Source organism: Klebsiella sp. 54 (assembly GCF_018223875.1).
GTDB classification, from domain to species: Bacteria; Pseudomonadota; Gammaproteobacteria; order Enterobacterales; family Enterobacteriaceae; genus Klebsiella; species Klebsiella quasipneumoniae.
The window spans coordinates 1-112692 of record NZ_JAGRRA010000004.1 but is presented as its reverse complement, the minus strand read 5'-3'; the positions used below and the strand labels follow the sequence as shown (position 1 = coordinate 112692).

The 112692-nt window shown below is 59.4% G+C and carries 109 protein-coding genes, 3 tRNA genes, 1 pseudogene and 1 riboswitch (1 of these 114 only partly in view); of the genes and pseudogenes, 52 read left to right on the top strand and 61 right to left on the bottom strand.

All coding sequences use genetic code 11. The annotated features are described in order from the left end of the window. Positions 1–563 carry the 5' portion of a murein transglycosylase A gene (mltA, locus tag KHQ24_RS12040; protein WP_002915579.1) on the bottom strand. Its footprint begins 535 nt before the window's first position, so only the first 563 of its 1098 coding nucleotides appear in the window; it begins with the start codon at positions 561–563; its stop codon lies off the left edge, out of view. 210 nt (positions 564–773) lie between these two features. On the opposite strand from mltA, the gene KHQ24_RS12035 reads away from it, so the two are divergent. From KHQ24_RS12035 to KHQ24_RS12025, 3 genes are all read left to right on the top strand, one after another. Beyond that, a tRNA-Met gene (locus tag KHQ24_RS12035) sits at positions 774–850 on the top strand. Between the two features lie 33 nt (positions 851–883). Then, positions 884–960, top strand: a tRNA-Met gene (locus KHQ24_RS12030). 32 nt (positions 961–992) lie between these two features. Beyond that, positions 993–1069 (top strand) — tRNA-Met (locus KHQ24_RS12025). Between the two features lie 95 nt (positions 1070–1164). Here KHQ24_RS12025 and cobT read toward each other — a convergent pair. The 21 genes from cobT to pduF all read right to left on the bottom strand — a co-directional run bounded on the left by cobT (position 1165) and on the right by pduF (position 19384). Continuing rightward, entirely contained in the window at positions 1165–2220 is a 1056-nt protein-coding gene (gene cobT, locus KHQ24_RS12020; protein ID WP_023319039.1) for a nicotinate-nucleotide--dimethylbenzimidazole phosphoribosyltransferase, read from the bottom strand. 43 nt (positions 2221–2263) lie between these two features. Next, complete coding sequence (cobU, locus tag KHQ24_RS12015; protein WP_064150807.1) at positions 2264–2809, bottom strand: bifunctional adenosylcobinamide kinase/adenosylcobinamide-phosphate guanylyltransferase; 546 nt, start codon at positions 2807–2809, stop codon at positions 2264–2266. After that, a complete protein-coding gene (locus KHQ24_RS12010) occupies positions 2803–4326 on the bottom strand; it encodes a cobyric acid synthase (protein ID WP_049092079.1) in 1524 nt (507 codons plus the stop codon). Before KHQ24_RS12010 ends, cobU begins: the two co-directional genes overlap by 7 nt. After that, entirely contained in the window at positions 4323–5147 is an 825-nt protein-coding gene (locus tag KHQ24_RS12005; protein ID WP_049092080.1) for an energy-coupling factor ABC transporter ATP-binding protein, read from the bottom strand. The genes KHQ24_RS12010 and KHQ24_RS12005 overlap by 4 nt, the downstream gene beginning before the upstream one ends. An 8-nt stretch (positions 5148–5155) precedes the next feature. Further along, positions 5156–5833 (bottom strand): energy-coupling factor ABC transporter transmembrane protein, encoded by a 678-nt coding sequence (locus KHQ24_RS12000; protein ID WP_211774430.1) that lies wholly within the window; start codon positions 5831–5833, stop codon positions 5156–5158. Further along, positions 5820–6101, bottom strand: coding sequence for an energy-coupling factor ABC transporter substrate-binding protein (locus tag KHQ24_RS11995; protein WP_004205507.1), 282 nt, complete (start codon positions 6099–6101; stop codon positions 5820–5822). The genes KHQ24_RS12000 and KHQ24_RS11995 overlap by 14 nt, the downstream gene beginning before the upstream one ends. Before the next feature lies 1 nt (position 6102). Continuing rightward, positions 6103–6840, bottom strand: a complete 738-nt coding sequence (cbiM, locus tag KHQ24_RS11990) for a cobalt ECF transporter S component CbiM (RefSeq protein WP_004205506.1) — start codon at positions 6838–6840, stop codon at positions 6103–6105. Next, positions 6840–7550, bottom strand: coding sequence for a cobalt-factor II C(20)-methyltransferase (locus KHQ24_RS11985; RefSeq protein WP_060656701.1), 711 nt, complete (start codon positions 7548–7550; stop codon positions 6840–6842). The genes cbiM and KHQ24_RS11985 overlap by 1 nt, the downstream gene beginning before the upstream one ends. Continuing rightward, positions 7547–8341 (bottom strand): sirohydrochlorin cobaltochelatase, encoded by a 795-nt coding sequence (cbiK, locus tag KHQ24_RS11980; protein ID WP_017899205.1) that lies wholly within the window; start codon positions 8339–8341, stop codon positions 7547–7549. The genes KHQ24_RS11985 and cbiK overlap by 4 nt, the downstream gene beginning before the upstream one ends. Positions 8342–8351: 10 nt before the next feature. Then, the gene (locus KHQ24_RS11975; RefSeq protein WP_205426324.1) at positions 8352–9137 is read right to left on the bottom strand and encodes a cobalt-precorrin-6A reductase; all 786 of its coding nucleotides are present in this window, start codon (positions 9135–9137) and stop codon (positions 8352–8354) included. Further along, on the bottom strand, positions 9134–9859 hold the full coding sequence (locus tag KHQ24_RS11970; protein WP_205426325.1) for a precorrin-3B C(17)-methyltransferase: 726 nt from the start codon (positions 9857–9859) through the stop codon (positions 9134–9136). The genes KHQ24_RS11975 and KHQ24_RS11970 overlap by 4 nt, the downstream gene beginning before the upstream one ends. Then, on the bottom strand, positions 9859–10914 hold the full coding sequence (cbiG, locus tag KHQ24_RS11965; RefSeq protein ID WP_148390263.1) for a cobalt-precorrin 5A hydrolase: 1056 nt from the start codon (positions 10912–10914) through the stop codon (positions 9859–9861). The genes KHQ24_RS11970 and cbiG overlap by 1 nt, the downstream gene beginning before the upstream one ends. Then, on the bottom strand, positions 10895–11668 hold the full coding sequence (locus KHQ24_RS11960; RefSeq protein ID WP_004149602.1) for a cobalt-precorrin-4 methyltransferase: 774 nt from the start codon (positions 11666–11668) through the stop codon (positions 10895–10897). Before KHQ24_RS11960 ends, cbiG begins: the two co-directional genes overlap by 20 nt. Further along, the gene (locus tag KHQ24_RS11955; RefSeq protein ID WP_023319048.1) at positions 11661–12230 is read right to left on the bottom strand and encodes a decarboxylating cobalt-precorrin-6B (C(15))-methyltransferase; all 570 of its coding nucleotides are present in this window, start codon (positions 12228–12230) and stop codon (positions 11661–11663) included. The genes KHQ24_RS11960 and KHQ24_RS11955 overlap by 8 nt, the downstream gene beginning before the upstream one ends. Continuing rightward, entirely contained in the window at positions 12220–12825 is a 606-nt protein-coding gene (locus tag KHQ24_RS11950; RefSeq protein ID WP_043520809.1) for a cobalt-precorrin-7 (C(5))-methyltransferase, read from the bottom strand. Before KHQ24_RS11950 ends, KHQ24_RS11955 begins: the two co-directional genes overlap by 11 nt. Next, positions 12819–13958, bottom strand: coding sequence for a cobalt-precorrin-5B (C(1))-methyltransferase CbiD (gene cbiD, locus KHQ24_RS11945; RefSeq protein WP_080841389.1), 1140 nt, complete (start codon positions 13956–13958; stop codon positions 12819–12821). Before cbiD ends, KHQ24_RS11950 begins: the two co-directional genes overlap by 7 nt. Next, positions 13955–14590: a cobalt-precorrin-8 methylmutase gene (locus tag KHQ24_RS11940; RefSeq protein WP_069602797.1), complete on the bottom strand. Its 636-nt coding sequence runs from the start codon at positions 14588–14590 to the stop codon at positions 13955–13957. The genes cbiD and KHQ24_RS11940 overlap by 4 nt, the downstream gene beginning before the upstream one ends. Positions 14591–14600: 10 nt before the next feature. Further along, positions 14601–15560: an adenosylcobinamide-phosphate synthase CbiB gene (gene cbiB, locus KHQ24_RS11935; RefSeq protein WP_048295502.1), complete on the bottom strand. Its 960-nt coding sequence runs from the start codon at positions 15558–15560 to the stop codon at positions 14601–14603. After that, positions 15557–16933: a cobyrinate a,c-diamide synthase gene (locus tag KHQ24_RS11930; protein WP_048325584.1), complete on the bottom strand. Its 1377-nt coding sequence runs from the start codon at positions 16931–16933 to the stop codon at positions 15557–15559. Before KHQ24_RS11930 ends, cbiB begins: the two co-directional genes overlap by 4 nt. A gap of 92 nt (positions 16934–17025) precedes the next feature. Then, a riboswitch (cobalamin riboswitch) is annotated at positions 17026–17204 on the bottom strand. Positions 17205–17483: 279 nt separating this feature from the next. Next, the gene (pocR, locus tag KHQ24_RS11925) at positions 17484–18395 is read right to left on the bottom strand and encodes a transcriptional regulator PocR (protein WP_004205486.1); all 912 of its coding nucleotides are present in this window, start codon (positions 18393–18395) and stop codon (positions 17484–17486) included. 188 nt (positions 18396–18583) lie between these two features. After that, the gene (pduF, locus tag KHQ24_RS11920; RefSeq protein WP_004105118.1) at positions 18584–19384 is read right to left on the bottom strand and encodes a propanediol diffusion facilitator PduF; all 801 of its coding nucleotides are present in this window, start codon (positions 19382–19384) and stop codon (positions 18584–18586) included. A 525-nt stretch (positions 19385–19909) separates the two neighbouring features. On the opposite strand from pduF, the gene pduA reads away from it, so the two are divergent. The 21 genes from pduA (at position 19910) to KHQ24_RS11815 (ending at position 36684) form a co-directional block, all read left to right on the top strand. Continuing rightward, positions 19910–20194 (top strand): propanediol utilization microcompartment protein PduA, encoded by a 285-nt coding sequence (pduA, locus tag KHQ24_RS11915; protein WP_001183618.1) that lies wholly within the window; start codon positions 19910–19912, stop codon positions 20192–20194. Beyond that, positions 20191–21003 (top strand): propanediol utilization microcompartment protein PduB, encoded by an 813-nt coding sequence (gene pduB, locus KHQ24_RS11910; RefSeq protein WP_004205485.1) that lies wholly within the window; start codon positions 20191–20193, stop codon positions 21001–21003. The genes pduA and pduB overlap by 4 nt, the downstream gene beginning before the upstream one ends. A gap of 18 nt (positions 21004–21021) precedes the next feature. Further along, entirely contained in the window at positions 21022–22686 is a 1665-nt protein-coding gene (gene pduC / locus KHQ24_RS11905; RefSeq protein ID WP_004105132.1) for a propanediol dehydratase large subunit PduC, read from the top strand. A 10-nt stretch (positions 22687–22696) separates the two neighbouring features. Next, positions 22697–23371: a propanediol dehydratase medium subunit PduD gene (pduD, locus tag KHQ24_RS11900; RefSeq protein WP_043520824.1), complete on the top strand. Its 675-nt coding sequence runs from the start codon at positions 22697–22699 to the stop codon at positions 23369–23371. A 14-nt stretch (positions 23372–23385) separates the two neighbouring features. Next, complete coding sequence (pduE, locus tag KHQ24_RS11895) at positions 23386–23907, top strand: propanediol dehydratase small subunit PduE (protein WP_004205482.1); 522 nt, start codon at positions 23386–23388, stop codon at positions 23905–23907. 15 nt (positions 23908–23922) lie between these two features. Beyond that, the gene (gene pduG, locus KHQ24_RS11890) at positions 23923–25755 is read left to right on the top strand and encodes a propanediol dehydratase reactivase alpha subunit PduG (RefSeq protein WP_211777295.1); all 1833 of its coding nucleotides are present in this window, start codon (positions 23923–23925) and stop codon (positions 25753–25755) included. Continuing rightward, positions 25745–26095, top strand: a complete 351-nt coding sequence (gene pduH / locus KHQ24_RS11885) for a propanediol dehydratase reactivase beta subunit PduH (RefSeq protein WP_004205479.1) — start codon at positions 25745–25747, stop codon at positions 26093–26095. The genes pduG and pduH overlap by 11 nt, the downstream gene beginning before the upstream one ends. Positions 26096–26114: 19 nt before the next feature. Continuing rightward, positions 26115–26390, top strand: a complete 276-nt coding sequence (pduJ, locus tag KHQ24_RS11880; protein ID WP_001057755.1) for a propanediol utilization microcompartment protein PduJ — start codon at positions 26115–26117, stop codon at positions 26388–26390. Between the two features lie 3 nt (positions 26391–26393). Then, positions 26394–26876 (top strand): BMC domain-containing protein, encoded by a 483-nt coding sequence (locus KHQ24_RS11875; protein WP_085955473.1) that lies wholly within the window; start codon positions 26394–26396, stop codon positions 26874–26876. Beyond that, positions 26876–27508, top strand: a complete 633-nt coding sequence (locus KHQ24_RS11870) for a phosphate propanoyltransferase (RefSeq protein WP_211777294.1) — start codon at positions 26876–26878, stop codon at positions 27506–27508. The genes KHQ24_RS11875 and KHQ24_RS11870 overlap by 1 nt, the downstream gene beginning before the upstream one ends. Continuing rightward, entirely contained in the window at positions 27505–27996 is a 492-nt protein-coding gene (pduM, locus tag KHQ24_RS11865; RefSeq protein ID WP_062914402.1) for a microcompartment protein PduM, read from the top strand. Before KHQ24_RS11870 ends, pduM begins: the two co-directional genes overlap by 4 nt. A 3-nt stretch (positions 27997–27999) precedes the next feature. After that, positions 28000–28275, top strand: a complete 276-nt coding sequence (gene pduN, locus KHQ24_RS11860; protein ID WP_000549823.1) for a propanediol utilization microcompartment protein PduN — start codon at positions 28000–28002, stop codon at positions 28273–28275. A gap of 9 nt (positions 28276–28284) precedes the next feature. Continuing rightward, positions 28285–29295 carry a two-domain cob(I)yrinic acid a,c-diamide adenosyltransferase PduO gene (gene pduO / locus KHQ24_RS11855; RefSeq protein ID WP_211777293.1) on the top strand — a complete coding sequence of 337 codons (1011 nt, stop codon included), beginning with the start codon at positions 28285–28287 and terminating at the stop codon, positions 29293–29295. Beyond that, the gene (gene pduP / locus KHQ24_RS11850) at positions 29292–30686 is read left to right on the top strand and encodes a CoA-acylating propionaldehyde dehydrogenase PduP (RefSeq protein WP_211777292.1); all 1395 of its coding nucleotides are present in this window, start codon (positions 29292–29294) and stop codon (positions 30684–30686) included. Before pduO ends, pduP begins: the two co-directional genes overlap by 4 nt. 11 nt (positions 30687–30697) lie before the next feature. After that, a complete protein-coding gene (gene pduQ, locus KHQ24_RS11845) occupies positions 30698–31810 on the top strand; it encodes a 1-propanol dehydrogenase PduQ (RefSeq protein ID WP_181352200.1) in 1113 nt (370 codons plus the stop codon). Further along, positions 31807–33162 (top strand): cobalamin reductase PduS, encoded by a 1356-nt coding sequence (gene pduS, locus KHQ24_RS11840; protein ID WP_211777291.1) that lies wholly within the window; start codon positions 31807–31809, stop codon positions 33160–33162. Before pduQ ends, pduS begins: the two co-directional genes overlap by 4 nt. 2 nt (positions 33163–33164) lie before the next feature. After that, positions 33165–33719: a propanediol utilization microcompartment protein PduT gene (pduT, locus tag KHQ24_RS11835; protein ID WP_043520850.1), complete on the top strand. Its 555-nt coding sequence runs from the start codon at positions 33165–33167 to the stop codon at positions 33717–33719. Continuing rightward, positions 33719–34069 carry a propanediol utilization microcompartment protein PduU gene (pduU, locus tag KHQ24_RS11830; protein ID WP_004205469.1) on the top strand — a complete coding sequence of 117 codons (351 nt, stop codon included), beginning with the start codon at positions 33719–33721 and terminating at the stop codon, positions 34067–34069. The genes pduT and pduU overlap by 1 nt, the downstream gene beginning before the upstream one ends. A 4-nt stretch (positions 34070–34073) precedes the next feature. Further along, positions 34074–34556, top strand: a complete 483-nt coding sequence (gene pduV / locus KHQ24_RS11825) for a propanediol utilization protein PduV (protein ID WP_064189505.1) — start codon at positions 34074–34076, stop codon at positions 34554–34556. Further along, positions 34511–35725, top strand: coding sequence for an acetate/propionate family kinase (locus tag KHQ24_RS11820; RefSeq protein WP_053810908.1), 1215 nt, complete (start codon positions 34511–34513; stop codon positions 35723–35725). The genes pduV and KHQ24_RS11820 overlap by 46 nt, the downstream gene beginning before the upstream one ends. A 92-nt stretch (positions 35726–35817) precedes the next feature. After that, positions 35818–36684, top strand: coding sequence for an L-threonine kinase (locus KHQ24_RS11815; RefSeq protein ID WP_032447002.1), 867 nt, complete (start codon positions 35818–35820; stop codon positions 36682–36684). A 3-nt stretch (positions 36685–36687) separates the two neighbouring features. On the opposite strand, the gene cobD is transcribed toward KHQ24_RS11815, so the two are convergent. Further along, positions 36688–37764 carry a threonine-phosphate decarboxylase CobD gene (gene cobD, locus KHQ24_RS11810; protein ID WP_043520857.1) on the bottom strand — a complete coding sequence of 359 codons (1077 nt, stop codon included), beginning with the start codon at positions 37762–37764 and terminating at the stop codon, positions 36688–36690. 17 nt (positions 37765–37781) lie between these two features. Continuing rightward, positions 37782–39035 carry an N-acetylmuramoyl-L-alanine amidase AmiC gene (gene amiC / locus KHQ24_RS11805; protein WP_017899228.1) on the bottom strand — a complete coding sequence of 418 codons (1254 nt, stop codon included), beginning with the start codon at positions 39033–39035 and terminating at the stop codon, positions 37782–37784. Between the two features lie 227 nt (positions 39036–39262). On the opposite strand from amiC, the gene argA reads away from it, so the two are divergent. Further along, a complete protein-coding gene (argA, locus tag KHQ24_RS11800; RefSeq protein WP_004149616.1) occupies positions 39263–40594 on the top strand; it encodes an amino-acid N-acetyltransferase in 1332 nt (443 codons plus the stop codon). 227 nt (positions 40595–40821) lie between these two features. Beyond that, complete coding sequence (locus KHQ24_RS11795; RefSeq protein WP_053809986.1) at positions 40822–41142, top strand: hypothetical protein; 321 nt, start codon at positions 40822–40824, stop codon at positions 41140–41142. Positions 41143–41199: 57 nt separating this feature from the next. Here the strand turns inward: KHQ24_RS11795 and recD are convergent, their stop codons facing one another. The 12 genes from recD to rppH form a co-directional block, all read right to left on the bottom strand. Then, entirely contained in the window at positions 41200–43044 is a 1845-nt protein-coding gene (gene recD, locus KHQ24_RS11790; RefSeq protein ID WP_064187443.1) for an exodeoxyribonuclease V subunit alpha, read from the bottom strand. Further along, positions 43041–46577 (bottom strand): exodeoxyribonuclease V subunit beta, encoded by a 3537-nt coding sequence (recB, locus tag KHQ24_RS11785; RefSeq protein WP_211777290.1) that lies wholly within the window; start codon positions 46575–46577, stop codon positions 43041–43043. The genes recD and recB overlap by 4 nt, the downstream gene beginning before the upstream one ends. Next, positions 46574–49459 carry a pitrilysin gene (ptrA, locus tag KHQ24_RS11780; protein ID WP_043520863.1) on the bottom strand — a complete coding sequence of 962 codons (2886 nt, stop codon included), beginning with the start codon at positions 49457–49459 and terminating at the stop codon, positions 46574–46576. Before ptrA ends, recB begins: the two co-directional genes overlap by 4 nt. A 120-nt stretch (positions 49460–49579) precedes the next feature. Beyond that, positions 49580–52957, bottom strand: coding sequence for an exodeoxyribonuclease V subunit gamma (gene recC, locus KHQ24_RS11775; protein WP_053809982.1), 3378 nt, complete (start codon positions 52955–52957; stop codon positions 49580–49582). A 12-nt stretch (positions 52958–52969) separates the two neighbouring features. After that, positions 52970–53293 carry a prepilin-type N-terminal cleavage/methylation domain-containing protein gene (locus KHQ24_RS11770; RefSeq protein WP_211777289.1) on the bottom strand — a complete coding sequence of 108 codons (324 nt, stop codon included), beginning with the start codon at positions 53291–53293 and terminating at the stop codon, positions 52970–52972. Continuing rightward, positions 53278–53685, bottom strand: a complete 408-nt coding sequence (locus KHQ24_RS11765) for a DUF2509 family protein (protein WP_032426115.1) — start codon at positions 53683–53685, stop codon at positions 53278–53280. The genes KHQ24_RS11770 and KHQ24_RS11765 overlap by 16 nt, the downstream gene beginning before the upstream one ends. Further along, positions 53682–54239 (bottom strand): prepilin peptidase-dependent protein, encoded by a 558-nt coding sequence (locus tag KHQ24_RS11760; protein WP_072140377.1) that lies wholly within the window; start codon positions 54237–54239, stop codon positions 53682–53684. Before KHQ24_RS11760 ends, KHQ24_RS11765 begins: the two co-directional genes overlap by 4 nt. Beyond that, on the bottom strand, positions 54236–54787 hold the full coding sequence (locus KHQ24_RS11755) for a prepilin peptidase-dependent protein (RefSeq protein ID WP_211777288.1): 552 nt from the start codon (positions 54785–54787) through the stop codon (positions 54236–54238). The genes KHQ24_RS11760 and KHQ24_RS11755 overlap by 4 nt, the downstream gene beginning before the upstream one ends. A 190-nt stretch (positions 54788–54977) precedes the next feature. Further along, positions 54978–55772, bottom strand: a complete 795-nt coding sequence (gene thyA, locus KHQ24_RS11750) for a thymidylate synthase (protein WP_004205446.1) — start codon at positions 55770–55772, stop codon at positions 54978–54980. A 6-nt stretch (positions 55773–55778) separates the two neighbouring features. Further along, on the bottom strand, positions 55779–56654 hold the full coding sequence (gene lgt, locus KHQ24_RS11745; protein WP_004205445.1) for a prolipoprotein diacylglyceryl transferase: 876 nt from the start codon (positions 56652–56654) through the stop codon (positions 55779–55781). A 243-nt stretch (positions 56655–56897) separates the two neighbouring features. After that, positions 56898–59144, bottom strand: a complete 2247-nt coding sequence (ptsP, locus tag KHQ24_RS11740) for a phosphoenolpyruvate--protein phosphotransferase (protein WP_004205444.1) — start codon at positions 59142–59144, stop codon at positions 56898–56900. Positions 59145–59156: 12 nt separating this feature from the next. Then, positions 59157–59687 carry an RNA pyrophosphohydrolase gene (rppH, locus tag KHQ24_RS11735; protein ID WP_004205443.1) on the bottom strand — a complete coding sequence of 177 codons (531 nt, stop codon included), beginning with the start codon at positions 59685–59687 and terminating at the stop codon, positions 59157–59159. Positions 59688–60140: 453 nt separating this feature from the next. Between rppH and KHQ24_RS24510 the strand changes: the two are divergent. From KHQ24_RS24510 to KHQ24_RS11710, 5 genes and pseudogenes are all read left to right on the top strand, one after another. Then, positions 60141–60281, top strand: a pseudogene (locus KHQ24_RS24510) (hypothetical protein); the annotation flags it as partial. Positions 60282–60369: 88 nt separating this feature from the next. Continuing rightward, on the top strand, positions 60370–61065 hold the full coding sequence (gene mutH, locus KHQ24_RS11725) for a DNA mismatch repair endonuclease MutH (RefSeq protein WP_023319078.1): 696 nt from the start codon (positions 60370–60372) through the stop codon (positions 61063–61065). A gap of 63 nt (positions 61066–61128) precedes the next feature. Further along, complete coding sequence (locus KHQ24_RS11720) at positions 61129–61842, top strand: TerC family protein (protein ID WP_004205441.1); 714 nt, start codon at positions 61129–61131, stop codon at positions 61840–61842. Positions 61843–61965: 123 nt separating this feature from the next. Next, a complete protein-coding gene (locus KHQ24_RS11715) occupies positions 61966–62184 on the top strand; it encodes a YgdI/YgdR family lipoprotein (protein ID WP_002915974.1) in 219 nt (72 codons plus the stop codon). Positions 62185–62405: 221 nt separating this feature from the next. After that, positions 62406–63446 (top strand): NADP(H)-dependent aldo-keto reductase, encoded by a 1041-nt coding sequence (locus KHQ24_RS11710; protein WP_043520875.1) that lies wholly within the window; start codon positions 62406–62408, stop codon positions 63444–63446. A 198-nt stretch (positions 63447–63644) separates the two neighbouring features. On the opposite strand, the gene lplT is transcribed toward KHQ24_RS11710, so the two are convergent. Together lplT and aas are read right to left on the bottom strand one after the other, a co-directional pair. After that, complete coding sequence (gene lplT, locus KHQ24_RS11705) at positions 63645–64838, bottom strand: lysophospholipid transporter LplT (protein ID WP_043520877.1); 1194 nt, start codon at positions 64836–64838, stop codon at positions 63645–63647. After that, positions 64831–66990: a bifunctional acyl-ACP--phospholipid O-acyltransferase/long-chain-fatty-acid--ACP ligase gene (aas, locus tag KHQ24_RS11700; protein ID WP_004205437.1), complete on the bottom strand. Its 2160-nt coding sequence runs from the start codon at positions 66988–66990 to the stop codon at positions 64831–64833. Before aas ends, lplT begins: the two co-directional genes overlap by 8 nt. A gap of 620 nt (positions 66991–67610) precedes the next feature. On the opposite strand from aas, the gene galR reads away from it, so the two are divergent. Continuing rightward, positions 67611–68627, top strand: a complete 1017-nt coding sequence (galR, locus tag KHQ24_RS11690) for an HTH-type transcriptional regulator GalR (protein ID WP_002915981.1) — start codon at positions 67611–67613, stop codon at positions 68625–68627. On the opposite strand, the gene KHQ24_RS11685 is transcribed toward galR, so the two are convergent. From KHQ24_RS11685 to KHQ24_RS11670, 4 genes are all read right to left on the bottom strand, one after another. Further along, positions 68588–69067 (bottom strand): GNAT family N-acetyltransferase, encoded by a 480-nt coding sequence (locus KHQ24_RS11685; RefSeq protein WP_017899241.1) that lies wholly within the window; start codon positions 69065–69067, stop codon positions 68588–68590. The two genes, galR and KHQ24_RS11685, sit on opposite strands and share 40 nt — an antisense overlap. Further along, complete coding sequence (locus KHQ24_RS11680) at positions 69064–69837, bottom strand: GntR family transcriptional regulator (RefSeq protein WP_004205433.1); 774 nt, start codon at positions 69835–69837, stop codon at positions 69064–69066. Before KHQ24_RS11680 ends, KHQ24_RS11685 begins: the two co-directional genes overlap by 4 nt. A 67-nt stretch (positions 69838–69904) precedes the next feature. Beyond that, a complete protein-coding gene (locus KHQ24_RS11675; protein ID WP_211777287.1) occupies positions 69905–71332 on the bottom strand; it encodes a glycoside hydrolase family 1 protein in 1428 nt (475 codons plus the stop codon). Positions 71333–71339: 7 nt separating this feature from the next. Then, a complete protein-coding gene (locus KHQ24_RS11670) occupies positions 71340–72677 on the bottom strand; it encodes a PTS sugar transporter subunit IIC (protein WP_004205429.1) in 1338 nt (445 codons plus the stop codon). Between the two features lie 299 nt (positions 72678–72976). On the opposite strand from KHQ24_RS11670, the gene KHQ24_RS11665 reads away from it, so the two are divergent. Next, positions 72977–73978, top strand: a complete 1002-nt coding sequence (locus tag KHQ24_RS11665) for a LacI family DNA-binding transcriptional regulator (protein ID WP_004229436.1) — start codon at positions 72977–72979, stop codon at positions 73976–73978. On the opposite strand, the gene lysA is transcribed toward KHQ24_RS11665, so the two are convergent. Further along, entirely contained in the window at positions 73971–75233 is a 1263-nt protein-coding gene (lysA, locus tag KHQ24_RS11660; RefSeq protein WP_004205426.1) for a diaminopimelate decarboxylase, read from the bottom strand. The two genes, KHQ24_RS11665 and lysA, sit on opposite strands and share 8 nt — an antisense overlap. Before the next feature lie 136 nt (positions 75234–75369). Here lysA and KHQ24_RS11655 point away from each other — a divergent pair, with 136 nt between their 5' ends. Further along, positions 75370–76296 (top strand): LysR family transcriptional regulator, encoded by a 927-nt coding sequence (locus KHQ24_RS11655; RefSeq protein ID WP_023319085.1) that lies wholly within the window; start codon positions 75370–75372, stop codon positions 76294–76296. On the opposite strand, the gene KHQ24_RS11650 is transcribed toward KHQ24_RS11655, so the two are convergent. Further along, on the bottom strand, positions 76262–76975 hold the full coding sequence (locus tag KHQ24_RS11650) for an aspartate/glutamate racemase (RefSeq protein WP_136073348.1): 714 nt from the start codon (positions 76973–76975) through the stop codon (positions 76262–76264). The two genes, KHQ24_RS11655 and KHQ24_RS11650, sit on opposite strands and share 35 nt — an antisense overlap. Positions 76976–77114: 139 nt before the next feature. On the opposite strand from KHQ24_RS11650, the gene KHQ24_RS11645 reads away from it, so the two are divergent. From KHQ24_RS11645 to KHQ24_RS11625, 5 genes are all read left to right on the top strand, one after another. Beyond that, positions 77115–77441 (top strand): cupin domain-containing protein, encoded by a 327-nt coding sequence (locus KHQ24_RS11645; protein ID WP_004205420.1) that lies wholly within the window; start codon positions 77115–77117, stop codon positions 77439–77441. A 451-nt stretch (positions 77442–77892) separates the two neighbouring features. Beyond that, positions 77893–78783, top strand: a complete 891-nt coding sequence (locus KHQ24_RS11640; RefSeq protein WP_004205419.1) for a carbohydrate ABC transporter permease — start codon at positions 77893–77895, stop codon at positions 78781–78783. Continuing rightward, positions 78776–79678, top strand: coding sequence for a carbohydrate ABC transporter permease (locus tag KHQ24_RS11635; protein ID WP_004205418.1), 903 nt, complete (start codon positions 78776–78778; stop codon positions 79676–79678). The genes KHQ24_RS11640 and KHQ24_RS11635 overlap by 8 nt, the downstream gene beginning before the upstream one ends. A gap of 12 nt (positions 79679–79690) precedes the next feature. Continuing rightward, positions 79691–80818, top strand: coding sequence for an ABC transporter ATP-binding protein (locus tag KHQ24_RS11630; protein ID WP_017899248.1), 1128 nt, complete (start codon positions 79691–79693; stop codon positions 80816–80818). 16 nt (positions 80819–80834) lie between these two features. Then, positions 80835–82121: an ABC transporter substrate-binding protein gene (locus KHQ24_RS11625; RefSeq protein WP_004205415.1), complete on the top strand. Its 1287-nt coding sequence runs from the start codon at positions 80835–80837 to the stop codon at positions 82119–82121. Positions 82122–82192: 71 nt separating this feature from the next. Here the strand turns inward: KHQ24_RS11625 and KHQ24_RS11620 are convergent, their stop codons facing one another. The 4 genes from KHQ24_RS11620 to KHQ24_RS11605 form a co-directional block, all read right to left on the bottom strand. Continuing rightward, entirely contained in the window at positions 82193–83536 is a 1344-nt protein-coding gene (locus tag KHQ24_RS11620; protein WP_049004100.1) for a carbohydrate porin, read from the bottom strand. A gap of 121 nt (positions 83537–83657) precedes the next feature. After that, positions 83658–85091 (bottom strand): glycoside hydrolase family 32 protein, encoded by a 1434-nt coding sequence (locus KHQ24_RS11615; protein WP_032456581.1) that lies wholly within the window; start codon positions 85089–85091, stop codon positions 83658–83660. Between the two features lie 19 nt (positions 85092–85110). Next, positions 85111–86352: an MFS transporter gene (locus KHQ24_RS11610; RefSeq protein WP_044613806.1), complete on the bottom strand. Its 1242-nt coding sequence runs from the start codon at positions 86350–86352 to the stop codon at positions 85111–85113. A 12-nt stretch (positions 86353–86364) separates the two neighbouring features. Continuing rightward, the gene (locus tag KHQ24_RS11605; protein WP_017899252.1) at positions 86365–86499 is read right to left on the bottom strand and encodes a hypothetical protein; all 135 of its coding nucleotides are present in this window, start codon (positions 86497–86499) and stop codon (positions 86365–86367) included. A gap of 94 nt (positions 86500–86593) precedes the next feature. Between KHQ24_RS11605 and KHQ24_RS11600 the strand changes: the two genes are divergently transcribed. After that, the gene (locus tag KHQ24_RS11600; protein WP_004205404.1) at positions 86594–87589 is read left to right on the top strand and encodes a LacI family DNA-binding transcriptional regulator; all 996 of its coding nucleotides are present in this window, start codon (positions 86594–86596) and stop codon (positions 87587–87589) included. Here the strand turns inward: KHQ24_RS11600 and KHQ24_RS11595 are convergent. Both KHQ24_RS11595 and kduD read right to left on the bottom strand, forming a co-directional pair. Beyond that, entirely contained in the window at positions 87586–89007 is a 1422-nt protein-coding gene (locus tag KHQ24_RS11595) for a sugar porter family MFS transporter (RefSeq protein WP_032456582.1), read from the bottom strand. The genes KHQ24_RS11600 and KHQ24_RS11595 overlap by 4 nt on opposite strands. Before the next feature lie 296 nt (positions 89008–89303). After that, complete coding sequence (kduD, locus tag KHQ24_RS11590; protein ID WP_012540639.1) at positions 89304–90065, bottom strand: 2-dehydro-3-deoxy-D-gluconate 5-dehydrogenase KduD; 762 nt, start codon at positions 90063–90065, stop codon at positions 89304–89306. 483 nt (positions 90066–90548) lie between these two features. On the opposite strand from kduD, the gene KHQ24_RS11585 reads away from it, so the two are divergent. Continuing rightward, positions 90549–91724 (top strand): oligogalacturonate lyase family protein, encoded by a 1176-nt coding sequence (locus KHQ24_RS11585; RefSeq protein WP_023319089.1) that lies wholly within the window; start codon positions 90549–90551, stop codon positions 91722–91724. Between the two features lie 134 nt (positions 91725–91858). Here the strand turns inward: KHQ24_RS11585 and ompK26 are convergent, their stop codons facing one another. The 3 genes from ompK26 to KHQ24_RS11570 all read right to left on the bottom strand — a co-directional run bounded on the left by ompK26 (position 91859) and on the right by KHQ24_RS11570 (position 94970). Beyond that, positions 91859–92554 carry a KdgM family porin OmpK26 gene (gene ompK26 / locus KHQ24_RS11580; protein WP_004205398.1) on the bottom strand — a complete coding sequence of 232 codons (696 nt, stop codon included), beginning with the start codon at positions 92552–92554 and terminating at the stop codon, positions 91859–91861. Between the two features lie 249 nt (positions 92555–92803). Then, the gene (locus KHQ24_RS11575) at positions 92804–93982 is read right to left on the bottom strand and encodes an acetyl-CoA C-acetyltransferase (protein WP_004205397.1); all 1179 of its coding nucleotides are present in this window, start codon (positions 93980–93982) and stop codon (positions 92804–92806) included. A 118-nt stretch (positions 93983–94100) separates the two neighbouring features. After that, positions 94101–94970 (bottom strand): LysR family transcriptional regulator, encoded by an 870-nt coding sequence (locus KHQ24_RS11570; protein WP_004205395.1) that lies wholly within the window; start codon positions 94968–94970, stop codon positions 94101–94103. A 102-nt stretch (positions 94971–95072) separates the two neighbouring features. On the opposite strand from KHQ24_RS11570, the gene KHQ24_RS11565 reads away from it, so the two are divergent. From KHQ24_RS11565 to KHQ24_RS11540, 6 genes are all read left to right on the top strand, one after another. Beyond that, entirely contained in the window at positions 95073–95534 is a 462-nt protein-coding gene (locus tag KHQ24_RS11565; RefSeq protein WP_004205393.1) for a multidrug/biocide efflux PACE transporter, read from the top strand. Positions 95535–95657: 123 nt separating this feature from the next. Next, entirely contained in the window at positions 95658–96887 is a 1230-nt protein-coding gene (locus tag KHQ24_RS11560; RefSeq protein ID WP_004205392.1) for an amino acid permease, read from the top strand. 120 nt (positions 96888–97007) lie between these two features. Next, entirely contained in the window at positions 97008–97886 is an 879-nt protein-coding gene (locus tag KHQ24_RS11555; protein ID WP_049092883.1) for an aldo/keto reductase family oxidoreductase, read from the top strand. A 383-nt stretch (positions 97887–98269) separates the two neighbouring features. Then, positions 98270–98974 carry a transcriptional activator MrkH gene (gene mrkH / locus KHQ24_RS11550; RefSeq protein ID WP_004205390.1) on the top strand — a complete coding sequence of 235 codons (705 nt, stop codon included), beginning with the start codon at positions 98270–98272 and terminating at the stop codon, positions 98972–98974. Positions 98975–98991: 17 nt separating this feature from the next. After that, entirely contained in the window at positions 98992–99564 is a 573-nt protein-coding gene (locus KHQ24_RS11545) for a LuxR C-terminal-related transcriptional regulator (RefSeq protein WP_004205389.1), read from the top strand. 143 nt (positions 99565–99707) lie between these two features. Continuing rightward, positions 99708–100424: an EAL domain-containing protein gene (locus KHQ24_RS11540; protein ID WP_130939386.1), complete on the top strand. Its 717-nt coding sequence runs from the start codon at positions 99708–99710 to the stop codon at positions 100422–100424. Between the two features lie 33 nt (positions 100425–100457). Here KHQ24_RS11540 and mrkF read toward each other — a convergent pair whose 3' ends face one another. The 5 genes from mrkF to mrkA all read right to left on the bottom strand — a co-directional run bounded on the left by mrkF (position 100458) and on the right by mrkA (position 105996). Then, complete coding sequence (gene mrkF, locus KHQ24_RS11535; protein ID WP_211777286.1) at positions 100458–101093, bottom strand: type 3 fimbria minor subunit MrkF; 636 nt, start codon at positions 101091–101093, stop codon at positions 100458–100460. 13 nt (positions 101094–101106) lie between these two features. Then, positions 101107–102102, bottom strand: a complete 996-nt coding sequence (mrkD, locus tag KHQ24_RS11530) for a type 3 fimbria adhesin subunit MrkD (protein WP_004205385.1) — start codon at positions 102100–102102, stop codon at positions 101107–101109. Continuing rightward, positions 102093–104579: a type 3 fimbria usher protein MrkC gene (gene mrkC / locus KHQ24_RS11525; protein ID WP_057213028.1), complete on the bottom strand. Its 2487-nt coding sequence runs from the start codon at positions 104577–104579 to the stop codon at positions 102093–102095. The genes mrkD and mrkC overlap by 10 nt, the downstream gene beginning before the upstream one ends. A gap of 11 nt (positions 104580–104590) precedes the next feature. Then, on the bottom strand, positions 104591–105292 hold the full coding sequence (mrkB, locus tag KHQ24_RS11520; RefSeq protein ID WP_000820818.1) for a type 3 fimbria chaperone MrkB: 702 nt from the start codon (positions 105290–105292) through the stop codon (positions 104591–104593). 95 nt (positions 105293–105387) lie between these two features. After that, a complete protein-coding gene (gene mrkA / locus KHQ24_RS11515) occupies positions 105388–105996 on the bottom strand; it encodes a type 3 fimbria major subunit MrkA (protein WP_000756959.1) in 609 nt (202 codons plus the stop codon). A 705-nt stretch (positions 105997–106701) separates the two neighbouring features. Between mrkA and KHQ24_RS11510 the strand changes: the two genes are divergently transcribed. Beyond that, the gene (locus KHQ24_RS11510) at positions 106702–106911 is read left to right on the top strand and encodes a DUF1471 domain-containing protein (RefSeq protein ID WP_002916131.1); all 210 of its coding nucleotides are present in this window, start codon (positions 106702–106704) and stop codon (positions 106909–106911) included. Between the two features lie 95 nt (positions 106912–107006). Here KHQ24_RS11510 and KHQ24_RS11505 read toward each other — a convergent pair whose 3' ends face one another. After that, entirely contained in the window at positions 107007–107903 is an 897-nt protein-coding gene (locus tag KHQ24_RS11505; RefSeq protein WP_004205382.1) for an EamA family transporter, read from the bottom strand. 81 nt (positions 107904–107984) lie between these two features. Here KHQ24_RS11505 and KHQ24_RS11500 point away from each other — a divergent pair, with 81 nt between their 5' ends. Beyond that, positions 107985–108491: a MarR family winged helix-turn-helix transcriptional regulator gene (locus KHQ24_RS11500; RefSeq protein WP_004205381.1), complete on the top strand. Its 507-nt coding sequence runs from the start codon at positions 107985–107987 to the stop codon at positions 108489–108491. Here KHQ24_RS11500 and KHQ24_RS11495 read toward each other — a convergent pair. Beyond that, positions 108488–109444 carry a nickel/cobalt transporter gene (locus KHQ24_RS11495; RefSeq protein ID WP_049115794.1) on the bottom strand — a complete coding sequence of 319 codons (957 nt, stop codon included), beginning with the start codon at positions 109442–109444 and terminating at the stop codon, positions 108488–108490. The two genes, KHQ24_RS11500 and KHQ24_RS11495, sit on opposite strands and share 4 nt — an antisense overlap. A gap of 385 nt (positions 109445–109829) precedes the next feature. Here KHQ24_RS11495 and KHQ24_RS11490 point away from each other — a divergent pair, with 385 nt between their 5' ends. Continuing rightward, positions 109830–110075 carry a hypothetical protein gene (locus KHQ24_RS11490; protein WP_043520897.1) on the top strand — a complete coding sequence of 82 codons (246 nt, stop codon included), beginning with the start codon at positions 109830–109832 and terminating at the stop codon, positions 110073–110075. 348 nt (positions 110076–110423) lie between these two features. Here the strand turns inward: KHQ24_RS11490 and KHQ24_RS11485 are convergent, their stop codons facing one another. Next, positions 110424–110684 carry a hypothetical protein gene (locus KHQ24_RS11485; protein ID WP_004205367.1) on the bottom strand — a complete coding sequence of 87 codons (261 nt, stop codon included), beginning with the start codon at positions 110682–110684 and terminating at the stop codon, positions 110424–110426. A gap of 168 nt (positions 110685–110852) precedes the next feature. On the opposite strand from KHQ24_RS11485, the gene fimB reads away from it, so the two are divergent. Both fimB and fimE read left to right on the top strand, forming a co-directional pair. Next, a complete protein-coding gene (fimB, locus tag KHQ24_RS11480; RefSeq protein WP_004205366.1) occupies positions 110853–111458 on the top strand; it encodes a type 1 fimbria switch DNA invertase FimB in 606 nt (201 codons plus the stop codon). 454 nt (positions 111459–111912) lie between these two features. Then, a complete protein-coding gene (fimE, locus tag KHQ24_RS11475) occupies positions 111913–112521 on the top strand; it encodes a type 1 fimbria switch DNA invertase FimE (RefSeq protein ID WP_211777285.1) in 609 nt (202 codons plus the stop codon). The last annotated feature ends 171 nt before the right edge of the window (positions 112522–112692 follow it).

The following is a 112692-nucleotide window of genomic DNA, read 5'->3' as shown; positions in this document are numbered from 1 at the left end:
TCGATATAGCCGCTGCCCTGCACGTCCATGATGAAGTTATCCATCAGCGAATTGCTGTACGCCAGCACATAGTTGTCGCTCAGCGCGCCGGCATAAATGCTGGCGCGGGACGGCAGCTTGCCGCGCTTCGGCGGCATCCGGTAAATGGGGTACTGGAATTCGCCCTGACGGGTGTGGCGCGCCTGCACCACCGGCGTGTAGTAGCCGGTAAACTGGACGTTGCCATAGTTGTCGACGCCCTGCATCTGCCAGGCGTCGATGCCAAACTGGCGCAGCGTGCGGGTGTCGCCGCCGGCGCGCAGCCACTCCTGCAGCGCGTTATAGACGTTGCTCTGGCTGTTATAGAGGCGCGGAGAGGCGTTACGAATTTGATTAACCTGCTCGGAGAAGTCGCCGGCGTTGATCGGCGCCCCGACGGCATCCGGCTGGTTTACCAGTGAAAACGGCTGGGTGAACTTGCCATCGCTATATTGCTGACCGCGGTCGGTCGGTTTTGAGGAACAGGCGGCGAGCATAGCCAGCATTGCCCCCGTCGCTACGTATTTTGCCCAACGTCCTTTCATGGTGTCTCATCTTTTGCTGCGAAGCCTTAGTGCGTGTTGAAGATAACAAAGCGCCAGAGCTATTGAAATGCGCGATCTCATCGATGGCACAGATTTGTGTAAAAAAACACCACAACGTGACGTTTTATAAGCCAATTCTTACAAAAATGTCGATTTGGTCGAAAAAAGGTTGCATCATCTCGCTAGCGGAGTATAGTGCGCTTCCACGGACGCGGGGTGGAGCAGCCTGGTAGCTCGTCGGGCTCATAACCCGAAGGTCGTCGGTTCAAATCCGGCCCCCGCAACCAATTAAAATTTGATGAAGTAAAGCAGTACGGTGACGCGGGGTGGAGCAGCCTGGTAGCTCGTCGGGCTCATAACCCGAAGGTCGTCGGTTCAAATCCGGCCCCCGCAACCAATCAAATTTGACAACGTGAAGCAGTACGGTGACGCGGGGTGGAGCAGCCTGGTAGCTCGTCGGGCTCATAACCCGAAGGTCGTCGGTTCAAATCCGGCCCCCGCAACCAACATCATAAACACCCTCAAGGGTGTTTTTTTGTTTCTGCCGCCGGCAAAACCTCTGCCGAAAACGGGAACGGCCATTGCCGCCCCCATCTCCTGCTTACCCCTTAGGTAACACAATATTGCTGGCCGCCAGCATGCCCATGCGATGGTACATCGCACAGGCCGCCTCGACGATCGGCATCGCCAGCGCCGCGCCGCTGCCTTCCCCCAGCCGCATACCCATATTGAGATACGGTTCGAGTCCGAGGTGCGCCAGCGCGATACGCGCCCCCTTCTCCGCCGAATAGTGGGACGGGATCAGATACGGTTTTACCGCCGGCGCTATCCGGCACGCCGCCAGCGCCGCCGCGTAAGAGAGAAAGCCATCCAGCACCACCGGCAGCCCGCAGGACGCCGCCCCCAGCATGACGCCGGTCATCCCCAGCAGATCAAATCCACCGACTTTGCTCAGCACGTCGAGGCCATCCTTCGGGTCGGGCTGATTAAGGGCGATAGCCCGCCGCACGACCTCCACCTTGTTGCCAACCTTCGCCAGCGGCAAATTGGCGCCAATCCCGACCACCTCCTGCGCATCGCTGCCGGTCAGGACGCTGACCATCGCCGCCGCCGGCGTGGTATTGGCCATCCCCAGTTCGCCGACGCCAAACAGAGTCACGCCCTCCTGCGCCAGCGCGCGGGTGTAGCGCATCACCTCCAGCAGCAGCTCCTGCCCCTGCTCGCGGCTCATGGCCGGGCCGCGGGCAATATTGCCGCAGCCCCGCGCCACCCGCATATTCACCACGCCGGGCAGCGGTTCGCTATCGATCCCGACATCAATCACGTGCACTTGCGCCCCGGCCTGGGCGGCGAGCACGCAGACGCCGGTGGTGCCGCGGGTCATATTGGCGGCCTGGATGGCCGTGACCGCCTTCGGCGAAATCGCCACCCCTTCGTCCCACACCCCATGGTCGGCGCACATCACCAGCAGGGCCTTTTTCGCCACCTGCGGCTGGCCGCCCAGGCCGGGCATTCCCGCCAGCTGCACCGCCAGCGCCTCCAGACGCCCGAGGCTGCCGGGGGGTTTGAGTAAGCCGTCGATGTGTTGCTGTGCCCGCGCCATGGCGTCGGCGTCCGGCGCGGGGATCGCCCGCAGTACCTCGTTTACGCTTTGCATACAGAATCCCTGCCAGGGCTGGCCCGGTCGGCCAGCGATTGAGTTATTTGATTTTGACGCCGATGCCGGAGACCACCAGCCAGACCGCATCCGCCGCGGCCGCCAGGCGCTGATTGACCCGCCCGGCGATATCACGAAAATGCCGCGCCAGGCGGTTCTCCGGCACAATGCCCATCCCCACCTCGTTGGTCACCAGCACGACGTGCGCCGGGCAGCGCTGACAGGCGGCAATCAGCACGCCAATTTCGTCATCAATAGCCCGCTCCATGGCGGCGTAATCCCAGCCGTCGGGGTCGCTGTCGCCGCCGAGCGCGAACAGCAGGTTGGTGACCATGGTGGTAATGCATTCCAGCAAAATCGCCTCCTCTGGGGCGCTATCCGGGGTGATCAGTTCATCAAGCTGCTGCCAGCGCTCGGCGGTGCGCCAGTGGGCGGGCCTGCCGTCGCGATGATGCTGGATCCTTGCGGCCATCTCGTCGTCAAATATTTGCGAGGTGGCGATATATAAAACCTGCGGCGCATCGGCAATCAGCGCCTCGGCATGGCGGCTTTTGCCGCTGCGCGCGCCGCCGGTAACCAAAGTCAGCATAGGGGCTCCTGATGTTGGCGCATGATGGCGTAAATTTGATCGATGGCGATATGTTCGCGCATGGCATCGGCCAGCAGGTCAAACTGGCGGGTTTTATAGCGGGCATACTCCAGGGCGCTGTCCAGCGGCGCCAGCCCTTTGCGCTGACGCAGGCCGTTGAGCAGCGCGCGGGTAAAGGCATCGTTGTCGAACAGGCCGTGCAGATAGGTGCCAAACGCCAGGCCGTCGTCGCTGACCGCGCCGTCTGCCACTGACTGTCCCGCTTTATGCAGCTGCAGCAGCGGCGCGCAGCCTGCCTCACGGCGCGTCTCGCCCATATGAATTTCGTAGCCACTGACCCGCAGCCCCGCCGCGTCGGCTAACCAGTCCGGGAGGTTAGCCTCCAGGGTCGCCTGCACCTGAGTGGTGGTTTTGCGCTGGGCGAAGTGGGTCACGGTCTTCAGCACCCCCAGTCCGGGCTGGGTGCCAAGGCCAGACTCCACCTCATCGATAATGGTTTCGCCGAGCATCTGATAGCCGCCGCAGATCCCCAGCAGCGGCACCTTGCGCAGCCGGGCCTGCTCGACCGCGTGCGCCATGCCGCTTTCACGCAGCCAGCACAGATCGCCGAGGGTATTTTTACTGCCCGGGAGAATGACCAGGTCGGCGTCGGCCAGCGCCTGCGGGTCGCGGACATAGCGCACCCGGACGTCAGGCTGCGCCGCCAGGGCGTTAAAGTCGGTAAAATTGGCGATATGCGGCAGGTGAACGACGGCGATGTCGATATCGCGCCGGTCGGTGCGGTGGTATTTCCCGGCCTGCAGCGCGACGCCGTCCTCATCCTCAAGGTCAACTTCAAGCCACGGCATAACGCCCAGCACCGGCACGCCGGTCAACGCCTCGATCTGCTCGATCCCCGAGCGCAGGAGCGCCACATCGCCGCGGAATTTATTGATAATCACGCCTTTCACCCGCGCTCGCTCCTCGGGCTGCAGCAGCGCCAGCGTGCCGTAAATCGCGGCAAATACCCCGCCGCGGTCGATGTCGGCCACCAGGATCACCGGGCACTGCGCCATTTCGGCCATGCCCATATTGACGATATCGCGGTCGCGCAGGTTAATTTCCGCCGGGCTGCCGGCCCCTTCCAGCACCAGCGCCTCATACTCCCCGGCCAGGCTCTGGTAGACCGCGAGGATCTGCTCGCGCAGGCGTGGCTTGTACTGGTGATAGCTCACCGCGTCCATGCTGGTCGCCACCTCCCCCATCAGCACCACCTGCGCCTGACGGTCGCTGGTGGGCTTGAGCAAAATCGGATTCATGCGGACATCCGGGGCGATCCCGGCTGCTTCGGCCTGGAAAATCTGCGCCCGGCCCATCTCTTTGCCATCCGGCGTAATGCCGGAGTTCAGCGCCATATTCTGTGATTTAAACGGCGCGGTGCGCAGTCCATCCTGATAAAAAATGCGGCACAGTCCCGCCACCAGCACGCTTTTCCCGACGTCGGAAGCGGTGCCCTGTAACATAATCGCCAGCGTCATGACGCCTCCTTAATCGCGCCTATCGCATCGTTGCGCATCCGCTGAAAAAACTCCGCTTCGGTTTTACACAGCGGCAGCCCCAGTTCGCTATGAAGTTTCACCAGCCACGGCTGGGTCAATCCCGCCCGGGCCATGGTCTCCGCGCAGGCAAACACCTCGCCGGGCTCCCCTTCGGCCAGCACTTCGCCGTGCCGCAGAACGTAAACGGCGTCGCTCACCTCATAGATCAGATCGATATCGTGGCTGGAGATCACTACGCGCCGCCCCTGCCCGACAATGCGCCGGATGATGGCGATCATCTGCGCGCGCCCGCGGGGATCGAGGCCCGCGGTGGGCTCGTCAAGCAGCAGGTAGCGCGCCTGCAGCACCAGCGCCCCGGCGATCGCCACCCGTTTTTTCTGCCCATGACTGAGGCACTGGATCGGCTGCTGGCGAAACCCCTGGGCATCGACGAGGGTCAGCGCCTCATCCACCCGGCGGGCGATCTCCTCTTCCGCCACCCCGAGGTTACGCAGACTAAAAGCGATATCGCTGTCGATATCGGTATAGAAGATTTGCTGGTCCGGATCCTGAAACACCGTCGCCACCTGCTGGCGCAGCGCCAGCAGACCGCGCTTGCTGTAATCCAGCGCCTCTCCCTGCCACAGCACCGCCCCCTGCTGCGGGCGCAGCAGGCCGCTCAGGTTCATAAACAGCGTCGACTTTCCGCAGCCGTTGGCCCCCACCAGGCCGGTCACCGCATGGCGGGAAAAATCCAGCGTCAGCCCTTTAAGCACCGGCTCATCCTGATAGCGAAACCAGAGATCGGTTGTGGCAAGCATACTTATCCTTAGAGGTGAAAATCACCCTGGTACAATTTGATATCCAGCGCCGTGCTCATCTGTTGATAGCGCAGGAGGACGCGGGTGAACAGCAGTCCCACCAGCATCGCCAGCGAGCGATAGCCCTGCGGCACGCTACCATAGCCAAAACGCAGGGTTTGCGCGCGGTGAATCGCCATCGCCTCGTCCAACAGAATAAAAATGAAGCGCCAGGTCAGCAGGATCTGCTCCGTCAGCAGCCGCGGTACACGACCGCGCTTGAGTAAAATAATCAACTGCGGGAAAGGCAGATTGAGCACCAGCCAGAGCGTCGCCGCCATCGCCGCCAGGCTGCGCCAGAAAGTCTCCCCGGCCACGGCCAGCCCCTGGGCGGAAATCCCTATCGAGAAAGCGCCCAGCCGAAAGCTCGCTAACAGCATCTGCGGGTCGCGGCTGACGCTGAACAGAATGGTCAGCACGCCGACCAGCAAAAAGCCAAAGGGCAGCGCCATCCAGTGGCACCAGCGCTTGAATGAGACCCGTAGCAGCCAGCAGGTCAGCGCGGCGGTTAGCGCCAGCGTCAGCGCCTGGCCCCATGCCGGAAGCGTAAAGGCCAGCGCCATCAGCAGCAGCCAGAGCAGAAACTTCCGCTCTGGCGCCACCTGCAGCCAGCGGCTCTGGTAGCTGAGTCGGTCAAACCCGGTCATCACGGCGCTGTCTGCCCCTCGCATATCCGAGAATGTAAAAAATCACCGCCGCGCCCAGCGAGCCCTGCAGGGTAAACAGCAGGCTCTCAATCTCGCCGCTCGCCGGTTCATATAGCGGCTGGAACCAGGGTTGATAATCCGGCGCCACCGCCTGGATCTGGCTCTCCGCTTCGCCGTCCGAGCCGCCAAACTCGCCGCCGTGGTTAATAAAAAATGGCAGGATCATCAGGGCGACCACCATCGCCAACAGGATCAGGGTCTTTTTCATATTAATGTCCCTCCGCGGCGATCAGTCGCCGTTTGGTTAGCTGATCGTAGATCATCACGGTGAGCAACCCTTCCGCGATGGCGATCGGGATCTGCGTCAGGCAGAAGATGCCCATAAACTTGGCGATCGATCCACCTGCTCCGGTTGCCGGATCGGGAAAGGCCACCCCGAGCTGGACGGAGGTGACAAAGTAGGTCATCAGATCCGCCAGCATGGCGCAGAGAAAGACCCCGACATCGCGACGGATCCCCGCCCGACAGGCCAGCTTCCACACCAGATAGCCGACCATCGGACCGATCACCGCCATCGACATCCCGTTGGCGCCAAGGGTGGTCAGGCCGCCATGCGCCAGCAGCAGCGCCTGGAACAGTAGAACGATCGCCCCCAGCACCGCCACTACGCCCGGCCCGAAGAGGATCACCGCCAGACCAACGCCGGTGGGATGCGAGCAGCTGCCGGTCACCGATGGGATCTTCAGCGCCGAAAGAACAAAAATAAACGCCCCGCAGAGAGCCAGCAGCACCTTCTGATTGCTCTCTTCCTGGACGATACGCCGCAGGCGCACCAGGCCGTACCACAGGCAGGGTAAAAACAGCAGCCACCACGCCAGCGCCCACATCGGCGGCAAAAAGCCCTCCATGATATGCATGGCGAACGCCTCCTGTGGGACGATGATCAGCAGAACAGCAGCCGCCAGCCCCCCATACGAAAGCTGCTTCAGCGATTGCACCTGATTCATTACGCCTCCTCCCACTGTTTGTTAACCAGGATGGTCGAGAAATAGGGCAGCGGCTGGTCATCGCTGACCTCGCGCAGGCTGCGCCAGCACTGCTCACCCGGCAGGGTGGCCTCTGACATCATCAGCGCCGCATCCAGCAGCCCCGCCTGCGCCAGCAGCGCCTTAATGCGGGCGAAGCGGCCGTAGACTTTCATCAGAACCAAACTGTCATGCTGGCGCAGCGCCGCGGCAATGTCCGCTTCCGGCGCGGTGCAGGAGATCACCGCCAGCGACTGCTGCTCCATGGCCAGCGGGGTTTTCGCCCGCGCAGCAATGGCGGCGAAGGAGGTAACGCCAGGGACAATCTCCAGCCAGTCCGGGCAGCCAATCCGCTGCAGCAGAAAGACCCAGGTGCTGAACAGCATGGCATCGCCGAGGGTGATAAATCCGACCTGCCTGCCCGCCGCCACTTCCTGGGCCAGCGCCGCGGCGACATCGTTCCACACCGCCTCTTTTTCCGCGCTGTCGGCGCTCATCGGAAAATGGCAGCAGCGGACCTCCGTGTGTGCGCCAAGGTACTCGCGCACGATGGAGAGGGCCAGGCTGTCGCCGCCTTTGCGACCGGCTGGCGCATACAGCACATCCAGCTGGCCGAGGATCCGCGCCGCACGCACAGTGATCAGATCGGCCGCCCCCGGCCCGGTGCTCAGGGCGTACAGTTTGCCGCTCATGCTGCTTTCTCCATCGCGTTATTCAGCGCCTGCTGCAGATGGGCGACGAACATCGCCCGCACCGCCGGATTTTCCCCTAACCCGCTCAGCCACGGCGTGGCCGTGATACCGGCGGCATTGAACAGCGTTTTCCAGGAGTCCTCTTCGTCCGAGGCCATATCGTTAATGGCGTGATCGCCGGCCACCAGCATCAGCGGCATCAGGTGCACGCCGGTCACGCCCTGGCGAGCGAGTTCGTTAATCACGATGTCCACTTCGGGATAGCTTTCCACCGCCCCCACCCGCGCCGGAAAACCCTGCACAGCCATCATATGATCCAGACAGGCGTAGGCCGCGAAGGCGTGGTGGCTGGCGCCATGCCCCATAAATACCACTCGCTCCGTCGCCGCCAGCGGCGGCATCTGCTGGCGCAGGGCCTGCATTAGCTGCACGTAATCGCCATGACCGCTCAACAGCGGCGCGCCCAGCGTCAGACGCTGAAAGCGCGGGCGCATGCTCTGCACTTCGCGAACGATCTTCTCGTACTCGTCGCCGTTGATAATGTGCAGGGACTGGATCGCCACATCCTGGTACCCCTGCTCGGCCAGCTTTTGCAGGGCCTGCAGCGGGGTATCGATATGGATGCCATCGCGCTGCTGCAGTTTGCGAATAATCATCCCCGAGGTGAAGGCGCGAAACAGCGTGCGGTCCGGGCAGCTGGCGGCCAGATCGCGCTCGCAGGCAGCGATGTTCTTCTCGCGGGTGTCGTGATAGCTGGTGCCAAAGCTCACCACCAGAAGTGCTTTTTTCATATCCTGTTCCTCAAGTCGCCGACAGCCAGCGCGTCAGCCGCGCAGCGAAATCGGCCTGGCTTTGCAGTAATTCATCGCCCGTCACCAGCGGCGCCGGACGGGTAATGACGATGCAGGGGATCCCCGCATCGAGACAGGGTTGTACTTTTTCCTGATAGCCCCCTTCCGCCCCAGAGGCTTTCGTCACCACGACGTCGGCCCGGCACTGGCGATAAAAGGCGGCGTTAAATTCAGCGCTGAACGGCCCGCAGAGGGCAAAGATCTCCCCCACGCCAAATCCCAGTTCGCTGCAGTGCTGAACTACCTCCGGCACCGGCAGCACCCGGGCAAGCAGCGTTTTATCCGCCAGCCCCGCCCGCCAGGCCGCCAGATCTTTGCTGCCGGTGGTCAGCAGGATCCGCTCGCCGAGGCGATGGGCTACCGCGCAGGCCTCGTTCAGATCGCCGACGACGTGAAGAAGCGGATGGCGCAGATCGCTCAGCTGCTCCGGCCTTTGATAGCGGCTGAGCAAGACTCCGACGCTGGCGCAGGCGCGTACAATATTCTCGCTGACCACCTCGGCGTAGGGGTGAGAGGCGTCGATTACCCAGCGGGTGCGTTGCGCCTTCAGCCACTCCGCCATCTGCTGCCACTCCATGCGCCCGCAGCGCACCTGGCCGCGAATATCCCCCGCCAGCTGCTGACCGGTGAGCGTCGCCACCGACAGGGTGTAGCGCACGCCGGCGGCGTCCAGCTGCTGGCAGATCGCCCGCGCATCGCTGGTGCCTCCGATAACCAGCACGTCGCCGTGGTTCACAGCGCGTAGCCTCGCGGGGTAATCATCAGACCTTTATCGATGTATGTCGCTTTGTTGCCGACGATCACCAGGCTGGTCATATCCACCGGGGCGAAATCCATCTCCCCGAGGGTGGTCAGCCATTTCTCCTGCTTTTTACGCCCGGCGGATTTGACCACGCCAACCGGCGTATCCGCGCTTTTGCTGGCCGCCAGCAGCGCAAAGGCGCGCGCCAGATGCCCTTCGCGGCCGCGGCTGCGGGGGTTGTAAAAACAGATAACGAAGTCCGCTTCCCCGGCGGCGACAATGCGTTTTTCAATCACCGACCACGGCGTCAGCAGATCGCTGAGGCTGATATGGCAGAAATCATGCATCAGCGGCGCGCCGAGCAGCGAGGCGGCGGCGATACTGGCCGTCATCCCCGGGATCAGGCGGACCTCAATGTCCAGCTGCTGCTTATTAACCAGCTCCAGCACCAACCCCGCCATGCCGTAGATGCCGGCGTCGCCGCTGCTGATCAGCGCAACGTTGTGCCCGGCCTGCGCCAGCTCGATGGCCGCCTGGCAGCGTTCAATCTCTTTGCACATGCCGGTTTTGATCACCTGCTTGTCACCGGTAAAGGCTTTTACCAGGTGGGTGTAGGTCTTGTAGCCCACCACAATCTCCGCCGCCTGCAGGGCCTCCACGGCTTCCATGGTCATCATCGCCTGCGAGCCAGGGCCAATTCCGATTACGCTTAACATCAGTGTGAAACTCCCAAAGTAATAGTGACGCCCTGCTCGCGCAGGGTTTCGCCGGACAGGTTTCCCTGACTCAGCAGCCAGGCCACCGGGCCGGAGACGCTGCCGACGCCGACCATCTCCCGGACAAAAGACGAGGCCGGAAAGCGGTGCTCGTGCTCGCGCAGCGCCTCGGCGCTGAAGGTTTCGAACGGCACCCGGCAGCGATGAGCCAGCTGGCGGAGCCCCGGCTCGTTTGCCTTCAGGCTCACGCTGCCGATCGCTTTCAACGCCAGTGGGTCAAGGCGCTGGGCAGCAAGCTGGCGCTCCAGCAGCGTACTGAGCAGCGCGCAGGGGGTGTCGCGCCGGCAGCCGATCCCCGCCACCACCCGCTGGGGCACCAGCTTCCAGTGAGGTATCGGCAGCGGCGGCAGCGACCGGCGCAGGGTGATGCAGATCAGCGCGTCGAGCGACGGCAAGCGCGTAAGGTTCCTCACCGGAATAAAGCCGCGCTGGTCGCAGCGGCTTAGCGCCTCGGTAAATTCAGCGTCGCACCACAGTCCCACCCGCTTACCGCTCACCAGCATCTGATTAACGGTTTTCACCGTCGCGCGAAAATCGGTCATCCGGGCGTTCAGCTCAACAGCCAGTGTGTCGAGGGCGGCCAACTCGTTGACGTCGGTTGCGGTGGTGATCACCGGGTCGGCGCCGAGCATCCCGGCGAGATAGCGGGTCAGGGCATTGGCCCCCCCGGCATGGCCGGAGATCAGGCTGATGACGTGCCGGGCGCGCTCATCAATCACCACCACCGCCGGGTCGCTGAGCTTGTCATTCACCAGCGGCGCCAGCACCCGCACGGCAATCCCGGTGGCGCCGATAAAAATCAGCGCCGAAAAGCTGCTGAACGCCTCGCGGGCAGCGCTGGCAAAGCCGCCGTTAAAGGGGATAAACCCCTCCTCCTGCAGCGCCTCGCTGGTGTAGCAGGTGAGCGGCAGCATGGCCGCCAGCCTTTTTGCCAGCCGCACGCCGCCGGGCGTCAGGCAAAACAGGGCAATGGATTCAGGCTTTACGGTATTCATGGCTAAAATCCGCTGCGTACAGTTTGGAGTAGTGATACTCATCGCCGAGGAAGGGACCGACGAGGATCAGCGCCGTTTTGCGGATCCCGGCGTCGCGTACCTTATCGCCGATGTCCGCAAGGGTTCCGCGGACGGTCTGGCTTTCCGGCCAGGTGGCCTTATAGATCACCGCGACCGGGGTGGTCGCCGGGTAGCCGCCCTCCACCAGCCGCTCCGCCACCCGGTGAATACGCTGCACTGACAGGTAAATCGCCATCGAGGTCTGGTGGCTGGCAAAGGCCTCCAGCTGTTCGCGCGCAGGAACCGGCGTGCGCCCTTCCAGACGGGTAATAATCAGACTTTGCGATACCTCGGGCACCGTATATTCCACCCCCAGCTCCGCCGCCGCCCCGAGGAAGGCGCTGACGCCCGGCACCACCTGCCAGCGGATCCCGCGGCGGGTCAGCTCTTCGCCCTGCTCGCGCACCGAGCCGTACAGCGAGACGTCCCCCGTCTGCAGGCGCACCACCGTTTTTCCCGCCTTCACGCCCGCTTCCATCAGATCGAGGATCTGCTCCAGATGCAGCGCGGCGCTGTCGTGACACTCCGCCTGTGGCGGACAGTAGGCCAGCAGCTCGGTGTTGATCAGCGACCCGGCGTAGATCACCACCTGCGCCTGCTGCAGCAGACGGTAGCCTTTGAGAGTAATCAGTTCGCGATCGCCAGGACCGGCGCCGACGAACCACACGCAATGGGGATCAAAAGTCTCAGCCATGGTTTCCTTCCTTCTGACAGGCGATGACAAAAACGGGATTATGGGGTTTGAAGTAGTGGCCGCTGCCCAGCGTGGTCAGCGATGAGACGTTCAGCTGCAGGCAATCAATCTGTGTAATCCCCCGCTGCTGCAGATAGTCGAGAGCCGCATTCAGGTTCTCCTGCAGGATAAAAGTCATCACCAGACGGCCACCGGGATAGAGCTGCTGCCACGACCAGTCAATGAGCTCGTCGAGGCGGCCGCCGCTGCCGCCCATAAAAATGGCGTCGGCGCGTTCGGTCATCACCATCGGCGCTTCGCCGGGCAGGATCTCAATATTGCCGCAGGCGAAATGCTGGCGGTTTTCGTCCAGCAGCCGGAGAGCCGCGGGGTTGCGTTCGATGGCGGTTACCTGCAAAGAGGGATACTGCAGCGCCGCCTCAATCGACACGCTGCCGGTACCGGCGCCGATATCAATCAGGTGGCTTGCCCGGTGTAGCTCAAGTTTGGCCAGCGCCAGCGCGCGAACCGCCTCTTTGGTCATCGGCACCTTCTCGCCGCGCAGAAAAAGCTCATCTTTCATCGAGGATCACCACCGCGTTCATCTCATATTCACCGTCGACCTCACTGACCGGTAGCCAGTGGATCCGCTCGTTATCCATCGCCAGATTTTCGCCAATCACCATCCAGCGATACCCTTTACCCCGCGCCGCCAGCTGGGCGGCGATTTCCCGCGGCCCGCAGCGCCCGTCGGTCACCATCGCCACCTTGCGCTGGCGCGCCAGCTCATCAAAACAGACGTCCCGTCCGTGGCTGCTGGTCAGCCAGATATCGTTCATATCGATACCGGCCTTCGCGCAGAGATACTGCACCGCGCTGATGCCGGGGATAATGCGCACGCGCTCGATGCCAAAGTGGGCGATCAGCCGCGTGCCGATGCCGTAAAAGAGCGGGTCGCCTGAGGCCAGCACCACCACCTTCTGCGCTGCGCGTTCGCCGAGCCAGACCAGCAGTTCGGCAATATTGGCGCCCAGCGCAAACCGTTCGCCGCGAAATCCGGGGAACTGCTCTAAATGCCGCTTACCGCCTACCAGCGCATCCGCGCTGGCGACCGCATCTTGCGCCGCCGGCGTCATCAGATGCAGGCCTGACGGCCCCATGCCGACCACCGTTAACATGACATCTCCCGCGCAATCTCGGCGATCGGCCGATTGCTGCCGAGGACCTTGTTATCAAAGGAGAACATGATGGCGTCGCAGACGGGCGGCGCTTTGGTAAAGCGCAGCATCTGCATCACCCGCAGACAGATGCGTTCAGCAAGATGGTTATAGATAGGCTGAAAACCGTACGCGTCGATGTGCTCCATCGCCGCTTCGGTGGTATCGCATTCGCTCACCAGCTGCAGCAGCGCCAGCGGTGCCCCCTGCAGCGCCAGATGCGCGACCAGCGTTTCCATGCGCGCATCGGCGATATGGCTGTGGGTATGGAAGATCCCGGCGGCGACTTTAATCAACTTGCCGGGATGGCCAATCAGCACAATCTGACGGAACCCGAGGCGCACGGCCTCTTCAATCATGTAGCCGACGAAGTTGCTCATGGTGACCACCACCTGCGAGTCGATGCCCATCTGCTCACGTACGAAGCGCTCGCCGTGGTTCCCCGGCACCAGCACCACGCGCTCCAGTCCGGCGGCGCGTTTGATCTCCAGCTCGAGGGAGAGCGAGCGCTTCCAGCTCTCTTCCGACATCGGGGTGACGATCCCGGTGGTGCCGATAATCGAAATCCCGCCGAGGATCCCCAGCCGCGCGTTATAGGTTTTTTGCGCCCGCACCTCGCCCTCCGGGGCGAAAATCTCTACCGTCGCCCCGCGCGACGGGCCAATCGCCTCGCGCACCGCCGACTCGATGGTGTGGCGCGGGGTGCGGTTAATCGCCGGGCTGCCGATGGGCAGGCCGATCCCTTTGCGGGTGACTGTGCCGATACCTTCGCCGCCGCGCAGGGTTATCTCGCCGGAGTCGTCGAGCGTCACGCGGGCGAAAATCAGCATCCCGTGGGTGGCGTCAACGTCGTCGCCGCCGTCTTTACGGATGGCGGCGATCGCCTGCTGCCCTTCGACGTGCGGCGACTCGACGTTAAGACACAGCGTGACGCCGGAAGGGGTGACAATGGAGACCTGATGAATGAGGTGCTGGCGCATCACCATCAGCGCCGCCACCTTAGCCGCCGCCGTCGCGCACGAGCCGGTGGTGTAGCCTTTGCGCAGCGCTTTGCCGTTGTGCCACACCGGGGCGTCGAAGGATTGCTCGCTCATCGCGCCTCCCGCAGGTGGTACAGCAGGGCGTTCACAATTGCTGCCGCCACGTTGCTTCCCCCTTTGCGGCCGAGCGCAGCGATAGCCGGCAGGCCGCTCTCGCTGAGCGCCGCTTTCGACTCCGCGGCGCCGACGAACCCGACCGGCACCCCCACCACGCCGCCGATAGCCGTTTCGCGGTGTTCCAGCAGGCGAAACAACGCAGTTGGCGCATTGCCAAAGACAAACACTTTCTCCCCGGGCTCCTGCACCGCAATATCCACCGCCGCCATCGAGCGGGTCATCCCCCGGCTTTGCGCCTCGCGCACCACCCGCGGGTCGCTGATATAGCAGCGGCATTCGCCGCCAAAGCGGGCTAACAGGGTTTTGTTGATCCCGGACAGCGCCATGGTGGTATCGGTATACAGGGTGCAGGGCCGGCTCAGCGCCTCGCTCAGAGCGATCAGGGCATCCGGAGAAAACCACAGAATATCCAGCCACTCGAAGTCAGCGGTGGTGTGGATCACCCGCTTGATAATCGCCTCGTGCAGCGGGCTGGCGAAACGGTAGTCCGGTCGCGTTTCGGCGATGATCTCGCTGATGATGTCGAAGCTTTTCGCCTCAATCGCCTGCGGTTGTTGTATGTACTGCATCAGGTTCTCCTCAGGCCGCGCCGACCAGCCAGTAGCGCAGGCCGATAAACAGCGCCAGCGCCAGGGTTGACGCCACCCACATCAATCGAATGGTTCGGGAAATATCGTCCACCGCAATGTCGCGGACGGCGTCGCCTATCCAGGGTTTTTCAACGCGCTGGCCGAAGTAGTCGTTCGGGCCGCCAAGGCGGATCCCCAGCGCGCCGGCGACGGTCGCTTCCGGCCAGGCGCAGTTAGGACTGCTGTGCTGATAGCGATCGCGCCAGCCCGTCCGCAGCGCCCGGGCGCCATCTTCCCGACATACCACGGCGGCGAGGCTAAGCAGCAGCCAGCTCAGCCGGGCGGGAAGGAAGTTGGCCACATCGTCAAGACGGGCGCTGACCATGCCGATCGCCCGGTATTTTTCGTGCTTATAGCCGACCATGGAATCGAGGGTGTTGACCGCCTTATAGGCCATGGCCAGCGGCGCGCCGCCGAGCAGTAGGAAGAAGAGCGGCGCGATAATGCCGTCGACGGTGTTTTCCGCCACGGTTTCCACCACCGCGCGGTTAATCTGCTGCGGCTGGAGCTGTGTGGTGTCGCGCCCGACAATCCACGACAGCTTGCTACGGCTTTCCGCCAGATCCCCCGCGCGCAGCGGTCGCTCGACGTCCCGCGCCGACTGCGCCAGACAGCGCCCCGCCAGCACGGTGAAGATCATCCATACCTCCACCAGCCATCCCAGCCAGGGGTGGATCCCGCGCGCCAGCGCCAGTACGCCCCAGGCCACAGCCCACGTCAGGCCGGTCACCACCAGCCACATCACCCCGCCGCCAATGCGCAGCGCCCGCTCGCTATGGCAGACCCGCCGCACCACGCACTGGCTGATGTTGATCAGACGACCTATCCAGCGCACCGGATGCGGCCAATGCGGCGGATCGCCAATGACGACATCGAGTATCCAGGCCACACACCAGGCGAGAAGAGTCATAGCGTCCTCCTTGCCGCCTGCAGCCAGTGGTTGAGCATGGTGGGTCGCTGGGCAAAATGGACATGGAGATAGCTGGCAAAGGCGCTGCCGGACTGCCATCCTCCCTGCCACTGCTGAAGCGTCTTGCCGTCCCGCTGTTTACGGCAGGCCAGCACGGCGGCGGTGGCGGGAGTAAAATCGGAGTAATGAAATTCATGGCCGCGCAGCCACTCGCCGGGGGCGGCCAGCAGCGTCTGCTGCTGCGCCTGCGCTTCGCAGTAGCCGAACCGGGTCAGACGCGTCCCCATCCGGCTGTAGCCGGGAATGATATCCGCCATCGCATAGCGCTCGCCGCCGGTGACCTCCAGGGCGGAGCCCAGATACATCAGGCCGCCGCACTCGGCGTAGATCGCCACCCCGCGCCGGTGCGCCGCGCGGAGCTGCGCCAGCATCTCCTGGTTGGCTGACAGGCCGGCCGCGTGCAGCTCCGGGTAGCCGCCGCCAAGCCAGATCATCTGGCAGGTCGGCAGCTGGCGATCGCGCAGCGGGCTAAAGCGCACGATCTTCACGCCGCAGCGGACCAGCAGCGCCAGGTTATCGGGATAATAAAAATTGAAGGCCTCGTCGTCGGCGAGGGCCAGCGTCAGCCCTTCGCCGGCGTCGGCGGCAAGCTGCTCCCCCCACTCGCCGGCCGGCAGGTTCGCCAGTTCGCTGAGGGACAGCAGCCGGTCGATGTCGAGGGTGCGCCCCAGCAGGCTGGCAAAATCCCGCCATGCCTGTTGATTAACCACCGACTCGCGGGCGGTCACCAGCCCCAGATGCCGCTCGGGCAGCGCCACGCCTTCCACGCGCGGCACATAACCGAGCACCGGCGCCTGGCAGTAGCGCTCAATGGCGCTTTTCAGCAGCTGGAAGTGGGTGTCGCTGTTGACGCGATTAACGATCACGCCGGCGATATTGAGGGCCGGATCAAAATGTTGAAAGCCCATCACCGTGGCGGCGATGGAGGTCGAGACCGCTTTGCCATCCACCAGCAAAATCACCGGGCAGCCAAGCTGTTTGGCCATCGCCGCGCTGCTGCAGTAGTTGGGGTCGGTGCCGTAGCCGTCATAGAGGCCCATCACCCCTTCAATGACTGCGATATCGGCCTGCTGCAGCTGGTCGGCAAACAGCGCGTTGAGTATCGGGGCGGGAAGCATAAAGCTGTCGAGATTGCGGGAGGCGACGCCGCTGATGGCGGTGTGCCAGGCGGTGTCTAAATAGTCTGGCCCCACTTTACAGGGTTGCACCCGCAAACCGCGCTGTTGGAGCAAGCTGAGCAGGCCGAGCGTCACGGTGGTTTTGCCACAACCGCTACCGGTACCCGCAAGAATGAACGCACGCCTGGTTGCCATACCCTGTCCTGTTCAGGTGGTCAGAGTATAGCTGCGCGCATGCCTGGTCCTGCGACCACGCACCGCTAAGCCACCCACTTCCCACCGAAGTTGTTGGTCTGTTACCGGCAGGCAGGTCTTCTGGCTTAGCTTCGTTCTCGCCCGCCCTTCCCAATCTTACGATCAGTGGTTTTTACGGGGTCGTCAGCATCACAGCAGCGGGGGCTGCGGGGGATTGACACCCCCTTCCCTGACACCAAACTGGTGTCGAACCTGTCGGTTTTATTCGCCGATGCGCCCTGCATCGGCGGTTAATGTTTCAAGCTTACTTTTACCGCCTTATCCCCGCCAGAATGACGCCTGCGGAGTGAAGCGGTTTTGAATAATCATCGGTCTCGTATTAACGGACACTCTATCCCATCACAAAAATAAAAACTGGTGTAGTTTATCCCTCGAATATCATTATTTTGTTGCGCTATGACAATTTATTGCTCTACTGTCGTTTTTTTCATTTTATAATGATGAAGATACTCCGGGATATCAAAAATCGGCAATAGCAAAATATTGTCATTTAAAATGACTCAGTTTGTGATCCGGCATTAATTTGCTGACGAAACGCCTGCGGCGTTACCTGATAGGTCTGGCGAAACACTTTACAAAAATAGCTGGTTTGCGAAAAACCTAAATTCCGCGCAATGCTGGCAATGCTCCAGTCGCTGTGGCAAAGCAGTTCTTTTGCGCTCGCCATCCGCTGCTGATTGACCCAGGCGTTAAAGCCGATCCCCTGATATTTTTTAAACAATTTGCTGAAGTAGTACGGGCTGAGATAGACGTGCGCCGCCACCTCCTCCAGACGCAGTTCATCAGAGAGATGCGCGTCGATATAGCGCAGCGCCTTCTTCATTTTGCCATCGTGCGGCGAGGCCGCCCGGCTGCTCTGCGCCGGGTCGTTCTGCGGCGGGTTATCCTTGATAACCACGAAGTTAAGCTGTTTTTTCAGGCAATTCTCGACGATCAGCTTGAGCAGATCCGCAGAGGCGATAACCCGCGAATAGTCCATCTCAGGCACATCGCGGAACGCCTGAACCAGCGCCGGATCGTCCTGCCAGCGGTCATCCACGTTAAGGATGTCCACCAGTTCGATATCGTTGCTCAGACGAACCTGACCGCAGAGCACAAAGCCCACAAGGTGCCCGGCGATAACCAGCGGAATGGAAAAATCGGTTAACCCGGCGTGGCAGCGGTAGATACAGAGCGCATCGGTTTTCGAGGCCTCGAGGCCGCCGCAGCGGTCGCTCATGCGACAGCGGGAGCTGTGCTGGGGGTGCTGGCGCATCAGCTGGCAGAAAGGGGTGAAGTTAAACAGTTCAGATATTTCATCACCGTGAATATTGACAACCACAACCGCCAGACTGGTGGCCTGCGCAAAATCCTGTGCGATTTTATTAATGAGTTCTGAGTTCAGTGTGCTCGCAGAAATCATGATAAAACCTCTCAGTTAATTTTTTGTTATAAATAAAACATTTCTTTAATATTCACTTCCTTTCATCATCATTTACCGCCAACGATAAAAGAATATTACGATAGCAAAAGTCTCCCATCCGTGGGAGACGTTTTTAGCCAGTTCGTGATACCGGTTCATGAAAATTTTTCGCTATTTCAGCGGATGCATTAATCCTCTAATTTACAGGTATTACACGGTAGATTATTACCAATCAGATAACGATAGATGGCCGCGCCGAGACAGGCGCCGATCAGCGGCGCAATAATCGGCACAATAAAGTACGGTATATCCCTTCCGCCGGTCATCGCGATATCGCCCCAACCCGCCATCCACGTAAACAGCTTCGGCCCAAAATCACGCGCCGGATTCATCGCAAAACCGGTCAGCGGCCCGGTTGAAGCGCCAATGACCGCCACCAGCAGGCCGATCAGCAGCGGGGCCAGCGGCCCTTTCGGTACGCCGTTGCCGTCGTCGGTCAGCGCCATAATCATCCCCATCAGCATGGAGGTGATCACCACTTCAACCAGCGCCGCATGCCAGATGCTCAGCGATGCCGCCGGGTAGGTGCTGAAAATACTCGCCAGCTGCAGGCTCTCTACGCTGCCGCGCGCGATATGGTGGGCGGATTCAAACTCGGTAAACATCGTGCTGTACAGCACATAGGCCAGCACCGCGCCGCCAAAGGCGCCGGCAACCTGTGAAACGATATAGGGGAAAACTTTTCGTCCGGGAAAGCAGGCAAACAGCCATAACGCGACGGTCACCGCCGGGTTGAGATGGCCGCCGGAGATCCCCGAAGTCAGATACACGGCAAGCGAGATCCCCAGCCCCCAGATAATGCATATCTCCCACAGTCCGAGGCTGGCTCCCGCCACCTTTAACGCGCTCAGGCAGCCGATGCCGAAAAACAAAAATAGCCCGGTGCCCAAAAACTCGGCGGTACATTGCGCTTTTAACGAATCATTCATTATGACACCTTCTTAGCAGAGTTCGTGTCCTGACCAGCCAACATCCTGCTGGCAGTAGAGTACAACGGGCACCACTATATGAACTCCCGTCCGCAAATTGTTGGCAACCTGCTGACGGCAGCCTCCGGAAAATTCGGGCATCAATAACAAATTATTGTCATTAAATAACGCAGAATTGCATTGCTCACGCGCGGCTTTCGCCATTATGCCACCACCATGGCATGCAAAAATATTGCTAAAACCAGCTCATCGTTTTCCAACAAACATCACAAATCAGTTTCTCGCGCATAGCAGATAAAATTGAAATCGTCATGAACAAATTTGTAAATATGGAATATACAAAACAAGATAATCACATCAACACAAATAAAAATATTAATTAACATCAAACACTTAAATAAATAAAAGACAATTTTATATTATCCAATACCCACTATTTTTTCACCATCACATTGAAGTCAGCCATTCTTTTTCCTCGCATCTTCTTATAGTCCCCACTATCGGAACACTCCATGCGAGGTCTTTATGCAACAAGAAGCACTAGGAATGGTAGAAACCAAAGGCTTAACCGCAGCCATAGAGGCCGCTGATGCAATGGTTAAGTCAGCCAATGTGATGTTAGTGGGCTATGAAAAGATTGGCTCCGGGCTGGTCACCGTCATCGTGCGCGGCGACGTTGGCGCGGTGAAAGCGGCCACCGATGCCGGTGCCGCCGCCGCACGTAACGTGGGAGAAGTGAAAGCCGTACACGTCATCCCACGCCCTCACACCGATGTAGAAAAAATCTTACCGAAGGGAATTAGCCAATGAGCAGCAATGAGCTGGTTGAACAGATCATGGCTCAGGTGATTGCCCGTGTGGCAACGCCGGAACAGCAGGCCATCCCTACTGAAAACCATCCAATACGAGAGACAGCTATGGCAGAAAAAAGCTGCAGTTTAACGGAATTTGTCGGGACCGCCATTGGCGACACCCTGGGCCTGGTGATCGCCAACGTCGATACCGCCCTGCTGGACGCGATGAAGCTTGAAAAACGCTATCGCTCCATCGGCATTCTCGGCGCCCGCACCGGCGCAGGCCCGCACATTATGGCGGCGGACGAAGCGGTGAAAGCCACCAACACCGAAGTGGTCAGCATTGAGCTTCCACGCGATACCAAAGGCGGCGCGGGCCACGGTTCGCTGATTATTTTAGGCGGCAACGACGTTTCCGATGTTAAGCGCGGTATCGAAGTCGCCCTGAAAGAGCTCGATCGCACCTTTGGCGATGTTTACGGCAATGAAGCCGGACATATCGAGCTGCAGTACACCGCCCGCGCCAGCTACGCCCTGGAAAAAGCCTTCGGCGCGCCGATTGGCCGCGCCTGCGGCATTATCGTCGGCGCACCGGCCTCCGTTGGCGTGCTGATGGCCGATACCGCCCTGAAGTCAGCCAACGTAGAAGTCGTGGCGTATAGCTCTCCGGCGCACGGCACCAGCTTCAGTAACGAAGCCATCCTGGTGATTTCCGGCGACTCCGGCGCGGTCCGCCAGGCAGTCACCTCCGCGCGCGAAATCGGTAAAACCGTCCTTGCGACCCTCGGTGCTGAACCGAAAAACGATCGCCCCTCCTACATCTGATACCCGCGAGGCTGATTCATGAGATCGAAAAGATTTGAAGCACTGGCGAAACGCCCTGTGAATCAGGACGGCTTCGTTAAGGAGTGGATCGAAGAAGGCTTTATCGCGATGGAAAGCCCGAACGATCCGAAACCGTCGATAAAAATCGTTAACGGCGCGGTGACCGAGCTGGACGGGAAACCGGTGAGCGATTTTGACCTGATCGACCACTTTATCGCCCGCTACGGTATCAACCTGAATCGCGCCGAAGAAGTGATGGCGATGGATTCGGTCAAACTGGCCAATATGCTCTGCGATCCGAACGTCAAGCGTAGCGAAATCGTCCCGCTGACCACCGCGATGACGCCGGCAAAAATTGTCGAAGTGGTTTCGCATATGAACGTCGTTGAGATGATGATGGCGATGCAGAAAATGCGCGCCCGCCGCACCCCGTCCCAGCAGGCGCACGTCACCAACGTCAAAGATAACCCGGTACAGATTGCCGCCGACGCCGCCGAAGGCGCATGGCGCGGATTTGACGAACAGGAAACCACGGTTGCAGTCGCGCGCTATGCGCCGTTTAACGCCATCGCGCTGCTGGTCGGCTCGCAGGTAGGCCGCCCGGGCGTACTGACTCAGTGCTCGCTGGAAGAAGCCACCGAGCTCAAGCTCGGCATGCTGGGCCACACCTGCTACGCCGAAACCATCTCCGTCTACGGTACCGAACCGGTCTTTACCGACGGCGACGACACCCCGTGGTCGAAGGGCTTCCTCGCCTCCTCCTACGCCTCTCGCGGCCTGAAAATGCGCTTCACCTCCGGCTCCGGCTCCGAAGTGCAGATGGGCTACGCCGAAGGTAAATCCATGCTTTATCTGGAAGCGCGCTGCATCTACATCACCAAAGCCGCCGGCGTTCAGGGGCTGCAAAACGGCTCGGTAAGCTGCATCGGCGTACCGTCTGCGGTGCCGTCAGGCATTCGCGCGGTGCTGGCGGAAAACCTGATCTGTTCGTCGCTGGATCTGGAGTGCGCCTCCAGTAACGACCAGACCTTCACCCACTCCGATATGCGTCGTACCGCGCGCCTGCTGATGCAGTTCCTGCCGGGAACCGACTTTATCTCCTCCGGTTATTCCGCGGTGCCGAACTACGACAACATGTTCGCCGGTTCCAACGAAGATGCCGAAGACTTTGACGACTACAACGTTATCCAGCGCGACCTGAAGGTCGACGGCGGTCTGCGTCCGGTTCGCGAAGAAGATGTTATCGCCATCCGTAACAAAGCCGCCCGCGCGCTGCAGGCCGTGTTTGCCGGAATGGGGCTGCCGCCGATTACCGATGAAGAAGTGGAAGCCGCGACCTACGCCCACGGTTCGAAAGATATGCCGGAGCGCAACATCGTCGAAGACATCAAGTTCGCCCAGGAGATCATCAATAAAAACCGCAACGGCCTGGAGGTGGTGAAAGCGCTGGCGCAGGGCGGGTTCACCGACGTGGCCCAGGACATGCTCAACATCCAGAAAGCCAAGCTGACCGGGGACTATCTGCATACCTCCGCAATCATCGTCGGCGACGGACAAGTGCTATCAGCCGTCAACGACGTTAACGATTATGCCGGTCCGGCAACAGGCTATCGCCTGCAGGGCGAACGCTGGGAAGAGATTAAAAACATCCCTGGCGCTCTTGATCCCAACGAGATTGATTAAGGGGTGAGAAATGGAAATTAATGAAAAATTGCTGCGCCAGATAATTGAAGAAGTGCTTAGCGAAATGAAGGGCAGCGATAAACCGGTCTCGTTTCATGCGCCGGCGGCCTCGACTGCGCCGCAGGCAACCGCGCCTGCTGCCGACGGCTTCCTGACGGAAGTCGGCGAAGCGCGTCAGGGCACGCAGCAGGACGAAGTGATTATCGCCGTCGGCCCGGCTTTCGGCCTGGCGCAGACCGTCAATATCGTCGGCATACCGCATAAGAGCATTTTGCGCGAAGTGATTGCCGGTATTGAAGAAGAAGGCATTAAGGCGCGCGTGATCCGCTGCTTTAAATCCTCGGATGTCGCCTTTGTGGCGGTGGAAGGCAACCGCCTGAGCGGCTCCGGCATCTCTATCGGCATCCAGTCAAAAGGCACCACCGTTATCCACCAGCAGGGCCTGCCGCCGCTCTCTAACCTGGAGCTGTTCCCCCAGGCGCCGCTGCTGACCCTGGAAACCTATCGTCAGATTGGTAAGAACGCCGCCCGCTATGCGAAACGCGAATCGCCGCAGCCGGTCCCGACGCTGAACGACCAGATGGCGCGGCCAAAATACCAGGCGAAATCGGCCATTTTGCACATTAAAGAGACCAAGTACGTGGTGACGGGCAAAAACCCGCAGGAACTGCGCGTGGCGCTTTGATAAAGGATAACTCCATGAATACCGACGCAATTGAATCGATGGTGCGCGACGTATTAAGCCGTATGAACAGCCTGCAGGGCGAGGCGCCAGCGGCGGCTCCGGCGGCTGGCGGCGCGCCCCGTAGCGCAAAGGTCAGCGACTACCCGCTGGCGAATAAGCACCCGGAATGGGTGAAAACCGCCACCAATAAAACGCTGGACGACTTTACGCTGGAAAACGTGCTGAGCAATAAAGTCACCGCTCAGGATATGCGTATTACCCCGGAAACGCTGCGCTTACAGGCTTCTATCGCCAGGGACGCGGGCCGCGACCGGTTGGCGATGAACTTCGAACGCGCCGCCGAACTGACCGCGGTACCGGACGATCGCATTCTTGAAATCTACAACGCCCTCCGCCCCTATCGCTCGACGAAAGAGGAGCTGCTGACGATCGCCGACGATCTCGAAAGCCGCTACCAGGCGAAGATCTGCGCCGCTTTCGTTCGCGAAGCGGCAACGCTGTACGTCGAGCGTAAAAAACTCAAGGGCGACGATTAATTACAGGGGCATGTGATGCGATATATAGCTGGCATTGATATCGGCAACTCATCGACGGAAGTCGCCCTGGCGACCCTGAATGAGGCTGGCGCGCTGACGATTACGCACAGCGCGCTGGCGGAAACCACCGGGATCAAAGGCACGTTGCGTAACGTGTTCGGCATTCAGGAGGCCCTCGCGCTGGTCGCAAAGCGCGCGGGGATCAGTGTCAGCGATATTTCGCTCATCCGCATTAACGAAGCCACGCCGGTGATTGGCGATGTGGCGATGGAAACCATTACCGAAACCATCATCACCGAATCAACCATGATCGGCCATAACCCGAAAACGCCCGGCGGCGCGGGGCTTGGCGTGGGCATCACCATTACGCCGCAGGAGCTGTTAACCCGCCCGGCGGACGCGCCCTATATCCTGGTGGTGTCGTCGGCGTTTGACTTTGCCGATATCGCCAGCGTGATTAACGCTTCCCTGCGCGCCGGATATCAGATTACCGGCGTCATTTTGCAACGTGACGATGGCGTGCTGGTCAGCAACCGGCTGGAAAAACCGCTGCCGATCGTTGACGAAGTGCTGTACATCGACCGCATTCCGCTGGGGATGCTGGCGGCAATTGAGGTCGCCGTCCCGGGGAAGGTCATCGAAACGCTCTCTAACCCCTACGGCATCGCCACCGTATTTAACCTCAACGCCGATGAGACGAAAAACATCGTGCCGATGGCTCGCGCGCTGATTGGCAACCGTTCCGCCGTGGTGGTCAAAACGCCATCCGGTGACGTCAAAGCGCGCGCGATACCCGCCGGTAACCTTGAGCTGCTGGCCCAGGGCCGGAGCGTGCGCGTGGATGTCGCCGCCGGAGCCGAAGCCATCATGAAAGCGGTCGACGGCTGCGGCAAACTCGATAACGTCACCGGCGAGTCGGGGACCAATATCGGCGGCATGCTGGAGCATGTGCGCCAGACCATGGCCGAGCTGACCAACAAGCCCAGCAGCGAGATTTTTATTCAGGATCTGCTGGCCGTTGACACCTCGGTTCCGGTGAGCGTCACCGGCGGTCTTGCCGGGGAGTTCTCGCTGGAGCAGGCCGTGGGCATCGCCTCCATGGTGAAATCTGACCGTTTGCAGATGGCGATGATTGCCCGCGAGATCGAGCAGAAGCTCAATATCGACGTACAGATCGGCGGCGCAGAGGCCGAAGCCGCCATTCTCGGCGCGCTGACCACCCCCGGCACCACGCGTCCGCTGGCGATCCTCGACCTGGGCGCAGGCTCCACCGATGCCTCCATCATCAACCCCAAAGGCGAAATCATCGCCACTCACCTCGCCGGAGCTGGCGATATGGTGACGATGATCATTGCCCGCGAGCTGGGGCTGGAAGACCGCTATCTGGCGGAAGAGATCAAGAAATACCCGCTGGCGAAGGTGGAAAGTCTGTTTCATTTACGCCACGAGGACGGCAGCGTGCAGTTCTTCTCCACGCCGCTGCCCCCCGCCGTATTCGCCCGCGTCTGCGTGGTGAAACCGGACGAACTGGTGCCGCTACCCGGCGACTTAGCGCTGGAAAAAGTGCGCGCTATTCGCCGCAGCGCCAAAGAGCGGGTCTTTGTCACCAACGCCCTGCGCGCGCTGCGTCAGGTCAGCCCGACCGGCAACATTCGCGATATTCCGTTCGTGGTGCTGGTCGGTGGCTCGTCGCTGGATTTCGAAGTTCCGCAGCTGGTCACCGATGCGCTGGCGCACTACCGCCTGGTGGCCGGGCGGGGAAATATTCGCGGCAGCGAAGGCCCCAGAAACGCGGTAGCTACCGGGCTGATTCTCTCCTGGCATAAGGAGTTTGCACATGGACAGTAATCACAGCGCCCCGGCTATTGTGATCGCCGCCATCGACGGCTGCGATGGCTTGTGGCGCGAAGTGCTGCTGGGTATCGAAGAGGAAGGCATTCCTTTCCTGCTCCAGCATCACCCGGCCGGGGATGTCGTGGACAGCGCCTGGCAGGCGGCGCGCAGCTCGCCGCTGCTGGTGGGCATCGCCTGCGATCGCCATACGCTGGTCGTGCACTACAAGAATTTACCCGCATCGGCGCCGCTTTTTACGCTGATGCATCATCAGGACAGTCAGGCCCACCGCAACACCGGTAATAACGCGGCACGGCTGGTCAAAGGGATCCCTTTCCGGGATCTGAATAGCTAAGCAACAGGAGAACAGCAGTATGAATAACGCACTGGGACTGGTTGAAACAAAAGGGTTAGTAGGCGCCATTGAAGCCGCCGATGCCATGGTGAAATCGGCCAACGTGCAGCTGGTCGGCTACGAAAAAATTGGCTCGGGTCTGGTGACCGTCATGGTTCGCGGCGATGTCGGCGCGGTCAAAGCGGCGGTGGATGCGGGCAGCGCGGCGGCAAGCGTGGTGGGTGAAGTGAAATCCTGCCACGTGATCCCGCGTCCGCACAGCGACGTTGAGGCCATTTTACCGAAATCAGCCTGATTGATGGCGAATAAGGAGCACCGCGTGAAGCAATCACTGGGATTACTTGAAGTTTGTGGTCTGGCACTGGCTATTAGCTGCGCCGATATCATGGCGAAATCCGCTTCTATCACGCTGGTCGCCCTCGAAAAGACCAATGGTTCAGGCTGGATGGTCATTAAAATTACCGGTGATGTGGCCTCAGTACAGGCGGCCATCACCACCGGTGCACAGTTTGCCGAACAGCGAAACGGTCTGGTGGCTCATAAAGTCATCGCCAGACCCGGAGAAGGGATCCTGCCAGCAGAGGCTCCCCCACCCTCCGTCATGGAACCTGAGCCTGAAGAGTCAGAGACGGCTGATGTCGTTTCTGAAGCGCCAGCAGAAGAGCCCCTCCAGCAACAAGGCGTGGTGAGCTGCAACCTGTGCCTGGATCCAAAATGTCCGCGCCAGAAGGGCGAGCCGCGCACCCTTTGCATTCATCCCGGCAAGCGAGGTGAAGCGTAATGGATAAACAGCTTCTCGAATCAACGGTCAGTAAAGTCCTCGACGAGATGCGTCTGCGGCCCATTCCGCTGGGGGTTTCAAATCGTCATATCCACCTGTCGGCGTCGGATTATGAACGCCTGTTTCCCGGTCATCCCATCAGCGAGAAAAAAGCGCTGCTGCAGCCGGGACAGTACGCTGCGGAGCAAACCGTCACCCTGGTAGGGCCGAAGGGGCAGCTTAAAAATGTGCGCCTGCTCGGCCCGCTGCGCTCGGTAAGCCAGGTGGAAATCTCGCGTACCGATGCCAGAACCCTGGGGATGGCGGCGCCGCTGAGAATGTCCGGCGATCTGAAGGGGACGCCGGGCATCCGTCTGGTCAGCCCTTTTGGCGAGCTAGAACTCTCGACAGGGGTTATCGTCGCACAGCGGCATATCCATATGTCGCCGCTCGATGCGCTGATCCTGCGGGTCTCGCACGGCGATATGGTTTCGGTGGCCATTGAAGGCGACGAGCGCGGGCTGATCTTCAACAACGTGGCGGTTCGCGTTTCACCGGACATGCGTCTCGAAATGCACATTGATACCGATGAAGCCAACGCCGCCGGCGCTGATAACCCGCAGGCCTTTGCCCGGCTGGTAGGCCCGCGATGAACGGCGAAATTCTGCAGCGCATTGTGGAGGAGATTGTCTCCCGGCTGCAGCGTCGCGCCCATAGCACGGCGACGTTGAGCGTTGCGCAGCTCCGTGATGCCGACTGTCCAGCGCTGTTCTGTCAGCACGCCTCGCTGCGCATTCTGCTCGTTGACCTGCCGCTGCTGGCTCAGCTTGCTGATGCGGAAACCGACGATGCCGCGGCGCGGAAAATTCACGAGGCGCTGGCTTTCGGCATCCGCGTGCAGCTCACCCTGCACAGCCAGCTGCTGCCGGTTATCCCGCTCAAAAAACTGGCGCGCCTGCCGGTTATATTCACCGACGAGCGCGGACTGCCGCTGATCCTGCATGCAGGTTCAGTGCTGAGCTATCGCGACGTCGCGCAGCTGGGCCAGGGGCGTCTGGTTATCCACCGCAAATGCATCGTGACCGCGCTGGCGCGCGAAGCGGCACAGGCGCGGCATATTCAATTCATTAAGCAGGAGTAAATCATGCATCTGGCACGAGTCACGGGCGCGGTTGTCTCCACGCAAAAATCGCCTTCCCTGATCGGCAAAAAGCTGCTGCTGGTGCGGCGGGTCAGCGCCGATGGCGAACTCCCCGCCTCCCCCACCTCCGGCGATGAAGTCGCCGTGGATTCCGTCGGCGCGGGGATCGGCGAGCTGGTCTTGCTCAGCGGCGGCTCCAGCGCCAGGCACGTTTTTTCCGGGCCAAACGAGGCCATCGACCTCGCCGTTGTCGGCATTGTCGATACGCTTTCACGTTAAGGAGCGAATATGGCGATTTATACCCGAACGGGCGACGCTGGCACCACCTCACTCTTTACCGGCCAGCGGGTGAGCAAAACGCACCCGCGGGTTGAAGCCTACGGCACGCTGGACGAACTGAACGCCGCGCTGAGCCTTTGCGCCTGCGCCGCCGCGGATGAAAATCACCGCGCCCTGCTCGAAGCCATCCAGCAGCAAATATTCTGGTTTAGCGCAGAACTGGCCAGCGACAGCGAGCAGCCGTCGCCCAAACAGCGCTACATCAGCAGCGAAGAGATTTCCGCCCTGGAAGCCGCCATCGATCGGGCCATGGCCCGCGTCGAACCGCTGCATAGCTTTATTTTACCCGGCCGCTGCGAAGCCGCGAGCCGCCTGCATTTTGCCCGCACGCTGGCCCGCCGCGCCGAACGCCGTCTGGTTGAGCTGGCGGCGGAAGTCAACGTACGCCAGGTGCTGATGCGCTACATCAACCGCTTATCAGATTGCCTGTACGCCATGGCCCGCGCGGAAGATAGCGATGCGCACCAGAACAATATTATTCGTGAGGTTAGCAGGCGCTATCTGGCCGCCAGCCAGCCGAGCCACAGCAAGGAGACGACGCCCGTGGCGCTCTCATTCCACGATCTGCACCAGCTCACCCGCGCCGCGGTTGAGCGCGCGCAGCAGCTTCAGGTGCCGGTGGTGATTAGCATCGTTGATGCCCACGGTACGGAAACCGTCACCTGGCGGATGCCGGACGCCCTGCTGGTCAGCAGCGAACTGGCGCCGAAAAAGGCCTGGACCGCGGTGGCGATGAAAACGGCGACCCATGAGCTGAGCGATGTCGTTCAGCCGGGCGCGGCGCTTTACGGCCTCGAAACGCATTTACAGGGAAAAGTGGTCACCTTTGGCGGCGGTTACGCCCTGTGGCGCGACGGCTTATTAATTGGGGGTCTTGGCATCAGCGGCGGCAGCGTTGAACAGGACATGGATATCGCACAGACCGCCATTGCGGCCATTAACGTGGGAACACATCAATGAATACTTCTGAACTCGAAACCCTGATTCGCACTATTCTTAGCGAGCAATTAACCACGCCAGCGCAAACGCCGGCCCAGCCGCAGGACAAAGGGATTTTCCAGTCCGTCAGCGAGGCCATTGATGCCGCGCATCAGGCGTTCTTACGTTATCAGCAGTGCCCGCTAAAAACCCGCAGCGCCATCATCAGCGCAATACGTCAGGAGCTGACGCCGCTGCTGGCGAGCCTGGCGGAAGAGAGCGCCAATGAAACGGGAATGGGCAACAAAGAAGATAAATTCCTGAAAAACAAGGCCGCGCTCGACAACACGCCGGGCGTGGAAGACCTCACCACCACCGCGCTGACCGGCGACGGCGGCATGGTGCTCTTTGAATACTCGCCGTTTGGCGTTATCGGCTCCGTCGCGCCGAGCACCAACCCGACGGAAACCATCATCAACAACAGCATCAGCATGCTGGCGGCGGGCAACAGCGTCTACTTCAGCCCGCATCCGGGAGCGAAAAAGGTCTCTCTCAAGCTCATCAGCCTGATTGAAGAGATTGTTTTCCGCTGCTGCGGCATCCGCAATCTGGTGGTCACCGTAGCGGAACCAACCTTTGAAGCGACCCAGCAGATGATGGCCCACCCGCGCATCGCGGTGCTGGCTATCACCGGCGGCCCGGGTATTGTGGCAATGGGCATGAAGAGCGGTAAGAAGGTGATTGGCGCTGGCGCGGGCAACCCGCCCTGTATCGTTGATGAAACGGCGGATTTGGTGAAGGCGGCGGAAGATATCATCAACGGCGCTTCGTTCGATTACAACCTGCCCTGCATCGCCGAGAAGAGCCTGATTGTGGTGGAGAGCGTGGCTGAACGCCTGGTGCAGCAAATGCAAACCTTCGGCGCGCTGCTGTTGAGCCCGGCCGATACCGACAAGCTCCGCGCCGCCTGCCTGCCAGAAGGCCAGGCGAACAAAAAACTGGTCGGCAAAAGCCCGTCGGCCATGCTGGAAGCGGCCGGGATCGCCGTGCCGGCGAAAGCGCCGCGTCTGCTGATTGCTATCGTCAACGCCGATGACCCGTGGGTCACCAGCGAACAGCTGATGCCGATGCTGCCGGTAGTGAAAGTTTGCGATTTCGATAGCGCGCTGGCGCTGGCCCTCAAGGTTGAAGAGGGGCTGCATCATACCGCCATTATGCACTCGCAGAACGTGTCGCGCCTGAACCTCGCGGCCCGCACCCTGCAAACCTCGATATTCGTCAAGAACGGCCCCTCCTATGCCGGGATCGGCGTCGGCGGCGAAGGTTTTACCACCTTTACCATTGCCACGCCAACCGGTGAAGGGACAACCTCGGCGCGCACCTTTGCCCGCTCCCGGCGCTGCGTGCTGACCAACGGCTTTTCCATCCGCTAACCGAGGTCGCGATGAATACTTTCTCACTACAAACGCGGTTGTACAGCGGTCAGGGCAGTCTGGCGGTGCTCAAGCGCTTTACCAATAAGCACATCTGGATAATCTGCGATGGCTTTCTGGCGCGTTCGCCGCTGCTGGATACCCTGCGTAACGCGTTGCCCGCAGATAACCGCATTAGCGTCTTTAGCGAGATAACGCCGGACCCTACTATCCATACCGTGGTGCAGGGGATTGCGCAAATGCAGGCCCTGCGTCCGCAGGTGGTCATCGGCTTCGGCGGCGGTTCGGCAATGGACGCGGCGAAAGCTATCGTCTGGTTCAGCCAGCAGAGCGGCATCAACATCGAAACCTGCGTGGCCATACCAACCACCAGCGGCACCGGCTCGGAAGTGACCAGCGCCTGCGTGATTAGCGACCCGGATAAAGGCATTAAGTACCCGCTGTTCAACAATGCGCTGTATCCGGATATGGCGATCCTTGACCCGGAGCTGGTGGTCAGCGTGCCGCCGCATATTACCGCCAACACCGGCATGGACGTGCTGACCCATGCGCTGGAGGCGTGGGTTTCGCCGCACGCCAGCGACTTTACCGACGCGCTGGCGGAAAAAGCCGCCAAACTGGTGTTCCAGTATCTGCCCACGGCGGTGGAAAAAGGTGACTGCGTGGCGACGCGCGGGAAAATGCATAACGCCTCAACCCTCGCCGGGATGGCCTTCAGCCAGGCGGGACTGGGGCTTAATCACGCTATTGCCCACCAGCTTGGCGGGCAGTTTCATCTGCCGCATGGCCTGGCAAACGCGCTGCTGTTAACCACGGTTATCCGCTTTAACGCCGCTGTTCCCCGCGCTGGCAAACGCTATGCGCGGCTGGCCAAAGCCTGCGGCTTTTGCCCGGCAGAGGCCAACGACGTCACAGCGATCAATGCGCTGATTCAGCAGATCGAACGACTCAAGCAGAGCTGTGCGCTGCCTTCACTGGCCGTTGCGCTTAAAGAAGGAAGATCCGACTTTTCCGCGCGTATTCCGGCAATGGTGCAGGCCGCGCTGGCGGACGTCACGCTACGCACCAACCCGCGCCCGGCTAGCGCCGGGGAAATTCGCGAACTGCTGGAGGAACTGCTATGAGCGCCGCCATCAACAGCGTTGAAATCTCCCATAGCGCCGATGAAATCCGCGAGCGCGTGGGCGCAGCAGGCGTCGTCGGCGCGGGCGGCGCGGGGTTTCCCGCCCACGTTAAGCTACAGGCGCAGGTAGAGATTTTTCTGGTCAACGCCGCCGAGTGCGAACCGATGCTCAAGGTCGACCAGCAGCTGATATGGCAGCAGGCTGCGCGCCTTGTGCGCGGCGTGCAGTACGCGATGACGGCAACCGGCGCGCGCGAAGGGGTCATTGCCCTGAAAGAAAAATACCGCCGGGCTATCGACGCCCTTACCCCGCTGCTGCCTGTCGGTATCCGTCTGCATATTCTGCCGGATGTCTATCCCGCGGGCGATGAAGTACTGACCATCTGGCTGGCAACCGGTCGCCGGGTCGCGCCCGCCGCGCTGCCGGCCAGCGTAGGCGTGGTGGTCAATAACGTGCAAACGGTCCTCAATATTGCCCGGGCGGTTGAACAACAGTTTCCGGTCACTCGCCGTACGCTGACCGTTAACGGCGCGGTCGCCCGACCGCTGACCGTCACGGTCCCCATCGGCATGTCGCTGCGCGAAGTGCTGGCGCTGGCGGGCGGCGCGACGGTCGATGACCCCGGTTTTATTAACGGCGGTCCGATGATGGGCGGCCTGATCACCTCTCTCGATAACCCGGTGACCAAAACCACCGGCGGCCTGCTGGTGCTGCCGAAAAGCCATCCGCTTATTCAGCGGAGAATGCAGGACGAACGCACGGTGCTTTCCGTGGCTCGCACCGTCTGCGAGCAGTGCCGGCTGTGTACCGATCTCTGCCCCCGGCATCTGATCGGCCACGAACTCTCTCCGCACCTGCTGGTGCGGGCAGTGAACTTTCATCAGGCCGCTACGCCGCAGCTGCTGCTTAGCGCCCTCACCTGCTCGGAGTGCAACGTCTGCGAAAGCGTGGCCTGCCCGGTCGGCATTTCGCCGATGCGCATCAACCGCATGCTGAAACGCGAGCTGCGCGCGCAAAACCAGCGCTATGAAGGGCCGCTGTATCCTGCCGACGAAATGGCGAAATACCGCCTCGTACCGGTGAAGCGATTGATCGCCAAACTGGGATTAAGCTCCTGGTACCAGGAGGCGCCGCTGGTTGAAGACGAACCATCGGTAGAAAAAGTGACTTTGCAGCTGCGCCAGCATATCGGCGCCGGCGCGGTGCCCAACGTTGCGGTTGGGGAACGCGTTACGCGCGGACAATGCGTTGCCGATATTCCGGCAGGCGCATTAGGCGCGCCGGTTCACGCCAGCATTGATGGCGTTGTTACGGCCATCAGCGAACAGGCCATCACGGTGGTAAGAGGTTAACCATGTCTCAGGCTATAGGAATTTTAGAACTCACCAGCATTGCCAAAGGGATGGAACTCGGCGATGCGATGCTGAAAAGCGCCAACGTTAATCTGCTGGTCAGTAAGACCATCTGTCCGGGGAAGTTTTTGCTGATGCTCGGCGGCGATATCGGCGCTATCCAGCAGGCCATTGAAACCGGTACGTCCCAGGCTGGCGAGATGCTCGTCGACAGCCTGGTGCTGGCGAATATTCATCCCAGCGTCCTTCCGGCCATCAGCGGCCTGAATATCGTCGATAAGCGCCAGGCGGTAGGTATCGTCGAAACCTGGAGCGTGGCGGCCTGCATCAGCGCCGCTGACCGGGCGGTAAAAGGCTCAAACGTCACCCTGGTGCGGGTGCATATGGCCTTCGGCATCGGCGGTAAATGCTACATGGTGGTGGCGGGCGACGTTTCTGATGTCAACAACGCGGTGACGGTTGCCAGCGAAAGCGCGGGCGAAAAAGGGTTGCTGGTTTACCGCTCGGTGATCCCGCGCCCGCATGAAGCGATGTGGCGACAGATGGTGGAGGGATGATGGAAAGGCAGCCAACAACGGATCGCATGATTCAGGAATATGTTCCCGGAAAACAGGTGACCCTCGCGCACCTGATTGCCAATCCAGGGAAAGATCTCTTTAAGAAGCTGGGCCTGCAGGATGCGGTATCCGCCATTGGCATCCTCACCATTACGCCCAGCGAGGCGTCGATTATCGCCTGCGATATCGCCACCAAATCCGGCGCGGTAGAGATTGGTTTTCTTGACCGCTTTACCGGCGCCGTGGTGCTGACCGGCGACGTTTCCGCCGTCGAGTATGCCCTCAAGCAGGTGACGCGCACGCTGGGCGAAATGATGCAGTTCACTACCTGCACGATCACCCGGACGTAGCGCAATGAAACGTCTGATGCTTATCGGCCCCAGCCAGTGCGGGAAAACCTCGCTTACCCAGGGTCTACGCGGCGAAGCGCTCCATTACAAGAAAACTCAGGCGATTGAATGGTCGCCGATGGCCATCGACACGCCGGGCGAATATCTGGAGAACCGCTGCCTTTATAGCGCCCTGCTGACCAGCGCCTGCGAGGCCGACGTTATCGCGCTGGTGCTGAATGCCGACGCCCAGTGGTCGCCGTTTTCTCCGGGTTTTACCGTCCCGATGAACCGTCCGACGATTGGCCTGGTCACCAAAGCTGACCTCGCCGACCCGCAGCGGATATCGCTGATCGGCGAGTGGCTCAGGCAGGCTGGTGCCCGGCAAATTTTTATCACCAGCGCGCTGAATAATTCGGGTCTTGATGCCGTGCTGAATTTTCTGAATTCGAAGGAACCTTTATGTCTTACAAAATCATGGCCATTAACGCCGGCAGTTCATCGTTAAAATTCCAGCTGCTGGAGATGCCGCAGGGCGACATGCTCTGCCAGGGATTAATCGAACGTATCGGCATGGCAAACGCCCAGGTGACTCTCAAAACGCCGGAGCAGAAATGGCAGGAGACGGCGCCGATCGCCGATCACCGTGAAGCCGTCACCCTGCTGCTTGAAAAGCTCCTCAACCATCGGATTATCCAGAGTTTGCAGGATATCGATGGCGTCGGCCACCGCGTGGCGCACGGCGGGGAGCGCTTTAAGGATTCGACGCCGGTCACCGATGAAACCTTAGCGGAAATCGAGCGCCTGGCAGAGCTGGCCCCGCTGCATAACCCGGTAAATGCCTTAGGCATCAAAGTGTTCCGCCAGCTGCTGCCCGACGCGCCGTCGGTGGCGGTGTTTGATACCGCTTTTCACCAGACGCTGGATGAGCGCGCCTTTATCTATCCGCTGCCGTGGCGCTACTACAGCGAGCTGGGCATTCGCCGTTACGGCTTCCACGGCACCAGCCATAAGTACGTCAGCGCGACGCTGGCGGAGAAGTTGGGCGTGCCATTGAGCGCTCTGCGCGTAGTGTGCTGTCATCTCGGCAACGGCAGCAGCGTTTGCGCAATCAAAGGCGGGCGTTCGGTTAACACTTCAATGGGCTTTACGCCGCAGTCCGGGGTAATGATGGGCACCCGCAGCGGCGATATCGACCCTTCAATTTTACCGTGGCTGGCGCTGCATGAGGGCAAAACGCCGGAACAGCTTAACCAGCTGCTGAATAACGAATCCGGCCTGCTGGGGGTTTCCGGCATCTCGCACGATTACCGCGATGTCGAGCAGGCGGCGGACAGCGGTAATCGTCAGGCAGCCCTGGCGCTCTCGCTGTTTGCTGAGCGCATTCGCGCCACCATCGGCAGCTATATTATGCAGATGGGCGGCCTCGACGCGCTGGTCTTTACCGGCGGCATCGGCGAAAACTCCGCCCGAGCCAGGAGCGCCATCTGCCATAACCTGAATTTCCTCGGGCTCTCGGTCGATGAAGAGAAAAACCAGCACAACGCCACCTTTATTCAGGCCGAAAATGCGATGGTCAAAGTGGCGGTGATCAATACCAATGAAGAGCTGATGATCGCCCGCGATGTGATGCGCCTGGCGCTGCCGCAGGCGCGCGAGCTGGCGGTACCAGCCTAAACGACGCCTCTCCCCTTTGCGGAGAATCATGGTAACCGGCGGGTCGCCGTGCCACTATGCGCCCTGGCGAAGGTAAGCGGAAAGGTGAAAACGTGGCCGTTGCACAATGTCCCGCCTCGTGCGGAGAACTTATCCAGGGCTGGATCCTCGGCAGCGAGAAGCTGATCTCCTGCCCGGTGGACTGGTACAGCACCGTCGAGGTCGAGACCGGCAAACCGCGCAACGATGAGCGGCCGCTGTCGCGGGCGATGGTCGACCAACTGCTGGCCCACTGGGGCTACCCGGCGGCGCTGAGTCAGCAGATCCGCATCACCCTGCACTCGACGATCCCGGTAGCCAAAGGGATGGCCAGCAGCACCGCCGATATCGCCGCCACCGCGGTGGCCACCGCCCATCATCTGGGCCACGCGCTGGATGAGCCGACGCTGGCGCGTCTGTGCGTCGCGCTGGAGCCCACCGACAGCACCCTGTTCCACCAACTGACGCTGTTCGATCATAATACCGCCGCTACCCAAATCGCCTGCCCTGCGCCACCGGCGCTCGACCTGTTAGTGCTGGAGAGCCCGCTAACGCTGCGTACCACCGACTACCATCAGCTGCCGCGCGAGGCGGGTCTGCTGGCTAACGCCTCCCGGCTGCAGCTGGCGTGGGAGAAAGTGCAGCAGGCCTGCCAGCATGGCAGCCCGCAGCTGCTGGGCGAAGCGGCCACTATTAGCGCCATCGCCAGCCAGCAGCTGTTGCCCAAGCCGGGGTTTGACGCGCTGCTGGAGCTGGTGGAAAGCGCAGGATTGTATGGCCTCAACGTGGCGCACAGCGGCAGCGTCGTCGGCCTGCTGCTGGACCGCCGTCGTCATGACGTGGATTTTTTGCAATGGCGGCTGGCAGAGCGCGGCATCGCCGCCCACTGGCCGCAACAGCATCTGCTGGCGATGGTGCCGGGGGGCGTCACCCTGCAGTAGGGCTCAGGCCAGCGCCCGGCGCAGCGCCGCCAGCAGCTGGTCGTTTTCGCCGGCGCTGCGGATCGCCACCCGGAAATAGCGGCTATCCAGCCCCGGGTAGTTGGCGCAGCTGCGGATCAACACGTGCTGGCGCAGCAGGGCGTATTGCAGGTCAAGATCGGGTCTGTCACAGCGCAAGAACAGGTAGTTGGCGCGCCCGGGCCACACGGTCAGCCCGGCCATCTCCTGAAGCTGCGCGTAGAAACGCGCTCCCTCCTCCTGCAGCCACTGCCAGGTGGCCCGCTGATACGCCCGGTCCTGAAGAATGATCTCCCCGGCCAGAGCGGCATAGGCATTGATGGACCATGGCATTTGTCGCTCGCGCAGCCGGGCCACCGCCCGGGCGTCAGCGTTGAGCAGGTAGCCTAGACGCAGCCCCGGAATAGCATAAAATTTAGTCAGCGAGCGCAGAACCCAGACGTGCGGATACTGCGCCAACAGGGGAATAAACCCCGGCTGATCGGGAATAAAGTCGAGGAAGGCTTCATCGAGGATCAGGCTGATATTCAGCGCCCGACAGCGTTGCGCAATGGCTTCCAGCAGGCCACGCTCCGGCAGCAGACCAGTGGGGTTGTTCGGGGTGCAGAGAAACAGGCAGTCCAGCGCCGGCGTGAGAGCATTGAGGATCCCGTCGGTCAGCTGCCAGCCATCGCGCTCCTGCAGGGCATACTCCACCACCTCGCAGTCCACAGTCTGCAGCGCGCGCCGGTACTCTGCGAATCCGGGAATGACGATCATCGCCCGCCGCGGCTTAAGGCCGTGGACAAGGGTGAAGATCGATTCAGTTTCGCCGTTGCCGGCGAGGATATGCGCCGCCGGCAGCCGATGGTGGGCTGCCAGCGCCTGATGCAGCTGTTGATACTCAACGTCAGGGTAGCGCTCGGCGCAGCCGGGATTGTCGACGATCGCCTGCCTGAGCGAGGCGGGCATTCCCAGCGGATTGATGTTGGCGCTAAAGTCCAGCAGTTCGCCGGGCGCAATGCCCAGCAGGGCGGCGGCCTCGCGGATATTGCCGCCATGGGCGCTTTTCAGTAAGGCCATGTCCCTTTCCTGTGTGGTTATCCGCGGCGGGCCAGCGTCGCACCGTCGGCGAAGTAGGCTTTAATCCCGGCGAGGATCGACTCGGCCACCTGCTGCTGGAATTTGGCCGTTTTCAGCTTCCGCTCCTCTTCCACGTTACTGATAAACGCCGTCTCCACCAGAATGGAGGGGATATCCGGCGCCTTCAGCACCGCAAAGCCCGCCTGCTCTACCCGGTTCTTGTGCAGGTTATTGATATTGCCCATTTTCTCCAGCACTGCCTTACCAAATTTGAGGCTGTCGGCGATGGTGAGGGACTGCACCATATCGAACATGGTGTGGTCGACATAGCGATCGCCGCTCTTGCTGACCCCACCGATCAGATCCGAGGCGTTCTGCGTCTGGGCGAGATATTTTGCCGCGGTACTGGTGGCCCCCTTGGTGGAGAGCGCAAACACCGAGGAGCCGCTGGGCTGGCGGCTGGTAAAGGCGTCGGCGTGAATCGAAACGAACAGGTCGGCGCGCTGCTTCTGCGCCTTGGCGACACGCACCTTCAACGGGATAAACACGTCTTCGTTGCGGGTCATATAGGCCTTCATATTGCCTTCTTTGTCGATTAGCGCCCGCAGGCGGCGGGCAATTTGCAGCACCACGTCTTTCTCGCGGGTGCGATACTTGCCCACGGCGCCAGAGTCTTCGCCACCGTGGCCGGGATCGAGCATGATGACAATCGGCCGGTCGCGCCCGGCTTTGCCCGGCTGCGGCCCGCTTTGCGCCGGCGGCACCTGTCGCTCCAGATCGCCTTTGTTGTAATCCTCGAGCAGCGCCAGTAGCGGATCCTGAACATCGGTGGCGTTGGCGGGGTAGAGATCCATCACCAGACGCTCTTTAAAGCCAGCTACCGGCGCGAGGGCAAACAGCTGCGGCTTAACGTTCTGCTTGAGCTCGAAGACCATGCGCACGGTTTGCGGATCAAACTGGCCCACGCGGGCGGACTTAATAAAGGGATCGTCATCGCGGATCTGCCCCCCCATGCCTTTCAGCACCGAGTTGAGATTAACCCCTTCCAGATCCACCACCACCCGTTCCGGATTACTGAGGGCAAACTGCCGGTATTTCAGCACATGATTCGATTCCACCGTGACGCGCGTGTAGGTCGATGCTGGCCAGACGCGAACAGCGACCACCCGCGCGGCGGCGGCCAGCCCAACGGGGCTCACGCTCATTAACCACATGGCGCCCGCGCCCTGCAGCAGACGGCGACGGCTTAATCCAGAGTTGTTTCCCGACATGCCACTCCCAAGCAATAAAAACGCATTTATACCCAAAACAAACAGATTGACCAGAAACTTTAACGAAAGGCATATAACCTGTCATCTATAAAAGGGTAAACATTCATTGACACCCTGCGCCGGGTCACATGTTTTTCGTGGCTTAGCCTCAAATTGGGGCTTGCGTTTAACGGCAAAACAGAATAAAAATACAATAATTACGAATAATCATGCATTGAGGGTTTGTCATGGTGAAGGAACGTCGCACTGAACTGGTAGAAGGATTCCGCCATTCTGTTCCCTATATAAATGCCCATCGGGGAAAAACGTTTGTCATCATGCTGGGCGGTGAAGCCATTGAGCATGAAAATTTCTCAAATATTGTCAATGACATAGGACTACTGCATAGCCTGGGCATTCGCCTGGTGGTGGTCTATGGCGCCCGCCCGCAGATTGACGCTAATCTCGCCGAGCACCACCACGAGCCGGTCTATCACAAGCAGACGCGAGTGACTGACGCCAAAACGCTGGAGCTGGTTAAGCAGGCGGCGGGGATGCTGCAGCTGGAGATCACCGCCCGCCTGTCGATGAGCCTCAACAACACCCCGCTGCAGGGGGCCCATATCAATGTCGTCAGCGGCAACTTTATCATCGCCCAGCCGCTGGGCGTCGATGACGGCGTCGATTATTGCCACAGCGGGCGCATTCGCCGCATTGACGAAGAGGCGATTCATCGCCAGCTCGACAGCGGCGCCATTGTCCTGATGGGGCCGGTCGCGGTGTCGGTCACCGGCGAGAGCTTTAACCTGACTTCGGAGGAGATCGCCACCCAGCTGGCCATCAAGCTGAAGGCGGAGAAAATGATCGGCTTCTGTTCGTCGCAAGGGGTTTACAACCAGGCCGGGGAAATTGTCTCTGAACTGTTCCCCAATGAAGCGCAGGCCCGCGTCGAAGAGCTGGAAGCGGACGAAGATTATAACTCTGGCACCGTGCGCTTCCTGCGCGGGGCGGTGAAGGCCTGCCGCAGCGGCGTGCGGCGCTGCCACCTGATCAGCTATCAGGAAAATGGCGCGCTGCTGCAGGAGCTGTTCTCACGCGACGGCATCGGCACCCAAATCGTCATGGAGAGCGCGGAGCAGATCCGTCGGGCGACCATCAACGATATCGGCGGTATTCTTGAGCTGATAAGCCCGCTGGAGCAGCAGGGCATCCTGGTGCGCCGCTCCCGCGAACAGCTGGAGATGGAGATCGACAAGTTCACCATTATTCAGCGCGATAACACCACCATCGCCTGCGCCGCCCTCTATCCTTTCCCGGAAGAGAAGATCGGCGAAATGGCCTGCGTGGCGGTGCATCCGGATTACCGGAGCTCGTCGCGGGGAGAGGTGCTGCTGGAGCGTATTGCCGCCCAGGCCAGACAGATGGGCCTGAGCAAGCTGTTCGTGTTAACCACCCGCAGCATTCACTGGTTCCAGGAGCGCGGCTTCACGCCGGTGGATATCGACCTGCTGCCGGAGAGTAAAAAGCAGATGTATAACTATCAGCGCCGGTCGAAGGTGCTGATGGCCGACCTCGCTTAGCTCTTTCTCCCCCCTTTCTAACGGCCGAGGATAGCGCGACGCTCATCACGTTAACCCCGGCCGGTATCCCCCTCTTCGCGCCGATCTGACGTGCGGCACGAGGGCTAAATTCCTGGTTTCCACGCAGACCATATCTTTCTCGCTGGCTCACCGATATGCTACTGGCTGTCGACAGGATATCGACTGGCGCCACGGCCACCACCCGCCCTGCAAGGATCGCTTAACGAATGGAAACCCAACCGAACTGGCTGATCAGACATATCAACCTCATTACCGCCGCGGTCGCCCTCTATCCGTGGTTGCTGTTGATTTTGTTGCTCTGGGACAACCAGCGTCATCATCAGAATGGCTATGCCGCGCTTGGCGCCGCCGTGGCGATATTATTTCTGCTGGCCCTGACGTCCGGCATGAATCTTCTCATCTCCTCGCTGGTGATTTTTTGTGCCCGCTGTTCCACCCCACCGCTGGCCGGCGGCGCAGCAGTCCGCTTTTTCGCCATGAACTCGATCTCGGCGCTCTGGCTTATCCCTCTGTTCTTCAGTTACTGATTTTTCCGCCAGCCCGGGCAACGGCTGCAGCATTTTCCATCGCCCGGACCCGGCGTCTCAGGGGGCTTCACACCCGGCGAAAATCTCCGCCAGGCCGCTGCGCCGCTCGGTGCGGGTCACAATGGCCTGGGAGAGCACCTGCTCGTCGGCATAGAGCGACAATCGCCGTTTTGCGCGGGTGATCGCGGTATAGACCAGTTCGCGTGTCACCAGAGGAACGCTGCGCGCCGGCAGGATCAGCGCCGCATGGTCGAACTCGGAGCCCTGCGATTTATGCACGGTCATCGCCCAGGCGGTGTCATGCTCCGGAAGGCGGCTCGGCTGCACCGACTTGATGGCGCCGTCGGGCATCAGGAACCATACCCGCAGCTCGCCGTTGCGCTCCAGGGCGATGCCGATATCGCCGTTAAACAGCCCCAGCGCGCTGTCGTTGCGCGCGATCATAATCGGCCGGCCGTCATACCAGCGGGAGTGGCGCGGCAGGGCGATCGCCCGCTGGCGGTTGAGCCGCTGCTCCAGCCGCTCATTGACGCCGCTCACGCCGTACGGCCCTTCCCGCAGCGCGCACAGCAGCTGAAACTCGCTGAAGGCGGCCAGCATGGCCTGCGGTTCCGCCCGCTCGCGGCGCAGCTGCAGGTAGCGCTCATAGCCCTGCTGGGCCGCGCCGAGCATGGCTTCGTACTCTTCGGTCGTACTGAGGGGATGAAGCGCGATATCGTCAAACGGCTGGCGCAGCGTGGCCTTCATCTCCGCGCGCGCGCCAGCGTTCACCGCCCGCGCCAGGCTCCCGATGCCGGAGTGACTGCCGAAGCGATAGCTCTTTTGCAGCAGGCACAAGCTGTCTCTCAGCGCGCCAGCGATAGCCCCCTCGCCCGCTGGTACCGGCGAACCGGTCAGCCGGGTCAGCTCCTGCGCCCGCGCGGCGGTGTAGCCCGAGCTCGCCCAGGCGCAGATATCGCCCAGCACCGCCCCCGCTTCTACGGAGGCCAGCTGGTCACGATCGCCGAGGAAGATCACCCGCCCGTGAGCCGGCAGCGCGTCGATGAGCCGCGACATCATCGGCAGGTCGATCATCGAGGCTTCATCCACCACCAGCACGTCGAGATGCAGCGGGTTGCCGGCGTGATAGCGCATGCGCTGGCTGCCTGGCTGGGCGCCCAGCAGACGATGCAGCGTGCTGGCCTCGGTGGGAATCAACGCTTTCTGCGCGTCGGTCAGCGGCAGTTTTCTCAGCGCCGCGCCCAGTGATTCGGTCAGGCGCGCCGCCGCTTTCCCCGTCGGCGCCGCCAGACGAATACGACAGCGCGGACTATCTTCAATCTGGATCAGCGCCGCCAGAAGTTTGGCCACGGTGGTGGTCTTCCCGGTCCCGGGACCGCCGGAGATCACCGAGATGCGGCGGGTCAGCGCCACCGCCGCGGCCACTTTTTGCCAGTCGGTTTCGCCGGTGGCAGGGAACAGGGCATTGAGGGTTGCCGCCAGCCGGGCCTCATCCATCTCCAGCACCCGGTTGGCTTCGTTGAAGAAGCGGGCGACGGTCAGTTCGTTGCGCCACATCCGGTTCAGATAGAGCCGGTCGCCGCATAAAATCATCGGCGCCGGGGCATCGCCGCAGCTCACCGCCGACGAAGCGAGCAGCAGCGCGGGCCAGTCCTCCGGCGCGCCGGCGTCGGCCAGCAGCCGATCGCGGATCTCCCCCGCTTTCCCGCTCAGCGCCTCGTCGCCGCTCAGCCGCGAGAGCGGCAGGCACACGTGCCCCTCTCCGGCATCACGGCTCAGCAAGGCCGCCGCCAGCTTGACCGCCGGCGGGTCGTTTTGCGCCACCATCAGGGCAAACTGGACGTCCAGCGGCCGCAGCAGACGCTGCTCCACCGCCGCCAGCAGTAGTTGATCAAAAGTCATGAGGCCTCCTCCTGAGTTTCTCCGGCAAAAAGCTGATCCAGACCGTCAATCAGCGGTCGCACCGGCCGGGTAGTGAAGATCCCCTGCCCCCCCTCCTGACCGTCCATGCCGCGCAGGAAGAGATAAATCACGCCGCCGAAGTGGCGGTCATAGTCGTAATCGGCCAGCCGGTGGCGCAGATAGCGGTGCAGCGCCAGGCTGTACAGCTGATACTGCAGATCGTAGCGGTGGGCCCGCATCGCCTGCTCCATCGCCGGCCGGGTATAGGCCTCGCGATCTTCCCCCAGCCAGTTGGATTTGTAATCCAGCAGGTAATAGCGGCCTTCGTGGCGGAAGACCAGATCGATAAAACCCTTCAGCATGCCGCGCACCTGGCGGAAATCCAGCGGCGGCGTGTCGGCGGAAAGGGGATCGTACTGGCGGATAAGCGCATCAAGGCGCTCCGCCGTCAGCAGCTGCGCGATGGGCAGGTAAAATGCCATTTCCACCTGTTTATCCCGCGCCGCAAGCTGATTGAGCGCGATATCCGGCCCCGGCAGGCGGGTCTTCAGCACGCCCCCCAGCCAGTCGGTCAGCACCGGCGCCCACTGTGCGTCAAATCCGCTCAGCTGCAGTTTCTCCGCCATCCATCCGTCCGGCACCGGCTGGGTAAAGTCCAGTTCCTCAAACAGACTGTGCAGGAAGGTCCCCGGCGCAGCGCCGCGCGGGAACTGGTGCGGGGTCAGCTGCGGCTCTTCCACCACCTCGCCGACGCCGACGGCATCGATATCCAGACGTGGCAGCAGATCCTGCCCGCTGCTGAAGCCATGCTGCTGCAGACCGGAATAGCTGGTTACCCGCCAGTCATCGGCGATGCGGCGCTGCAGCTCGCGCGCCGATAGCGGGGGGATGCTCGCCGCCGGCGCCTGCCACGGGGTCAGATCCAGCTCGCCCGGCCTCTGCAATGCAATATCGCCATGGCAGAAGTCCGCTAAGCGCGCGGCCAGCCCGGCGGCATCCATGGCTTCGCCCGCCTGCAGCAGCCGCCCCAGGGCGCTTAGATGAAAATCGCTGTTGCCGGACTTTCGGCTGCTGAGGGGCGCTACGCCGAGGCTGCAGTGCCAGACCGCGCGGGTCAAGGCGACGTACAGCAGGCGCAGATCTTCCGCCAGCCGTTCCGCCTCCGCCAGTTCGAGGCTGGCCTCATCCTGGCCCAGATCCAGCACCGCCGCGAACGTCTCGCGATCGTGATAGAACGCCTGGTCCTGTTTGCGAAACCGGGCGATAAACGGCAGCCAGACCAGGGGATATTCCAGCCCTTTTGACTTATGAATAGTGACGATTTGCACCAGGTGCTTATCGCTTTCCAGACGCATCTGCTGGCTGGCAGCGTTGCTGTCCGGCTCGGCGATATGCTGCGTCAGCCAGCGCACCAGGGCATGCTCGCTTTCCAGCTGGCTGGCCGCCTCCTGCAGCAGTTCGCTGATGTGCAATATGTCGGTTAAGCGCCGCTCGCCGCCCCGGGTCGCCAGCAGGTTCTCGGCGATATGCCGGGCCGTCATCAGCGCCCGCAGCATCGGCATCACCCCGCGCTGACGCCAGATCTGGCGGTATTCACTGAACTCCTCCACCAGCGCGTCCCACGCCTGCTCATCTTGATTGAGATTTTCAATATCCAGCGCGGTCAGGCCAAACATCGAGGTCGCCAGCGCGCTGCGCAGGGTATTTTCCCGCTCCGGGGACAACACCGCCTGCAGCAGCCAGAGCAGCTCCTGGGCCTCCAGCGTCTCAAAAACGCTGTCGCGGTTGGAGAGGTAGACCGAAGGGATGCCCAGCGCCTGCAGCGCTTCACGCACCTGCGCCGCCTCCAGCCGGTTGCGCACCAGCACGGTAATATCCGAAGCCTGCACCGGGCGCGAGGTTTCCCCACGCCACAGCAGCGCGCGCCCCTGCTGACCAGCGCTTAGCCAGTCGCGGATCTGCGTGGCGCAGAGCTGCGCCATAAACGTCTGATAATCGCCGGCGCCCACGGTGTCGCCGGGCATCAACCAGACGTTCATCGCCGGTACGTCCGCCGCGTCAACGGTAAAGCGCAGCCCCTGGTTCTTCGCCGCCGCCTTCACCGGCAGGAACGGGATCTCGCGAAACATGAAGGGGTTATCGCTGAGGCTGAACAGCCGGTTGACGCTGCCCACCATGCCCGGCGAGGAGCGCCAGTTGGTGTCTAGCGTGTAGTGTGCAGCAACGTCGCCGCGCGCTTTCATATAGGTAAAGATATCGGCGCCGCGAAAGGCGTAGATGGCCTGCTTCGGATCGCCGATCAGCAGCAGCGCCGTCTCCGGCTGCTGGCGCCAGATACGGCGGAAAATCCGGTACTGTTGGGGGTCGGTATCCTGAAATTCGTCGATCATCGCCACCGGAAAACGCTGGCGAATGGCGCTGGCCAGCGCCTCGCCGCTGTCGCCGCGCAGCGCCTCGTCAAGCCGGCTGAGCATATCGTCAAACCCCAGCTCGCCGCGGCGGCGCTTTTCGCGCGCGACCGCATCGCGGATCTCGACCATCGCTCTCGCCAGCACCAGATCGGTGAGCGTCAGCGACGAGGCCAGCAGCGATTCTACGGCGCTAAACAGAGGATGTAAGGGCGGTTCGCCACCGGCTTTGGTACGCTCAAGCAGAAACGACTGGGCAAATTTTTCCAGCGCGTCGGGTAACTGATAGCTCAACGTCTCTTCCTGCGCCCAGGCGGTCACTTTCTCAAGCCATTTGCCCTGGTTGCCGCGATTGAACTTCCGCCGGTCAAGACCCGAATCTTCAAGCACGCCTTCGATCTCGCCCACCTGCTCGCGCCACTGCTGCTTGAGCGAGTCAATGCGGTCGATGATTTGCTGATGGCGTTCGGCCAGCGTCTCGTCGGCGGCTGGCGGCGACTTAAGCTGCGGCGCTTCGCCCTGCAGCCAGCGGTCAAGGGACTTCAGCAGATCGCGCGGCCCTTTCCAGACATCGTGGATCACCGCCGCGATATCGCGGGTCAGCGGATAACAGTGACGGCGCCAGAAGTCGGCGCAGGCCTGATAGCGCAGGCGGGATTCATCCTCTATCAGCTGCTGCTCGAACAGCATGCCCGATTCGAAGGCGTTAAGGCTCAGCATCCGCTGGCAAAAACCGTGGATGGTGAACACCGCCGCCTCGTCCATCTGCCGTTCAGCCAGCAGCAATGTCTTTACGGCGTCCTCTTTATCGACGATCTCCGCCAGCAGCGCGCTGTAGAGCGGGTTATCGGATTCACCGCGCATACAGGCGATGCGCAGTTCGTGGATGTTGCTGCGGATACGCCCGCGCAGCTCTTCAGTCGCCGCCTCGGTAAAGGTCACCACCAGCAGTTCTTCAACGCTGATGGCGCGGGGATAGGCGGCCTCGCCGCCCAGCCCCAGCAGCAGCCGCAGATACAGCGCGGCGATGGTAAAGGTTTTTCCGGTGCCCGCAGAGGCTTCTATCAGGCGCTCGCCCCTCAAGGGCAAGCGCAGGGGATCCAAAGACTCAGCGGTGTCGGTCATTCATTCTCTCGCATCAGGGGTAAGGATTGCTGCAATGCGCTGACGTTTTCCCACACTTTGCCGCCTGCCGGCTGGGCATAGTCCGCTTTGCCATTCTGGCTACCGGAAATCTGGGACAATATCGTCATGCCCTGCGGCTCCACCACCGTCTGATGGAAGAAGTCAGCAAGTTTTTGCGGCGTCAGCAGTTTAATCTGAGCCACTACTTTATCACGTGAATCAAAACGCATATTACCGCGATCGAAATCTTTGCTCAGTTTCGATGCCTCTTCGCCCAGCGTCTGCGGCGCCTGCATCATTTGGCTTATCACCGCTTGCTGGAGCTGGGCAAACTCTTCCGGCTTCATCGCCCGCAGCTTCGCCTCCGCGGTGGGGAAGAAGGCCTGGAACCGCTGCCAGAGGAAAGCCGGCTGCTTATCGCTACTTTGCAGCAGGAAGCCCATGCCCCACTGACGTCCCACGTTCATCGGGAAGGCAAAGACCGCGTAGCCGAGCTGCTCTTCGGTACGCAGCTGGTTATAGAACCACGGCTGAATAATCTGTCCCAGCAGGGTGCTGGCGGCGGTGCTGCTGAACTCATCCACGTTGGGCGGTGCGAACACCGCGGCCAGCGCAGAGTCGGTGCTGTTGCCCGCTTTGTTGAAGATCGCCAGCTGCTGCCGGTTCACCACTACATCTTTATTGCGGCACCATTCGTTGCCGTCAGCGCCCAGCTGCTGCTGGATCTGGCGAGCCAGCGTCGTGGCGGCATCGGCGGACATATTGCCGATCACCATCAGTTCAGGGCGTCCCTTGGTTTTCAGGTTGGCGCGGTAGTCGAGCACCTCCTGCAAGGTGATGGAAGGCAGCAACGCCCGGCGTACTTCGCGCTGGAAATACGGAACCTGGGAGACCATCTGGATCGGCATTATCGCCTGATCGTAGGCTTTGCCCTTCTCAGCGGAGTCCATCATTTGCGCATACCACGATTTGGCCTGCTCCAGCTGCTCCTCGGTCGGCGTATAGCTGAAGTACCCCTGCAGCAGGTCGCTGAACAGCGCCGGCAGGTGCTGGGTGTAGCCGTTGGCATTGACCATTAACCCATTATTGGCGCCGGTGGAGAACGAAATGCCGCCGACCGCCGCCTGGTTACTAAGCTGATCGAGGGCGATGCCGGCGAGATAATCGTTGAGGGCAAACATCACCTGCCGGCGAGCGCTGTCCATCGCCTGGGGATTACGCAGCACCAGGGAGATATCCGCCTTCGGTTCGCTGGCGAAATACTGGCTCGGGGCATAAACCACCCGCAACGTCGGTTCATCGAGGATCAGCTGCGGGTGCGGCCAGGCTTTATCGCTTTTGATGAGGGTGAAATCATCCGGAATATAGGGGTTGAGCACCGGCAGCTGCAGCTTGATGGCCTGCGCTTTTTGCTGCCAGTCAGCGAAGGTCTGCTCGCTAATCTTAACCACCTGATACGGCGCATCGACAAAATAGGCGGTCTTGTTATGCGGTTCCTGCGGGCTGATATACCAGATGCGCGCGTTCTGCGGGGTCATCATCGCCAGCCGGTCTTTAATCGCCTGCGGGTCGTACCGATCGGCAATGTTGACCACGTCCAGCGCATGCTCGACCGGCACCCGGATCATGGTATCCGCCAGCCATTCCACGTAATCCATATCACGGTTGATCGACGGATAGCGGAAATCCAGCGCCAGCACATGCGCCAGCTCGTCAAAGTAACGTTTGTCGACGCCCTGGGTACGCAGGAGGTCGAGGTAGCTGAATATGGCCGCCGTCACTTCGTCGCGGTGCGCCAGGCCTTTATCGGTGAGGGTGGCAGATATCGCCAGCACGCCGCTGTTGCCGTTCACCACCGGGTCAGAATCCGCGCGGATGCCTTCCGCCAGTCCCTGCTTTTGCAGCCAGTCGGAGAGCGTACCCGGACTGCGGTTGCCGATCAGGTAAGTGACCAGCTCATCGGTTTTGCTGCGGAAGCGATCGCTGTTGTTGTCGATGCGAAACTCGACGCGCAGCACTTTACGCGGCATCGCCGGCACATAGTGAATAATGATGCCTTTTTGCGCATCGGTTACCACCGGCACGCTTATTTCCGGCCTGCTGATTTGACGATTCGGCACGCGGCCAAAGGTGTCAGCGGCCATGCGCGCCAGCTCCGGCAACGGCTTGTTGCTGTAGATCACCGCCTTCATCAGATTGGCGGAGTACCAGCTATCGCGGAAGGTATGCAGCGCATCAAGTACCGGGCTGCCGGGCTTATCGCTGAGCGTCTCGAGGTTGCCGCCAGAAAAGTGGGCCGCCGGGTGAGCCGGGTTAATGGTTTCTGCGCTGACCTGGGCCATGCGCATCCCGTCTCGCGTCCGGGCCATGGTTAGCTCGGCGTTGACCGCGTTACGTTCGCGGTCGGCATATTTTTTATCCAGCAGCGGCGCGGCAATGGCATCCGCCAGGCGGTCTACGGCCCCGTCCAGCGCATTATTCTCCACTTCGAGATAGAACGCGGTGCGGTAGGGCGCGGTGCTGGCGTTATGGCTGCCGCCGTGCAGTTTAAGAAACTCTGCCAGACTGTCAGGCTGGGGATATTTTTGTGACCCCATCAGCGTCATATGTTCCAGAAAATGCGCCAGCCCCTGATGATCGGCCGGATCCTGCAGGGATCCCACCGGCACCACCAGCGCCGACAGCGATTTCACCGCCTGCGGATCGGAAACCAGCAGCACGACCATGTCGTTATCAAGACGGATCGCCTGATACTGACGCGTATCTTTTTCGCTTTTGCGGATCGTCTCCTGAACAGGCTGCCATCCGGTGTCGGCCTGACTAAACGGCGCCCAGAGGGCGGCCAGCACAACAAAAATCTTGAACCATAAACTGCGGGGCATTCACGAACCTCATCATTAACAAACTTGCGCTGCACAGCGTGCAGCCTTTTATGTCCATCAGTCCGTGATACGTTGCGCATAATAAATGAACCGCCATTCACTGCGCAATTTTTATACTATTTAAATTTGTGTGGACCGATGGTAACGATATAGCGGTAACAGATAACGCTGCGTCTGGGCAATGATTTCTTCGTAATGCGCCGGCTCCAGCGAACGCCACAGGCGTTGATACCAGATATCGGCCCCCTCCCCGCTGACCACCATGTTACCTTCGTAGGTCTGCAGGAATTTGCTCCGCGCTTTCTGCTGCGTCTCTTCGTCCATTAAAATGACATCCTTTTCGGCGTCATAACAGGCTTTCAGCCAGGCGCCACCGCTTTCCGGCAGCAGCAGCAGCGGCTGCGACATCCCCAGCAAATAGCCATCCACCAGCTCATTCAGGTACGCCTGCGCCTCGGCGGGCGCCAGCGGCGGAAAACGCCACTCTCCCTCTTTACGCACAAACAGCCGGCTCTCGCCGGTACCGCCGCTGGCACAGTAGACAAGGTGTTCCAGCCAAAGTTGCATCCCCTGGGAGACGCTCAGCAGCGAAGGCCGCCAGCGCAGCAGCCCGTCCGGCTGCACCTGCTGCAGCCAGCCGGTCAGATTTACGCCGCCGCACTGGAGATCGATCTCCATGCTCTGCGCCTGCTGGCGCTCGGCCATCACCCGCTCGGCCAGGGCCTGCATCTCCAGTCGCTGCGTCTCCCACACCAGTTCGCCAAAGGCGCCATACGGCAGCTCGCCGGCGGCGCGGAAGCGGCGGAACATGGCCGAGACGTCCTGCTCCTCGATAAGGGTATTAAGCAATTGCTGGTTCAGTTGATAACGGCTCAGCCCTTCCAGGGTGAAGGGCTCGTCATCGGGAATATCATCCTCTTCCGCACGGAAATTGACCCGCAGACGCTGCTGAAAGAACGCGCGAACCGGGTGCTGCCAGAAGCGCAGGAGCTGCTCGAACGGCAGGCTGTCTATCGGCGGCGGGGTAAGCGGTTGAATGAAGTCGCTATGCGCCTCCCCCTGCTGGCCGGCGGCAGCCAGCCATTCCCGGGCGTAGCTCTTATTCTCGTTATCCTGGAAATTGGCGACGTCGAACGGCATGCGGGTATGCAGATGGGTGATGTGGGCTTTAACCCGCGCCTCGCTGGCGTCGCAATCAAGCTCCTCATCGCCGGCGAGACAGTGGCTCTGGCCGACGTAATCCACCAGCTCCTGCACCAGCACCGAGGGAAAGCGCTCGCTGTTGTCCTGGATAGAACGGCCGATGTAGCTGATATACAGCGTCTGTTCGGCGGACATCAGCGCCTCCAGGAACAGGTAGCGGTCATCATCGCGCCGGCTGCGGTCGCCACGCTGCGGCTTCTGGCTCATTAAATCAAAACCCAGCGGCGGCAGCGTTCGCGGATAAACCCCATCGTTCATCCCCAGCAGGCAAACCACTTTGAAAGGAATAGAGCGCATCGGCATCAGGGTGCAGATATTGACCGGGCCGGCGAGAAAGCGCTGGCTGATCCGTTGCTGATCGAGGCGCTGGGCCAGCTCATCGCGCAGCAGCGTCAACGGCACCTGGTCGCCATACTGCGCCTCCAGACCGCTATCAATCACCGCCAGCCACTGCTGCTCAATCAGCGCCAGCGCCGCTTCGGTCTCGCTGTCCGGCAGGAAAAAGTCATTCAGCAGATCGCGACAGACCGGCAGCCACTCCGCCAGCGGCCGCTGTTGGGCGAGACCGCGTCGCCACAGGTTAAGCTGCATCAGCAGCGATGCGAGGTTACCTACCAGCTCGGCGATCAAACCGCTGGATTCGTCATAGGGCAGCACCGACTGCCATTCGCCCTCCCGGCTGTCCATCGCGTAGCCCAGCAGCATGCGGGTAAGGCCGAACCGCCAGGTGTGCTGGCCGGTCGCCGGCAGGTCCAGCTCACGGACGTTGTCGTCATCCATTCCCCAGCGGACCCCGGACTCGTTGACCCACTGGCGCAGGTAGCGCAGACCCTCTTCATTGATGTTAAAGCGCGCCGCCAGCACCGGCACGTCCAGCAGCGCCAGCACATCTTCGCTGGCGAAGCGGCTGTCGGGCAGCGAGAGCAAAGTGATAAACGCCTGCAGCACCGGGTGCGACTCGCGGGCGCGGCGATCGGAGATCGCCCACGGCAGCCAGCGGTCGCCGCTGGCGGCGCCAAACACCGCCTGTATATAGGGGCTGTAGCTGTCGATATCCGCCACCATGACGATGATATCCCGCGGCGTGAGCGTCGGATCCGCCTCCAGCATCGCCAGCAGCCGATCGTGCAGAACCTCCACTTCACGCTGCGGACTGTGGCAGACATGAATGCTCAGGCTGCGGTCATCCTGCGCCAGCGGACGTTTGTCGCGACTGTGGGCGAAAGCCTCCGCGCTCTGCCCGGCCACCGCCGCGTTGCGCAGTTCGAGGATATCCGACTGCAGATTATGCAACAGGTTATCGGGAACGATATCGACAAAGGCGTCCAGCTCCTCATAGCGCTCCAGCCCCGCCAGCAGGTAGATATAATCGCGCCCCAGTTTGCCCCAGGAGGCGAGCAACGGGTTGCCGACATCCTGCTCCCCGGCGTCATTAAACAACCCCGGCGCCTGCTCGGTGTCGCGAAACAGGGGTAGCGCGCGCGCCTCGCGGTGATGGCGCCGCTGACGCGATAGCAGCTTCGCCAGGAACGCCGGATCTTTAATATCACCCCAGTAATAGCGGCAGGGGTTGGTGAACAGCACATAGACATCGACATGCTTACCCAGCGCCTGCAACGCCTGAAGATAGACCGGCGGCAGCGCGGAAATTCCACAGATAAAGACGCGCGACGGCAGCCCGGCGGGCGGTTCATCCGCCTTTTCCAGGGCGCTGATAAAGCGCTGATAGAGATTGGCGCGGTGCCACTGCGGCTGCCCCAGCTCGGCGGTATAGCGCACCAGCGCTTTCCACAGCGGCGCCTGCCACTGCTGGGCGTCGCCGAGGCCGTCAACCCGCTGGTCGGCCTCCCAGCGCATCAGCCATTCCGGGCGATAAACCAGATACTGGTCATAGAGATCCGCTACCCGGGCGGCCAGCTGAAACAGCTTGCGCTTGTCGCCGTCATCGCTCAGATACTGGCGCAGCAGGATAAAATCGTCCTCTTCCAGGTGCTGCGGCAGGAGAGTCATCAGCTTCCAGCTCATGCTCTGCTTGCTGAAGGCGCTTTCGCCAGGGATATCCTTCAGGACGCGCACGAACATATCCCAGATAAAGCTCGCCGGCAGCGGGAACTCGATGTTGGCGGCAATGCCGAAGCGCGAGGCCAGGGTCATCTGCAGCCACTGCGCCATACCGGTACTCTGCACCAGCACCATTTCAGCCTGAAAAGGGTCATCCAACCGCTGGCGCTCGACGATAAACTCCATCAACGCCTCGAGAACATCCAGCCGGTTTGAGTGGTAAACCCTTAACATAATTGCTCCTGACTACTGGCTGACCGGGCAATGCAGCCGGGTCATCTGCGCCCGCTTTGCAACGGGCATACTGATCGTTACCGTGATGCTGACACATCTTTGCGCCGATGTCTGCATACGGCTTACCTGTCCGCCTGCCGGCGGAGACGGCGCAGAGAGCTGACTATAGCGCCAGGCGTCGCGCCATAGCTGACGCGTCTGGTTGAGCTGGTGGACCCCTTGCGCCATTCCGCGCTGATAGCCGCCCAGCGCGGTGGCCGTTAGCACCATCAGCGCCATCGCCAGAACGGTCTCCGGCAAGCTAAAACCCCGCTGGCGCTTCATGGCATTTGACATAGGCTCACCTCCCTGAGCGGGCAAAAATCGCTCCAGCCATGGGCGGAGAAATGCACTTGCCCGCCGCGCACCTCGCCGGACTGCCAGACCTGCACCTCGCCGCTGGCGCTGCTGAGCAGCAGCGAACCGTCGTCGAAGATGCGCAGACAGGCGCGCCAGCCCTGCTGCGCCTGCTCGCGGCAGGCCAGCGGCGCCTGCGCCGACCAGGCCTGCTGTTTTCCCCACTGTAGCGCCGAATGGGCCACCGCCGTATCGCGGATCGCCTGCGTTTCGCTGGCGGTTTGCGCCAGCAGCGCCCGCTGCTGCAGGTTAAGCCCCTCCAGGAGCAGGCTGCCGAGAGTCAGCAACAGGAGCACCATCAACAGCGACGACATTCCACGCTGGCGGATCACAGGTTATACCCCGTCACCCGCTGCTCCACCTCGGCCGCCAGACCCATCTGCCGGGCAGAGCGCGCTGTCAGCGTCACGCTCAGCTCCGGCGCGAAGCCCTCGGTCAGCCGACGCTGCACCGCAAAGCGCGTCACCACGATAGCGGCCGGATTGGTGATTTTCTCCCATCCGCTGCCGCGGCAGTCGCTGGCTCCGCGCAGAGTCTCCAGCGCGCCGTCGCGCAGGCGAAAGCCGGTGCTCTCCGCCGCTGCCGCGGGGGAGGTTTCCCATGTCCCATTGCTGTTCGCGTCCCAGCGCACAATCAGGCACTCGCCGTCGGCGGCGAGCTCCAGCCCGGCTCCGCCGCACACTCCCCGGCAGTATCCGGCGCGCTGCAGATGCTTCCCCACGGCATGCACCCGCTGCCACAATTCGTTCTCCAGGGCCAGCTGTTCGCCCTGACGCAGAATATGGCGCTGCAGAGCGGGTAGAAAGCGGCAGGCGCCGATCAGCAGCAGCGAGCCTATCGCCATGGCAATAAGCGCCTCCGCGAGGGAAAATCCGCGGCGGCTCACTGACATCCTCCTGCGCTGTCACTGCGGCATAAACGAATCCGCCCCCAGTGTGAAATCACAATGCTCCAGCTGCCGGCCTCGCTCTGCAGACGCAGATTCCCCGCCCAGGCGGTGCTGCGCAGGCCATAGAATCCCAGGCCAGGGGTGACGCCTGCCAGCGTGATCCCCGGCCAGCGCGGGCGCAGCGTTAAGGGCGACCCGGAGGCGCACGCCGGCCCCTCCCCCTGGGCACTCAGGCACCATCCCTCTTCATCCTGGCCGACGCGAAGCACGCGGTCCCGGTTGTAGGCGTTGGCGTCATCGCGCAGGAAAACCAGGAAATCCCGCACCTGAACGGCGGTTTGCCACAGTCGTTGCTGCTGCTGCCAGCGCTGCCAGCCGTACAGGCCGCCGACGCTGAGGATCATCATTAACGTCAGCGTCACCAGGGTTTCCATCAGGGTATAACCATGTTCTCTGTTCATGGCGCAGAGTATGCCGCTGCGGTTAGCCCTGGCGCGACGACGGAAAATGGCTTTCCCGGCCAGACACGCAAAAAAGGTTTGCATGACCAACAGCAGAACATTTTTTTGCGAGCCTCTTTCCAGCTTTCCCGCCCACCAACGCCTGCGGCCAGCGGGCGGGATGAAGCGTTCCTATCGTAATGGCAACGAGGGTAGCCCCCCCTATTCAGGTGGTGAAAACGGCATAAAAAAACCGGCGCCATCAGACGCCGGTTGGTCATATCTGCAGAGGGGGTTAAATCGCCACCGGCGCTTTGATTCCCGGGTGCGGATCGTAACCTTCAATCTCGAAGTCTTCAAAGCGGTAGTCGAATATCGACGCCGGCTTGCGTTTGATGACCAGCTTCGGCAGCGGACGCGGTTCGCGGCTCAGCTGCAGATTGGTCTGCTCGAGATGGTTGCTGTACAGATGAGTGTCGCCACCGGTCCAGACGAAATCGCCGACCTGCAGATCGCACTGCTGCGCCACCATATGCACCAGCAGCGCGTAGCTGGCGATGTTGAACGGCAGGCCGAGGAATACGTCGCAGGAGCGCTGATACAGCTGGCAGGAGAGCTTGCCGTCAGCGACGTAGAACTGGAAGAAGGCGTGGCACGGCGCCAGGGCCATTTTATCCAGCTCGCCGACGTTCCACGCCGAGACGATGATCCGGCGGGAGTCCGGGTCGTTTTTCAGCTGCTCCATCACTGTGCTGATCTGGTCGATATGACGACCGTCCGGCGCAGGCCAGGAACGCCACTGTTTGCCGTAGACCGGTCCCAGGTCGCCATTTTCATCTGCCCACTCGTCCCAGATGGTGACGTTGTTGTCGTGCAGATAGGCGATGTTAGTGTCGCCCTGCAGGAACCACAGCAGTTCATGGATGATGGAGCGTAAATGACAGCGCTTGGTGGTCACCAGCGGGAAGCCTTCCTGCAGGTTAAAACGCATCTGATGGCCGAAAATAGAGATCGTGCCAGTGCCGGTGCGGTCATTTTTTGGCGTGCCCTCGGCGAGCACTTTCTGCATCAAATCAAGATACTGTTTCATGGTTCCTCAAGAATTCAGTTGCTGCGGACGGTGGCGGTAAGCCCAAACCATCATGATGATACCCGCAAGCACCATCGGGATCGAAAGAATCTGCCCCATGCTGATGTACTGCACCCAGCCGCCGGTGAACTGGGCGTCGGGCTGGCGGAAGAATTCCACGATAATGCGGAACAGGCCGTAGCCAATCAGGAACAGGCCGGAAACGGAACCGGTCGGGCGCGGTTTACGGATAAACAGGTTCAGGATCAGGAACAGCACCACGCCTTCCAGCGCCAGCTCGTACAGCTGCGACGCGTGGCGCGGCAGCGCGCCGTAGGTATCAAACAGCGATTGCCATTCCGGATGGGTCGGCAGCAGCGCCAGATCTTCGGCACGGGAGCCCGGGAAAATCATCGTGTAATGGAAGCTCGGGTCCACGCGGCCCCACAGCTCGCCGTTGATAAAGTTGCCCAGACGCCCGGCGCCAAGGCCAAACGGGATCAGCGGCGCGATAAAATCGGAGACCTGGAAGAAGGTGCGTTTGGTGCGTCTGGCGAAGATAATCATCACCAGGATCACGCCGATCAGGCCGCCGTGGAACGACATACCGCCATCCCAAACGCGGAACAGATACAACGGATCGGCAAGAAATACCGGCAGGTTGTAGAACAGCACGTAACCGATACGGCCGCCCAGAAAGACGCCGAGGAAGCCCGCGTAAAGCAGGTTTTCCACTTCATTTTTCGTCCAGCCGCTGCCCGGACGATTCGCCCGACGGGTGGCCAGCCACATCGCAAAGACAAAGCCCACCAGGTACATCAAACCGTACCAGTGGAGGGAGACCGGGCCTAGAGAAAAAATGACCGGATCGAACTCCGGAAAATGCAGGTAGCCACTATTCATCTGTCACCATAAAGACTTGTTATTCCGCCGAAAGTGGACAGCGGTGATGATCCATGCCCGATTAAAACGGGCACGCCGAAGGAGGCGAATCATAGCATAAGCCAGGAGTGCGATCCGCGCCGGCGTGTAAAAGATATGTATACGGATGCTAACAGAAGCCGTTTCACCGGCTGTGCTGTATTTTGCCGGATGGTGTGAACAGAGGATTCCCGGGTTACGGCTGACGCCTCACCCGGGCTATCGCTACCGCCCGCCGCGGATCAGGCCGCCGAGACCGCGACGCTCCATAAAGGCCGCCACCTGATGGCGCACCTCGGCGGTCATCTGGGCTTCGAGGCTGCGACGAGACAGCTCCTGCGCCTCTTCGATATCGATGCGGCGCAGCAGATATTTCACCCTCGCCACCGAGCGGCCGTTCATCGACAGGTGGCGATAACCGAGACCGACAAGGATCGTCACGCACATCGGGTCGCCTGCCATCTCGCCGCACAGTCGCAGATCGATGCCAAAGCGCTCCGCGTCATGAGCGATCATCGCCAGCGCCCGCAATACCGCAGGATGCAAGCTGTCATACATGCTGGCGACCCGGGTATTGTTACGGTCGACGGCCAGCAGGTACTGGGTCAGGTCGTTCGTTCCTACCGAGATAAAATCGATCCGGCTGGCCAGCTGCGGCAGCATAAAGACCATCGACGGCACCTCCAGCATCACCCCCAGACGCGGACGCGGGATGGCGTAGCCGATCATCTCTTCAACTTCCCGACTGGCGCGGTCGATCAGTCGGCGGGCCTCATCGACCTCTTCCAGACTGGTCACCATCGGCAGCAAAATGCTGAGGTTGCCGGTGGCGGCGTTGGCGCGCAGCATCGCCCGCACCTGGATCAAAAAGATCTCCGGCTGATCGAGGGTGATGCGGATCCCGCGCCAGCCGAGGCATGGGTTCTCTTCACTGATCGGCATGTACGGCAGCTGTTTATCCGCGCCGATGTCCAGGGTACGCAGGGTCACCGGTTTGCTGTTAAACATCTGCAGCATGCCCTGATACTGGGCGACTTGCTCCTCTTCAGAGGGGAAGCCGCTCTGCAGCATAAAGGGAATTTCGGTACGGTACAGACCAATGCCGTCCACAAAACTGCCGAGCTTCTCTTCGTGCTCCGGGCTTAAGCCGGCGTTGAGCATGACTTTTACCCGCTCGCCGCTTTTCAACTCCGACGCACGCTGGAGATCGTCCTCCGCCAGGCGGCTGAGCTCGTTCTCTTCACTGATAAGGCGCTGATATTCCTGTAACAGAACAGGTTCAGGATCCACCAGCAGCTCACCGCGATAGCCATCGACAATCAGCGTATGGCCATGCAACAGCGAGGGCTGAATATCGGCGCCCATCACCGTTGGGATGCCAAGGGCCCGCACCATAATGGCGGCATGGGAGTTGGCGGCGCCATCGCGCACTACCACGCCGGCCAGGCGATCCTGCGGCACTTCGGCGAGGGTGGTGGCCGACAGCTCGTCCGCCACGAGGATAATGCGCGCCGGCCAGGTGTTGGGGCCCTGAATACTGTCGTCGAGATGGAACAGCAGACGCTGACCCAGCGTGCGCAGGTCGCCGGCCCGCTCTTTCAGATAGCCGTCGCTCAGCGCGGCAAACTGTTCGGCGAACTTCTCAATGATCTTTTTGACCGCCCACTCGGCGACGGCGCCTTTGTCGACTTCGGCAAAGAGCTCGCGACGCAGGCGGGCGTCGGAGAGCAGGTGCGAGTAGAGATCGAAGATCGCCGCCGTCTCTTTTTGCGCGCCGGCGGCGTAGCGTTTGCTGTAGCGACGAAACTCGTTGGCCGCTTCTTCCAGCGCGCCGGTCAGGCGTTCACGTTCCGAGGCGGTATCCAGCGTCGAGGCTTCATACACCTGTTCCATCAGCGGCAGGCTGACGTCCATCCAGCCCTCGGCGATCGCCACCCCGGAAGAGGCCGGCAGAGCGCGAATGCGCGTCTGACGATACTGGCCAAACAGGGCGTTCAGCTGGGACTGGGAGAGGATCGCCGCCATCTGGGTGGCGAGGGTGACGAGGAAAGACTCTTCGCTTTCATCAAACTGGCGCAGCTCACGCTGCTGGACCACCAGCACGCCCAACAGCTGGCGGCGCTGGATGATCGGCACGCCAAGGAAGGCGCGGAAGCGGTCCTCTTTGACGGCGGGGATATACTTGAAGCTGGGGTGTTTTTGCGCATCGGCGAGGTTGATGGGCTCCGCCAGGCGGCCAACCAGCCCCACCAGGCCTTCATCGAACGCCAGCGCAACGGTGCGCCCGCGAGGTTTTTTTAACCCGCGGGTGGCCATCAGGTAATAGCAGCGTCGGTCATTGTCAGCCAGGTAAACCGAGCAGACTTCCGTCTCCATCGCCTGGCAGACATCTGTCACCAGAATATCCAGCGCCTCGTTTAAACGCGGCGCACTCGCGACCTTCTCGACTATTTCTCGCAACCGAGTGAGCATAATGTGCGTGGCTTAACCTCTTTTACGTCGATAAGCAGGCGCGCTTTGCGGCTTAGGGGCGCTCTCCGCCAGCGACATGGTTACGCTGGCGAACTCTTTCATCACCCGGCGGTAGACGTCGCGTTTGAACGACACCACCTGACGAACCGGGTACCAGTAACTCACCCAGCGCCAGCCATCAAATTCAGGCGTGCTGCTGGTTTGCATATTGATGTCCGCGTCGTTACCGATCAACTGCAAAAGAAACCACTTTTGTTTCTGGCCGATACAAACCGGCTTTGTGTCCCAACGCACCAAACGTTTAGGCAACTTGTAACGCAGCCAGTTACGGGTTGAGGCCAGGATCCGCACATCTTTACGGCTTAACCCGACCTCTTCAAACAATTCCCGATACATCGCCTGCTCTGCGGATTCTCCTGGATTTATGCCCCCTTGCGGGAACTGCCACGAGTGCTGACCATAGCGTCGGGCCCACATGACCTGGCCCTGACGATTACAGATTACAATACCGACATTTGGGCGGTAGCCATCGTCATCAATCACCGGACTACCTCAAGATAAGCTTCAATGTGAATGATTGTTTCACACTCGTCGGAAACGGTAAACCACTCTGTTCGCACACTGAGAACGGATAACATTTGAATAACTCACAGTAATTGCCAGAGTTATAAACAGCGAAAGCGCCCGACGGCCGATTTTATTCACTTTTTCTGTGGATAGAGTTGTGAAGAAGTACGGAATTAACCCGGGAAAACCCGGAGTAATCTGAACATCGCACCGCTAACACCTTCTAATAATGATAGCATATTCATTGAGTTAGAATATATTCCTTTCACTTATTACAGCATAACGTGACGATCGTCACACATACGATCCGCCGACTGATGAAAGATCGAACAATGTCGATTTTATCCACAGATTACGCGCAGGTCGCGGGCAGATTTTCTCTAAAAATTCGATTTTCGTCGCACGTCAAGGCTGTAAATCGAACCAGTAGTGGGGCTTTTCCCCAGTTATCCCACTTTTCTGTGGATAACATGGTGTAAGATCCTGTTTATTGTCAGTGACCAGTTCTGGAAAACCTGTTTTCATGGTTTTCACCTGCAGCGCAATGACCTTAAAAAGGCATATAAATCATGGGATTGGTATAGTTACTCAGAAAACGGTAAACTCTATCCACAACGCGCAAAATTAGCGCTCATTTTTTAGCCAAAGGTGTCACCCTATGCCCGCTATCGCTCCTCTCTCCTCTCCGCCGCAAAGTCAGGAACAGCTGTTGGCCCAGGCCCGACAGCTGGCCGGCTATACGCTGGGCGAGCTGGCGGCGCTGGCCGGGATCCCCATTCCCCGCGATCTGAAGCGTGATAAAGGCTGGACGGGCATCCTGCTGGAGCTGTGGCTGGGGGCCAGCGCGGGCAGTAAACCCGAACAGGATTTCGCCGCGCTGGGGGTGGAGCTCAAAACGATCCCTATCGACAGCCGGGGTCGTCCGCTGGAGACCACCTTTGTCTGCGTCGCTCCGTTAACCGGCAATAGCGGCGTCACCTGGGAGAGCAGCCATGTGCGGCATAAGCTGCAGCGCGTCCTGTGGATCCCGGTGGAAGGAGAGCGCACCATTCCTCTGGCGGCGCGACGCGTCGGCGCACCGCTGCTGTGGAGTCCGAACGAAGAAGAGGAGCGCCAGCTGCGCATGGACTGGGAAGAGCTGATGGATCTTATTGTCCTCGGTGAGGTGGAGCGCATTACCGCCCGCCACGGCGAGGTGCTGCAGTTAAGACCGAAAGCGGCCAACAGCAAGGCGTTGACCGAAGCCATCGGCGCCCGCGGGGAGACGATCCTCACCCTGCCGCGCGGTTTCTACCTGAAAAAGAATTTCACCGCCGCCCTGCTCGCCCGCCATTTCTTGTTACAACACGATTAATTTTTTGTTCTGCGTTGGGGCGTGCATATAATTGCTGCTTTCTATTTTGCAGGACTTTGAACAATGTTATTTGCATGGATAACCGATCCTAACGCCTGGCTGGCGCTGGGCACCTTGACGCTGCTGGAGATCGTGCTCGGGATCGATAATATTATTTTTCTCTCTCTGGTCGTGGCCAAGCTCCCCACCGCCCAGCGCGCTCACGCGCGACGGATCGGTTTAATGGGGGCGATGGTCATGCGCCTGGCGCTGCTGGCCTCTATCGCCTGGGTCGTTAAGCTGACCAACCCGCTCTTCACCGTCCTCGGTCAGGAGATTTCGTTTCGCGATCTGATCTTGCTGTTAGGCGGACTGTTCCTTATCTGGAAAGCCAGTAAAGAGATCCATGAGTCTATCGAAGGTGAAGAGGAGGGGCTGAAAACTAACGTTCACTCCTTCCTCGGCGCCATCGTGCAGATCATGCTGCTGGACATCATCTTTAGCCTCGACTCGGTGATCACCGCCGTCGGTCTGTCGGACCATCTGTTTATTATGATGGCGGCGGTCGTGATTGCGGTGGGGGTAATGATGTTCGCCGCACGACCTATCGGCGATTTCGTTGACCGTCATCCGTCGGTGAAAATGCTGGCGCTGTCGTTCCTGATCCTCGTCGGCTTTACCCTAATGCTGGAAAGTTTCGACGTCCATGTGCCGAAGGGATACATTTACTTCGCCATGTTCTTCTCTATTGCCGTTGAGAGTCTTAACCTGCTGCGCAATAAGAAAAACCCGCTGTAAACCACAAAATTGCAGCCTGGTCACAGGCTGCAACCCTTTTTCAGACTTTACTGCTTTTTATGTCTCACAAATCAGGCTATTAATAGACGGGTATGGGGTGCAGCTACTCAAGAGGTGATGACGATGAAAAAATGGGCAGTATTGATTTCCGCCGTAGGACTGGCGTTCTCGGTTTCCGGTTGCAGCAGCGATTACGTCATGGCGACCAAAGATGGGCGCATGATCCTGACCGACGGTAAACCTACCGTGGATGACGATACCGGTCTTATCAGCTACGAAGATCAGCAGGGTAATAAAATGCAGATCAATCGTGACGACGTTTCGCAAATCATTAAGCGTTAATTTTTCCCCGTCGGCCCCAGCCTCTGTTGACGCTGCGCTTACCGACAACCAGCCTTCTGAGAAGAGTCGGGACACACCAGGACACCGCGGGTTCCACCCACCGCCCCTCCTCGTCACCCGGCTTTTTTGATTTTTTTACTTCCTCTTTTTCTCACCCTCTGCCATGTTGATACTCCTTTGTCGGGGAATGCCTGACCTTATAAATAAAAAGGAAGCTGGCTATGCAGTATCACCGTATCCCACACAGTTCACTTGAAATCAGCACCCTCGGGCTGGGAACTATGACCTTTGGCGAGCAGAACAGCGAGGCCGATGCCCATCAGCAGCTCGATTACGCAGTCGCCAACGGCATCAATCTGATCGATGTCGCCGAAATGTACCCTGTCCCGCCGCGCCCGGAAACTCAGGGGCTAACTGAAACCTACGTCGGCAACTGGCTGGCGAAACGCGGCAATCGCGAAAAGCTGGTGCTCGCCTCGAAGGTCAGCGGGCCCGCGCGCAATAACGACAGCAGTATTCGACCAAACCACGTCCTGGACCGGAAAAATATCCGCGAGGCGCTGCACGCCAGCCTGAAGCGTCTGCAGACCGATTATCTCGACCTGTACCAGGTACACTGGCCGCAGCGCCCCACCAACTGCTTTGGCAAACTGGGCTACACCTGGGCCGACGCCGCCCCCGCGGTGACCCTGCTGGATACCCTCGAGGCGCTGACCGAGTTCCAGCGCGCCGGCAAGATCCGCTACATCGGCGTATCGAATGAAACCGCCTTCGGCGTGATGCGTTATCTGCACCTGGCGGATAAGCACGACCTGCCGCGGATCGTGACCATTCAGAACCCCTACAGCCTGCTGAACCGCAGCTTTGAAGTCGGCCTCGCGGAAGTGAGCCAGTTCGAAGGCGTGGAGCTGCTGGCCTACTCCTGCCTGGCTTTCGGCACCCTGACCGGGAAGTACCTCAACGGCGCGAAGCCGGCGGGGGCGCGCAATACGCTGTTCAGCCGCTTTACGCGCTACAGCGGCGAGCAGTCGCAGAAAGCGGTGGCGGCCTATGTGGATATCGCCCAACGTCACGGCCTCGATCCGGCGCAAATGGCGCTGGCCTTTGTGCGTCGGCAGCCGTTTGTCGCCAGCACCCTGCTGGGGGCGACGACCATGGCGCAGCTGCAGGCCAACGTGGAAAGTTTGCAGCTTGAGCTGAGCGAAGAGGTATTAGCGGAGATTGAAGCGGTGCATCAGGTTTATACCTACCCGGCACCGTAGCACGACCTGTCGACGCCAGCTTCTGGCGTCGCGTTGTTGCCCGGTGGCGGCTACGCCTTACCGGGCCTACGCTACCCATGGCGGGTAGCCGCCTCAGTAGCCGCGGTAGCCCGGATCAGGCGCAAGCCGCAACCCGGGAGTTTCTCTCTGCCGCGCGCCTGGCAGGGGCGACGATTTCAAGTCAACCGCGACGAGAAGTTATTTACGCCGCCCCCAGACCCACAGCGCGGCGATGGCTACAGCAAACACCGCGCCAAAGCCTATTCCCACAGCGACCGGCGGCACGCCCACGCTCACCGCCAGGGAATAGAGCCCCAGCATCAGCAGCATCGCCACGTTTTCGCCCAGGTTCTGTACCGCAATGGCGTTACCCGCCCCGACCGAATGTTTCCCGCGCTCCTGCAGCAGCGCATTCAACGGCACGATAAAGAAGCCGCCGAACACCCCGAGCAGCAGCAACAGACCGAACGCCGGCAGCAGCGACTGCTGCACGGCAAAGGCTATCACCGCGATACCGATCAAAATCCCGGCCGGCATACAGCGCGACACCGTCTCCAGGGTCACCAGCTTCGCCGCCGCCCCGGCTCCCAGTACAATCCCCACCGCCACCATCGCATTAAGATAGGTAGGCATGGCGTTGCTGGTAATGCCCAGCGCCACCGGCACCCAGATCACCAGCAGGAAGCGCAGGGTCACGCCAGCGCCCCAGAACAGGCTGGTGCCCATCAGCGAAAAGCGGGTTTCGCCGTTGCGCCACAGCGTGCGGCAGGCGCTGAAGAAGCTGTGCGTCATCGGCTTGAAACGCCATGACTGCCCCGGACGCGCCGCCGGCAGCCTGGGTATCCACAGGTTAGCCACCACCGCCCCACCGTAGACCAGCGCGCAGACGATCAGCGCCGCCAGCACGTGCCAGTCGGCGAGGATCCCGCCGGCCATGGAGCCCAGCAGGATCGCCGCGATGGTCGAGGACTCCATCAGTCCGTTAGCCTTCACTAACTTATCGCCGGTGGTCAGTTCGCCGAGAATGCCATACTTGGCCGGCGAATAGGCGGCGGCGCCAATCCCCACCAGCGTATAGCCGAGAAACGGATTCACGCCGAAGCAGATACAGCCGGCGCCAAGCAGCTTCAGGCCGTTGGCCACCATCATTACCCGGCCTTTGGCAAAGCTGTCGGCGAACTGGCCGACAAAGGGGGCAAAAAGGATGTAAGCGCCCACAAACAACATCTGCAGGACCGGCTGGCTCCACTCCGGATAATAGAGCTGCTTCATCAGCGCCAGGGTGGCGAAGAGAAGCGCATTGTCGCCGAAGGCCGACAGGAACTGGGCGCAGATCACCGCCATCATCCCTTTCGAATACAGCGACGGGTTAGTATGCACTGACTCACTCATGGGTTGTTTCCGCCTCGTCGACCATATTTTTCAGGGTGACATAGTCTGGCTTGCCGCTGCCGAGCACCGGCAGCTGTTTCAGCCAGCGTATATCGCGCGGCACCGCCAGCTCCGGTACGCCGTGCTGGCGAGCGTAGCGCAGCAGGGCTTCGCGAGTCAGTTCATTATCGGTGGTAAACAGCACCAGCGCCTCGCCTTTGCTGGCGTCCTGTTTAATCGCCGTGGCGTGCATTTTGTCCGGCGACGCGCCGAGGGCCACCTGCTCCACCATCTCAAGAGAAATCATTTCGCCAGCGATTTTGGCGAAGCGCTTCGCACGGCCCTGGATGCGGACATAGCCCTGCTCATCGAAAGTCACGATATCGCCGGTGTCATACCAACCCGCTTCCTTTTCGCCGTGCTGATTTTCCGCCGTCGGCGCTTCCAGCACCCCGGGATTTTCCACCCGCAGGTAGCCTTTCATAATGTTCGGCCCTTTCAGCTGCAGTCGTCCCCCCTGCTCAATGCCAGGCATCGCCAGCAGGCGGGCGTCCATCCCCGGCAGAATCCGCCCCACGGTGCCGACCTTCGCCGCCATGGGCACGTTGATCGAGACCACCGGGGCGCACTCGGTCACACCGTAGCCTTCGAGAATACGCAGGCCGAATTTATCCTGCCACAGCTGTTTGGTGCTCTCCTGCAGCTTCTCCGCCCCGGCGACCACGTAGCGGAGACGATAGAAATCATAGGGATTAGCGAAGCGAGCATAGTTGGCGAGGAAGGTTGAGGTGCCGAACAGCACAGTGCAGTTGCGATCGTAGACCAGCTCCGGCACCACGCGATAGTGCAGCGGGCTGGGATAGAGAAACACCTCCGCGCCGGTAAGCAGCGGCGTCAGCAGGCCGACGGTGAGGCCAAAAGAGTGGAACAGCGGCAGCGCCGACATAAAGCGGTCGTTAGCGGTAAAGTCGGCGATGGTTTTGATCTGCTCGACGTTGGCCAGCAGGCTTTTATGGCTGTGCACCACCCCTTTCGGGTTGCCCTCCGAGCCGGAGGTGAAGAGGATCATCGCCGCGTCTTCCGGCTGCTGCTTAACCTGCGCCAGACGCGGCGCCAGCAGATGGCCGAAAATCCACAGTTTGTCTGCGGGGGTGATATCGCCTTTGAGATCTTCCAGGAACACCCAACGCACCTGGGTCAGCTGCTCCGGCAGGTGCCAGAGCTTGCCTTTATCGAGGAAGGTGCGCGAGGTAAAAATGGTCTTGAGTTCCGCGGCGGCGATGGCGCTGCTGAGTCCTTTCACCCCGGCGGTATAGTTCATCATCGCCGGAATGCGCCCGCGGGCGATCGCGCCGAAAATCACCGCCGCGCTGATGCCGGCATTAGGTAGCATCAGGCCGATCTTCTCGCCCTGCTGACTGTATTTTTCCAGAATGCGGGCGACAAACAGGGTTTTGGTCAGCAGCTTGCGATAGGTATCCGGCTGGAAGTTGATATCCTCCACGCAGGGTTTGCGCGCGCCGAAGCGGTCTTGCGCCGCCAGCAGCGACTCATACAGGGTTTCCCGCGGGCGCACCGCCATCCGGGCCTCCATCATGATCTGATGCAGCATTTCCCCGGCGATTTTGCGCCGGTCGCGGGCGCGCGGCGCCTCGGGCATCGGCAGATGGGTAGGCGGCAGCAGGTGCAGCTGAATCCGCGGGAACAGGCGACGCTTTACCAGCCCCTTCAGCCGGCTGAAGGGCGTCAGTTCAGCGCCTTCAATGCGCAGCGGCACGATGGTCGCCTGCGATTTGGCGGCGACAAAGGCGGCGCCGTCATAAATTTTCATCAGCGAGCCGCTGACCGAGATTCGCCCTTCCGGGAAGATGACCACCGGCCGCCCCTGTTCGATCAGGCGCACCAGATGTTTGATCGACATCGGCTTGGTCGGGTCCAGCGGCACAAAATCGATAATCGGCGTCAGCGCGCGCATAAACCAGCGCTGGCTGATTGAGGTATAGACGGCAAAAACCGGTCGGACCGGCAAAAACAACGCCAGCAGAATGCCGTCGAGGAAAGAGACGTGGTTCGGGGTAATTAAGACTTTTTGCTGGTGCAAAGCCTGCGTGTCGCCGGTCAATCTGACCCGGTATAACCCCTTGAACAGCAGTCTGAAAAATCCCAATAGCATAACAACTCCATGTGACCGGTGATGAGTCAAAGCAGGTTACACGAGAAGGCGTGGGAAAGCAGTGCGGCGGGGGGATTTTCAGAATAAAAAAAACCTGCGCATCCGCGCAGGCTGGTGTAAGACGTCCAGTACGAAGAGCGTACCTGAGAAACTCACCTATCAATACCTCTGGGATCTCGATTGTCGCGTTTTTCGCCCGCTTCGGGCCAGCGGGAAAACGCAAGTGAGTGAGCCTAAGTGCAACCAGTTATTACGATTTTCGCTATCTGTAACAACGCCGGCGACGGGCAAAAAAAAACCTGCGCATCTGCGCAGGCTGGTGTAAGTAAAGTGGTCAACTTGACGTTGACTCCACCTATCAATACCTCTGGGAGAGCCAGAATATCAACCTGCTCGGCGGACAAACCAGCGAACATTCGCAACAGCGCATCGCAAAGTGTAAGCAAAGGTTTGTATTTCCCCGAGCCGGTTTCAATTACTGATAGCGTCAATGTAAACAGGTCACCGATAAGCCCGCTCTGAATCACATTTGCGCCATTCCTTCGCCGCCGCGCCTTGAATCTGCCGCTCTTTCCCGTAACATAGCAGTATGTAAACGCTTACCCTATAAAAGGCATGGTATGGCGACAATTAAGGATGTAGCCCGACTCGCAGGAGTCTCCGTCGCTACCGTCTCCCGCGTCATCAACAACTCTCCCAAAGCCAGCGAAGCCTCGCGTCAGTCCGTGGGCGCGGCGATGGAAACCCTCAACTATCACCCCAACGCGAACGCCCGGGCGCTGGCCCAGCAGTCCACGGAAACCGTCGGCCTGGTGGTGGGCGATGTCTCCGACCCCTTCTTCGGCGCGATGGTCAAAGCCGTCGAACAGGTAGCCTACCGCACCGGCAATTTTTTGCTGATTGGCAATGGCTACCACAACGTGCAAAAGGAGCGCCAGGCGATAGAGCAGCTGATCCGCCACCGCTGCGCGGCGCTGGTGGTGCACGCCAAAATGATCCCCGATGAGGAACTCGCCGGGCTGATGAAACAGATCCCCGGCATGGTGCTGATCAACCGCATCCTGCCCGGATATGAAACCCGCTGCGTGGCGCTGGACGATCGCTACGGCGCCTGGCTGGCGACCCGCCATCTGATCCAGCAGGGGCACACGCGTATCGGCTATCTGTGCTCAAACCACGATATCTCTGATGCGGAAGATCGCCTGCAGGGGTACTACGCGGCGCTGGAGGAGAGCGGCCTGCCGTGCAACGACCGGCTGGTCACGTTTGCCGAGCCGGATGAAAGCGGCGGCGAACAGGCGATGACCGAACTGCTTGGCCGCGGCCGCCACTTTAGCGCCGTCGCCTGCTATAACGACTCGATGGCCGCCGGCGCGATGGGGGTGCTGAACGACAACGGTATCGACGTCCCGCGGGAAATTTCGCTGATCGGCTTCGACGATGTCCTGATTTCGCGCTATGTCCGCCCGCGGCTGACCACTGTCCGTTACCCGATCGTCACGATGGCGACCCAGGCGGCCGAGCTGGCCTTAGCCCTGGCGGAGCAGCGCCCGGCGCCGGAGATCACCCACCTGTTCAGCCCGACGCTGGTGCGCCGTCATTCGGTGGTGGCCCCGCAGGAAGGCGATAAGTCGTAGCGATAGAGATGCACGGCGGTGGCCGGATAATCCAGCCCCTCGCCGATGTAGCGCCAGCCGAAGCGTTCATAAAAATCGCGGCAGGTGGAGTAGAGATAAAGCTCCTGATAGCCCGCGCGGCGGGCATAATCGATCACATGCCGCTGCAGCTGTCCGGCCAGCCCCTGACCGCGAGCGGCGGGCGCGACGTACAGCGCCGCCAGCCAGGGAAACAGATCCTGGCGGCTTATCAAATCGCAGCGCCAGAGGCCAATCGTTCCGAGCAGTTGCTCCCCTTCCACGGCAATAAAGGTCAGCGGTAGCGCCTCCGCCGTCTGGCTATGCTGCACAATGCTGGCGAAAAATTCCCGCGGCAGCGCCTCGCCGCCAAAGGCCTGCCACAGCCAGTCGGTCACCTGCCGGGCGAACTGCGGCGCGGCGTACAGCGGCAGGATCGTCATACCAGCTTCCCCTGAAAAATCGGCACCGAATCGAACAGATAGCCGTCAAAGTCCGGGGCGTCTTCATCGGACAGCTCCAGCAGACTGTTTTTGACGTTTTCCAGATGCTGCCACATCGCCTGCCAGGCGCCCATCACATCGCGACGCCGCAGCGCGGCGAGCAGCGTCTGCCGGTCGCCGAGCCACTTCAGCCGCCAGGCGCGGCTGGCAATATGCACATTGAACTGCTGCCACAGCGGGCTGCTGTCCATCTGCAGCCAGATCCGCTCCACCGTCGCCAACAGCATCTGGTTCTGCGTCGCCCCGGCCAGCACCAGATGGAACAGGCGGGCGTTATCCTGGGCGGTGTCGTTGAGAGCGATAGCCCGCTGCTCCTGCTCGATAATCCGCTTCAGATTGTCGATATCGGCGCGGGTGGCCATTTTCGCGGCAAAGGCGGCGATATTGCTCTCCAGCAGCTGGCGCGCCTGGAGAATTTCAAACGGACCGACGTCGCTGCTGAGCAACTGCTCTTCTTCGCTGTCGTTTTCATGCGGGATACGCATGACGTACACCCCGGATCCCTGACGGATATCCACCGTCCCCTGCAGCTCCAGCATCAGCAGCGCTTCGCGCACAATGGTCCGGCTGACGCCATAGGTTTCGGCAATATGGCGTTCCGGCGGCAAACGCGACCCGACCGGGTAGCGCCCCTGCGCAATCTGGGCGCGCAGGTCATCACCAATCTCCTGATAGGGCTTCTTTTCCGGCGGAATTATCGCTTTTTCCACAAAATCACCTGTGCGTTACATGCCTGCGAGTCAAATACGCCGCTATCTTAGCAAAGATTGCTCCCGGCTAGCGGTATTCATCGTCGATATCCAGCACCAGCTCACGCCGTTCGCCGAGCTGACAAAACCAGTGCGCCGAAGCTTTGGGCCGCCGGGCGCGATGGTTTTGCAGATCGATTTCGATTAGCCCGTAGCGGTTTTTAAAGGCGTTCATCGGCGACACGTTGTCGGTAAACGCCCACAGCATATAGCCCTGGCAGTTGGCCCCTGCCTCGCGGGCGCGCAGGGTGTGCCAGAGATGTTCGCTGATAAAACGAATGCGGTAGCTGTCATCGATGACGCCTTCGCGGTTACGGAACTGGCCTTCGTTTTCCACCCCCATCCCGCTCTCGGCCACGAACCACGGGATGTTGCGATAGTCATTTTTGATCCGCATCGCCATATCAAAGATGATTTGCGGGTAGATTTCCCAGCCGCGGGAGGCGTTCATCCGCCGGCCGGGCAGCTCAAACGGCTCATAATACCAGGCTGGATGGAACGGGGTATGCGGATGCCAGGCCCGCGACGGGGCTTTGACCCGGTGCGGATAGTAAAGGTTAATCCCCAGCTCATCGACGGTGTGCTCGCGGATAATCGCCAGCTCCTCCGCGCTGGCCTCCCACGTCACCTGATGCTGCTCAAGCAGCGCGAGAAGCGCCGGCGGCCAGACCCCGTGCACCAGCGGGTCGAGAAACATACGGTTGTAGAACAGATCGTAGATCTCCGCCGCGCGCAGGTCATGCGGGGCGCGGGAGCGTGGGTAGGTCACCTCCGGATTGAGGATGCAGCCAACGGTCCCGGGATAGCCGAGTTCGCGAAATCGCTTCACCACGCAGGCGGTCGCCAGCACCTTATGGTAGTTCCACTGCATCCAGGTGCTGGTGTTCTGCTCATAGGGCCAGCGCAGGGCATCCAGATAGACCCGGGTCTGCACCACGATCGGCTCATTAAAGGTAAACCAGCGGGTTACCTTCAGGTGGTAGCGGGCAAAGACCTGCTCCGCGTAGCGCACAAACAGCTCAACCACTTTTTTCGCCCCCCAGCCGCCATACTTTTCCAGCAGATAGCCCGGTAATTCGTAATGCTCAAGGCAGATCATCGGCGTAATGCCGTTGGCCAGTAGCGCATCGAACAGCTGGTCGTAATAGGCCGCATACTCCTCATCCACCGTGACGTTTTCATAGTCGATCAGAAAGCGCGACCAGTTGATCGAGGTGCGGTAGTGGGTCAGCCCGGCCAGCTTCATCAGCTGCACGTCTTCCTGAAAGCGGTTAATAAAATCGGTAGCCACCGCCGGGCCATAGCCGTTATGCCAGACGTGGCGGTCGTTTTTGTACCAGAGATCGGGCCAGGAGTCCTGCCCCGGTTTTTTCCCGCTCCAGCCCTCGGTCTGCCAGGCGGAAGCCGCCGCGCCAAGGATAAAATCATCGGGAATGGTCATCCGTACGGTAGTCATAGGCTCCTCAGACAGGGTTGGCGGTCTGTTGATTGTCGGCCTGACGCTGTGCGGCATCGGCACGGCGGGAGGCAATTTTGACGAAAGGCAGATAGATAAGCACCGCGACGACGATGCAGATAAGCTGGGTCACCACCGCTCCCATCGAGCCGGCGGTGGACAGCCAGGCGTTGATCAGCGGCGGCGTGGTCCAGGGCACCATCACCACCGCCTTGCCGGCGAAGCCGGTCAGGGTGGCGAAATAGCCGATGCTGCCGGTCACCAGCGGGGTGATGATAAACGGGATGGCGAGGATCGGGTTGAGCATGATCGGCATCCCGAAGATCACCGGCTCGTTAATATTGAACAGCCCCGGGCCTATCGACAGCTTGGCGATCTCTTTCATCTCTTTGCGCCTGGTGGCGATCATCACCGCAATCAGCAGGCCGATGGTCAGCCCCGAGCCGCCGATGCTCATGTAAACATCCCAGAAGGGCATCGTGATGATGTTCGGTACCTCTTTCCCCTGCTCAAAGGCGCTCATATTGACGGTGATCGCCCCCAGCAGCAGCGGCTCGCGGATCGGCTTGATCATCTGGTTGCCGTGAATACCGATCACCCAGAACAGCTGGGCGACGAACATCAGCAGCAGGATCCCCGGCAGGCTCTGCACCACCCGCTCCAGCGGCTGCTGCACCACCTGGTAGACCGCATCGTAGAGATACATTCCCGTCAGCTGGTGGAAGAGAAAACCAAAGGTGGCGATCGCGGTGGTGGTGATGATCGCCGGGATCAGCGCGGAAAAAGAGGCAGAGACGTTCGGCGGCACGGTATCCGGCATCTTGATCTTCAGTCCCTTGCGCCCCTCCAGCCAGCAGTAAATCTCGACCGACAGAATGGCGATGAACATTCCGAGGAACAGGCTACGGGTATCGGAGAACTGACGCAGCAGGACATCTTTCACCACGTGCATCTGGCCATCGACCATCATCTCCACCGTGGTCGGCGTGACGCAGATAAAGCAGATCACCGCCAGCAGGCCGGGAAACAGGCTTTTGATGCCGTTGATCCGCCCCAGCTCAATGCCGATCAGAAACACGGCGCCGATATTGAGGAAGTTGAGCGTGGCGTAGTTCAGCGCGCTGGTGATCGGCTTCAGCGCCGCGAGAAAGGAGAGTGAGGAAAAGCTGGCGAGCCCATTCTTCGGATCCAGCACCATATTGGAGATCAGCACCGAAAAGGCCCCGACGATGATCACCGGCATCAGGGTAATAAACGCCGATTTGATCGCCATAATGTAGCGATAGCTGTTGAATGTCGTCGCGAAACGCCCCAGCGCGTCGATCAGTTTGTCCTGTAATGCCATAAAAGAGTACCTCAGAGTAAAGGGCTTATTGCGGCCAGGTAGACAGCCAGAGACTTTTGGCATACCAAAACATAGTCGCCAGGCAAAAATTGTTCTGTGACAGCGCTCGCAACCCGCTTCGTGGTATCCCAAATATCGATAAAAACAGCCATTGGCATACCAGATAACGCCGGTTGGTCAGTTCCTGCTAAAAGCGTGATCGCGATGGTTTTTCCGCCCCGCCCCGTCGATATGTCCCTTTTCGGTCTGTGATAAACTGCGCCTTACCACGTGAAATCAGGAATCGATGAATGGCTACAATGCTGGATGTCTCAATTCGCGCAGGCGTCTCGAAAGCGACGGTTTCCCGCGTGTTGAACGGCACAGGTCAGGTGAAAGAGAGCACCCGCCAACAGGTCTTTAAAGCGATGGAAGAGCTGGGCTACCGGCCGAATTTCCTTGCCCGCTCGCTGGCCAATCAGACCAGCAACAGTATCGGGCTGGTTGTCTCCACCTTTGACGGCTTCTACTTTGGCCGTCTGCTGCAGCAGGCGTCACGCCAGACAGAAGCCTGGGGAAAACAGCTTATCGTCACCGACGGCCATGATACGCCGGAGCGCGAAGAGGAAGCGGTGCAGATGCTCGCCGACCGGCAGTGCGATGCGATCATCCTCTATACCCGGCATATGAGCGAGAAGGCGATCATGTCGCTGATTAACTCGATCGCCATGCCGCTGGTGGTGATTAACCGTGATGTGGCGCAGGCCCGCGAACGCTGCGTGTTTTTCGAACAGCAGGAAGCCGCCTTCCAGGCCGTGGAGTATCTGATTACCCAGGGCCACCGCGATATCGCCTGCATCACCGTCCCGATGCACACCCCCACCGGCCAGGCGCGCCTGCAGGGCTATCGCAACGCGCTGATAAAACATGGTATTGAATGGGATCCGAGCCGGGTGAAATACGGGGACTCGACGATGACCCGCGGCTACGAGCTGTGCCGGGAACTGCTGGACGAGAAAGCCCGCTTCAGCGCGCTGTTTTCCTGTAACGATGATATGGCGCTGGGGGCCTCAAAGGCGCTGCATCAGGCGGGGCTGCGTATTCCGCAGGATGTGTCGCTGTTTGGCTTCGACGATGCGCCAAGCGCGAAATGGCTGGAGCCGGGGCTGTCGACGGTCTATCTGCCGATCGACAACATGATCACCACGGCTATCGATCAGGCGATCAAGCTTGCTAACCAGCAGCCGATCGAAACGATCCCGCCGTTCACCGGCACGCTGGTGTTGCGTGAGTCGGTGACGACGGGACCTTTTTTTAAATAAGCTCCAAGGCCAGCAGCTCCTGGATGGTCTGGCGACGGCGGATCAGCCGCGCCTTGCCGCCATCAAACAGCACCTCCGGCAGCAGCGGACGGCTGTTATAGTTGGATGACATCGAAGCCCCGTAGGCGCCAGTGTCATGGAGCACCAGATAATCCCCTGGGGCCACCGCCGGCAGCAGACGGGTCTCGACTTTCCCCCCTTCCTGCTGGGTAAAGACGTCCCCGGACTCGCACAGCGGCCCGGCCACCACGGTCTCCACCTGCGGCGCGGCACTGAGATCGCGGCCATCCGCCGCCAGAGCGGTGATATGATGATAGCTGCCGTACATTGCCGGGCGCATCAGGTCGTTAAAGCCAGCGTCAATCAGCACGAAGTGGCGGCTGCCCATCTCTTTCACGCTGCGCACCTGCGACACCAGCACGCCGGACTCGGCCACCAGGAAGCGTCCGGGTTCAATCTCCAGTTTCACCGGGTGACCCAGATGGGTGGCGATCTGCTCCCGGGCGCGGTTCCACAGGCCATAATAGTGAGCGGTGTCGATGGCCTCTTCGCCCTCGCGGTAAGGAATAGACAGGCCGCCGCCGGCGGAGATGGCCTGCAGATCCTGACCAAAGTCGACAACCTGGCGCACCATCGCGCCGCACACCTGCTCCAGGTGACCATAGTCGACGCCAGAGCCGATATGCATATGGATCCCCACCAGCTGCAGCTGATAGCGACGCATCACTTCCAGCGCCGCCGGCAGGTGGCTGTACCAGATGCCATGCTTGCTGTTCTCACCGCCGGTATTGGTTTTCTGGCTGTGGCCGTGGCCAAAGCCCGGGTTGACGCGCAGCCAGACGCGATGGCCCGGCGACACCTCCCCCAGCTGGCTTAGCATGTCGATCGAACCGGCGTTCACCGGGATCTGTAACGCCTTGACGCGATCGAGGGTGGCGTCGTCGATCAGATCGGCGGTGAAGACAATATCCTCTGGATTCTGCTGCGGATCGTAGCCTGCCGCCAGCGCACGCTCGATCTCCCCCAGCGACACCGAGTCCACCTTCACCCCCTGCTCACGCATCAGACGCAGAATATGGATGTTAGAGCAGGCTTTTTGCGCAAAACGCACCACGTCAAACTGGCTGAGCTGGGCAATCTGGCGGCGAATAATCTGCGCATCATAGACCCAGACCGGGCAGCCAAATTCCGCCGGCAGGCGCAGCAGGTTGTCCGCGGTTAGATCGGTATCAGTGGCGTAAAGCGAATGTGGCATAAAAACTCCGGTGCAGTGCGTGTGTTGGTCGCTGTTTTTTCTGATTACGCCACAGTGCCTGACCAATAAAAAATATCGTTTTATCGCGACTCTATGCAAAAATGATATGATTACAGCCGAGCCTCAGGGAGACCGCATGCCAGCCGTCAATTTGCGCCATATCGAAATCTTTCACGCGGTGATGACCACCGGCAACCTGACCGAAGCCGCGAGGATGCTGCACACCTCGCAACCCACCGTCAGCCGCGAGCTGGCGCGCTTTGAGAAGGTGCTCGGCCTGCGGCTGTTTGAGCGGACCCGCGGTCGCCTGCAGCCAACCGTGCAGGGCCTGCGCCTGTTTGAGGAGGTTCAGCGTTCCTGGTACGGCCTGGACCGCATCGTCAGCGCCGCCGAGAGCCTGCGCGAGTTTCGCCAGGGCGAGCTGTCGATCGCCTGCCTGCCGGTGTTTTCCCAGTCCTTTCTGCCGCTGCTGTTGCCGCCGTTTCTCGCCCGCTACCCGGAGGTCAGCCTGCAGATCGTCCCCCAGGAGTCGCCGCTGCTGGAGGAGTGGCTCTCCGCCCAGCGCCATGACCTTGGCCTGACGGAGACCCTGCATACCCCGGCGGGCACCGAACGCACCCCGCTGCTGACGCTGAATGAAGTCTGCGTGCTGCCTGCCGGCCATCCTCTGGCGGCGCAGACGACGCTGACCCCCGCCGATTTTCAGGGCGAAAATTACATCAGCCTGTCGCGCACCGACAGCTATCGCCAGCTGCTCGACGCCCTGTTCCTTGAGCATCAGGTTAAACGGCGGATGGTGGTCGAAACCCACAGTGCGGCCTCGATCTGCGCCATGGTGCGCGCCGGCGCCGGGATCTCGGTGGTTAACCCGCTGACCGCCCTGGACTATGCCGATAGCGGCGTGGTGGTGCGCCGCTTCAGCGTCGAGGTGCCGTTTACCGTCAGCCTGATCCGCCCGCTCCATCGCCCGCGCTCGGCGCTGGTCGATGCCTTTGTGACGCACCTGCAGCAGAGTCTGCCGCAGATCCTCACACCGCTGGCGTCGGTCCTGCAGAGAGCATAAAGTTGACCGCGTCTTCCGCATGGATCGCCGCGGTGTCAAAGACCGGCAGCGGGCTGAGCTCGGCAGGCACCAGCAGGCCTATCTCCGTACAGCCGAAAATAACCCCTTCCGCTCCCTGCTCCGCCAGGGCGGCGATCGTCTGCAGATAATAGTCCCGCGATGCCTCGCTGAAGGTGCCGAGACAGAGCTCGTCGAAGATGATCTGATTGATCCGCGCCCGATCGTCGGCCTCGGGGATCAGCGTCTCGATGGCAAACAGCTCCTGCAGACGACCGCGATAAAAGGTCTGCTCCATGGTATAGCGAGTGCCCAGCAGCGCGACCCGCCGCTGGCCTTTGGCGGCAATCGCCCGCCCGGTGGCATCGGCGATATGCAGAAAGGGAACCTGGCAGCGGGCGGCGATGGCATCCGCTACCTTGTGCATGGTGTTGGTGCACAGGACAATGCCCTCGGCGCCCGCCTGCTGGAGCCCGACCGCGGCTTCGGCAAGGATCGCCCCGGCGCGATCCCAGTCGCCGGCGGACTGACAGGCTTCGATGTCGTGAAAATCGACGCTGTGCAGCACCAGGCTGGCGGAGTGCAGCCCGCCCAGTCGCGCCTTCACGCCTTCATTAATCAGGCGATAGTAAGGGATCGTTGACTCCCAGCTCATGCCGCCTAACAGGCCAATGGTTTTCATCTTCTGCTCCTTATGTCGTTTCTGCCAGTGAAACAAACTTGTGATCAACTTTCCACTTCTCTGGCCGCGTATTTCTTTTTCATGAAGAGTGGGATAAGTTAAGTGAAACAACGTTTCATTTTAACAACAGGATCGCCCGATGTTTATTTTCCATAAAGACACCACCCTTGAAGACCTCGGCAATGGCGTAACCCGCCGCATTCTGGCGCACGACGGCAAAATGATGGCCGTAGAGGTGAATTTTGCCGCCGGCGCCGTCGGCCCGATGCATAACCATCCTCACGAACAGCTCACCTATGTGCTCTCGGGCGAGTTCGAGTTCACTATCGGCGAGGAGACGCGCGTCGTCAGCGCTGGCGATACGCTGTATAAGCAGCCGGGGATCATGCACGGCTGCGTCTGTCTGCAGCCCGGCACGCTGCTCGACACCTTTACCCCGATCCGCGAAGATTTTCTCGCACGCTGATGAAAGACGGGGGCGATCGCCGCCCCCGATCCAGGTTTCACAGCACGCGCTAAAAAAGATGCCGCCCCAATCATTATCCTGGTAATAATATTTCCCGCTCAGTTCAGACTGATTATTCCTTGTTTTCAAGCTCCCTAAGATCCTTAAAGTGCTTACCACCTCACCTTTTTGAAACATCGTTTCGACTTTGATCACATTTCCATCCAGATCTGCATGACGCGGAAATAAATCGCAATAAAATGAAATTAAAACGGTGTTTTATAAAAAAAGATCAGCATGAAAAAGAACCTGACGGCCCCTCCACGCTGGGCCAGATAAAACTTAAGCCATTCATTAACAAGGATATGTTAACCAGAGGAAACGTTCAGACTTTTTGCGTTGGTCGCGGCAAAAGGCCGACAGCGCCGCGTCACCCGATCCGTATTACAACTCGTAAGCCAGGTAGGTATGTATGAATGAAAACAAGCTGCTGGGATTGGCATGGATATCGCCCTATATCATCGGGCTGATTGTCTTTACTGCTTTTCCTTTTGTTTCATCTTTCTTTCTCAGTTTTACTGAGTACGACTTGATGAGTCCGCCGGTATTTAACGGCATTGAAAACTATCGCTATATGTTGACCGAGGATAGCCTGTTCTGGAAATCGATGGGGGTGACCTTTGCCTACGTCTTTTTAACCATCCCCTTAAAACTGGCTTTCGCCCTCGGCATTGCCTTTGTGCTCAATTTCAAACTTCGCGGCATCGGCTTTTTCCGAACCGCCTACTACATCCCGTCGATCCTCGGCAGCTCGGTGGCGATTGCCGTGCTGTGGCGCGCCCTGTTCGCCATTGACGGCCTGCTGAACAGCTTTCTCGCCGTCTTTGGCATCGATGCCGTCAACTGGCTGGGGGAACCCTCGCTGGCTTTAATGTCGGTCACCCTGCTGCGCGTCTGGCAGTTTGGCTCCGCGATGGTCATCTTCCTCGCCGCCCTGCAGAACGTCCCGCAGTCGCAGTATGAGGCGGCAATGATCGACGGCGCCTCGAAGTGGCAGATGTTTATGAAGGTCACCGTGCCGCTGATCACCCCGGTGATTTTCTTCAACTTTATTATGCAGACTACCCAGGCGTTCCAGGAGTTTACCGGCCCGTACGTGATAACCGGCGGCGGCCCGACCTATTACACCTACCTGTTCTCGCTCTACATCTACGATACCGCCTTTAAGTACTTCGACATGGGCTATGGCGCCGCGCTGGCGTGGGTGCTGTTCCTCGTCGTGGCGGTCTTTGCGTCGATCGCCTTTAAGTCATCTAAATACTGGGTCTTCTACTCCGCCGATAAGGGAGGCAAAAATGGCTGATATTCAACAGATGGCGCCGGTGATGAGCGACGCCGATCGTGAGGTCGCCCGTACGCTGCGCCGGGAAAAAGTGAGCCGGGTGGTGCGCTACGTCGTGCTGATATTCGTCGGCCTGCTGATGCTCTACCCGCTGGCGTGGATGTTCTCCGCCTCGTTCAAGCCGAACCATGAGATCTTCACCACCCTCGGGCTGTGGCCGACCCACGCCACCTGGGACGGGTTTATCAACGGCTGGAAGACCGGCACCGAATACCATTTCGGCCACTATATGCTGAACACCTTTAAGTATGTGATCCCGAAGGTGGTGTTAACCATCATCTCCTCCACCATCGTGGCGTACGGCTTTGCGCGCTTTGAGATCCCGTGGAAGAAGTTCTGGTTCGCGACGCTCATCACCACCATGCTGCTGCCGAGCACCGTCCTGCTGATCCCGCAGTACCTGATGTTCCGCGAAATGGGGATGCTGAACAGCTATCTGCCGCTGTACTTGCCGCTGGCCTTCGCCACCCAGGGATTCTTCGTCTTCATGCTGATCCAGTTTCTGCGCGGCGTGCCGCGCGATATGGAAGAGGCGGCGCAGATCGACGGCTGCAACTCCATCCAGGTGCTGTGGTATGTGGTGGTGCCGATCCTCAAGCCGGCCATTATCTCGGTGGCGCTGTTCCAGTTCATGTGGTCGATGAATGACTTTATCGGTCCGCTGATCTACGTCTACAGCGTCGATAAGTATCCCATCGCGCTGGCGCTAAAAATGTCTATCGACGTCACGGAAGGCGCGCCGTGGAACGAAATTCTGGCAATGGCGAGCATCTCCATTCTGCCGTCCATCATCGTCTTCTTCCTGGCTCAACGCTACTTCGTGCAGGGCGTGACCAGCAGCGGAATCAAAGGTTAAGAGGGAAATATCATGGCTGAAGTGATTTTCAACAAACTGGAAAAAGTTTACTCCAACGGGTTTAAAGCGGTGCATGGTATCGACCTGAAGATTGCCGATGGCGAATTTATGGTGATCGTCGGCCCTTCCGGCTGCGCCAAATCGACCACCCTGCGCATGCTGGCGGGTCTGGAGACCATCAGCGGCGGCGAGGTGCGGATCGGCGACAAGATCGTCAACAACCTGGCGCCTAAATCCCGTGGTATTGCGATGGTGTTCCAGAACTACGCCCTCTATCCGCATATGACGGTGCGCGAAAACCTCGCCTTTGGCCTGAAGCTGAGCAAGCTGCCCAAGGCGCAGATTGATCGGCAGGTGGAGGAAGCGGCGAAAATCCTCGAACTGGAGGAGCTGCTGGAACGTCTGCCGCGCCAGCTCTCCGGCGGCCAGGCGCAGCGCGTGGCGGTGGGCCGGGCGATCGTCAAAAAACCGGACGTCTTCCTGTTCGACGAGCCGCTCTCCAACCTGGACGCCAAGCTGCGCGCCTCGATGCGCATTCGCATTTCCGATCTGCATAAGCAGTTGAAGAAATCCGGTAAACCGGCGACCACCGTCTACGTTACCCACGATCAGACGGAAGCGATGACCATGGGCGACCGCATCTGCGTGATGAAGCTCGGCCACATTATGCAGGTCGATACCCCGGACAACCTTTACCACCAGCCGAAAAATATGTTTGTCGCCGGCTTTATCGGCGCGCCGGAGATGAATATTCGCCCCAGCCAGCTGGTTGAGCACGACGGCCGCCTGTGCCTGACCCTTGGCGACCAGCGCCTGCCGTTGAACGACCGTCTGGCGGAGAAAGTCGGCGCCTATCAGCATCAGGAGGTGTTCTACGGGGTCCGCCCGGAATTCGTGTCGCTCTCCGACGCACCGTTCGCCGAAGGCGGCTGCATGGGCGAGATGGTGCGGGTGGAAAACATGGGTCATGAGTTCTTTGTCTATCTGCAGGTCGCGGGCTACGAGCTGACCGCTCGCGTGCCGTCGGACGATGCGAAGCCGATGATTGCTAAGGGACTGAATCGAAAAGTCTATTTCACCTTTGATCTTAACAAGTGTCACATCTTTGACGCCAAAACCGAACAGAACCTCTCTCTGTGAACCCTGGAGCATAACAATGAAAAACGTGCTGATAAGCGCCACCCTCTCCGCCACCCTGGGCCTTAGCGCCTTCTCCTCGCTGGCGCAGGATGTCGACCTGCGCATGTCCTGGTGGGGGGGCAATGGCCGCCATCAGGTGACCCTCAAGGCGCTGGAGGCTTTTCACCAGCAATATCCTGATATCAATGTCAAAGCGGAATATACCGGTTGGGACGGCCATCTTTCGCGCCTGACCACCCAGATAGCCGGCGGCACCGAGCCTGACGTGATGCAGACCAACTGGAACTGGCTGCCGATCTTTTCGAAAAATGGCGATGGCTTTTACGATCTCAATACTCTGAAAGACGAGATCGATCTCAGCCAGTTTGACGCCAAAGAGCTGCAGTCCACCACGGTCAACGGCAAGCTCAACGGCATCCCGGTGTCGGTCACCGCCCGCGTTTTCTACTTTAACGACGAAGCGTGGAAAAAGGCGGGCATCCCTTTCCCGAAAACCTGGGATGAACTGCTGGCGGCGGGAAAAACTTTCGAAAGCAAACTCGGGAAACAGTACTACCCGGTGGTGCTTGAGCACCAGGACGTGCTGGCCCTGCTCAACTCTTACATGGTGCAAAAATACAACCAGCCGGCCATCGATGAGAAGGGCCGCAAATTCTCCTACAGCAAAGCGCAGTGGGCGGACTTCTTCGGCATGTATAAGAAGCTTATCGACAGCCATGTGATGCCGGACACCCGCTACTATGCCTCGTTCGGCAAGAGCAACATGTACGAGATGAAGCCGTGGATCCAGGGTGAATGGGGCGGGACCTACATGTGGAACTCCACCATCAATAAATATTCCGACAATCTGAAGCCGCCGGCGAAGCTGGTGCTGGGGGAATACCCGATGCTCCCCGGCGCCACCGATGCCGGACTGTTCTTCAAGCCTGCGCAGATGCTGTCCATTGGCAAATCGACGAAAAACCCGCAGGCGGCGGCGAAATTAATTAACTTCCTGCTGAACAGTAAAGAAGGGGTGGATATTCTGGGTCTGGAGCGTGGCGTGCCGCTGAGCAAAGCGGCGGTCACCTACCTGACCGAGGACGGGATCATCAAAGCCGACGATCCGGCGGTGTCCGGCCTGAAGCTGGCGCAATCCCTGCCCACCACCCTGCCGGTCTCGCCGTACTTCGACGACCCACAGATCGTCGCCCAGTTCGGCACCACCCTGCAGTACATCGACTACGGTAAAAAGTCGGTGGAAGAAGCGGCCGAGGACTTCCAGCGCCAGACCGACCGCATTCTGCGCCGCGCGATGCGTTAACCTGCCCACCTGAACTCTCCCGCGGCGTCCGCCGCGGGAGAGCCTGCCTGAGTATCCTGTCAGAAGAAATATCAGAAGAAATATTTAAAGCGCACCCGGGCGCCATAGCGTTCGTCGGGATTCCCGCTCTTCGCCGCCGTGGAATCGAGCCACGAGGCGTAGGCGCCAAGGTAAATATTGAAGTTCGGCATCGCCATAATATTCGGCAACTGCCAGGATGTATGCACGGTATGGATGTCATAGCGCCCCGGCGCGAGGATTGCGCAGTCGCCATCGCATTCGCCATTCACCCCGGCCATGTTGAACTGATCGATTTTGTTATGCGCGTAGATATAGCCCAGCTCCACGCGATGCCACAGGGCATTGATTCCGGCGCTGAAGTCGGTTTCATCCGCCGCGTCCAGCAGGGCAGTACTCAGATTGACCACCGCCCCATCGTGCGGATCGCTTTTCAGGGTGTTCCAGCTCATGGTCATCCCGTAGCCGGTGCGGTTTGACTGGTCGACCCAGCGCCCGCTCTGACTCTGATAGCCGTAGGCGTTGTTGACGAGGTTGCTCTCAATCGCTGCCGCCGCCGACCAGGCGCCGGACTGCCACACCGCCACCGGCCGCACGTACACCACGTTTTTGCGGTTTTCCAGCGCATTACCGTGATAGTTCTGATCGACAAACAGCGAACTGCCGTCCTCCACCAGGGTATTGACCTCGAAATACCAGTTATCTACGGTTTTGCTGAACAGGAGGTTGCCGCCGCTGCTGCTGCGGCCGCGCCCCTCTTTCATCATGTAAATATAGCCATAGCCGTCGGAATAAAGGTCGTTGGCGGTATTTCCTGAATATTCAATAAAGGTATCCTGATTCAGGGGGAACATATCCCAGGCTTCAAAGCGGCCTATTTTTATTTTCCAGTCATCCTGCTGACCAAAGAAAAATACCGCATCGTCGAGATTCATTTTGCCATCCATATCCGCCAGCGGCTGCACGCTGAATCCGGCATATTTCCCGTCGTCGCCATTACGTCTGCCATCAAAACCCAGCAGAATACGGCCATTAATATCCCAGCGTTCTTTCTCGCCGGGCGCCCAACTTTTATTCGCGCTGGTTTTGACCGACGTCAGGCTACCGGTGCGGCTGGCGCCATCAAGATTAAATTCGACGTCGCCATAAAATTTTAATTCGCCATTGTCGTTCAGCTGCAGGCGCGGCGTAGCCGGCGCCGCGCGGGCGACCGTCGTGGCCTGCTGCTGGCCTTTCAGCGTTTTAATCTCCGCCTCTGCGCTGGCGGCGCGCGCCTCCGTCGCCTTCAGCCGCTGCTCCATTTGCGCCAGCCGCTCTTCCAGCGATAACGGCGCCTGCGCCATCGCCTGTGGCAGATACAGAGACGTGAGAAAACACCCGACCCAGATTTTATTCATCGGTAAACCCTTTTATTATGGAATGAACTGAATTTTTTATTAATGGGTAATGCACGACGATACAGGCAATAATAACCCGCCCATCGTCAAAGACGGGTTATTAACGACAACAGCCTTTTTATTATTCGAGCTGCCAGGCTCCGGCTTCGGTTAATGCCGCCGAACCGCTCCAGGCAAATAACGCTAATTCACGGCGGGGAGCCTGCGGATAGATACGGCTGCTCAGGCAGGCCTCGCCGTCATTGACAAAAACCTCCACCGAAGAGCTATCGAAAAATATCCGCAGATTGAGATCCGCCCCGGCGGTCAACGGTACGCTGCGCGTCCCGCACAGGCCATACTGCGGATAATGCCGCTCCAGCACCAGACGCTGCTGTTGGGCATCCACGTAGAGGCGCAGGCCATCGCCAAAGCGCAGACCATACTGCTCGGCGCTGCTGCTGGCGCAGTTCCAGCGCAGGTTGACCTCCATCGCCTCGCAGTTGTCGACCATCGTGGTCTGCTGATTGTTCAGGGTGCTTACCGGCCACGGGAACCAGGCGCCGCGCAGGCTCTCCACTTCTTTCGCCGGGCGCATCTGCAGGCGGTTATCCGCGCTCAGGCTCAGCTCGCGCGGCAGGGAGAGCATGCCCGCCCAGCCGTCCTGCTGCTCCGGCAGCGGCGATTCCCACATATCCAGCCAGCCTATCACGATCCGCCGGCCATCGGGGGTGGCGAAGCTTTGCGGCGCATAGAAATCGTGGCCGTGATCCATCTCCGTGAACTCGCCGTGGCGGACGAATCGCTGCCCCGGCTGCCACTCGCCGATCAGATAGCCGCTCTGGAACAGGTTGCGGTTGCGGAACCCCTCGGCCTGCATCCCCTGCGGGGAAAACATCAGGACGCGTTTGCCGTTGAGGGTGAAGAAGTCCGGGCACTCCCACATATAGCCCATGGTGCTTTCCGCTTCATCCAGCACCCCCGCGTCCTGCCACTGGCGCAGATCGGCTGAACGGTACAGCCGTACCTGACCGGTGTCGCCTTCGCGCGCGCCGACGATCATGTACCAGCTGTCTCCCTCCCGCCAGACCTTCGGGTCGCGGAAATGGTGCATGCCCGGCGGAGTGTCGACCACCATCCCCTGGCGCTCGAAGTGGATCCCGTCCCGGCTGGTGGCCAGGCACTGTACCTGATACAGATTGGCTTCGTCGCCAGGGTCGCCGTGGAATTTATGCCCGGTGTAAATCAGCGCCAGGGTATCGCCATCGACCACCGCCGAGCCGGAGAAGCAGCCGTCTTTATCCTCCGGCCCCTCCGGCGCCAGGGCCACCGGCAGATGCTCCCAGTGCACCAGATCCTTGCTCCGCGCATGCCCCCAGTGCATCGGCCCCCACTGGGTGGAGTACGGGTGATGTTGATAAAAAGCATGGTACCAGCCGTCGAACCACACCAGACCGTTTGGGTCGTTGATCCACCCGGCGCGGGCCGCCAGGTGATAGTGCGGATACCAGCGCAGATTGAGCGCCTGGCGTTGTGTCTGGAGTACCTGTTCAGCCCTGGAGATTGTGTAAGTCATCATTTTCACTCTTTTTGATTCAGATAGCGGTAGGTTGCGACACCAGCGGATCGGCGGAGGATTTGCCGGAGCGCAACAAGAAGATGGAAATAAAGGTGGTGCAGAACACCAGCAGGCCCATGATCAGATAGGACTGAGCGAAGCCATATTTTTCATAGCTGTAGCCCGCCAGCGGCGACAATACGCTGGCGATAATCGAGCTGGTGCAGGCGAAGCCCACCAGATAGAGGGTGGAGGAGAGGCGTTTATCGAAGTTGATGCTGTTGTACTTAAAGATAGCCACCAGCAGTATCGGCAGCTCCACCGCGTGCAGCAGTTTGGTGATGGAGATCAGCAGCGGCCCCTCCACCAGGCCGGAGGCCACCATGCGCATCGCCATCACCATGCCGGCGAAAATCAGACCGTTTTTGGCGCCGATGCGGTTCACCAGCCACGGCGCGCAGAACATGCCGGTCGCCTCGAGGAACACCTGGAAGGAGTTAAGGTAGCCATACATCTCATTGCCTTCCTGCAGGGTCGCGAACTGCGATGAGAAATAGACCGGGAACTGCTGGTCATAGACGCCGTAGATGCAGGTGCCGATGACGAAGAAGACCAGCGCCCAGAAGCGCGGCAGCGTCAGCAGGCGCAGCGCATCTTCCAGGGTCACCTTGCCGCCCGAAACCGCCTCCTGCATCGCATGCGGTGCCGAGGAGACGCGCAGCCGGGCCAGCAGAATAAAAAACACCAGTCCGGAGCAACTGGCGACGAGGAAGTTAAGCTGCGGGTTGATGTTAAACAGCAGACCGGCGAAGAAGGTGGCCACCGCCCAGCCCAGCGAGCCCCACATCCGCGCCCTGCCGAATTCAAACTGGCTCTGGCGCGCCACGCGCTCGGTATAGGATTCCAGCACGCCAATGCCGCCGTTAAAGGTCAAGCCGATGTAGATCCCGCCGAAGATGCTGCCCAGCAGGACGTTAATTTTCAGCAGATGGCCGAACAGCAGATACGCCGGACCGGAGAGGATCAGCAGCGCGGTGATATACCAGAGCAGATGTTTGCGCAGCCCCAGCTTATCCTGGATAAAGCCATAGCAAACTTGCGCAAACAGCGCGGAAACCGACAGCACGGCGTAGATGATACCGGTATCGCCGGCCTTCAGCCCCACCTCCTGGTGCAGCCAGATGGAAAGCAAGGAGCCGGATGACGACCAGGTCACGAAAAAGAAAAACAGTAAGGCACTGAGCAACGGGTAGCTGTGTGAGTGATGCGCTTTCATCATGACATTCTCGTGTTAGAGGAATGCAATTATGGTAACGTTAACAAAAAACAAAGCGCAGAGGGATTCGCTGCGATATATGATGTTAATCACAAAGGTTAACGTTAACATAATGAAGATGCGATCGCGATCAAAAATCAACCGCAACATCGCTCACGACGGCGTTAGCAGAAAATCGTTTCACGCTTTTACATCAGCGACTTAGTTGTATAGCCTGTACTCTGCAGCAATGGCGGAGGAAAAAATGGCATCCCTGAAAGATGTAGCAAAACTGGCGAATGTATCTCTGATGACCGTCTCACGGGCGCTGAACACCCCGGAGCGGCTCAAGCCGGAGACGCTGGCCCGCGTGCAGGCCGCCATCGCCGAAACCAACTACGTCCCCGACCTCTCGGCGAAAAAGATCCGCGGGGCGCGGGCCACCCCCAGCACCATCGGCGTGCTGGCGCTGGATACCGTCACCACGCCCTTTTCGGTGGAAATCACCCTGTCGATCGAAGAAACGGCCCGCGCCCACGGCTGGAACAGCTTTGTGGTCAATATGTTTTCTGACGATCGGCCGGAAGCAGTGGTCGACCTGCTCCTCTCCCACCGTCCGGACGGCATCATTTTTACCACCATGGGCCTGCGTCAGGTGCCGCTGCCGGACAAACTGCTGACCCTGCCCTGCGTGCTGGCTAACTGCGAAAGCCTCAGCCAACCGGTGGCCAGCTATATCCCGGACGATGAACAGGGCCAGTACGACGCGGTAAAAGCCCTGCTTGCCGCCGGCTATCGTCGTCCGCTGTGCCTGCACTTACCCGCCAGCCAGCTGGCGACAATCCGCCGCCGCCAGGGGCTGGAGCGCGCCTGCCGGGAGGCGGGCATCGAACCGGAGAGCCTGACCCACTCATATATGGCCCAGGGCGATGAGCATTACCACGATATTCCCGCGGTGGTGCTGGCGCATATCCGCGAGGGTAAACCCGGCTTCGACTCGGTGATCTGCGGTAACGATCGCATCGCCTTTATGGTCTATCAGACGCTGCTGGGCCAGGGGTTACGCATTCCACAGGACGTGGCGGTGGTGGGATACGACAATATGGTAGGCATTGGCGATCTGTTTTTGCCGCCGCTCTCCACGGTGCAGCTGCCGCACTACGACATCGGGCGCCTGAGCGCCCTGCATATCATTCACGGCGACAACCATCGGGAGACGCGCAAGGTCGCCAGCCCGTGGTTGCCGCGCGCCTCACATTAACGGTTACCGATATTGCGCAGCTTCTCGCCCGCCATCAGGTTGCGCTCAATGTGTTCAAGGCTGACATTTTTGGTCTCCGGGATCAGCCAGAAGGTGACGCCGATAAAGGCCACGTTGAGCACCGTGTAGAGCCAGAAGGTCCCGGCGGCGCCGATCGCGTCAAGCAGCGTCAGGAAGGTGGCGCCGATGATCATGTTCGACACCCAGTTGGTGGTGGTGGAGCAGGTGATGCCGAAGTCGCGGCATTTCAGCGGCTGGATCTCAGAGCAGAGGATCCACACCACCGGCGCCGCGCTCATCGCATACCCGGCAATACACATCATGGTCATGCCCACGGAAAGCCAGGAGAGGCCGCTGGAGGCGGTGCCATTGTCGAACTGCATCAGGCAGTAGCCGAGCACCAGGGTGCCCAGCGCCATCACGCTGAAGCCGATTTTCAGCGCCGGCTTGCGGCCTGCTTTATCCACCGTGAACACTGCGATAAAGGTGGCAAACATAAAGGTCAGGCCCACCACCAGGGTGGCGATCATCTGCTGTTCGGTAGTGGTAAAGCCCGCCATTTTGAAAATACGCGGGGCGTAGTACATGATGATGTTCATGCCGGTGAACTGCTGCATCGCCTGCAGCAACATGCCAAGGAACACCGCCCGGCGTACGTTACGATTGACCTTGAACAACGCCCAGCCGCCCTGCTTCAGCTTCAGGCTTTCGCGGATCTCGTTAAGCTCATCGCGCGCCTTCTCCGAGGTATCGCGCAACATCCGCAGCACCTCTTCCGCTTCGATATGGCGCCCTTTCTCCGCCAGCCAGCGCGGGCTGTTCGGCAGAAAGACGACCAGAACGATCAGGATCACCGCCGGCAGCGCCAGCACGCCCAGCATGGCGCGCCAGTTACCGCTGTAGCTAAAGGCGGTATCGGAAAGAAACGCCAGCACAATGCCGAGGGTCACCATCAGCTGATACATACTGATCATTTTTCCGCGCACGTTCTCGCTGGCCATTTCGGAGAGGTACAGCGGCGCGGTGTAAGAGGCGATCCCGACGGCCACCCCCAACACCACGCGGGCCACCAGCAGCACTTCGACGCTGGCGGCAAAAGCGGAGCCTATAGAGCCGGCGACAAAGAGCACGGCTCCCGCCATCAGGCTGTATTTGCGGCCAAGGCGGAACGACAGCCAGCCGTTAAACAGCGCGCCTATCGCCGCCCCCAGCATCATGCTGCTGACCACCCACTCCTGAAGCTGGCTGGATAAGGTAAAGTGGTCGGTAATAAAGGGCAGCGCCCCGGATATCACGCCGATATCCAGGCCAAAGAGCAACCCCGCCACCGCCGCGGCGATAGAAACAAACCAGTTCATCCGCCGGGTGTCACGTTGCGCCCGCGGCGTTAATGCAGAGTCGTTACTGATTGAAGTCATTTTTATTCCTGCCACACAGAGAAAGACATAGGACGAAAGTACGTGACTGGCGGAGGAATTTGTCAGGCTGGATACGCCAAAGATATGGACTATTTTGCTGGCAAGATGGGTTTTGTGATGGACATTAAACTTTCAACGTAACGAAAAATTCGTTTCGCATCGTTAATAACCCTGTTCATACAGGGCGGTAACATTAATTCTTCACTCTGGAATATGGACGATCCTCATTTTACGGTATGGACAATAATTGCTCAGACGGCCGGAGCGGTGAGTGCCGCGCCGGCCGTCGCCGTCGGTTAGCGCGCCAGCCAGCCGCCGTCCACCGCCACCGTGTAGCCATTGATATAATCGGAGGCTGGGGAAGCGAGGAAGACCACCGGCCCCATCAGGTCGGCCGGCAGGCCCCAGCGCCCGGCGGGAATGCGGTCGAGGATTTCGCTACTGCGCTGCTCGTCAGCGCGCAGCTGCTGGGTGTTATTGGTCGCCATATACCCCGGGGCGATGGCGTTGACATTGATATTGTGTTTAGCCCACTCGTTGGCCAGCAGGCGGGTAACGCCCATCACCGCGCTTTTGGACGCGGTATACGACGGCACACGGATCCCGCCCTGGAACGACAGCATCGAGGCGATGTTAATGATCTTCCCGCCGCTGCCCTGGGCGATAAAGTGCTTCGCCGCCGCCTGGGACATGAAAAATACGCTCTTGATGTTGAGGTTCATCACGTCGTCCCAGTCCTTTTCGCTGAACGCCAGCGCGTCCTCGCGGCGGATCAGGCCGGCATTGTTGACCAGAATATCAATATGGCCAAACTCCGCCACCGCCCGCTCCAGCAGCTGAGGGATACCGTCGATCTGGCGCAGGTCGGCGGTCAGGCTGAGAAAGCGGCGTCCCAGCGCCGTCACCCGCTCGATGGTTTCCACCGGCTCGACAATATTGATACCGACAATATCGCAGCCCGCTTCCGCCAGCCCGAGGGCCATCCCCTGACCTAAACCGGTATCGCATCCGCTCACGACGGCCACTTTTCCCTGCAGGGAGAATGCATCAAGAATCATAATGTGTTCCTTAGTCGTTCAGAGCCTGCAGTATGCAGGCAAGGTTCTCTCGGCCCGGCTCGCGCCGGCGGCGCGACTGAGCGTGGGGCGAACTCACGGGCATAGCCCATCATAAAAATAAAACAGAGTTCCGTTTTACTGATGGGTGCCATCTTAGCCCCGCCCTCTGTCATTTTCAATGATATTTAAAACGTTGTTTCATTTTTTATGACAGAGATTACAAAAAAAGAAAACGCGAACAGATCCGGCAACCCGCACCGGACAGGAAGCGGTTTTAAAAGGATGATGATTCAGCCGGTTGTCCAGAGAGGCGGCCAAAGTGAGGCCAGCAGGCCGCAGAAGATGCAGGAATTACGCTGAACTGCGTGGGATATCACAAATAATGAAACGTTGTTTTGATAAATTAACACCCATCTTTTAAAACATATCAATCAGCGACACGCCTCTGGTCCAGCGGCATCGCAGGAAAGAAAGGAGCACTACATGGCTAAAGGCATGCGGGTCAAACTGAATTACCACGTCAGCCGCGATCCGGATACCGGGGCGGAAGTCACCCGCTTAACCCCCCCGGAGGTCACCTGTCATCGCAACTACTTCTATCAGAAATGCTTTTTTAACGATGGCAGCCATTTACTGTTCGCCGGCGAGTTTGACGGCCACTGGAACTACTATCTGCTGAATATCGCCAGCGCCGAAGCCGTTCAGCTGACGGAAGGCGCCGGGGATAACACCTTCGGCGGTTTCCTCTCCCCGGACGATAAGTCACTCTATTACGTGAAAAATGACCGTACCCTGCTGGAGGTGAACCTCACCACCCTCGCCGAGCGTGAAGTTTACCGCGTCAGCGAGGCGTGGGTCGGCTATGGCACCTGGGTGGCAAACAGCGATTGCAGCAAACTGGTAGGCATTGAGATTGCGAAAAGCGACTGGACGCCGCTCAACGACTGGCAGATTTTTCATGACTTCTTCCACAAAGGACCGCATTGCCGCCTGCTGCGCGTCGACCTGCGCAGCGGTGAGAGCCAGGTGATCCATGAGGAAAAAATCTGGCTGGGACACCCGATCTATCGTCCCTTCGACGACCATACCGTCGCCTTCTGCCATGAAGGGCCGCACGATCTGGTTGACGCCCGCATGTGGCTGGTCAATGAAGATGGCAGCAACGTGCGTAAAGTCAAAGCGCATGCCCCGGGGGAAAGCTGCACCCATGAATTCTGGGTCCCGGACGGTTCAGCGCTGATCTACGTCTCCTATCTGAAAGGCCAGCAGGGGCGGACGATCTATCGCTTTGATCCGGAGAGCGGCGTCAACGAGGCCCTGATGACGATGCCCGCCTGCTCGCATCTGATGAGCAATTTCGACGGTACGCTGCTGGTGGGCGATGGATCAGGCACGCCGGTGGATGTCAAAGATACCGGCGGCTACTCCATTGATAACGATCCTTATCTGTACGTCTTTAACGTGGCGGAGAAGCGCTACTTCCGCGTCGCGCGTCATGATACCTCATGGGCGACAGTGGCCAACAGCCGCCAGGTGACGCACCCGCACCCCTCGTTTACGCCGGACGACAGCGCCATTCTGTTCAGCTCCGATAAAGACGGCAAGCCGGCCATCTATATCGCGAAATTACCTGACCATCCGCCGATGCTGAGCGCCTGAGCCCCGGCGAACGTTTTTCTGTAACTGGCCTTGCCCTCCTTCGCGGAGGGCTTTTTTTTGTTCCCCCGCTTTGGCCCATAAAAAACCCCGGCTGACGGCGCCGGGGAAAACAGACGATGAGGGCCTGATGGAAATCAGAACGAGTAGGCCACCCCGACGCGGAAGCGGGTCTGGCGATCGCTGCGGTCATTCACGCCGACGTTGCCGATTTCACCATACGGCGACCAGTTGTTATCCAGCTTATAGGCCACCTTCACGTTATATTCCTGCGAGTAGGGTTTGTTGTCGTTGCGGTTCACCCCTTCCGAACTACGGGCATAGACATAGTTCAGCTCGGTGCGCCAGTCGCCGAGAGCAAACCCGGCCCACGCGTCGCCGCGATTCACCTTGTCATCATCTTTGCCGGCATCGTTCGGATAGCGGGTGTACTCATAGCGATAGCGAGCGGCGACATAGAAGCCATTGTCGAAACTGTATTGTACGTGCAGGTGCGGCTTGTAGATGGAGCGGCTGTCGTTGCTCTCTATGGTAAACCCGGGGGTGAGGAACAGGTTCGATGTCGCTTTCCAGCGCCAGCTGATGGTGTCTTCATGGCCGTTGCCCACCACGTCCGAATAGGGTTGCGAACCGTTGTCGCCGCCTGAACGCCATTTGGCCTCTACGGTAAAGCCTAGCCCGTTGGCGAAGCGGTGGGACACCGAGACGCGGTCAGCATTGCTTTTATCGCTCTTGCCGCCATCAATAAATTCATGACGTAAATCTATCGTGACCGCGGTTGCCGCAAAAGACATACCGCAGAGGGCGGCCAGAACCAGAGATCGTTTCAACATAGGGTACCCCTTATAATAAATAAAATGTCATTTCGTTTTTATGAAACGTTATTTTATTTTTTAAGCACCTTAGTTTTAGTGACCAGGATCGTAGTTATTTGTTTCAAAAAAGGTGGCACAACAAGACGTGACGGAGCTCAATAAATTGGCGGTGGGTGAGGGAAATACGGGAGAAAAAAGAGGGGGTCGGCAAAGCGCGGCGCATAAAAAAGGCCTCCCGCAGGAGGCCATGGAAATCGACATGCAGCGCTACGCGCGTTCTACCGCCAGCGCCACGCCCTGACCGCCGCCGATGCACAGCGTCGCCAGCCCTTTACGCGCATCGCGCTTGATCATTTCATGCACCAGCGACACCAGAATCCGACAGCCGGAGGCGCCGATGGGGTGGCCGAGGGCGATCGCGCCGCCGTTAACGTTGACCCGTCGCTCATCCCACTCCAGTACCCGGCCAACGGAGATAGCCTGAGCGGCAAAGGCCTCATTGGCTTCGATCAGATCGACGTCGTCCAGCCGCCAGCCGGCCCGCTCAAGACAGCGACGAGTGGCGTGCACCGGCGCGATGCCCATCAGCGCCGGATCGACGCCGACACTGGCGAAGGCGCGGATCCGCGCAAGGATCGGCAGCCCCAGCGCCTCGGCTTTCGCCTCACTCATCATCATCACCGCCGCCGCGCCGTCATTGATGCTGGAGGCGTTGCCGGCGGTTACCGATCCGAGACGATCGAAGGTAGGCTGCAGGCTGGCCAGCCCTTCCGCGCTGGCATCCACCCGCGGTTGTTCATCGGTATCCACGGTGCGCGCCGCGCCGTTATGCTCGGTAACGACCGGGACAATCTCATCGCGAAAGCGTCCGGAATCAATCGCCTTGCGCGCCTTCTGCTGCGAGCTGAGCGCCCAGGCGTCCTGCAGTTCGCGGCTGATGCCATATTCCCGGGCGAGGTTCTCCGCCGTGACGCCCATATGATAATCGTTGAAGGCGTCCCACAGGCCGTCATGGACCAGGCTGTCAATCAGCTGGCTGTTGCCCAGCTGGGCGCCGGTGCGGCTGTCGGTGAGGACATGCGGAGCGCGGCTCATGTTCTCCTGGCCGCCGGCGATCACCACGTCCGCCTCCCCGCACTGGATCGCCTGGGTGGCGAGGTGCAGGGCTTTCAGGCCGGAACCGCAGACGTCGTTAATGGTGATCGCCGATACGGTGTTGGGCAACCCGCCGCGAATAGCAGACTGACGGGCCGGGTTTTGCCCGGTTCCCGCGGTCAGCACCTGGCCGAGGATCACCTCATCCACGCTCTGCGGATCGATTCCCGTCTTCTCCACCAGCGCCTTCACCACCACGCTGCCCAGCTCAACGGCTGAATGGCGCGATAACGCGCCCTGAAAGCAGCCAATCGGCGTACGTAGCGCCCCGACGATCACGACATCCTTCATCCTCTACCCCTGCCCGTGCTTTTGCGCAAAGAAACAGCGATATACTAGATAATTGTTATCAAAAAACTTTGTAATTGTTTAAAAAAAGTGAAGCTAATCACAAAGAAATAGCTATTCGTTAACGCTCACGCCGCTGCAGATGCTGACGCAGCCAGCTGCCGGCCGCCCCGGGCGGCGCTTTCTTATTCCACAGCAGATCCACCGAAATCGCCCGCGGCCAGCCGGGGATATCGAGCGCCACCAGTCCGCCCTGCGGCGCAAACTCCGCCACCAGCGCACAGGGCAGAATGCACCAGCCGAAGCCCTGCACCGCCATGCTGAGCAGCAGCAGGTAGTTTGGCGCCGACCAGACCTGCCCGGCGGCAGGCTCCGTCGCGCTGGCCAGAAAGGTGCTCAAACGCAGCTCGCGCCAGCTGCGCAGCTCATCCCAGACAACCTTGCCCTGCCCCGCCAGCGGATGGTCAGGCGCCACGTAAATGCCCATCGCCGTCTGCAGCGGCAGGCGGGTGCTGCCGATATCGGTCGGGTAGCGCTCTCTCGCCTCAATCAGTCCCACCTGGGCGCGGGATTTTTGCAGGAGATCGATCACGTCCTCATCTTCGCCAATCAAGCATTCAAATTCGGTATGAGGGAAGCGGCGGTCAAACTGCACAAGCAGATCTTCCAGCACGTCCGGGTGCAGGGTGTCCGAGAGCACAAAGGTCAGCCGCGGCTCCGTCTCGCCGGACAGCGATACCGCCAGCTCATCCAGCCGCTCGCTGGCGGCGAGGATCGCTTTGACATAGCTCAGCACCTGCTCCCCCTGCGGCGTCAGCGTCGGCTGCCGCGTTGCCCGATCGAAGAGGGTCACCCCGAGGTCAGCCTCCAGGTTGGCGATAGCGGTACTGATCGTCGACTGGCTTTTGCGCAGGCGACGGGCGGCGGCGGAGAACGACCCGCTGTCAACGGCCTCGACAAAGGCGGTTAACGCTTCCGGTGAATAACGCATGATGTATCTACTTTATCGATGGTTTCTATCTTTTGTTTATCACATTTTTCCATAAACTGCCGGGTAATTTCCTGTTCAGGCTAAAACTGGAGGTAGCTCGCCATGCAACAGACCCCACATCAGCGCAAGACGCTCACCGAGCGCGTTATCCACGCCATCACCTTCGAAGGGCTGGCGACGCTGATCCTCGCCCCCACCGCCGCCTGGCTGATGCAGCGTTCGGTGGTGGAGATGGGCGGACTGAGCATTCTGCTCGCCACCCTGGCGATGGTATGGAACATCATTTATAACGCGGCTTTCGATCGCCTGTGGCCAGTCTCCCGCGTCCCTCGCCGGCTGAAAGTGCGGGCGCTGCACGCGATCGGCTTCGAGACCGGCTTTGTTATCATCGGCGTCACCATGGTGGCCATCGTGCTGGGGGTATCGCTGCTGCAGGCGTTTATGCTGGAGATCGGCTTCATGCTCTTCTTCCTGCCCTACACCATGGCGTTTAACTGGGTCTGGGACACCCTGCGCGAGCGCGTGATCCGTCGTCGCCGCCCGCGCCAGGCGGCGCGCGGCTAGCCTCGCGGCGGATCCTTCGCGATCCGCTGCCACTTTATCACCAAAAACTATCGCAACAGACGAACCATAAATATGGTAAATTGCACTCCTTTTTTTTGGTTTGACGGTTGATAAAGTCGCATAATGTCTAAAATTTGGTCTAAAGAAGAAACTCTATGGAGTTTTGCCTTATATGGCACTGCAGTAGGCGCTGGGACGCTATTTCTACCGATCCAGCTGGGTTCGGCTGGCGCCATTGTCCTTTTCATCACCGCGCTGGTCGCCTGGCCGCTCACCTACTGGCCTCACAAAGCGCTGAGCCAGTTTATTCTCTCGGCCAATATCGCGCCGGGAACCGGGATCACCGGCGCAGTAAATCACTACTATGGTAAGAAAATTGGCAACCTGATCACCGGGCTCTATTTCCTCGCCTTCTTTGTGGTCGTGCTGATCTACGCCGTGGCCATCACCAACTCGCTGGCCGAGCAGGTGGCACATCGCACGCCGATGACGCCTGCGCTACGCGCGCTGCTGAGCCTGGGGGTCGTGCTGGTCCTTAACCTGATCTTTCTCATGGGCCGGCAAATCACCATCAAGGTGATGGGCTTTCTGGTCTTCCCGCTTATCGCCTGCTTCCTGTTTCTCTCCCTCTATTTAATCCGCGACTGGCATCCGGAACATCTCACCAGCCAGATGCAGTTCAGCTCGCAGACGCTCCATCAGGTCTGGATCTCCATACCCGTGATGGTTTTCGCTTTTAGCCATACGCCGATCATCTCGACTTTTGCTATCGACCAGCAGGAGAAGCACGGCGACCTGGCCATGGGTAAATGCAAAAAAATCATGAAGGTGGCCTATACCATCATCTGCGCCAGCGTGCTGTTTTTCGTCTTCAGCTGCCTGCTGGCCATCCCGGCGACCTATATTGAGACCGCCCGCGATCAGGGGGTGACCATCCTCTCCGCCCTGTCGATGGTGCCGGGCGCGCCGGGCTGGCTGGCGGTGACCGGCATTATTGTCGCCGTGGTCGCCATGTCGAAATCCTTTCTCGGCACCTACTTCGGGGTCATTGAAGGCGCCAGCGAAATCGTCAAAAGCTCGCTGGGCCTGATGGGCGTGCGCAAGAGCCGCGCCTTCAACCGCGCGATGTCGATCATGCTGGTCTCTGCCTTCACCTTTGCGGTGTGCTTTATCAACCCGAATGCGATCTCGATGATCTACGCCATCAGCGGACCGCTTATCGCCATGATCCTGTTTATCATGCCCACACTGTCAACCTGGCTTATCCCGGCGCTGAAGCCGTATCGCTCGGTGGGTAACGCCATCACTCTGGTGGTCGGCCTGCTCTGCGTCTCCGTGATGTTCTTCGGCTAATCCGTCTCCGGCGACAGCGGCTTGCCTGAGCCGCTGTCGCACATTCTGACAATATTCTCACCCTTCTCTTCCTTGTTAGCGCATTACACTTACGGCTTAGCCACCGTGAGGAGAGTTCCTATGTCCAGTGTCACCTTATCCGGTCGCGGCACGCTCGGCGATCGCCAGGTCTATCGGTTGGGTTACGGCGCCATGCAGCTGGCCGGCCCCGGCGTTTTCGGCCCGCCGAAAGATCCAGAAGAAGCGGTGCGCGTGCTGCAGGCCGCCGTCGAAGCCGGGGTAAACCATATCGATACCTCGGATTTCTATGGCCCCCATGTGACCAATCAGCTGATCCGCAAAGCGCTCCACCCCTACCCCGACGATCTGTGCATTGTCACCAAGGTCAGCGCCCGCCGTGACGAGAAAGGCAACTGGCTGCCGGCCATGTCGCCCGCTGAACTGACCCAGGCCGTCGAGGACAATTTGCGTCACCTGGGGCTCGACGTGCTGGAGGTGGTGAACCTGCGCAGTATGCTGAGCCCCCACGGCCCGGTAGAAGGGTCGCTGGAGGCGCCGCTCGCCACCCTGCTGGAGCTGAAGGAGCGAGGATTGATCCGCCATATTGGCCTCAGCAACGTGACGGCAAAGCAGGTGGCGGATGCACAGAAAATGACGCCTATCGTCTGCGTGCAAAACCTCTATAACATTGCCCATCGCGCCGACGACGCGCTGGTGGATGCGCTGGCCGCCCAGCACATCGCCTGGGTTCCCTTCTTCCCGTTGGGCGGTTTTACCCCCCTGCAGGCGCAGGAGCTGAACGAGGTCGCGGCCTCGCTTGAGGCGACGCCGATGCAGGTCGCCCTCGCCTGGCTACTCCAGCGCGCGCCCAATATTCTGCTGATCCCAGGCACCTCATCCCGGACGCACCTGGCGGAAAATATTGCCGCCGCCGGGCTAATTCTGCCGGCGGATGCGCTGCACACCCTGGATAATATCGCCACCCGCAAGCATCCCTGACCCATCAGGCCGAAAGGAGGGAACGACTTCCCTCCTCAATATTTGCCTGGAAAAACCTCATCACTGCTGGCACTATAGATCCTACAAATGGGGCGTGATCGACGATCGTTCTCTCATTATCCCCGTTAATTAAACTTAAGTTTTTTATCCTTCGACCGGTCTCCAGCTTGGAGGCCGTTGTCGTTTTTGTCATGACCAAAATTTGAAACGCTTGATTACAGGAAACACAATATCGAATTCCAAGTTTATACATATCAATCTGGCTGCAAAGATAGTCAATAACATCAAACGCTCATAAAAACATCTGATTAACCCAATCAGAATGTTGCTATTGCTATAAGAAAAATCAAACGCCTCACGACAACTATTTACAAGGGATGCACATGACAGAGGGAACGATAAAGACCAGTAAGTATGAAATTATTGCTATTTTCAGAGAGGAGTTGCGCAAACGTACTGAAATTGAAATATTTTTTAACAACACCAGTATCATAACCCAACTGACGCGCGTGGACTTTGCCGAGTTCCATATTCAGACCCATCGCAAAATCCCGCCCGGGCATAAAATTCGCTTTCTCCTGCATAGCGATTCAGGGAAAATAGAGTTTAATGCGGCCCTGACAAAACATGACAATAGCGGTGTCGATAAAGGTATCCGCTACGCCTTTTCCTTGCCTGAATGCCTGCAGGTGGTGCAGCGTCGCCGCGATCCCCGCTTTCGTTTACGCCACGAGCATGATTTTTATTGCCGCGGTCGCCATAAAAATGGCGAAAACTATCTTTTCGACATCAAGGACATTTCAGACGGCGGTTGCGCACTGATGACCAAAACGCCGAATCTGAAATTCCTCAGTCATAACGCATTGCTGAAAAACGCCGTACTGATGCTGGCGGAATATGGCGAGATCACCATCGACCTGGTGGTAAAGAATGTCATTATTATCACCCTTGATGACCCTAATGAAGAGAGCGAAAGCTACTATCAGATATCCTGCCAGTTTAAGTTCCGCCATCTCGACGACCAGCGCAGAATAGAGAAAATTCTGCTGGACCTGATCTTAGAAGCCAAGCGAAAAAAGAGAATCTGATACCCTTGGAAAGTATATTGCTGTACACCAATGATAATCTCATTGGTCACTCAATCTATCACTACCTTATTGATAGTCATGAAAACGCCACCCGTTTTGGCTATGACGAAGTCATCCATGGGAAACAGCTGCCTGAGGCCCAAACGGTTATTTTCAATTTAATCAATAAGGATATTTCTGCCATCAGAATCGTTGATCTATTGAATGCGCTCCGCCTTTCCCTGCAACGCTGCCAGCAGCCGGTGCTGATGATAAAAAGCGACATTGCCGGACTGTGCAGAGAGTTAATAACCGTCGATAATGCCATGATTATTAGTGAAAAATCGCCGCTATCTATGTTTGCTTCTATTATCCAGCGGGCGAAGGGCGCCAGCGAACAACCGCCGCGACGATTGCGCAAACAACTGTCGCCGCGGGAGTGCCAGATCCTCGAGCTGCTGATTGCCAACAATAATAATAAGCGGATTGCCGCCCTGCTCGGCATTGCCCATAAAACGGTCCACAGCCATCGAATCCATATCATGCAAAAGCTGGGCATTGATAATTCCCGCACGATGAACCAGCGTATTGCCGCCCTCCATCAATGCTAAATTACGCAGAGGTAAATCAATAGCGGATAAAGCGTACTTATTCGTTGTTGATTTACATTTCCTGCCATTCCCATTAATCATCAGGTAGCCTATAATTAACCTATCCTCTGCTTATTGTCTGACTAACCTCGTGAAGAGGGATAATGAACACTAAAATATTCGAAGACAACATTTTATCTCGTAATGATATCGCTGTACGCTACGTCTTTCAGAAAATGTTTTCCCCACAAGGTACCTTAGTCGCGGTTGAATGCTTAAGCCGCTTCGATAATCTTCCCGTTTCGCCAGAATATTTTTTCCGCCATGCCACCGCGGCAGTTCGTGAACGTATTTTTCTCGAGCAACTGGGGTTGATTGAACAGCATAAAGCATGGTTTTTACGTAACCATATTTCCGCTACCATTAACGTTGATGACCATATCCTGACTCTGCTGCGCCAGAAGGAAATAAAAGAGAAAATCGCCGCCCTGACCTGCGTCCATTTTGAAGTGACCGAAAACGCCGAGAAACTTCTGAATAATTCCCTGGCCGCCTGGCAAAGCCCGCAGGATACCTCGCTGTGGCTCGATGACTTCGGCTCTGGCTACGCGGGGATTAACGCCATCAGCGGTTATCATTTTGACTATGTCAAAATTGATAAAGATTTTTTCTGGCATCTGATGCGCAAAGAGTCCGGCCGTCAACTGATGGATGCGCTGGTCACCTTTTTATCCCGCAATCATCACAACGTGATTATTGAAGGCGTGGAAAGCGAAGCCCATAAAAAATGGCTGCAGGGTATGGAGTGGTTTGCTATTCAGGGGCATTACTGGCAGGAAGTCAGCATTGAGCAACTGATTGCCGACGATATTGGCATATAAAAAAGCCGGGCTTGCCCGGCTTTTTCGTCCCGCTTAATTATAAACTAATTCCCACGTTGCCCAGCTGGTAATTGGCCCGCTGGTGGCGCTTTTCGGGGTCGGCGAAACGTAGCCCACATAATAGGTGAACAGGCCGCCGCTGACCGCGTTTTCCTGTAAATGCACCTGATTTTGCTGCGGATCCGCAGGGACAATTTTATTACTCTTATCCAGCGTATTATTATCATTGGTCGACAGCGCCAGATAAATATTCTGCGCGCCGTCTGGCAAGGTATTGGCCAGATAGCCCGCGTTCTCATTGCCGACCGCCGTCAGTAAAAAACCGTCGACCCAACGAACGCTGACCCGTCGCACCTCGTCCTGCGAAGCGGCGCCGCCGTCATGACGTAGCTGGCAGTTTGACAGCGCCAGAGTAAAAGGCTGCGGCTTCATAAACGCGCCGGCCCCGCGCTCGTGCACTTCCGCCAGGCTGACCGGCGCCAGCCAGACGTTGCCGCTGCCGGCATGCTGGCCGCCATTGAGCGCGACGCTGCAGGAGATATCCGTCACCCGCCCGGCAAAATCGACCCGTCCGCGGTCGTAATTAGTCTCGAAACCCCACGCCGAGGGGACGGCGAGGCTGCCGCAGAGCAGCAGCCACGCGATAGTATGTTTCGGCAATCCCTTCATTCCCCCTCCCGTATTAATCGTACGTCAGGTTAAAGATCATATGCGACTCCACCTCGCCGGTGCTGGTCGTCGGGCCATACTGATAAAAGCGCGCGTGCAGCGGTATGGTGATGTAGCGGGTCTCCTGATTATTCAAGCGGCCAACGGTATATTTCTTATTAAACTGCAGCGGGGATCCATCCTTCAGCACCTGGATGCCGACGCCTTTCGCCATCCCGCTGCCGGCCTTTTCATTCAGCAAGGCGCCCATGGTGGCGGTGGTGCTGGTAGCCAGGGTGCCGGAGAAAGAGGTGCTGATGTTGGCATATCCCGTTTCACTCAGGCCGCCGCTGCACTGCAGCTCAATATTAAAATCCTTCCCGCCCGCGGTGGTGCCAACCCCTTTCAGGTCAGTACGTCTGATGGCACCCACATCAACATTCATATTTTTCCCACTCAATACCGAACAGGAGGGCGAGACCACGGTGATCGCGTTGGCGCTCAGATAGGTTTCGAGGATCGGGTTGCCGCCGCTCTCCCAGTCGTAGGAGGTGTATTTTCCCGCCGCGAGGGTACCGCTGCCGGTGGTTGCCGCGGTTTTGATAATCTCCAGCGTAAAACGTGATCCTTCAAGGGAATAGTTGGTGGTGTTATACACTCGGGACGAATAGACGTCGGGATAGACGATATTCACCGTCGCGCCGCCGCGGCTGAAACGCATACCAATTCCCGGCACGTTGGTGGAATAAATTTTATTCCCCAGGTCCGTGGCCCCTGGCGACACGATCTTCGCCGCGAAGCGGTTGGTGCCGGAGGTACAGCGATAGCTCGCCCCGCCGGGGGCGCTCATCGTCCAGTCGCGGGTAAGGATCACTGAACCCACCGGCAGATCCGGGGGTACCACCACCCTGCCCACCACCATGTCCAGCATCACCGTTGGCGAAGAAAGGCGCGTACAGACGGCCCAGGACGAGGTGGTGCCCAGCGCCATTAAGACGATAAAAAGCGTCAGTAATTTCCTCAGCGACATACGCTATCCTTTGTTGTTTGCTGTCCCAGTTCCACCGAACACTGCCCGCCGCTCCACTTCACAATCGCGCGTTTGGCGTTCGCATCGCTGATAAACATCATGCTGCCCTGACCGACTACGCCGATCTCCTTGCCGTCGGGGGAGAAAATACTCGCCGCAAACGGCAGCGGCTCATGGTTCGCCTGGCGCGCCTGCAGGGTGAGGTTGTTCTGCACCGTGGTGCCAAACGCCACCTTAACCACGCTGCCTTCCCACGGCACAACCTGCGCCACGGTGCGATCGAAGGCCACGTCGTCATGGCTGCCTTTCGGGTCGATCTCGACGGCGTTAATTCGGTACGGGCGCAGATACGGCAGGATGGCGTAACCATTGCTGTCCACGCGGGTGCCCGGCGATCCCGGGAGCATAGCGCCGGCCGCGTCTTTGGCTTCAATCAGCGCCATCGTCGAGCCGCTTTCCGGTGAGAGCACCACGCCGCCGCTGTGGGCGATCATCGTCCCGCTGGCGCCAATGCCGCTCTGACGATAGCCTTCGCCCTGGCTGTAGCTGCCGTTGAGGGTGGTCCATGGCGTACGGTAGCTGCCGTTGAGCGCCACATCATGCTGACCGCCGGTGGCGGTGGTGGTCGACACGCCGTAGTTAAGGTTGTTTTCACTGTCCAGCGAACCGTTGATACCAATCTGCGAGCTGGCAAAGCGCGAGTTGTTGAACGAGGTGTTCGACGTCAGGTTGGCGGTGCGGTTATCGCCAAACCACAGCGGGTAGCTGAAGTTGAGTGAAATGCGATCGTCGCGGCGATGGCCGGAGCTGTCCGGGGTATAGACGCGCTGGGCGCTCGCCGACCAGGAGAGACGACCAAACGAATTGTTATAGCTGACCTGATACTGCTTCTCGGTCCCGGAGCGGTTCCAGTAATCGGAAATACGACCGCTGAGATAAAACCCGCCCCAGCCGTCAGGCAGGTTCTGGTTTACCGTGAAGGTCATGCCGTTTTTTTGCCGCCACAGGGTGTAGTTGCTGCGGCTGTTTTTTTCCTGATCGACGGCGTACAGCGCGTCGTTGAGGTTGTAATAACCTTTCGTCGAGTAGCGATACGCCGCCAGCACGATGCTGGTCTGGGTATCGGTGAACATGCGGTTAAAGGTGGCGCGATAGCTCTGCCCCGAGTCATCATGGCTATCGCTTTTCAGCCGAGAATGGGTGACGTCAAAAGAGAGGGCGCCGATCCCGGTGTTCATCCCGGTGCCCACCAGGAAGGCCTGATAGTCGTCAAAGCCGGTGACCCCGGTGTAGCCGGTCAGCAGGTTATTGATCCCGTGCTGCCAGGTCGCCTGATAGAGCATCGGCTTATTGCGCAGCCCGCTGTCGTCCACTTTACCGGCGGAGAGCGCGTAGCGGGTCATGCCCGGACGCAGCAGCTGAGCAACGGAGGCGTAAGGCACGCTGAACACTTCCACCGAGCCATCCGCCTCTTTTACCGAAACCTCAAGATCGCTGCCATAGCCGGATGGATAGACATCCTGCAGCGTAAACGGCCCCGGCGGAACGGTGGTCTGATAGATAATGTTGCTGCCCTGACGCACGGTGACGAGGGCGTTGCTCTGCGCCACGCCGCGAATTTCCGGGGCATAGGAGCGCATGCCGTCCGGGAACATATTGTCATCGGTGGAAAGATTAACCCCACGCAGACCGATGGTGTCGAAAAATTCACCATTGGTAAAGATCTGCCCACCGCTGACGATGGAGTTGATCTGCGGGATCGGCCGCTGGAGATAGGTCTGGTTGCTGTTCCAGTGCGCTTTACCCTGCTGCTGCTGCCAGTTCAGGTTACCGATATGCTTCAGCAGCCAGCCGTCCCACGACAGGCCGGCATTGACGCCAAGGTAGGCGCTGCTGTTATCCGACCCGCCGACCGAAGAGGTGTGGCTGTTCCAGGCGTTGGCCATCCAGCCAAGATTAAGCGCGGTAATGCCTTTGTCCCAGAACTCCGGGCTGACATAGTTTTTCAGGCGTTGATCTTCATAGATCTGCGGCACCGAAATGTTCAACCGCAGGGAGGACTGGACCAGGTTGTCTTTGACGTTGTCTTCGTTGCGCCAGGATTTGAGGCTACCGCAGTAGCCTTCCTGTTCGCTCAGCTGCGGATTGAGCTTTTCCGCCGCGATGCCGTACTGCGTCAGCATCGCTTTGGTGTAGCAGACCCCAAGGTTACCGTCTTTGTCGCGCGCGATGCGCAGATCGTAGCGCCCTTTCCATTCGTCGTTGGTGTAGACGTCAAGGGAGTAAGTGCCTTCGGTAATCGCGCTGGTCGAGAAGCGTGACAGGTCGACCTTTTCGCGACTGCCGACAATAAAGCCGTCGTTAAATTGATATACCGTTCCCGGGTTTTCCTGTCCGCTGGAAAATGGCGGAAAGCAGCACAGCGCGATGGCGATCGCGGTGCTTAATCTTCCCGGGCAGAATGACCTCTGCTTCATTAGCTTTTCCCTTATTTAACGGCCACTTTCACTGCGACATCGGCGCCATAGTCATTAATGTTGTTAACGGTCAGGGTTTCGCCGCGGTTGACGGCGGAGGAAAGCGCCACCGTCTGGCTGGACTGCGGCGCCAGCATCACGGTTTTGCTGTTCAGGGCTTTACCGCCGTCGCGGGAAATACGGCTGACGGTAATGTAGAACGGCGTCGGGTTGTTGATGGCGAGACTACTGCCGCTGGCGGTCAGGGTCAGCTTCTCGGCCGCCGCATCGCGGTTGCCCAGTCCGGCAGGACGATAAATAAATTTAAAGCGCGAACGGATCGCCAGCTGCAGCACGTTCTGGCCTTCATTTTTCTGATTGGCCACCACCGGCGGTATTTCCAACAGATTCAGCCACCACAGCGTCTCTTTATCTTTCGCCAGACCGGCGCTGCTGCCGAGCTTAATACGCAGCGTCTGGCCGCTCTTGGCGTCAACGCGCGAAATCGGCGGGGTGATAATAAACGGGGTGGTAATGGTATCCGGTGTGGCATCGGCATCGCCGTTATCCAGCCAGGCTTGCGCCAGCGCCGGACGGTCGGCGTTATTTGAAAGCTGTACCGTTATTTCTTTTTCATTTCCTGGATAAATAAAGCGGGTACCGTTAACAATAATATTGTTGGCGTGGGCCGCAAAACTAAAAATGAAACAGAAAAAAAGGGCAATACGCTTCATGCTGACCTCAGAATAAAAATACAAGCGGCGGTCATCGCCGCTTTATTATTGTTATTAACTGCCCCATCGCGGGGCAGTTTTATTTTCTGACGGAATTACTGGTAAGTAATTTCGTAAGTCGCGTAGCTGTTAACCACACCAGTGGTCACAGTAGTCGGCGCGCTGGTGGCGTAGCCTACGTAGTAGGTGAAACGCGCGCCATCAGCGACAGCGGAAGCGTCGCCTTTCGCTTTCGGCTGAGTGCTGTCACCCGGGATGATTTTGTTGGTCAGCGCGGTAGCGTTGTCAGTAGACAGTACCAGCTGGATGTTCTGAGCACCGGAAGCTTCGGTGTTCGCCAGGTAGCCCTGTTGTTTGCTGGTAGCGCCAGCCAGCAGGTTACCGCCGGTCCAGTTTACGCCCAGTTTGCTTACGTCATCCTGTTTGGTGCCGTCAGCAGCCTGGCAGTTAGAGACGTCAATGGTGAAAGATTTCGGTTTCAGGTAAGTATCCGCTGCTGCCGCTTTAACTTCAGTCAGAGTTACCGGAGACAGGTAAACGTTCGCATCGCTGCCCTGGCCGTTAACAGAAACAGTACAGGATACATCGGTAACTTTACCGAAGAAATTAACCTGGCCGCCGCCAACATTGGTATCAGCTGCATGGGCAGCAGTCATGCCAAAAAACGCGGTTGCCATTGCTGCAGAGAGAAGAACCTTTTTCATTGCCATTTCCTTGTCAGAGTGAATTACGAATCAATGAGCACACTGTGAATTCGCATAGAACCAGAAACATCAGGCGATGCTGATTTATGCCACTGCTAATAGAATCTTCGACTGACCGGGAGCCGCAATATTTAAGGCGTCAGGTAACGAACTTAAAAATATAAGTTCGCTGGTGCTATCGGCGTCAAAGAATGCTATTTATTCGCCGACAAATATACATTTGTTCACGTTTCATTAAGTTATATAACAGATAATCGATAACTATTAATAAATGCTTATTGATAGATCAAAACGGGGTGATGGATGTTTACAGCGCGGAAAGCCTAACGCCAGGGCATGAGAGAAATGGCCGTCTCAGCATGCCGAAATGACCGCCAGAGGGCTATTGCGAATCGTCCGAATCCGCCCCAACGGCGGCTAAAAACCGCCCAACTAATTCATACAATGAATGGTAACCGCGTAAATGAGGCGCATTCTACATTCTGATCGCAGGCAGTCCGCGTGATACCCCCATCAAAAAATAATCACTAATCCATTGTTTTTAAATTAAAAAATAGAGAAACATTCATATCTCCGTCATCAAACCGCCATAAAAATGTGATCTAAATCGCACTTTTTGCCACGCGCGTTATAGTTAGCAGACTTATTATAAACCCATCGAAAGCAAACACGCTTTCCACCATAAAAGTTAAAAGGACAAACACCATGAAAAACGTAAAATTACTCGCCGCTGCCGGTATGCTCTCCCTGGTCTCTTTCGCTAGCTTCGCTCATCCGGTGAGCGTAACAGCAGACACCCTGGACAGCGCAGAAGCGAAAATCGCGACCATTGCGAAAGAACAAGGCGCTTCTTACCACATCACTGAAGCGTACACCGGCAACCAGGTCCATATGACCGCCGAGCTCTCTAAATAAGCGAATGGTTGCAGAGGGAGCTGCCGGACAGGCCGCCTGCGGGCGGCTGGTCTGGCTCCCGCCGCCCACCCCGCACACAGCAATGTCGAGCCCCGTTATGGGGCTTTTTTCGTTTTTGCCCCCGCCGCCTGACGCGCCAGCGCGCGCTGAATAGACAACACGCTCGCCAGCACCACGATCAGCCCGACCAGCGCCATCCCCTGGATCTTTTGGCCAAGGAAAATCCACCCCAACACCACGGCGGTCACCGGGCTCAGCAGGCTCATTGCCGATACCGCCACCGGCGAGAGGCGGCCAATCCCCCGGAACCACAGGCCATAGGCCAGCATCGCGCCCGCCACGCACAGCCACAGATAGCCGGCCACCTGCAGCGCTGTCACCTGATGTAAAGGGGGATCAACGATCAGCGCCACGGGCGCCAGCACCACCCCGCCGATCGCCAGCTGCCAGCCGGTTAACGCGACGATCGGCAGGGAGAGCGCCCAGCGGCGGGAGAGCCAGGTGCCCAGCGCCATACTGATCGCCCCGAGAAACGCCGCGCCGATGCCCAGCGGGTCGAGGACGGTGCGCGGCGACAGCAGCAGCATGGCCATACCGAGTATGCCGGCGAGGGCTGAGAATACCGCCAGCCAGGGCGAGCGCTGCCGGTCTACGCACCAGGCGAGAAGCATCACCAGCAGCGGCTGGATCGCGCCAATCACTGCCGCCAGACCGCCGGGTAAGCGATAGGCGGCGATAAACAGCAGCGCCTGAAATGCGCCGATATTTAAGATGCCGGTAACGATAAGCTTTAGCCATTCGCCGCGCTGTGGAAAGCGGCGGCTCCAGATCAGCAGGGCGATGCCTGCCGGCAAAACCCTCAGAAGGGCGGCGATAAACGGCCGGTCGGGGGGAAGAAACTGGGAGGTGACGATGTAGGTCGTCCCCCAGATAGCGGGCGCCAGCGCCGTGAGCAGCAGGTCGAGCATCAGACTACGCGAGAGAAAAGCCATGATTTTATCTTCACTTCAAGTTAAATTGGTGCCGCAAGTATGTACACGCAATTATCTTGATATCAAGACAAGTGAGCACTTATGGACAAATCACCGCCGATCGACGCCGTTGATCGGATCCTCGCCCAGTGGCAGCGCGAGCGGCCGGACCTCGACTGCAGCCCAATGGGGCCAATTGGCCGTCTGAAACGATGCGCCATGCTGCTGGAGCCGCAGGTGGAAGTGGCTTTTACACGCCATGAGCTGGTGCGCTGGGAGTTTGACATGCTGGCGACGCTGCGCCGCGCCGGGGCGCCGTTCATTCTTTCGCCTACCCAGCTCTTCTCCACGCTGATGATCACCTCCGGCACCATGACTCATCGCCTGAAGGCGCTGGAGAAACGTGGATTTATTACCCGCCTGCCCAATCCGGAAGACGCCCGCAGTATGCTGGTCGCCCTGACGCCCGCCGGACGTGAACGCATCGATGAAGCGGTGGAGACCCATGTCGATAATGAACGGCAGCTGCTGGCGGGGCTCAGCGATGGCGAGCGCCAGCAGCTGGATCAGGCGCTGCGGGTATTGATGCGCCTGCTGGAGAGCCGTTAACAGCCGGCGGCGATAAAGTCGCCGTTAGCGCTGATCGGCACCACGGTGAAAAACAATCCCGCGGCAAAGAGGATCAGCGCCAGCCCGCCGAGGATCTTCACCAGCGGCACCAGCCAGGGCCGCGGACGGCTGGTCGCCGTCAGCCGGTTGACGGTACGGTGACGGGCATAGTGCACCGCCAGCGACAGACCAAGGATCGACAGCGCGGTGCCCAGCGCCATGGTCATCACCGCGGCGATGCCCCAGCTGACGATCCCCAGCGCGTTGGCGAACAGCAGGATCATAATCGCTCCGCTGCAGGGCCGGGCGCCGATGGCCAGCACCACGCCCAGGCGTGTCTTCCAGTCGGCGCCCTGCAGGTCGTGTCCCACGCCGTGGTGCCCGCAGCCGCACGAGGCATCATGCTGATGCGCCGGCCTCAGGGCGCGTATTCTCCTTTTACCCGGCAGCAGGCTCTGCAGCGCACGACAGATAACGTAAACCCCAAAGGCGGCGATGGTCAGGGCGCTGATCTTCTCGACGTACCAGCGGCTGGCGCTGAGATCGCCAGCGGCCAGATTCAGCCCCACCGCGAGAATAAAGACAAACAGGATGGCGCTGACGCCCTGCAGCAGGCTGCCGAGAAAAGGCACCACCCGCGCCGCGGTCAGGCTCTCCTGATTGGTGCTCAGGTAAGTGGTGACGATAAACTTGCCGTGGCCCGGTCCGATAGCGTGGAGCACGCCGTAGAGAAAAGCGCCCACCAGCAGCCAGACGCCGCCGCTGTACTGATGGTTGTTCAGCAGCAGAAGGTACATCACCAGATAGCGATGCAAGGTAATTTGCGTGGCGAGGCACCACTGGAGGAAGTCGCTCCAGTGGCTGTGCAAGGTGATGCCGGCGGCCAGCAGAAGAAGGCCGCCGCTCCCGGCGGCCAGCAGGCGCCAGTCGCGTTGCGAAGTCGGTATCATCATTGGTAAGCCATGGTGAAAAGAGATCAACCGCCAGACGACAATCTCATGCCCGGCGAACAATAGTGCCTGGATAATTTGTCGGATTTTTCTCGTCAATGCTTAAGGTCACAAGGCTCCGCATTATCAGCATCAGCGGGCTCCTACACCTACCCTCTGCCCTACCTTTGCACAAAGCATTTTCATATTTTCAGCATACCACAGACGTTTGTTTTTGCTGTTGACGCCCTGCATAACATATTAGAGCAATCGTTACACACCTAAAAAAGATAAAAATAAATCAGTTATCGCTATCCTGGCACTTTTTGTACTTTATCATCCTGCGCATCAGGCACGAATATTCATTAACTGCTATTAATTTAATATATTCATTAACAGGACCACCCCCATGAAAAGATGCTTACTCGCCCTGGCGTGCGTCGCGCTGCTGACGCCCTCGCTTTCGGCGCAGGCGACCTGGCGCAGCGACCAGCGCCAGGACGCTCGCGATATCCGCCAGGATAGCCGCGAGCAGGGCCGTGAAACCAAGCAAGAGTGCGTCAGAAATAATAATCAAAGCAACGCCAGCTGCCGTCACGATAAGCGGGAAAACCGCCGCGAAGGTCGTCAGGAAGCCCGCGACGAAAAATGGTAAGTCAGCCTGCTCCGGTGGATATCAGATCGCGGACTTCTGCCACCGGAGCCTTTAACACCGCCTGCGACCCCGGACCGTCGTGTCTATCCCCTACCTGCTCTTTATTCTTAACTCGCCGCAGAATATTACCCACACCAGTCTGCAGCCTATGCCTCTCTTATACCCACCGCCTGATATCACCGCTTCCGCCGATTACCGCCCACGCTCCCACAGCACCATTAAGATTAAGCTCAACCCGTTAAATAAGACCTAAAGTGCCCTCACAGAGACAATGGCTATTATCCCCAGGCTTTTTGCAGTATGGTTTAATCTCTGTTGTAGTTTTGCAGTGAATGCTATCCAGACGGTTCAAGGTTGTATTCTGTCTGAGAAATTACTCATGCCATTCCCGTCGCTGAGATACGGGAGGCCGGCTGGCTGACGCCGTGCCGCCCCGACAGCCGGGAAATAAATCATGACGGCATTGATGGCCGCCTTGCCGTGGCCGGAAGCCAGTGCCTTCATCATCAAGCGGGCATCATCAAGAGGATCAGGGATGTACAGGACGTGGAAACCTCCAGGAAAGATTCGCCAGTTCAACCAGCTAACCCTTTCTTTACCCTTCAGCATACGGCGTCTTATCGCTGGGGATGGCGATAGCCCATGATACCGCATGCTCCCGTAGCAAATAAAAACGTTATCAGCACGCTGTTAAAAAATAAAAAGGCAGTCGCATTTAACAATGACCTGACGCAGGCCTGTAAAGCGTAATATTTGCCTGCCATAAAAGGGAACACTATGACGAATAACGCCGAGATAAAAAAAAGGAACTTCCTGACTCAGAATGAAATCGAGTCGCTACTTAAAGCCGCCGATAGCGGTCCCTATGCCGCACGTAATTATTGCCTGACGCTGCTGTGCTTCATCCATGGTCTGCGCGCCAGCGAGATCTGTCGCCTGAGAATATCCGATATCGACCTTGCTTCCCGCTGCGTTTATATCCATCGGCTAAAAAAGGGGTTTTCGACCACCCACCCTTTGCTGAATAAAGAGATCCACGCCCTAAAGCGCTGGCTGGCCATTCGCAACACCTGGCCGCAGGCCGCCAGCGAGTGGCTGTTTCTCTCCCGCAAAGGCAATCCCCTTTCCCGCCAGCAGTTTTATCAAATTATCGCCTCCTCTGGCGACCAGGCGGGATTGCCGCTGGAGATCCACCCGCACATGCTGCGCCACTCCTGTGGCTTTGCGCTGGCCAATATGGGTATCGATACCCGTCTGATCCAGGACTATCTCGGACACCGCAATATTCGCCATACCGTCTGGTATACCGCCAGCAACGCGGGACGCTTCTATGGTATCTGGGACAATACGCGCGACAAACAGCGCCTGTCGCTGCTTCAGTAAGCCTGACGCCACGGATGGCGTTGTACCGCGTTGCGGGGAAATTAAATAGCAATAAATTAACCCTCAGTTAATTATGATTACTGTTCCCGCAAGTTCTTATTTAATCCTGCGATCTCATCGTTAAATTGACCCTGTATTAATTCCGGTTTTGCCGTGATTCTTTATTGTTGGCTAAAAATCCACCCCGCTATTTTTTAAAATCTACCGAGTGAAAAATCCCTTTTATTTTATGCACATGCTATAAAACCCGAGCAGATCTATTGTGACCTTGCTTAAAATCTCTAAAATTAAGAATTATCGCCAGGCGATATTTTGACTGGCTGTAAATATAATATGCTATCTATACGTGGTTAATCGCCTTCACCTTGTACCGTTCTTACATTACGGATCTTTTCCGTCATGGCGTATGGTTTCGCCATGACGACCCCTCACCTCTTTTTCAGGAGTAATTATTGTGAACCGACGTCGTTTTCTTACCGCCAAAGAAGTTCAGGCTATGATGCAGGCCGCGCGTCAGGGCGCCACCGGCGAGCGGGACTACTGCCTCATCCTTCTCGCCTTTCGCCACGGGATGCGCATCAGCGAACTTCTGGATCTGCACTATCACGATCTGGATCTACGGGAAGGCCGGGTCAATGTGCGGCGGTTGAAGAACGGTTTTTCAACTATTCACCCGCTGCGCTTTGATGAACGTGAGGCCATTGAGCGCTGGAGTCAGGTCCGCGCCGGCTGGAAAGCGGCGGCCAAAACCGACGCGCTTTTTATCTCCCGTCGCGGGACCCCGCTCTCACGCCAGCAGGCGTATCGTATTATTCGCTCCGCCGGGGAAAAGGCGGGTACCGTGACGCAGACCCACCCCCATATGCTGCGTCACGCCTGCGGCTACGAACTGGCGGAAAGAGGTACAGATACCCGTTTGATCCAGGATTACCTCGGTCATCGTAATATTCGACACACGGTACGCTACACCGCCAGCAATGCGGCGCGTTTCGCTGGAATATGGGAAAGAAATAATCTTATTGGAGAAAGCATTGCAGAATCGGGAGTTGATGCAAATGATTGAATTTAATTAAAAAAATAAACTGTGAACAGGTCAATTGGGGCCAAACTGTTTATATCATAAAAATGTTTTGACATATTTTGCAACTCACCACGCCATATTTCTGCAGAAAAATTATTAACTACATGTTTTTAATATATTTTTAAACCATCAATTACGCACTTTTCCCCACCC

Bases quoted from the DNA above. Each gene is read 5' to 3' on its own strand.
- cobT (WP_023319039.1), bottom strand. From the start codon at position 2,220: ATGCAAAGCGTAAACGAGGTACTGCGGGCGATCCCCGCGCCGGACGCC.
- cobU (WP_064150807.1), bottom strand. From the start codon at position 2,809: ATGCTGACTTTGGTTACCGGCGGCGCGCGCAGCGGCAAAAGCCGCCAT.
- KHQ24_RS12010 (WP_049092079.1), bottom strand. From the start codon at position 4,326: ATGACGCTGGCGATTATGTTACAGGGCACCGCTTCCGACGTCGGGAAA.
- KHQ24_RS12005 (WP_049092080.1), bottom strand. From the start codon at position 5,147: ATGCTTGCCACAACCGATCTCTGGTTTCGCTATCAGGATGAGCCGGTG.
- KHQ24_RS12000 (WP_211774430.1), bottom strand. From the start codon at position 5,833: ATGACCGGGTTTGACCGACTCAGCTACCAGAGCCGCTGGCTGCAGGTG.
- KHQ24_RS11995 (WP_004205507.1), bottom strand. From the start codon at position 6,101: ATGAAAAAGACCCTGATCCTGTTGGCGATGGTGGTCGCCCTGATGATC.
- cbiM (WP_004205506.1), bottom strand. From the start codon at position 6,840: ATGAATCAGGTGCAATCGCTGAAGCAGCTTTCGTATGGGGGGCTGGCG.
- KHQ24_RS11985 (WP_060656701.1), bottom strand. From the start codon at position 7,550: ATGAGCGGCAAACTGTACGCCCTGAGCACCGGGCCGGGGGCGGCCGAT.
- cbiK (WP_017899205.1), bottom strand. From the start codon at position 8,341: ATGAAAAAAGCACTTCTGGTGGTGAGCTTTGGCACCAGCTATCACGAC.
- KHQ24_RS11970 (WP_205426325.1), bottom strand. From the start codon at position 9,859: ATGTTAAGCGTAATCGGAATTGGCCCTGGCTCGCAGGCGATGATGACC.
- cbiG (WP_148390263.1), bottom strand. From the start codon at position 10,914: ATGAATACCGTAAAGCCTGAATCCATTGCCCTGTTTTGCCTGACGCCC.
- KHQ24_RS11960 (WP_004149602.1), bottom strand. From the start codon at position 11,668: ATGGCTGAGACTTTTGATCCCCATTGCGTGTGGTTCGTCGGCGCCGGT.
- KHQ24_RS11955 (WP_023319048.1), bottom strand. From the start codon at position 12,230: ATGAAAGATGAGCTTTTTCTGCGCGGCGAGAAGGTGCCGATGACCAAA.
- KHQ24_RS11950 (WP_043520809.1), bottom strand. From the start codon at position 12,825: ATGTTAACGGTGGTCGGCATGGGGCCGTCAGGCCTGCATCTGATGACG.
- cbiD (WP_080841389.1), bottom strand. From the start codon at position 13,958: ATGAGCGAGCAATCCTTCGACGCCCCGGTGTGGCACAACGGCAAAGCG.
- KHQ24_RS11940 (WP_069602797.1), bottom strand. From the start codon at position 14,590: ATGCAGTACATACAACAACCGCAGGCGATTGAGGCGAAAAGCTTCGAC.
- cbiB (WP_048295502.1), bottom strand. From the start codon at position 15,560: ATGACTCTTCTCGCCTGGTGTGTGGCCTGGATACTCGATGTCGTCATT.
- KHQ24_RS11930 (WP_048325584.1), bottom strand. From the start codon at position 16,933: ATGGCAACCAGGCGTGCGTTCATTCTTGCGGGTACCGGTAGCGGTTGT.
- pocR (WP_004205486.1), bottom strand. From the start codon at position 18,395: ATGATTTCTGCGAGCACACTGAACTCAGAACTCATTAATAAAATCGCA.
- pduF (WP_004105118.1), bottom strand. From the start codon at position 19,384: ATGAATGATTCGTTAAAAGCGCAATGTACCGCCGAGTTTTTGGGCACC.
- pduA (WP_001183618.1), top strand. From the start codon at position 19,910: ATGCAACAAGAAGCACTAGGAATGGTAGAAACCAAAGGCTTAACCGCA.
- pduB (WP_004205485.1), top strand. From the start codon at position 20,191: ATGAGCAGCAATGAGCTGGTTGAACAGATCATGGCTCAGGTGATTGCC.
- pduC (WP_004105132.1), top strand. From the start codon at position 21,022: ATGAGATCGAAAAGATTTGAAGCACTGGCGAAACGCCCTGTGAATCAG.
- pduD (WP_043520824.1), top strand. From the start codon at position 22,697: ATGGAAATTAATGAAAAATTGCTGCGCCAGATAATTGAAGAAGTGCTT.
- pduE (WP_004205482.1), top strand. From the start codon at position 23,386: ATGAATACCGACGCAATTGAATCGATGGTGCGCGACGTATTAAGCCGT.
- pduG (WP_211777295.1), top strand. From the start codon at position 23,923: ATGCGATATATAGCTGGCATTGATATCGGCAACTCATCGACGGAAGTC.
- pduH (WP_004205479.1), top strand. From the start codon at position 25,745: ATGGACAGTAATCACAGCGCCCCGGCTATTGTGATCGCCGCCATCGAC.
- pduJ (WP_001057755.1), top strand. From the start codon at position 26,115: ATGAATAACGCACTGGGACTGGTTGAAACAAAAGGGTTAGTAGGCGCC.
- KHQ24_RS11875 (WP_085955473.1), top strand. From the start codon at position 26,394: ATGGCGAATAAGGAGCACCGCGTGAAGCAATCACTGGGATTACTTGAA.
- KHQ24_RS11870 (WP_211777294.1), top strand. From the start codon at position 26,876: ATGGATAAACAGCTTCTCGAATCAACGGTCAGTAAAGTCCTCGACGAG.
- pduM (WP_062914402.1), top strand. From the start codon at position 27,505: ATGAACGGCGAAATTCTGCAGCGCATTGTGGAGGAGATTGTCTCCCGG.
- pduN (WP_000549823.1), top strand. From the start codon at position 28,000: ATGCATCTGGCACGAGTCACGGGCGCGGTTGTCTCCACGCAAAAATCG.
- pduO (WP_211777293.1), top strand. From the start codon at position 28,285: ATGGCGATTTATACCCGAACGGGCGACGCTGGCACCACCTCACTCTTT.
- pduP (WP_211777292.1), top strand. From the start codon at position 29,292: ATGAATACTTCTGAACTCGAAACCCTGATTCGCACTATTCTTAGCGAG.
- pduQ (WP_181352200.1), top strand. From the start codon at position 30,698: ATGAATACTTTCTCACTACAAACGCGGTTGTACAGCGGTCAGGGCAGT.
- pduS (WP_211777291.1), top strand. From the start codon at position 31,807: ATGAGCGCCGCCATCAACAGCGTTGAAATCTCCCATAGCGCCGATGAA.
- pduT (WP_043520850.1), top strand. From the start codon at position 33,165: ATGTCTCAGGCTATAGGAATTTTAGAACTCACCAGCATTGCCAAAGGG.
- pduU (WP_004205469.1), top strand. From the start codon at position 33,719: ATGGAAAGGCAGCCAACAACGGATCGCATGATTCAGGAATATGTTCCC.
- pduV (WP_064189505.1), top strand. From the start codon at position 34,074: ATGAAACGTCTGATGCTTATCGGCCCCAGCCAGTGCGGGAAAACCTCG.
- KHQ24_RS11820 (WP_053810908.1), top strand. From the start codon at position 34,511: ATGTCTTACAAAATCATGGCCATTAACGCCGGCAGTTCATCGTTAAAA.
- cobD (WP_043520857.1), bottom strand. From the start codon at position 37,764: ATGGCCTTACTGAAAAGCGCCCATGGCGGCAATATCCGCGAGGCCGCC.
- amiC (WP_017899228.1), bottom strand. From the start codon at position 39,035: ATGTCGGGAAACAACTCTGGATTAAGCCGTCGCCGTCTGCTGCAGGGC.
- argA (WP_004149616.1), top strand. From the start codon at position 39,263: ATGGTGAAGGAACGTCGCACTGAACTGGTAGAAGGATTCCGCCATTCT.
- KHQ24_RS11795 (WP_053809986.1), top strand. From the start codon at position 40,822: ATGGAAACCCAACCGAACTGGCTGATCAGACATATCAACCTCATTACC.
- recD (WP_064187443.1), bottom strand. From the start codon at position 43,044: ATGACTTTTGATCAACTACTGCTGGCGGCGGTGGAGCAGCGTCTGCTG.
- recB (WP_211777290.1), bottom strand. From the start codon at position 46,577: ATGACCGACACCGCTGAGTCTTTGGATCCCCTGCGCTTGCCCTTGAGG.
- ptrA (WP_043520863.1), bottom strand. From the start codon at position 49,459: ATGCCCCGCAGTTTATGGTTCAAGATTTTTGTTGTGCTGGCCGCCCTC.
- recC (WP_053809982.1), bottom strand. From the start codon at position 52,957: ATGTTAAGGGTTTACCACTCAAACCGGCTGGATGTTCTCGAGGCGTTG.
- KHQ24_RS11770 (WP_211777289.1), bottom strand. From the start codon at position 53,293: ATGTCAAATGCCATGAAGCGCCAGCGGGGTTTTAGCTTGCCGGAGACC.
- KHQ24_RS11755 (WP_211777288.1), bottom strand. From the start codon at position 54,787: ATGCAAACCTTTTTTGCGTGTCTGGCCGGGAAAGCCATTTTCCGTCGT.
- thyA (WP_004205446.1), bottom strand. From the start codon at position 55,772: ATGAAACAGTATCTTGATTTGATGCAGAAAGTGCTCGCCGAGGGCACG.
- lgt (WP_004205445.1), bottom strand. From the start codon at position 56,654: ATGAATAGTGGCTACCTGCATTTTCCGGAGTTCGATCCGGTCATTTTT.
- ptsP (WP_004205444.1), bottom strand. From the start codon at position 59,144: ATGCTCACTCGGTTGCGAGAAATAGTCGAGAAGGTCGCGAGTGCGCCG.
- mutH (WP_023319078.1), top strand. From the start codon at position 60,370: ATGCCCGCTATCGCTCCTCTCTCCTCTCCGCCGCAAAGTCAGGAACAG.
- KHQ24_RS11720 (WP_004205441.1), top strand. From the start codon at position 61,129: ATGTTATTTGCATGGATAACCGATCCTAACGCCTGGCTGGCGCTGGGC.
- KHQ24_RS11715 (WP_002915974.1), top strand. From the start codon at position 61,966: ATGAAAAAATGGGCAGTATTGATTTCCGCCGTAGGACTGGCGTTCTCG.
- KHQ24_RS11710 (WP_043520875.1), top strand. From the start codon at position 62,406: ATGCAGTATCACCGTATCCCACACAGTTCACTTGAAATCAGCACCCTC.
- lplT (WP_043520877.1), bottom strand. From the start codon at position 64,838: ATGAGTGAGTCAGTGCATACTAACCCGTCGCTGTATTCGAAAGGGATG.
- aas (WP_004205437.1), bottom strand. From the start codon at position 66,990: ATGCTATTGGGATTTTTCAGACTGCTGTTCAAGGGGTTATACCGGGTC.
- galR (WP_002915981.1), top strand. From the start codon at position 67,611: ATGGCGACAATTAAGGATGTAGCCCGACTCGCAGGAGTCTCCGTCGCT.
- KHQ24_RS11685 (WP_017899241.1), bottom strand. From the start codon at position 69,067: ATGACGATCCTGCCGCTGTACGCCGCGCCGCAGTTCGCCCGGCAGGTG.
- KHQ24_RS11675 (WP_211777287.1), bottom strand. From the start codon at position 71,332: ATGACTACCGTACGGATGACCATTCCCGATGATTTTATCCTTGGCGCG.
- KHQ24_RS11670 (WP_004205429.1), bottom strand. From the start codon at position 72,677: ATGGCATTACAGGACAAACTGATCGACGCGCTGGGGCGTTTCGCGACG.
- KHQ24_RS11665 (WP_004229436.1), top strand. From the start codon at position 72,977: ATGCTGGATGTCTCAATTCGCGCAGGCGTCTCGAAAGCGACGGTTTCC.
- lysA (WP_004205426.1), bottom strand. From the start codon at position 75,233: ATGCCACATTCGCTTTACGCCACTGATACCGATCTAACCGCGGACAAC.
- KHQ24_RS11655 (WP_023319085.1), top strand. From the start codon at position 75,370: ATGCCAGCCGTCAATTTGCGCCATATCGAAATCTTTCACGCGGTGATG.
- KHQ24_RS11650 (WP_136073348.1), bottom strand. From the start codon at position 76,975: ATGAAAACCATTGGCCTGTTAGGCGGCATGAGCTGGGAGTCAACGATC.
- KHQ24_RS11645 (WP_004205420.1), top strand. From the start codon at position 77,115: ATGTTTATTTTCCATAAAGACACCACCCTTGAAGACCTCGGCAATGGC.
- KHQ24_RS11640 (WP_004205419.1), top strand. From the start codon at position 77,893: ATGAATGAAAACAAGCTGCTGGGATTGGCATGGATATCGCCCTATATC.
- KHQ24_RS11635 (WP_004205418.1), top strand. From the start codon at position 78,776: ATGGCTGATATTCAACAGATGGCGCCGGTGATGAGCGACGCCGATCGT.
- KHQ24_RS11630 (WP_017899248.1), top strand. From the start codon at position 79,691: ATGGCTGAAGTGATTTTCAACAAACTGGAAAAAGTTTACTCCAACGGG.
- KHQ24_RS11625 (WP_004205415.1), top strand. From the start codon at position 80,835: ATGAAAAACGTGCTGATAAGCGCCACCCTCTCCGCCACCCTGGGCCTT.
- KHQ24_RS11620 (WP_049004100.1), bottom strand. From the start codon at position 83,536: ATGAATAAAATCTGGGTCGGGTGTTTTCTCACGTCTCTGTATCTGCCA.
- KHQ24_RS11615 (WP_032456581.1), bottom strand. From the start codon at position 85,091: ATGACTTACACAATCTCCAGGGCTGAACAGGTACTCCAGACACAACGC.
- KHQ24_RS11610 (WP_044613806.1), bottom strand. From the start codon at position 86,352: ATGATGAAAGCGCATCACTCACACAGCTACCCGTTGCTCAGTGCCTTA.
- KHQ24_RS11605 (WP_017899252.1), bottom strand. From the start codon at position 86,499: ATGTTGCGGTTGATTTTTGATCGCGATCGCATCTTCATTATGTTAACG.
- KHQ24_RS11600 (WP_004205404.1), top strand. From the start codon at position 86,594: ATGGCATCCCTGAAAGATGTAGCAAAACTGGCGAATGTATCTCTGATG.
- KHQ24_RS11595 (WP_032456582.1), bottom strand. From the start codon at position 89,007: ATGACTTCAATCAGTAACGACTCTGCATTAACGCCGCGGGCGCAACGT.
- kduD (WP_012540639.1), bottom strand. From the start codon at position 90,065: ATGATTCTTGATGCATTCTCCCTGCAGGGAAAAGTGGCCGTCGTGAGC.
- KHQ24_RS11585 (WP_023319089.1), top strand. From the start codon at position 90,549: ATGGCTAAAGGCATGCGGGTCAAACTGAATTACCACGTCAGCCGCGAT.
- ompK26 (WP_004205398.1), bottom strand. From the start codon at position 92,554: ATGTTGAAACGATCTCTGGTTCTGGCCGCCCTCTGCGGTATGTCTTTT.
- KHQ24_RS11575 (WP_004205397.1), bottom strand. From the start codon at position 93,982: ATGAAGGATGTCGTGATCGTCGGGGCGCTACGTACGCCGATTGGCTGC.
- KHQ24_RS11570 (WP_004205395.1), bottom strand. From the start codon at position 94,970: ATGCGTTATTCACCGGAAGCGTTAACCGCCTTTGTCGAGGCCGTTGAC.
- KHQ24_RS11565 (WP_004205393.1), top strand. From the start codon at position 95,073: ATGCAACAGACCCCACATCAGCGCAAGACGCTCACCGAGCGCGTTATC.
- KHQ24_RS11560 (WP_004205392.1), top strand. From the start codon at position 95,658: ATGTCTAAAATTTGGTCTAAAGAAGAAACTCTATGGAGTTTTGCCTTA.
- KHQ24_RS11555 (WP_049092883.1), top strand. From the start codon at position 97,008: ATGTCCAGTGTCACCTTATCCGGTCGCGGCACGCTCGGCGATCGCCAG.
- mrkH (WP_004205390.1), top strand. From the start codon at position 98,270: ATGACAGAGGGAACGATAAAGACCAGTAAGTATGAAATTATTGCTATT.
- KHQ24_RS11540 (WP_130939386.1), top strand. From the start codon at position 99,708: ATGAACACTAAAATATTCGAAGACAACATTTTATCTCGTAATGATATC.
- mrkF (WP_211777286.1), bottom strand. From the start codon at position 101,093: ATGAAGGGATTGCCGAAACATACTATCGCGTGGCTGCTGCTCTGCGGC.
- mrkD (WP_004205385.1), bottom strand. From the start codon at position 102,102: ATGTCGCTGAGGAAATTACTGACGCTTTTTATCGTCTTAATGGCGCTG.
- mrkC (WP_057213028.1), bottom strand. From the start codon at position 104,579: ATGAAGCAGAGGTCATTCTGCCCGGGAAGATTAAGCACCGCGATCGCC.
- mrkB (WP_000820818.1), bottom strand. From the start codon at position 105,292: ATGAAGCGTATTGCCCTTTTTTTCTGTTTCATTTTTAGTTTTGCGGCC.
- mrkA (WP_000756959.1), bottom strand. From the start codon at position 105,996: ATGAAAAAGGTTCTTCTCTCTGCAGCAATGGCAACCGCGTTTTTTGGC.
- KHQ24_RS11510 (WP_002916131.1), top strand. From the start codon at position 106,702: ATGAAAAACGTAAAATTACTCGCCGCTGCCGGTATGCTCTCCCTGGTC.
- KHQ24_RS11505 (WP_004205382.1), bottom strand. From the start codon at position 107,903: ATGGCTTTTCTCTCGCGTAGTCTGATGCTCGACCTGCTGCTCACGGCG.
- KHQ24_RS11500 (WP_004205381.1), top strand. From the start codon at position 107,985: ATGGACAAATCACCGCCGATCGACGCCGTTGATCGGATCCTCGCCCAG.
- KHQ24_RS11495 (WP_049115794.1), bottom strand. From the start codon at position 109,444: ATGATGATACCGACTTCGCAACGCGACTGGCGCCTGCTGGCCGCCGGG.
- KHQ24_RS11490 (WP_043520897.1), top strand. From the start codon at position 109,830: ATGAAAAGATGCTTACTCGCCCTGGCGTGCGTCGCGCTGCTGACGCCC.
- KHQ24_RS11485 (WP_004205367.1), bottom strand. From the start codon at position 110,684: ATGCTGAAGGGTAAAGAAAGGGTTAGCTGGTTGAACTGGCGAATCTTT.
- fimB (WP_004205366.1), top strand. From the start codon at position 110,853: ATGACGAATAACGCCGAGATAAAAAAAAGGAACTTCCTGACTCAGAAT.